This window comes from Massilia sp. DD77, assembly GCF_036961685.1.
Lineage (GTDB): Bacteria > Pseudomonadota > Gammaproteobacteria > Burkholderiales > Burkholderiaceae_D > Telluria.
The window spans coordinates 1-87,316 of record NZ_JBAMDH010000027.1; the positions used below are offsets into that span (position 1 = coordinate 1).

Genomic DNA, 87,316 nt, shown 5'->3' on the forward strand with positions numbered 1-87,316 from the left:
CGCGTTCACGATGGTCACGTCGCGGCGGCGCGAAGGCGGTTCGCGCAGCGGGCCGGCCGGCAGGGTCCAGCCATTGCCCACGCCGCGGCCGTCGAACAGGACGATCTCGAGGTCGCGCGCCAGCGCATAGTGCTGCAAGCCGTCGTCGGCGATCAGGACGTCCACGTCGGGATAGGCGGCCAGCAGCGCCCTGCCCGCTTCGGCGCGGCGGCGGCCGACGAAGACCGGGCAGGCCGCGCGCGCCGCGATCAGGAGCGGCTCGTCGCCGACCTCCGATGGGGTGGAGCCCGGACCGACCTCGCGCGGCGCGGACTGCTCGCCGCCGTGTCCGCGCGAGATCACGCCCGGGCGCAAGCCGGCCGCGCGCAGCGCCTGCGCCAGCCAGATGGTGAGCGGGGTCTTGCCGGTACCGCCAATAAAGATGTTGCCGACCACGATGACCTGCACGGGCAGGCGTTCGCTCCTCAGCACGCCGGCGCGGAACAGGCGCGCGCGCAGCGCGGCCAGCAGGCGGAACAGGAGCGAGAGCGGCAGCAGCGCGCAGGCCAGCGGACCGCGGCGCAGCCAGGCGCGGGTAATGGCCGATTCTAGGGTCGATTCGAGTTGGGATGCCATGGGAAGATGGCGGCGGGCCGGGGAGCCCGTCCGCCCTGCTTACTTCTTGGTGCCGGTCTGGGCCGCGAAGGTCAGCTTGTCGTAGCCGGCCACGCGCGCCGCTTCCAGCACGTTGATGACCATCTGGTGCATCGCGAACTGGTCGGCGTTGACGATTACCACCGGGCTCGACACCGCCTGGCCTTCCTGGGTGCGGGCGGCGTTCTTGAGGTCCTGGGCCAGGCCGGCCACGCTGTGGAAGGACACCGGCACGTTGTTCACCGTGTAGTTGCCCTTGGCGTCGATGGTGACGTTGATCTCGAAAGGCTTGTCCTGCTGCTTTTCGGCCTCGGCGGTCGGCAGGGTGATCTGGAGCTCGGTGAACTTGCTGTAGGTGGTCGACACCATCAGGAAGATCAGGACGACCAGCAGCACGTCGATGAAGGGGATCAGGTTGATCTCCGGCTCTTCGGGCCTGCGGCCGCGGCGGAAGTCCATCATTTGCGCGATCCGTGCACGACGTCGACGAACTTCACCGCCTGCAGTTCCATGTCGACCACATAGGTGTCGACCATGTTGCGGAAGTGGCGGTAGAAGACCAGGGCCGGCATCGCGATCGCCAGGCCGAAGCCGGTGTTATACAGGGCCACGGAGATGCCGTGCGCGAGCTGGGCCGGGTTGCTGCCGCCGGTCGGGCTCTGGGCGCCGAAGATCTCGATCATGCCGACCACGGTGCCGAACAGGCCCATCAGCGGAGCGAGCGAGGCGATGGTGCCGAGGGTGGTCAGGAAGCGCTCCAGGCCGTGGGCCACGCCGCGGCCCGCTTCCTCGATCGATTCCTTCATCACGTCACGCGGGGCATCGACGTTGCGCAGCGCGGCGGCGAGCACGGCGCCGAGCGGCGAGTTCTGTTCCAGGGTGTTGACGACGTCGGGCGTCACCTTGCCGCTGCGGTAGACGCGGATGACTTCATCGAGCAGGGCCTTGGGGAGAATCTTCTCGCGGCGCAGGTAAATGAGGCGTTCGACGATCAGGGCGACAGCAACGATCGACGCGATCAGCAACAGCCAGATCGGCCAGCCTGCAGCTTGGAAAATGGCGAGCAAGAGAAACTCCTAGGTTGAGAAAAATCACTCGGCAATGTAACAAGTTGCCAGCATTGGGGCAAGTAGAGTTCTGCACAACTTCTGTGGATAAAATTGTGCGCAAGGGCGCGTGGCAAAGCTAAGTGCATTGATTCATAAAGACTTTCTGATCCTGCGCAAGAATATGGCAGGCTCATGCCTTTCGCGGACGAGCGCATAAAGCACGGGCCCTGGCCCGGCGGCTTCCGCCGAGCTTGCTTGTAGTTACGAACAAATTCTGTGGACAAAATTGTGCGCAATGCCGCCTAGCAACAACTAAGCCCTTGATTTAGCTCAGCAATTCGCCACAGATCAAAAAACAGGCAGGCTGGAAAGCCTGTACTTCCGATCCACCCCTTTACGGTTCCTCACATTTTTTGTGGACAAGAGTGTGAGCAAGGCCACTTTTTCACCTCTAAGTACTTGATCCAAATCACAAAAACATCACTGCCGAAAGTTTCATCAAAACCGGCTTATGCACAATTTCCGCTGCTCCCAGTGCTGCTCGCGTGCCATTTATTTGCAAGTTGGACGTTACCTGCATGCAATATTCGGCTGTGCACATTTTTTGTGGATAAGAGTGTGAGGAAGCGCATATTTTCTGACCTAAGATGTTGATTTTAATCAAATTGAATAGTGATGCCACAAAAACAGGCAGCCAGACTCTTCTGCCTGTGAGCCGGGGAATCCACAGGAACGCACGGTGCAACTGGTGTACTCCCGGGGTGGTTCCCGAATTTCTTCAGCTTGTGCACATGTTTTGTGGACAACGTTGTGCGCAAGGAGACGTTGCGCGAGTTAAGCTATTGATTTTCCTCAACAAAGTTTCCGCGCATCATTTTTAAGCACGGCAGTGCAGTCTCTCAGACGGCTGCGGGACGTCCGGTTTTTTAGAGGTTGCTGAAATTGGTCTGTGCACAGATTTTGTGGACAAACATGTGACCAAGCCCATTTCCTTAGGCCTAAGTCATTGATACATAAGGAAACAGCCTCTGCTGCCCAAATCCCGCGCACTCGTCGGTCTTATGCATGAGTTCCCCACAGATTTTGTGGATAAAACCGCATCAAAGCGTGAACATGGCCTTCCAAGCCATTGATTTCAAAGGGTTTCAATAGATTGCATTGAAATTCAGCAACTGCGCAGTGCTGAACATCTTGCTTCACACTCTAGCCCGGAAAGGACTTGTCGTTTGCATCGAGATATGACATAAGCATCTGCTTTGTTCCCGCATACCGACACCCAGCATGCACATCCCCACCGACGCCGATCCCGCCTATACCGCGCCACCGGTACTCACCGTCACCGCGCTCAACCAGCAGGTGGCGCGCCTGCTCGAACGCAGTTTTCCACTGGTCTGGATCGGCGGCGAGATCTCCAACTTCACGCGCGCCAGCTCGGGCCACTGGTATTTCACGCTCAAGGACGATGCCGCCCAGGTGCGCGCCGTGATGTTCCGCAGCCGCGCCCAGATGGCCGGCTTCACCCCGCGCGAAGGCGACAAGGTCGAGGTGCGCGCCCTGGTCACACTGTATGGCGCGCGCGGCGATTACCAGATCAATGTCGAGGCCATGCGCCGCGCCGGCGTCGGCCAGCTGTACGAAGCCTTCCTGCGCCTGAAGGAAAAGCTGGCGGCGCAAGGCCTGTTCGACCAGGAGCGCAAGCGCGCCCTGCCCCTGTTCCCGCGCACCATCGGCATCGTCACCAGCCCCCAGGCCGCCGCCCTGCGCGACGTGCTCACCGCGCTGCGCCGCCGCGCCCCGCATGTGCGGGTGATCCTGTACCCGGCGCCGGTGCAGGGCCAGTTCGCGGCCGACAAGATCGCCGAAGCCATCACGACCGCGTCGCGCCGTCTTGATGCCGACGTGCTGCTGGTGTGCCGCGGCGGCGGCTCGATCGAGGACCTGTGGTGCTTCAATGAGGAATGCGTGGCGCGCGCCATTGCGGCCTGCGGCATTCCCGTGATCTCGGGCGTGGGCCACGAGACCGACTTCACCATCGCCGACTTCGCCGCCGACGTGCGCGCCGCCACGCCGACCGCGGCCGCCGAACTGGCCGCCACGCCGCGTGCCGACTGGCTCGGTTCGCTCTCGGCCGACGCCATGGACCTGCGGCGCGCCATGCGCCGCACCCTGTCCGACGCCAGCCAGGGCCTGGACAGTCTCGGCCGCCGCCTGCTGAGTCCTTCGGACCGGATCGGCCACCAGCGCCTGCGCCTGCTGTCGCTGGCCACCGCCATGGGCCACGCGGTGCAGCAGCCGCTCAACCGCCAGGGCCTGGTGCTGGCCCAGCTGCGCCAGCGCTGGTCGCGCCACCGCCCCGACATCCGGGCCGTGCGCGCCCAGCTGCTGTCCGACCAGCGCCACCTGAACGCCAGCCTGTACAGCCAGGTCAAGGGGCGGCGCGACGCCTTGACCGCCCTGTCGGCCCAGCTCGAACTGCTGAATCCGCAGCGCACCCTGGAACGCGGCTACGCCATCGTGCGCGACGCCAAGGGCCAGGTCTTGCGCGACCCGGCCGCGATCCACGCCCGCGATACCCTCACGGTAAGGCTGGCAGGCGGCAGCGCCGAGGTGGGCGTGGCCCATGTCCAGAGCGTGCTCGAGTAGCTCAAAGGCCATTTATGCAACATCGCGCCATCCGGTTTAGAATAAGCGCCGCTATCGGAACAAACCCGTCCAACCAACAAAGGAAAGAACATGGAACATACCCTGCCGCCACTGCCGTACGCCAAGGATGCCCTGCAGCCGCACATCTCGGCCGAGACCCTGGAATACCACCACGGCAAGCACCACCAGACCTATGTGACCAACCTGAACAACCTCATCAAGGGCACCGAGTACGAGAACATGCCCCTGGAAGAGATCATCAAGAAATCGTCGGGCGGCCTGTTCAACAACTCGGCCCAGGTCTGGAACCACACCTTCTTCTGGAACTGCATGACCCCGAACGGCGCCGGCGCGCCGAGCGGCAAGGTGGCTGACGCCATCAACGCCAAGTGGGGCTCGTTCGACAAGTTCAAGGAAGAGTTCAACAAGGCCGCCCTGGGCAACTTCGGTTCGGGCTGGACCTGGCTGGTGCAAAAGCCGGACGGCAGTGTCGACATCGTCAACACCTCGAACGCCGCGACCCCGCTGACCACCGCCGACAAGGCCCTCCTGACCGCCGACGTCTGGGAACACGCCTACTACATCGACTACCGCAACGCCCGCGCCAAGTTCCTGGAAGCCTTCTGGAACGTCGCCAACTGGGACTTCGCGAACCAGAACATGGCCTGAATGGCCTGACGGATCCTGTGCCCAGGCACAGGCATCCGCCTGAGAACGGCCCGCATTGCGGGCCGTTTTTCTTTGCGTCCGGCGCGATTCAGTCGCCTCCCCCGCCGCAACCGCCCCCGCCTCCACAGCCGCATCCACCGCCGCCATCGCCGCAGTCCGAGCCACCGTTGCCGCTTCCGCTCGGACCGCCGTCGCTTCCGCCGCTATCCTGCTGCCGGCGCAGCGCCTCGGCATGGACTTGCTCGGTGATGAGCCCGGCGGCAAGCAGGGCCGGCAGCGACAAGCCCGGCTGGCGCTGCGGCGTCCCCAGCCGTCGCCCGTTTCCGTCGAGCCGGGCATAGGCGACCTCGCCGTGCTGCACCCAGTAGCCGTGGCCACCCGGCATGCACAGCTTCGCATCCAGGCTGAACAGCGAAGGCAAGGCCGGCCCGGGAAGGGGAATCTGCTCCAGCCCGCGGCAGGCGACCAGGCTCGTGGCCAGGGCCCCGCGCTCCAGCTGGGCCGCCTCCAGGTGCGGTACGGTACTGCCGAAATGGCGCCGGCAGAACCGCTCGAGGCCGATCGGATCGTGCTCCAGCCAGGCATGCCACACGGAATCCGCCGCCAGCGAGGGCAAGGCGCAGCGCGCCCCGCTGGCGCTGACCGCGTGGAAGAAGCCCAGCAGGCCCTCGGTCGCGCGGACGAAAAAAAGGGCATCCGTGGGGATGCCCGGGAAGGCGGTCGAAGCGCTGCGCCGCCATGCGGCTTCCAGCCCCGGCGGCAGGTCCGCCAGCGCGTCGCGGTAGATGGATGCGCGCCGGCGGCGGTCGGCGCGCAGATTGTTCAGCCAGTTCATGGTTGCCTCCTCGGTTCTTGTTATCGGCACGATCAGACTAGGACAGGAATGTGACAGGACGATGACACCGCCGGGCGCCATCGCGCCAGGGCGTCTGTCCCTGGTTATACCCCATCCGTGGGGCTGGTCCCGCGGCGGTGCCGGCCCCAGAGTGGCAAGCTCGACACCGCTCGCCCACCCTGACTATGACACATCGACTTCTCCCCTGCCTGATCCTGGCCCCGGCGCTGCTGGCATCCGAGCCGGCCCGGGCCAGCGATTGGCTCAACAACCTGGCGAAACAGGCGGCCAACACCGCGATCCAGCAGACGGCGAGGCAGCTGGGCGCGCCCCGCGCCGCGCCGCCTGCGGCGCCAGCGCCGCAGGCGGCCGCCGCGGGCGCCATCCCGCTGTATCCCGCTCCCGTCGTCGTGCCGCGCGCCACCCGCATCCGCTTCGACGACGGCGTGATCTTCCATGGCGACTACCTGGCCGACTACTGGAGCCGGCCCGACCCGGTCACGCGCGGGACCACCCCGGACCGCGACGCGCCCGGCCACGTCATCGGCAAGCCGGCCAGCTTCGGCGGCAGCCGCAAGCATCCAGGCACGGCCGACCTGCAGCGCAAGCTGGAAGCGATCTTCCCGCGCGTGCTGGCCCACCCGGCGCTGGCGAACATCCGCGGCGCCAGCCTGCGCCCGGGTGGCAGCTTCGGCCACGAGCGCGGCGGCCCGATGGGGCATGCGCTGGCCGGCCGGGTGAGCTTGCTCGCCTATCCGATCCGCCTGGACGATGCCGACACGCGCCAGTTCCCGGACGGCAGCTACCACAGCCCCGGGGAAGGCGCCGTCATGCGCATCGTCGTCAACGACACCGACGAGCTGGACCGGCGCGCCCCGCTCGGCGCCTGGAACGGCATGACGGTGCTGCGCGACGGCTACATGTTCGTCATCCCGAATACCGAGCGCCCGCTCTACGTACGCGACGCCTCCGGCGGCCTGGTGCTGAACCCGAACCTGATCGACACCACGCGCCCGCGCGCGGACATTCAGTTCATGACCGTCTACGTGGGCACCAGCTCGTCCGAGCACAGCGAGGTCGTGCGCCAGCGGGTGCATCCGACCAGCGAGTTCGGGCGCCTGGTGGGGGTGCTGTACAACACCGATTGGCGCACCCTGCTGCGGGAAGTGAACGATCCGCGCTGAAGGCCAGCGCTCATTTGTCCTGAATCTGTAATCAATTGTCACCCCCTTGGGGAGGGTATGTTTTTCTACAGTTGGTCTTATACAATGGCAGACCAAGGAGAAATGCATGTACCGAGTGATGTTGGTGGAAGATGACGCGCGCCTGGCCGAGCTCGTCACGGAATACCTGTCCGGCTACGAGTTTTCGGTGGACCTGGTCACGCGCGGCGACGCCGCCCTCGACCGTTTCAAGGAACTCGGTCCCGACGTGGTGGTGCTGGACCTGATGCTGCCCGGCCTGGACGGCATGGTGGTCTGCCGCCAGATCCGCGACCAGTCGGACGTGCCGATCCTGATCCTCACCGCGCGCGAGGACTCCTACGATGAAGTCTCGGGCCTGGAACAGGGTGCGGACGACTTCGTCAACAAGCCGGTCCAGCCGCGCGTGCTGCTGGCGCGCCTGCGCGCGCTGATGCGCCGCACCCAGGCCAAGACCGGCCTGGATACCCGTGTGCTGCAATTCGGCGCGCTGCGCATCGCCACCTCGGACCGCAGCGTGGTCTGGCGCGGCCAGCCCTGCGTGCTCTCGAATACCGAATACAAGCTGCTGCTGGTGCTGGCCGAAGCGGCCGGGCGGGTGCTGTCGCGCGATGCGCTGCTGAAAAAAATGCGCGGCATCGAATTCGACGGCCTGGACCGCAGCATCGACAACTGCATCTCCAAGCTGCGCCGCAAGTTCGACGACGTCGATTCGGAAAAGATCAAGACGGTGTGGGGCGAGGGCTACCTGTTCTCGCCTTCCGCCTGGAATTGAGCGTACAGGCGCTGTAGAAGCGGACGCTGCTCAGGCCTCGCCGTCGGCGGCCTTGAGCATGCACTGCGACAGGCGGTCGAAATGCTGCAGCGCAGCCTGGGTCAGCTCGATCTGCTTGCGCCGCGCGTCCTCGGTTTCGCTCAACATGATCCAGCCCTTCTCGCGCATGGATTTCAGGCGCGCGTGCACCGTGGCCGGCGCGCCCAGCTCGTGCTTGCCCATCATGTCGCGTACCGACAGCCGCTGCCGCTCCTGCTGGGCCCTGGCCACGACCGTGAGGATGCGCTCCTCGAGCGGATCGAGGTCGGGCAGCGACGGCAGCCCGCGAATCGCTTCCGCCAGTTGCAAAAAGCGCATATACACATCGGCGGGACGAAGCTTATTCATTAAAACTCGATTCTCGATTGCATCTTTATGCAGGTTTAGGCTAAGCTTTATTCTGGTTGGACAGGCAAGCCATTTTACTCCAACGACAACAAGGCATGAGCCAGCTAAAACTGCAGGTCATGATGATCGCCGCGACCATCGCGCTCTTCATCGCCACGCTCGCACTCAACGAGCTCCTCTTTACCCGCCTGGAATTCTCCAGCGGTATCAATTGGGTCTATCTCCCGGCCGGCGTGCGCCTGCTGTGCACCCTGCTCTTCGGCGGCGCGGGCGCGATCGGCCTGCTGCTCGTGTCCTGGGCGGTGTGCTTCCTGTACTTTTTCCCGGACGACATGATCCGCTCCTTCGTCGGCGGCATCCTGGCCAGCGCCGCGCCCTACCTGGTCTACCTCATCATGCAGCGCCACTGGGGCCTGATGGCCAGCCTGCAGAACCTGACCCCGCGCCGCCTGCTGCTGTGTTCGTTCGCATTCGCCCTGGCCAGTCCCCTGCTCCATCACCTGTGGTTCGCCTTCGCCGAGCCGGAGCGTCCATTCTCGGGCTTCTTCGTGATGGCCACCGGCGACTTCGTCGGCACCCTGCTGGTGCTGTACACGGCGAAGTTCATCCTGTCGCGCCTGCCTGCGCGCGTCCAGCGCTAGCGCCGGCGCCGTCCCGTCAGGGTGTCGACCTGGGCCAATCCGCGCCGCGCCTGGGCTTGCAGCTCGACCACGGCGGGGTCGCGCGGGTCCGGCCAGGCATGCAGCACGATGGTCCGGAACATCTTTTCGTGACGCAGCAGGTCGGCGAGCTCGGCCAGCAAGGGCCGCTTCTTCCCGCCCAGCCTGGCCGCGAGCGTCTCGCACGTCCCCTCGACATCGAGCTCGATACCGTAACAGCGCGCCGAAATCAGGTTAGCATCGGTAATCCGATGGAGTTCGCTCATGGACTCCGTTTCCGCTTCATTGTTTCCACCATGCGAACCAGCACTGCCGAACAGTCACTGTGCAACCATCACCAACAGTGCTATGCTGGCTCTACCGTTCTAAATTATAGATCAATGCGGGCGTGAATGGACTTCCGAGGAAACAACCATGACAAATAGTCCTCCCAGCGAGCGCAGGCAGGACCTGCATCGCCAGGCGCTGATCGAAGTGGGCATCCGGCTGCAACGGCACTTCGGCACCGCCTATGCGGAACAATACCTTGCCGACGTCAACATTCCGGAACTCACGATCCAGCGCATCCTGGCCCGCGGCGAGCTGCGCAAGCCGTCGGCACGCGGCTGCGCGCTCGACGTGGCCCCGCCCGCGGCGAACGACGATCATTGAAACCTGGTATGGCCGGCCGTCAGGCCTTATTCGAACAGCGGCACGATGGCCAGCGGGGCGTTATAGCTGATGAGCTGGCCGCGTTCCGCGGCCGCGAAGCGGTAGACCACGACCGGGAAGTCGTCGTCGAGATCACCGGCGAAGGCCGGGCCGCGCGCAACCGGGAGGGCCTGCTCGGCGCCGTCCGCACGGCGCACCCGCACCGCCGCCTCCACGCCCTTGCGGGCGAACACCAGGCGCACGCCGGCGCACTGGCGCCCGCGCGCCGTCGCGTCGGCATAGCGCGCGAAGCCCAGCGCCTGTTCGCAGGCCACGCGCAGTTCGGCGAGGTCATAGGCGCCGTCCGCGCGCGGGGCCAGCGACACCCGCGGACGGATCACGAAGCCGCCCAGGCGACGGCTCGGCGCCAGCACGGCGTTTTCATCATAGGCCGCCTTGAGCAGCGGCAGGGTGCCGCGCCCGGTGGCGTCGAGCGGCAGGCTGGTCTGGACGGACTTGCCGCTCAATACCAGCTGCACGCCTTCGCCCAGCACGCCCTTCTCCTTCGGCGCCACCTGCAGGTGGGTCTGCAGCAGGTTCTTGGCGCCGCCGTATTTGTCGAACAGGACCATCGCCCGGTAGGCGTCGCGGTAGCTCACCCATTCACCGGCGAGCGGCTGCGACTGCGCCGCGGCCGGGAGGGCCGTCAGGAGCAGGCAGACGCATGCGGTGATCGGGGCGTAACGCATCATCAGAACCGGTAGGCTAGCGCGGTCGAAACCGTCAGGTTGTTGGGCCGCTCGACGAGCGGGCTGCGGCGGGCATCGCCCATCAGGCGCATGGCCTGGACATTCGTGCTCAGCATCCAGGACGGGCTCAGGGCCCAGTTCCAGCGCACGCCGGCGCGCACGTCCTTCAGGCCGCTGTCCGGCGCGTAGACGGGATTGCCGCTCGAGCGCGCCTGCGCCGGGCTGACCCCGAAGTAGGACTGGTTATAGGCGCGGTTGACCACCGTGGCGCCCATCGTGAACGACAGCGTGTGGTGCGGCGCGACCTGGGCCGCCAGGCGCTGCACGCCCAGCTGCAGCTGGACGCCGTCGCGCTCGATGCCGGCGCCGTAGACCGCGCTGCTGGTGAAGCGCCACTGCGGCGCCACGTAGTAATTGAAGAAGCCGCCCACCTGCAGGCGCGCGTCGATCTCGTCCATGCCCACCAAAGGATTGCCGCGGCGGCCGAAGGTCTCGGGGATCAGGCTCGGCATCAGGGACGAACCCTGGAAGTCGTCGATCGAGCCGCCCACGCCGGACTCGTCACGGCTGGCGTGCACGCTCAGCAGCGGGCCGTACTCGAAGGTCGGGCTCTCGGACAAATGCATGCCCAGGCTCATGCCCGAAATGAACAAGCCATGGCTCCACTGCACCTGCAGCAAGGGCAAGGCCGATACTTTCCTGCTGTCCGCCCCTTCGTACCGTGGCGCCGAGACCGCGCCCAGCCCGACATACATGTCGCGGCTGCCGTCGGGCATCGGGTTGGTGGTCGGCGTCTGCGCGCTTGCTGCGCTGCCCGAGACGGCCAGGACCAGGGCGAAAAGCTTTTTCATGTTCACATCGTGGAAGAGTCGGTGAGCGCGTATTTTACGTCGAGCAAGCCAACCTCTTCCATATTGTTACCTCGTGGTACGAATTTCTTCGGCGAATTCCACCGGCAGCGCGCTGCGCCCGATCGCCACCAGGTGGGCCGGATACGTGACCATCATCGCGCAGGCGATGCCCGGGCCGGGTTCCGTGTTCACCTGGCGCACCGTGATGCGCTCGGCGGAGCGGCTCACGCCCTCGATCTGCGTGCCGTGGCAGGCGGAAGGCGCATTGCCAAGGAAGACGCCGACCACCATCTGGCTGGCGAAATCGACCTCCGGCGCCTTGGCGTCCGGGCCCGCGTGCTCGGCCCACAGGGCCTGGAAGGCGGCGCTGTCGCGCACCACGAGCTTGCGCGGCGCGGTGATCCCGGAACGGTTGCCCGCATCCAGGGTGAGGAAGGACTGGGCGCCCGATTCCACCTTGACGAATTCGACCGGCGCGTCGACGCGCTCCACCGCGACGACGTGCATCGGCTGGCTGACCGCGGCCATGCAGATCGCCACCGCCGTGATGTCCCGCTCCTCGTACTCGACCACCAGCTTGCTGCCGCGCGCCACGGTACGCAGCACTGAGGTCTCGATGCAGCCGTTGCCGCGGTCGCCGCTGAACACGCCGACCAGCATCTGGCTGGAAAAATCGACTTCCGGCAACGCTGGGGCCGGCACGCGGTTGCGGGTATGCTCGGCCCACAGCGCGCTCCAGGCGGCCTGGTCCTTGATCACGACTTCGCGCGCGGTGGCGACGCCGGAGAAGGCTTCCCTGATCAGGGAGCGGAAGGCCAGCGGCTCGCCGTCCCTGGGCAGGAAGCGCAGCTGCTCGACCTTGTGGCCGCTGCCCAGGCCGAGGTCGGCCTTGTCGAGGTTTTTCTGGATCGCCAGGAACAGCGGCCGGGCGCTTTCGTCGGCGCAGGTGGTTTGCGGGCCGGCGATGCTGTCGCCGGCCGAGCACAGCACAGCCTGCGGGGTCGGGCCCATCAGGACCAGGCCCCAGGCATTGTCGGCGCACTGGCCGGCGCGGTCCCAGACCACGTACTTGCTGTCGACCAGGAACAGGCGGTTGCGCTCCTCGGCGCAGGCCGCTCCCTGCACTTCCTTCACGAACTCGGACACGACCGGCACGCCGCCGTTCGGCTCGCCCACGGCGATGCCCTGGCCGGACTGCTGCTTGCCCAGCGCGGCGCTGTCCGCGCCGCCGCCGCACCCGGCGAGCAAGGCGCAGGCGGTGGCGCCGGCCATCAGAACGCGATCGAACATGCCCATCTCCTGCCTCCCTGCCTGGCGCTCACCGCCGGATGATCGAGGGCCGGGCGGGCTGCCGCCCGGCCACTCCTGAATAAAAAAACCCACCGACACTCGCGCATCAGGTGGGCAAACGGAAAACCTGAAATTCCTGATGAAGCATCATGGTAGACGCCCGTCCTTTTTTATTCCCCCTACAGATGTCGAGTAATTGTCATTAATTTGTAAGAGGGAAAAACCCAGGCGCGCCTGTATCCACGCGAGCGGGATCCATCATTTCGTCCCCTCAGCCGGCATTGCACCTGTACAATGCCGGCTGAGGAGAATTATGTATTTGGCAGCATCCCGATACCGACAGTTACCGAGGACGGCACCGTGAACCGGATCTTCTTCCGTTTCTTCGTGCTCGTCATGCTGTCGATCACGGCCGCCACCTTCGTCATTTATTTCGCTTTCAGCCGCCTGTTCGGCGACCCGCTGGACGACATCGCGCGCAGCCAGGCCGCGGCCCAGATCTTCCTGCTCGAGCAGTACGTGGACAAGGCCCCGGCCGACGAATGGCTGGGGCGCCTGAACAACGTGCGCGAAGTGTCCACCGTACGCTATGACCTGGTGCCGCTGGAAGGGGTGCGCAACCAGCTCTCGCGCGCGCAGCGGGCCGTCCTGGACCGCGGCGAGATCGTGCTTGATCCGGCCAACAAGGCCTTCTTCCGGCGCGTCGACCTGGAAGGCGAGCGCTACATCGGCAGCCACGAGGAAGTGCTGCACGCCCAGAACCTCCCGATCGACATCGGCCAGGCGCTCAAGATGGAAGCGCTGCGCTACATCATCGTCGCGATCGCCCTGCTGGTGCCGATCGCGCTGTGGTCGCGTTCGCACTGGCAAGGCCTGCAGGCGCTGTCGCGCATGGCCGACGAGTTCGGCAGCGGCAAGCTGAGCGTGCGCACCCACATGAAGCCCTCGGCCAGCATCTATCCGCTGGCCGAGCGCATCAACCACATGGCGGGCCGTATCGAAGACCTGCTGGAAGCCCAGCGCAGCCTGCTGCATTCGGTGTCGCACGAGCTGCGCACGCCGATCGCGCGCCTGGAATTCGCGCTCGAACTGCTGGATGCGCGCGCCAAGGATCCGGACCTGAGCAAGCGCATCGCCGCCATGGAAGGCGACCTCACCGAGCTCAATAACCTGGTCAGCGAACTCCTCGACATGAGCAAGCTCGACAGCGCGCGCACGCTCCAGAGCAGCACCCTCGCGCTGGATGCCCTGCTGCAGGAGTGCTGCGCCGCCCTGCCCCATGCCGCCGCCAGGCTCGACTGCGACTTCGCCTCCGGACTCGGCACGGTCGAGGCCGACGGCCGCCTGCTGGGGCGCGCGATCGGCAACCTGCTGCGCAACGCGCAAAAGTACGCGGCCGGACGCATCCTGCTGTCGGCGCGCAGGCTTCCCGGGCGCATCGAGATCGCCATCGACGACGACGGCCCCGGCATTCCCGAGGACGAGCGCGACAAGATCTTCGATCCCTTCTACCGCCTCGACCGCAGCCGCGACCGCGCCACTGGCGGCTTCGGGCTGGGCCTGTCGATCGCGCAAAAGGCGGTGGCCCTGCATGGCGGCTCCCTGCGCGCGGAAAGTTCGGCGCTGGGCGGGGCGCGGTTCTTGATCACCCTGCCTTCGCATCAATAAATAAACAAATTCGTTTACTTATTGTCCAGCCGGGCGTAGGCTGGAGGTATTGCCACTTTCGCCCGCCGCCATGAACGACCGCCTCCTGATCGCCACCTTGTGCGGCCTGGGACTCCTGTCCACCACGGGCGCTTCCCTGCCCTACCCCCTGCTGGCCCCGCTGTTCGCGGACGGCGGCGCCAACGGCCTGAACACCTTCCTCGGCCTGCCGCCCAAGCTCCTGCTGGGCATCGCCCTGATGGTCAACCCGGTCGGCCTGCTGCTGGGCAGCGCCGTGCTGGGACCGCTGGCGGACGGCCTCGGGCGCCGCCGCGCCCTGCTCCTGACCACGGTCGGCGCCGCCATCGGCCACGTGCTGACCGCGCTCGCGCTGGTCCTGGAATCGTATGTCCTGTTCCTGGCCGCGCGCTTCGTCACCGGCCTGCTGGAAGGGAACAGCTCGGTGATGCGCGCCATCGTCATCGAACACGTCCAGGGTCCGCTGCGCAACCACGCGCTGTCCTGGCTGAACGGCGCCTTCTACCTGGGCTGGCTGGTGGGGCCGCTGCTGGCCGGCCTGTCGATGGCGGGCGGCATCACGCTGCCTTTCTATATCGCGGCCGGCGCACTGCTGCTGGGCGCGCTCTGCGTGGCCCTGAGCCTGCCTCCGTCCAGCGTCGCGCCGGCCGGCCATGGCTGGTGGGAGACCGCGCGCCGCCGCCACGCCTTCACCCTGCTGGGCCACCTGCCGCTGCGCACCCTGTTCACGGTCCACCTCGCCTACACCTGCGGCGTGGCCGCGCTCTACGAATTTTTCCCGCTGTGGCTGGTGGAAGTGGGCGGCTTCGATGCGCGCGAGATCGCCTTCGTGAATACCGGCATGTGCGCCCTGATGACCCTCACCGCCCTGTTCGCGGGGCGCGCCAGTGCGGTCGAGGGCCGGCGCCGCGCCGCTTCCTACGCCGGCGTGGCGGCGCTCGCCATCCTGTGCGTGGGCGTCGGAAACCTGCTGGTCGGCATCCTGGCCATCATCGCCTTCGGCCTGCCGCACGCCTTCTACAACGCCGCGCTGCAGAGCTGGTCGGCCGACGAGTTCGCCGTACATGGCCAGGGCAGCGTGATGGGCCTGCTCTCGACCACCTTCTGCCTGGCCCACATCCTGATGGCCCTGGCCGGCGCCGTGCTGACCCTGGTCGACACGCGCGCCGTGCTGGTGGCCGGCGGCCTGCTGACCGCCTGGGCCGCCTTCGGCCTGCGCAGCTGGAGCCTGCGCAGCGCGCATGCGGGGATGGAGAACGGATGAACACGGGCGAACAGATCCTGCAATTCCTGAAGATGCGCGGACCGCAGACGGCCCAGGCATTGGCCGGGCTCTTGCAGCAAACCTCGATGGGCGCGCGGCGCCAGCTCGAGCAGCTGGAAGAAAAAGGCCTGGTGGCCTGGGAGGACAGCGGCGGCAAGGTGGGACGGCCGGTGCGGCGCTGGCGCCTGACGGAACGGGGCCACGCGCGCTTCCCGGACCGGCATGCCGAACTGACCGTGGACCTGATTGGCCAGGTGCGCAGCCTGTTCGGCGAAGCGGCGGTGGAGCGCCTGATCGCGGCGCGCGAAGGGGCCAGCGAAGCGGCCTATCGCGGCCGGATCGGGACGGCGGCGACGCTCGAGGAAAAAGTGGCGGCGCTGGCGGCCGCGCGCGACGAGGAAGGCTATATGGCCGAGGCCGAGCTCCGCGAAGACGGCAGCATGCTGCTGGTGGAAAACCACTGCCCGATCTGCGCCGCGGCTGCGTCCTGCCAGAACTTCTGCAGGTCGGAACTGGACGTGTTCCAGCGGGTGCTGGGGCCGGAGGTGAAGGTGGTGAGGATCGAGCACCAGCTAGCGGGTGCGCGGCGGTGCGCCTATGAAATCAAATAGGGTGGACGGCTCCGCCGTCCACGCGGTGATCGTTACCGGCTCCGCTTCCGCGCCGGATGATCTTGCTGCCACCTATCACGGCGTGGGCGTTTGTAGTCCAGGCCACTGGCCTGAACAACCCCGCCCACGCTACGGTCAGCGCCCTGACTGCTCCGGCTGCGTCCGCACATGGGTCACCGCGTACCACAGGTGTTCCCACCAGTGGTCGCGCGATTGCACCAGCACGAGGCAGCCCTTGTCGATGCCGCCCTTGAACAGCGGATCGGGGCACTTGTTGGTCATCAGCGCATAGCGCTGGTTCTCGGCATTGACGAGGGCAATGGCGAGCCAGATGGCGACGCCCGCGAAGAACGCCGCCAGCGACCACGCCAGGTGGTTGAAGTTACTGGTCTCGAACAGCTCTTCCTCGCGGGGGCGGGCCCCCTCGTACATCTTCAGGACTTCGCGTTCGACGTCGTCACTGCTCATTTCGTCTTGGCTGCCTTTGCAACGAGTGCGTCCATGACCTGGGTGGTGGCTTCGAGCGCCTGGTTCATGCCCTGGAGCTTGTTGGCCTCGCCCACGGTAGCCGGGGACAGCACGTATTTACCATCGATCACGATCGTCGGGGTGCTGCTGACCTTGTAGCCCTGCGCGACCGTCGGCAGGCGGCGCAGCTTGGTCTGCACGCCGAACGAATTCCATGCTTCCATGAATTTCGCGCGGTCCAGGCCGTTCTTGACGGCCCAGGCGATGATGTCGTCGTCCTTCATCAGGCGCTGGCGCTCGACGTGCACCGCACGGAACACCTTGTGATGATACTCCTCCAGCTTGCCCATGGCTTCCAGCGCCAGGAACAGGTGCGCTTCCGGATCGGCCGGGCCCTGGAACGGCAGGTGGATGCGGCGCACGACGATGTTGTCGCCCTGCTTCTTGATCCACTGGTTCAGGGTCGGTTCCATCATGTTACAAGCCGGGCAGTGGTAGGCGAAGAACTCGATCACCTCGACCTTCTTGCCCGTCGCCTGGACCGGTTGCGGCACCGACAGCGTGGTGTACTCGGCACCGTTCTTCGGATCGGTCGGCGAAGCGTTGGCGAACCCGGCGATCAGGCTGGCGGCAACGAGGGCAAAACGCAGAGAGCGCATAACTATCCTTCCACTAAAAGTGATTGAGCGAACGACCGCGAGATTACCACTTTTTTGGGGTTCCCAAGGGGGAAGGCCCCCAACTTTTTGCATTTGCTTACCTCTTTAACGCTTCCTTAAGGAAGCGTTACAGGGAGCCCTAGCGGCGCTTGCGCGCGGTGTCGAGCTGCTCGCACAGCCGGGCCGCGCCCAGGGCGGTGCGCGGTCCCGGACGGCTCAGCAGGTCGCCGTCGACCGTGAACAGGTTATTGCGCCTTACCGCCGTCATGCCCCGGTAGGGCTGCCACAGGGCCAGGCCGGGATTGGCCGGGTCGTAGCGCTTGCCGGCCAGGATGGCCTCGGGGTCGCGCTCGACCACCGCCTCGGTGCCCACTTGCGGCGCGACCACCTTGAGTGCGCCGAAGATGTTGCGGCCTCCGCACAGGCGGATGATGTCGCTCGCGATCTGCGCGTCGTTGAGGGTGTACAGGGGCCGGTCCCAGACCTGGTAGAACACGGAGACGGGGGAACGCTTGCCGTAGCGCTCGCCCAAGGCGGCGATCCGGGCCCGGTAGTCCTTCGCCGCGGCCTGCGCCACCGGCACGGTGCCGAGCAGCACGCCCAGGCGCTCGATCCCGGTCGCCACCTGCTCCAGGCGCACCGGTTCGCTGTGGAAAACCGGCACGCCCAGGCTCTCGACCTGGGCGATCTGGCGCGGGGTGTTCCCGCTGTGCCAGACCACGATCAGGTCGGGCTTGAGGGCCAGCACCCGCTCCATGTCGATCTGGCTGTTGCTGCCGATGAGCGGCAAACTGCGCGCCGCTTCCGGGTAGTCGCTGTAGTTCATCGCGCCCACCACCCTGCTCCCGCCGCCGGCCGCGAACAGCAGCTCGGTGGCATGGGGCGCCATCGAGATCACCCGCTGGGCCGGCTGCGCCAGCGTCAACTTGCGGCCGGCGTCGTCGGTCACGCTCACCGCCGCGTGGGCGGCGCCGAGGCTGCAGGCCAGGAGAGCAAGGAGGCGGCGCTTCATGGCTTAGAACGCGTAGCGCAGCGACAGCTTCAGCTGGCGGCCGTCGCTCGGATAGATGCCCGAGCGGCAGCCGAAGGCGTTGCTGTAGTAGCCGCGGTCGAGCAGGTTCAGGCCGCTGAGCGCGGCTTCCCAGGCGCCGAGGCGGTAGGCATAGCGGGCGTCCACCGTGGTATAGGACGGGATGCGCGCATTGCAGCCGTTGCTGAAATCGCTGCCGAAGCGCTGCTTGTCGACCCACTGGACACCGATGTCGGCGCTATGGCTGCTGCCCGGCACCCAGGCCAGGCGCGCCGTGACCACGTTCTTCGGCACCAGCACCATCTCGCGGCCCGCGTTCGGGCCGGCGGTGAACTCGGCGTCCACGCGCTGCCACTGGCCGGTGAGGCGCCATGCCGCGCCGAGGGCCGCCCGCCCTTCCACTTCCACGCCCTGGCGGCGGGTCGGGTCGAGGTTGGTGTTGGCGCCCCAGCCGATGGTCGGGTCATAGAAGATCTCGTTGCGCAGGCGGTGGCGGAATAGGCGCGCCGTCACCTGGCGCTCCTTGCCGCCGGCGCTCACGCCCAGCTCCAGGTCGCGCGAGGTCTGCGGCCGCAGCGCATCGACGCTGGAACGCAGGCTGTTCTCGTCCGCGTTCGGGATGCGGTAGCTGCGGCCGGCCTTGGCGAACAGGCTGACTTGCGGCGCGACGTCGATACTGCCTTCCAGCGACCAGGCGTTCAGCGACTGCGAACGGCTTTCGTCCATGAAGGCCAGCGGATCCACGTAATCCTTGTCGAACTTCTCGTGACGTACGCCCGCCGCCAGGCGCGCGTTGTGCGGCGCGTGCCAAAGCAGTTCGTCGCGCAGGTAGACCGCCTTCGAATCCTGGCGCGCGTCGCCCGCCGAGAACACGGAGCGCACTGCGCGCTCCCAGCGGATCAGGTCGACGCCGGCCACCAGCTCGTTGCGCTGCGCGCCGACAGTGGCGCTGTGGCGCAGGCGCGGCGAGAACTGGGTCTGCTCGGTGTCGTAGGTCGAGCGCGAATAGGCGCCGCCGAAGAAGTAATTCGCTTCAAGCTCGCGCTTGCGGTGCGACAGCTCGGCCGCCAGGTCGAATGCGCCGACGCGCTGCTCGGCGAAGGCGTTGACACGGTCGGTATCGAGCGTGCCGAAGTCCAGCTTCGTGAAACTTGCGCGCGGGTCGAGTGCGTACTGCGCTTTGGTGAGCGAACCGGGGAAGCGCGAATCCGAGCGCGCGCGCTCGACGCGCAAGCCGGCGCGGCTGCCCGGCGCCCAGGCGTATTGCAGGCCTGCGCTCGCGGTGCTCTGGTCGAAGGCGCTGTTGGCGCGGTAGCCGTCGGTGCTGCGGTCGGCGACGGCGGCGTCGAAGGACCAGGGACCGGCGCCATGGCGGATCGTGGCGCGCAGGTCGCGGTGGTCGAAGCGGCCCGCTTCGGCGAACACGGAACCATGGGTACCGCCCTCCCCGTCCATGCCTGCGCGGCGGGTGACGATGTGGATCACGCCGCCGGTGGCGCCTTCTCCATACAGCACGCTGCTGCCGCCGCGCGTGATCTCGATGCGCTCGACGCTGTCGACCGGGATGCTCGACAGGACGGTGTTGGCCAGTTCGTTCTCGTTCAGGCGCACGCCGTCGACCATCACCACCAGGTTCTGGGCGCTGTTGGAGCCGAAGCCGCGCAGGTCGAGCGCGAAGTCGGGCGAGGCGTCCAGGCTCTGGCGGCCGTAGACGCCGCCGACCTTGCGGATCGCTTCGTTGACGTCGGTGGCGCCGGCGCGGCGGATCTCATCCGCGGTGATGACGGTGGCGCCGATCGGAGCCAGCCTGGTCTCGACGGGGAAGCGGGCGCCGGTGACGACGATGGAAGGAAGCGTAGTGTCCTGAGCCAGCGCCTGGGCGCAGCAGACGGACAGCGACAGGGTGCAGGCCAGGGCGAGCGGCTTGAAGGCCGGCGCGCTGCGCGGTACAGCGACAAGATTCATGTTGGATGCATTCTCGAAAAAGCCACCGGCCTGCGTCCCCGCACGCCGGAGTCAACGGAAGCCGCGTGCGAACGCGCTTCCACCTGTCTGGCCGGTATCCGGGCTTGCAAGACGGACCGCCTCACCTTCCTATGCGCAAACACAGTGGTAATCGAGGGGGCCTATCGCCGTTGGGGCGATGCTTGTTGACCGTTGCGGGGGCAGCACACCTGGGCGGCTTCGCGTAGCGAGGCCGCGTCGTGTTTCCCGTTTAACTGCGCACGCAGATTGCGCGCGCGGGCACCAGAACGGGCCGCATTATAACTCCGGCATGGTCCAGCCGTGTTTTTTGCCCTCCAGCCGCCGTTTCACACCGTCCGTCGGAAAAGCTTGGCGGCGCGACAAACTTGTCGATATAGTCACAGCACAACAACACGCATCCTTCCACAACAAGGAGTCCTGATGGAATTTCGTTTCCGCCGCTATCCCGTGCGCATGGCCGCCATCAGCGGCCTGGCCGGGCTGGCCGTCTGCGCCGCCGGCCTGGCCCTGGCCCTGGCGGCCAAGCCCGGCGCGCCCGCGGCCGTGCCGCCCTCGCTCGACGGCATCGCCCTTTCCGCCCCCAATGCGGCCTTCGTCACCACCCCCAGCGCGCCCGATGCCTGGGGCGGCATGCGCACCGGCGACCACGCCACCCTGTCCGACCGCGTGGTCGACTACCGCATCGAGGCCACGCTCGACCCGGTCAAGCACCTGGTCACCGGCAAGCAGCAGCTCACCTGGCGCAACCGCAGCGCGGTCCCGGTACGCAGCGTCTACGTCCACCTCTACATGAACGCCTTCGAAGGCGCGGGCAGCACCTTCTTTACCGAGCAGCGCCTGCGCGGCGAAGGTTTCCGCACCGGGGTCGACACCAAGGACGGCGAATGGGGCCATATCGCCCTGCGCAGCGTGCGCCAGGGCGAGGCGAATGTGCCCTGGCACTTCGTCCAGCCCGACAACGGCCCGGCCACCGACCACACCGTGGTGCGCATGGACCTGCCGCAGGCCGTGGCGCCGGGCGCCTCGACCACCCTCGATATCGGCTTCGCCACCCAGCTGCCGCGCGTGATCGCGCGCACCGGCTATTTCGGCAGCTTCCACCTGGTGGCGCAGTGGTTCCCCAAGATCGCCGTGCTCGAACTGCCGGGCGAACGCGGGGCCACGGCGCCGCGCTGGAACGCGCATGAATTCCACCAGAATTCCGAGTTCTACGCCGACTTCGGCAGCTTCGACGTCAGCCTCACCGTGCCCAAGGACTATACGGTGGGCGCCACCGGCGAACTGCAGGGCGCGCCCGTCGAGAAGAACGGCATGGTCACGCGCCGCTACGTCCAGGCCGACGTCCACGACTTCGCCTGGATGGCCGACAACAGGAGCGCCAAGCCCCTGGTCGAGACCTGGACCGGTCCGGGCAGCCCGACGGTCGCGGTGCAGGTGATCTACCCGCCCGAGTACGCCGCCAGCGCCGGGCCCGCGATGAAGGCGGCCAAGGATTCGCTGGCCTATTTCTCGCGCACCCTCGGCCCCTACCCCTATAAAACCCTGACGGTCGTGATCCCGCCCTACAACGCGGAAGAAGCGGGCGGCATGGAATACCCGACCTTCATCACCGCCATGGGCTTCGACGAGGTGGCGCCCAAGTCGATCGAGGAATTCTCGCTCGACATGGTCACCATCCACGAGTTCGGCCACGGCTACTTCTACGGCATCCTGGCCTCGAACGAATTCGAGGAACCCTTCCTCGACGAAGGCCTGAACGAATACTGGGACAGCCGCATGATGCGCCAGCGCGGCCAGCAGGTGCACCCGGCGCCCGGCTTCCTGAAGCGGATCGGCATCGATCCCGTCTTCGACGTGTTCGACGGCGTGCGCGCCGGCGCCCCGCGCGAGAATCCGGCCGACGCGCCGGGACAGAACGCCTGGCACCGCCTGCAGGGCATCGGCCCGGTCTACACCCGCAGCGCCCTCGTGATGCGCGATCTCGAAGAACGCATCGGCCACGAAGCGATGGAGCGCGGCTTCAAGGAATACTACCGCCGCTGGAAGTTCCGCCATCCGGGCATCGCCGACCTGCGCGAAGCGCTGGCCGACGGCAGCGGGCAGCGCGCGGTGGTGGAACAGGTCTTCGCCCAGCAGGTCTATGCGACGGCCAAGGTCGACGACCGCGTCGCGGAGCTGAGCAGCGAGGAAGAGCTGCCGCTGCCCGGCACCCGGCTGGCCGGCGGCAAGCAGGTCGAGGATACCCAGGACGCCGTCGACAAACGCATCGAGGCGATCCGCAAGCAATGGGACAAGGCCCATCCGGACGCCGCGAAGGGCACGGGTCCCTTCCCCTACCGGACCAAGGTCACGGTGCGCCGCTACGGCGCGCAGGTACCCCAGACCCTGTTGGTGAAGTTCGCCGACGGCAGCAGCGAGACGGTGCAGTGGGAAAGCGGCGAGCAGTGGCGCACCTATACCTGGGTGCGGCCGGCCAAGGCCGTGTCGGCCCAGCTCGACCCGCGCCGCAGCCATTACCTCGACGTGAACAAGCTCGACGACAGCCGCACCATCGAGGCCGACCGCAGCGCCTCCAGCCGCTGGAGCGCCGAAATCGCCGCCCTCGTCCAACTCGTCCTTTCCTTCATCGCTACCGTATGACCACCATGACCGCACTCCTCGACCAGCAGGCGGCCACGCCGTCGACCATGCCACGCGCGGCCGCCGGCCGCATGCCGGCGCCGCTGCGCGCCACCCGCCCGGCCCTGCAGTGGCGCCTGATCCTGCTGTGGGTGGGCACCCTGCTGCTGCCGACACTGGCGGCGGCGCTGCCGTTCTGGACCATGCTGGGCGCCGCGCTCGACCGCTCGGTCCAGGCGGCGGCGCTGGCCCAGCGGCTCGACCTGGCCACCATCACCGACCTGATCGCCATGCACACCCGCTACGGCGCCGCCATCACCAGCGGCGGCATCGTGGCCCTGGTCCTCACCCTGCTGCTGTCGCCGCTGCTCACCGGCGCCGCGATCACGGCGGCGCGCGCACCCCAGACCCCGGGCTTCGCGGCCCTGGTGGCCGGCGGCGTCCTCGAATATGGCCGCCTGGCGCGCATGCTGCTGTGGGCCCTGCTGCCGCTTGGCCTGGTGGGCGTGGCGGCGGGCGCCGGTTTCGACCTGGCCGGCGAGCAAGGCAAGGCCGCCATCCTGCCTGGCGACGCAAGCCTGCCCCTCACCCTCGCCCAGCTCGTGGTGGCCTTGCTGTTCCTGGGCGTGCACGCCACGCTCGACCTGGGACGCGCGGTGCTGGCGCTGGACCGCCGCCGGACCTCGGCGGTGCGCGCCTGGTTCGCCGGCCTGCGCGTGCTGGCGCGCCGCCCGTTCGCGGTGGCCGGCGCCTACCTGGGCTTGACGGCGCTGGGCCTGGCCCTGGTGGCGCTGCTGGCGGTGGCGCGCATCAACACGCCGCCGCTCGGCGTGGCGGGCTTCATCGGCGCCCTGCTGCTCACCCAGCTGGCGGTGGCGGCCCTGGCCTGGATGCGCTGCGCGCGCCTGTTCGGCCTGATGGAAGTGGCGCGGAGCGTCAGCAAGGCCGCCGGCAAGACTTGAAGCGATCGGCTACCATGGACGCTCGCAGTCTTTTCGAGGAGCGTCCATGGCCACCCTTCCCACCTATTTCGTTTCGCACGGCGGCGGGCCCTGGCCCTGGATGAAGGAACAGACCGGGACGGCCTATGACCGCCTGTCCGCCTCGCTCCAGGCCATGCGCCAGGAACACGGCGACGCCGTGCGCGCGGTGCTGGTCGTGACCAGCCACTGGGAAGCGCCGCGCTTCATGCTCTCGTCCGGCGCGGCGCCGGGCATGATCTACGACTACGGCGGCTTTCCGCCCCATACCTACCAGATCCGCTATCCCGCGCCGGGCGATCCCGCCCTGGCCGGCCGGGCCGCACGCCTGCTGGCGGCGGCCGGCATCGACGCCGAACTCGATCCCGAGCGCGGCTTCGACCACGGCACCTTCTCGATGCTATATCCGGCCTACCCCGAGGCAGGCATGCCGGTGGTGCAGATGTCGCTGCGGCGCGACCTCGATCCGGCCGCCCACATCGCGGCCGGGCGCGCGCTCAAGCCCTTGCGCGACGAGGGCGTCCTGATCGTCGGCAGCGGATTATCCTTCCATAACCTGCGCCAGTTCGGCCCGGCCGGCAAGGCCGCCTCGCATGCCTTCGACGCCTGGCTCCAGCACACCCTGCTGGAACTGGCGCCGGCCGAACGCGAGGCGTCGCTGCTGCGCTGGAGCGAGGCGCCGCAGGCGCGCGCCGCGCATCCGCGCGAGGAGCACCTGATTCCGCTGATGGTGGCGCTGGGCGCGGCCCAGGACGAAGCCACCGCCTGCGTCTATCACGAGGACGATTTCTTCGGCAGCCTGGCGGTGTCGAGCTTCCGTTTCGGGGCTGGCTAGCCGGCGCAACCCGTAGGGTGGACGGCTATGCCGTCCACCCTACGCCGCGGCGCAGATGCGGTCGGACAGCCCCTAGCCAGCCGCCGCCAGGCTCGCCGCGAGCGTCACCGGCGCCGGCGCCGCGCCGATGCCGCGCGTCTGGCCGGCCGGCTGCTCGAAATCGAAGCTGCCGGCATCGTGCACCTCCCAGGCCCCCTCGCCCCGCAGGTGCAGCACATGGGTATGGTGGCGCAGCACCGCCGGGCGGTGGGCGATGCTCACCAGGGTCGTTCCGCTGGCGCGCAGGCGCGCATACAGCGAGGCTTCGTTGGCGCTGTCGAGCGCGCTGGTCGCTTCGTCCAGGATCACGATGCCCGGCGCATGCACCAGCACGCGGGCGAAGGCCAGGCGCTGCTGCTCGCCCACCGACAGCAGCTTTTCCCAGTCCTGCACGGCGTCGAGGCCGCCGACGCGGTCGGCCAGCAGCGGCAGGTGCACCTGCTCCAGGATCGCCAGCAGCTGTTCGTCGCTCAGGTCCGCACTTTCGCTTGGATAGATGAGCTGGCTGCGCAGGGAGCCGGACTGCAGGTAGGGCTGCTGGGGCAGGAAGAAGAACTGTTCCAGCGGCGGGCGCTGGATCACGCCGGTGCCGGACTGCCACAGCCCCGCGATGGCGCGCAGCAGCGAACTCTTGCCGCAGCCGCTGTCACCGGTGATCAGCAGCGCGTCGCCCGGCTTGAGCACCAGGCTCAGCTCCTTGATCAGCACGCGCTCGGATTGCGGCGGATGCAGGGTCAGCGCTTCCAGGGCCAGGTGGTGGCCCGGACGGGTCTCGATGCGCGGATGGGCCGCATGCTTGTCGTCCGCTGCCGGTGTGGCGTCGGGCAGCACCAGCATGGACAAGGCCTGCAGGCGTCCGATGCCGGCCACGAAGCGGCTCAGGCTCTCGAAATTGTCGACGATGACGCCCACGGCGCCGAGCACCGCGGTAAACGCCCCGCCGGCCTGGATCGCCCGCCCCACTTCCAGCTCGCCCGACAGCACCCCCTGGGCCAGGATCACGCTCGGCAGCACCAAGGTGAGCTGGCTGAAGGTGCGCTGGAACAGGTTGAGCGAACGCTGTTTCCGGATCAGCTTGGCGAAATTCTGGATCACCACGTCGAACTTGCTGTCGATGTGGGCACGCTCCTGGGCCTCGCCGCGGTAGAAGGCGATCGATTCGGCATTCTCGCGCAGGCGCATCAGGCTGAAACGGAAATCCGCCTCGCGCCGCAACTGCCAGAAATTCAGCTGGATCAGCGGATTGCCGAAGACCCACAGGGCCACCACCGTGCCCACCAGCGCGTACACCGCCAGCACGCCGACCAGCACGTGCGAGATCGACCACAGCACGGCGCTGAAGGCCACGAGTTGCATGATCGAGCCCAGGAAGATCAGCAGGAAGTGGATCGACCTGCCGGTGAAGGTATTGATGTCCTCGCTGATGCGCTGGTCGGGGTTGTCGATCTCGCTGTCCGAGCGCAGCGCATAGTACTTGCGCCCCGCCAGGTAGCCGTCGAGGAAGCGGCCGGTCAGCCAGCGCCGCCACTTGTTGGCGAACAGGTCGCGCATGTAGTAGTAGAAGGCGTAGGTCGGCACCGCGAAGGCCAGGATGACCAGGCAGGTGCGCACCGAGTTCCAGAAGCGATCGCCGTCCTTGCCGGCCAGGGCCGAGGTCATTTCGCCGGCCTGGTTGTTCAGCATGACGGCCAGCTTGGTCTCGATCAGCATCAGCACGACCAGCAGCAGCAGCAGGCTCCAGGCCGTTCTTTTCTGGTCTTGCAGCCAATAGGGCTTGGCCACGTTGATGAATTGCTTCCAGGCAGCAAGCGACAAGGGAGTCCAGCGTCGCTTTTCGGGTGAGGCCGGGGCCTCCTTGGCCGCGGCGCCGGCCGTCGCGGAGATGGGGGTAGTCATGGTTCGCTCGCTGTCAGTCGGTGGTGGCGCGACCCGTGTCGACGAGTCACGCCTCCAGCATAGGACTGGACAAGAAGCGGTTCAGTGCGGAAACGGACATAGGGCCGCTGTCCAGTTGAGGACGGGGCCGGCCCGGCCCGGAAAAATCAGGTGCCGCGCTTGCCGCGCGCCGCCTGTTCGGCCTTCTCGGCCGCCTTTTCCGCCGCGATACGGGCCTTTTCGGCCATCTCGGCCTCGTGGCGCGCCAGGCTGGCGGCGCGCGTGGCCGGCGTCTCCAGGCTGATCCGGCCCAGGGCGCCGCTGCGGTAGTCCTGCAGCAGCATGTGCGAGGCCTTTTCGTAGTCGAGCTCGCCGCCTCGCACGCGGTAGCCGCGGCGCGTCGCCACGCCTTCGATCACGTCCACGCCGTCCATGCCTTCGGTCTTGAAGCCGTAGCGCGCCGACAGCAGCTGCGGGTAGCGTTCCAGCAGCACGCCGGCCAGGAATTCCGCCACTTCCTCTTCGATCAGGGCGTTCGAGCCGATCGCGTGGCTGGCCGCCAGCATCAGGCCGTCGCTCGCCATGGCGATCTTCGGCCACAGCATGCCGGGGGTGTCGACCAGCACCGTGTGCTTGTCGAGGTAAAGGCGCTGCTGGGTCTTGGTCACGGCCGGCTCGTCGCCCACCTTGGCCACGCGTTTTTTCAGCAGCGCGTTCATCAGGGTCGACTTGCCCACGTTCGGGATGCCCATGATCATGATGCGCAGGGGCTTGGTCGGTACGCCGCGGTGAGGCGCCAGGCTCAGGCACAGCCCGGTGATGCGCGCCACGTCGGACGGCTTCTTGGTGGTCATCGGGTAGGCGGTCACGCCTTCCTGGGCGTCGTAGAAGGCCTTCCAGGCGGCGGTGGCGGCGGGGTCGGCCAGGTCGATCTTGTTCAGGACTTTCAGGCAGGGACGCTGGCGGAACTTGCGGATCTCCTCGACCAGCGGGTTGCGGCTTGCCTCGGGCAGGCGCGCGTCCAGGACTTCGACCACGATGTCGACGTTCTCCATCTGCTCGGCCGCTTCCTTCTTGGCCGCATTCATGTGCCCCGGGAACCATTGTATCGACATGCTCTTGCTCTCTTTATCTTTCGTTCAAGGCGTTATTTTACGCTGGCCCCCGCCCTCCCAACCATAGCGGTGTTGCTTATTGATGCGTTGCAACGCAATTGAAACAATTCGCGCGCACACTTCCCGCTGGCCGAAAGAGCCCGAAGAGGAGAGAAAGATGAAAACGAGACAACTCGACAGGCGTCCATTGGCCTACTGGAATAGGTTCTTGATACGCTGGTTCTGGTGCGCCATGCTGTGGGGCGCGATCGGCGTGGCCGCCATGGCCGATCAACTACCGCTGCTGCCCGGCTGATGGCCCGGGCAGCAGCGGCAAACTCACTTGCCCGGCTGGGCGCAGGCGCTGCGCGGCAGGGGCTGGCCCGGATCGAAGGCGGCCAGACGGGCGCGCGCGGCGTTCCGGTCCTTGCCGTACTCGGCCAGGTAGCGGCTTCTCTCCTCGCTCTGCCACTCGGCATCCGAAAAGCCCTTGGCCGATCCCGTCTTGCTGGCGTAGACCTTGCCTTCCAGGCGAGGCAGCAGCAGCCGGTCCGGATCGAGGTTCTCGCGCAGCAGGTAGCCGTCGACGTCGCGCAGCACCAGCGGCAGCTGGGGCGCGCCGTCCGTGAGCAGCTTGCCGAACACGCTCAGCTTCACGTCCTGCGGCCCCGGCCCCAGCTCCTCGTTGAAGGTCGCCAGCGCGAAAGGCTTGCCGCGCGCATCGTCGACCCGCCCCGCGATCACGTAGCGGCCGGCCTGGCGCACGTCCAGGCCCAGGTGGAAGACCAGCGAGCCGTTCTCGCTGGCCTCGCGCACCTTTCCGGTCCATGCCGCCGGCAGGCTGGGCGTGTAGATCACGTCGAACAGGGCGAAGCCGCGGCGTCCGCCGGCGCTGTAGCGCACCTCGGTGCGGATGGTGCCGTGGAAGCCCGCCAGCCCGGTCTGGGCCGGCGCCAGCACGCCCGCGAAGGCGCCGTCGCCCGCCACCGGGTCGGCGCCGCCGCCGTCGTCCGCGAAGGGCAGGCTGATCTGGGCCGTGGGCCGGCTGGCGCCGTAGGTCATGCCCTGGGCCAGCGCCCGCGTCACCACCAGCGGCACAGGCTGTCCCTTGGCGTCGACCGCGCGCAGCGAAAAGGCCACCGTCTCGCCCGCCGCCAGGTAGACGCGCGACTGCGATGTCTGGAGCAGTACCGTGTCGCTGCTGCCGCCGCCCTGGGTGCGCATCGGGTTCATCTCCATCACCGGCTGGTTCGGATAGAGCTGGTCCGGATTGCGCGAGGCCGGTTGCGATTCGTGCGGATACTTGCTGCCCTCGAGGTAGCTGCAATAGGCCAGGTCGGTCTCGCGCACCTGTTCGACCAGCAGCCGCCGCCTTTCCTCGCGGCCGTCCGGGACCGGGAGGCCGCCCTCCTGCGGCAGGCTGCCGAAGAATTGCGGACCGCCCGCCGGCGGCGGGCCGGCGGCCACGGCCTGGGGCGCGCCCTCGCCGCCGCGCGCCAGGTAGAGCGCGGCGGCGAGCACCGCGGTGCCCAGTCCGATGGACCAGGCAAGGCGGCGGTTTGTGTCTTTCTTGGCAGGCACGCTCAGTAGGCGCTGTTGACGACCGCGCTGCGCACGACGCCGACGATGCCGCCCCAATTGCCGTTGGCGTAGTGGTTATAGGCCTCGTTGTCGTCGCGGAAGGATACCGAGTGGTAGCTCCACTTGGCGCTGCCGCCCTCGTTGGCGGCGCTGCCCAGGGTCAGGTCGTTGCACCACCAGTCGCTGGGGTTGCAATACGAGCCGCCCGAGCTGCCGGCCACCCCGCCGGTGCTGTGGTAGGCCACCGCCTCGTCGTCCTGGCCCGGCAGGATGCCGGAATAGGCCGTGCCCTTGGCGCCGGCATACATGTAGAACCAGACGTTGCGGGTGGTGTTGTGGTTGTACATGGCGCGCGCGGTGCTGGTCTTCAGGTCCTGCACCAGCGGTTCGGAGGTGGTCCAGGAACCGGCGTCGGACAGTTCCGAGCCGCCGCCCGCGCCGGACGCGGCGCGCACCCACTTGATGTTCCAACCGGTCTGGGTGCCGCCGTCGGAATTACCGCACACGCCGCTGGAATTCGGGGTGGCGTTCTTCTTGTAGCGCGCCGAGCCGCCGAAGTTGGCCATGGTATAGCCCATCATCAGGTCGCCGGCGCTGTGGGTGGCGACATAGCACCAGTTGGCGCCGGTGCAGAAGCAGTCGAGGGCGTCGCGGATCTTGCCGCTCTGCGAAGAGATGCTGCTGCGGCCGTCCCAGTTGACGGCCTTCTTGTTGACCCCGGCCGCGGTGCTGGCGGGGCCCCAATAGCTAAAGTCGTTGTAGTTGCCGATCTGGCCGCCACCCGTGCGGCCATTGATCCAGAGGGTGTAGTTGGCGGCGGAAGCAAGGCCGGAAATCATAAGCAGGCACAGCACACAAAGCATGCGGAATTGTCTCACTGTCTTCTCCTTGATTATGGTTGCGCCGGCGTGTCCGGCGGGCCGTTTTTACGGCCGAGATCGACTGTATTACTGACATATGCACATGTCAAAGGGAACACTCGTGCTTTTTTGAAGTGTTGTTTATTTGGTTTTTTTGGGGATTTTTGGTGGAAGTTTGCGCTAACGGTGAGCGGCGAACTTCGGTTCCCGCCTACGCGGGAAGTCGTAGGCGCCAGTGGCGCGTATGACGGTGTTTAGGGCCGTGGCTACGGTTCCCCTGCCAGCACTCTATGCTCCGTCATCCCCGCGAAGGCGGGGACCCAAGTTTGCCGGTAAACCGTTTACTCAAGCTCGGCCAGCACCTTGAGGTGGGCCACCACACTCCTCCCCAGCGCCGACAGCTCGTACCCGCCCTCGAGGCAGCTGACGATCCGCCCCTGCGCATACTGCTTCGCCACCGCCATCACCTGGCGCGTGATCCACGCGTAATCCGCCTCCACCAGCCCGATCCCGCCCATGTCGTCGTCGCGGTGCCCGTCGAAGCCGGCCGAGATGAAGATCATCTGCGGCCGGTGCGCGTGCAGGGCCGGCAGCCACTGGTCCTGGACCAGCTGGCGCACCGCCTCGCCGTCGCAGCGCGCCGGTACCGGCACGTTGACCTGGGTGGCCGTGATCGGCTCCGGATCGCCGTAGGGGTAGAAAGGATGCTGGAAGAAGCTCACCATCAGCACCCGCGGATCATGGCGGAAGGCGTCGGCCGTGCCGTTGCCGTGGTGGACGTCGAAGTCGACGATGGCCACCCGTTCCAGGCCATGCACCTCCATCGCGTGGCGCGCCGCGATGGCCACGTTGTTGAACAGGCAGAAGCCCATCGGCTCGGTGGGCGTGGCGTGGTGGCCCGGCGGGCGCACCGAGCAGAAGGCGTTGGCGATGCTGCCGGCGATGACGGCGTCGGTGGCCGCCACCGCCGCCCCGGCCGCGCGCAGGGCCGCCTGGTAGCTGTAGTGGCAGAGCGAGGTGTCGCCGTCCAGCGGATAGTAGTCGCCCGGCGTGGCGGGCACGTGGTCGCGCACCAGCGCCAGCGCGCCCGGCGTGTGGTTGCGCAGGATGTCGGCCGGGTCGGCCAGCGGCGCGCTGCGCTGCTCGATCAGGCCGTCCAGGCGCGCCAGGATCAGCTGGTCGTCGATCGCCTGCAAGCGCGACGGGGACTCGGGATGCCAGCTGCCCATCTCGTGGCGCAGGCAGTCCGGATGGCTGTAAATTGCTGTGCTCATAGTGCTTCGTCTTTCGCCAGTGCTCATCCATGCACACCCGCGCCGCCGTTCTCGCATAGAATCGATGCGACGGCTTGTTGCTGTCGGAGTACAAGGATTGCCGATGGCGCTAATCTACCACGCCGGCGGTCCCCTCCGCACACGGGCCGCCCTCGATGAACAACCGATAGGCCCTATGTTCAAACAACTGCATGCCGCCGCGCGCCAGGTCGGCGAGGTCGTGATCGGCAAGGACGAGCAGGTCCGCCTGGCCCTCACCTGCCTGCTGGCCGGCGGCCACCTGCTGCTCGAAGACCTGCCCGGCGTCGGCAAGACCACGCTGGCGCATGCGCTGGCGATCTCGCTCGGCCTCAAGTTCAACCGCGTCCAGTTCACCAGCGACCTGCTGCCGGCCGACGTGGCCGGGATCTCGGTCTACGAGCGCGAGAACAAGGGCTTCGTGTTCCACCCCGGCCCGATCTTCACCCAGGTCCTGCTGGCCGACGAGATCAACCGCGCCACGCCCAAGACCCAGTCCGGCTTGCTGGAAGCGATGGAGGAGCGCCAGGTCACGGCCGACGGCGTCACCCGCGCCCTGCCCGAGCCCTTCTTCGTGATCGCCACCCAGAATCCGGCCAGCCAGGTCGGCACCTTCCCGCTGCCCGAATCCCAGCTCGACCGCTTCCTGATGTGCCTCTCGCTGGGCTATCCGGACGCCGCCGCCGAGCGCGCTCTCTTGATGGGAGAGGACCGGCGCGCCATGCTGCGCAGCCTGCAGCCGGCGATGGACGCGGCCGAGCTGGCCCGGGCCCAGCGCGCGCTGCGCGAGATCCATGCCTCGCCGGCGCTGGTGACCTATGTCCAGGCCCTGGCCCAGGCTTCGCGCCAGAACGGCCTGTTCGCCGAAGGCCTGTCGCCGCGCGCCGCGATCGCCCTGCTCCAGGCCGGGCGCGCCTGGGCTGCGCTCGAAGGACGCGACCACGTGATCCCCGAAGACATCCAGGCCGTGCTGGTGCCGGTCTGCGCGCACCGCCTGCGCCCGCTCAAGGCGGCGCAGGGCACGGCGCTGGCCAGCCGCGACCTGGTGCTGCAGCTGCAGAAATCCGTTCCGGTCTGATGCAGCCGACGGCGAGGGCGCAGGGATTCCGGGGCTGGCTGCGGCGCGCCACCGGCGCCTGGCTGCCGCGCAAGGGCACGCTCGACACCGGCGAGGTGCTGCTGTCGCAGCGCCGCGTCTTCATCCTGCCCAGCAAGGCCGGCCTGGGCTTCGCGGCCCTGTCGCTGATCCTCCTGATCGGCTCCGTCAACTACACCCTGGGCCTGGGCTTCGCCCTGACCTTCCTGGCCGTGTCCTGCGCGCTGGTCGACATGGTGGCCACCTACCGCAACCTGGCCCAGCTGCACCTGCGGCAAGGCCGCGCGGCGCCCGTGTTCGCGGGCCAGGAAGCCCAGTTCGAGCTGGCGATCGCGAACCGCACGCGCCTGGCGCGCTATGCCATCCGCGCCGATTTTTCGGACGTCCCCGAGCCGCGCCACGTGACCGACGTGGCGGCCGGCGCCCAGGCCAGCGTGGTGCTGGCGATCCCGACCACGGCGCGCGGCTGGCTGTCGCCGCCGCGCGTGAAGCTCTCCACCCGCTTCCCGCTCGGCCTGTTCCACGCCTGGAGCTACTGGCGGCCGGGCACGCGCGCCCTAATCTATCCGCGCCCCGAGGATGGCGCACCAAGCCTGCCGCTGGTGGGCAACAGCGGCAGCCAGGTGCGCGCGGCCGGCAGCGACGACTTCGCCGGGGTACGCAACTACCAGGCCGGCGACTCGCCGCGCCAACTGGCCTGGCGCCAGATCGCCCGCCTCGACCCGGCCCTGGGCGGCCAGCTGGTCACCAAGCATTTCGAGGGCGGCGAAGGGAGCGACCTGGTGCTCGACTTCGACGCGCTGCCGGCCAGCCTGGACCTGGAACTGCGCCTGTCGCGCATGGCGCGCTGGGTGCTGGACGCCGAGCAGCGCGCCCTGCCCTACGCCTTCCGCCTGGGCGCGCTGCGCTACGAGGCGGCGCTGGGCGCGGCCCACCAGGCGGCTTGCCTGCGCGCCCTGGCCTTGCACGGCAGCGGAGAGCCGGCTTGAAGACGGGCGCCTCCGCCACCCCGCGGCCGCAGCGCATGCCGAGGGACAAGGCCGACACCATCCTGCTCCTGGTCAGCGCGCTGCTGGTGCTGCTGCCGCATGCGCGCCACCTGCCGCCATGGATTTCGCTGCTGTGCGGCGCCATCCTGAGCTGGCGCGCGGCGATCACCCTGCGCGGCAAGCGCATGCCTTCCAGCCTGGTGCTGCTGCCCGTCGCGGCGCTGTCCATGATCGGGGTCCAGGCCAGCTACCAGACCCTGCTCGGGCGCGACGCCGGCGTGGCCATGCTGGTGCTGCTGGTGGCCTTCAAGATGCTCGAGATGCATGCGCGGCGCGACCTGTTCGTGGTGATCTTCCTGTGCTACTTCCTGGTCCTGACCAACTTCTTCTACTCGCAAAGCATCTTCACGGCGCTGCTCATGGTGCTGTCGGTGCTGGCGCTGCTGACCACCCAGCTCTCCTTCCAGTTCACCGGCGCGGTGCCGCCGCTGCGCACGCGCTTGCTGATGGGCGCGCGCATGCTGGCGCTGGCCGCGCCGCTGGCGCTGCTGATGTTCGTGGTTTTCCCGCGCATCCAGGGGCCGCTGTGGGGCGCATCGAACTCCGGCGCGGGCGGCAAGTCGGGCCTGTCGGACCAGATGGCGCCGGGCCAGATGTCGTCCCTGGCCCTGTCCGACGAACCCGTGTTCCGCGTGCGTTTCGACGGCCGCCCGCCGGAGCAGGCGACGCTGTACTGGCGCGGTCCGGTGCTGGACGCCTTCGACGGCCTGACCTGGTCGCGCGGAGCCGGGCGCGCGTCCAGCCGCGACATGCGCCTGTCGGTGGGCGGCCCCGCCTTCGACTACGAAGTGACACTGGAGCCCTCGTCCTCGCGCTGGGTGTTCGCGCTCGAGATGCCGGGCCGCGTGCCGGCTTTCCCCGGCCGGGCCACGCGCGTGTCGCCGCAGTTCGAACTCAGCGTCGACTCGCCGCCGTCTGGCCGGGTGCGCTACCGCGTCCGCTCGCACCTCGACTACGCGCTGCAGCGCGACGGCGTGGACGATCCGGGGCGCTGGCTGCTGCTCCCCTACGGCTTCAACCCGCGCGCGCTGCAGGCAGGCCTGGCGCTGCGCCGCGAGTCCGATCCGGCGCGCCGGGTCGAGGCCGTGCTGCGGCGCTTCCGCGAGCAGGGCTATTCGTACACACTGGAGCCTCCCCTGCTCGGCCGCCATACGGTCGACGAATTCCTGTACCAGACCCGCGCCGGCTTTTGCGAGCATTACGCGGGCGCCTTCGTGTTCCTGATGCGCGCCGCCGGCGTGCCCTCGCGCGTGGTGACCGGCTACCAAGGCGGCGAAACGAATCCGTTCGACGGCGTGATGACGGTGCGTCAATCCGATGCCCACGCCTGGGCCGAGGTGTGGCTGGCGGGGCGCGGCTGGGTGCGCGTGGACCCGACCGCGGCGGTGGCGCCCGAGCGCGTGCGGCGCGGCTTGAGCGCGGCGGTGCGGCTGCCCGCGCCCTTCGGCATCGAAGCCTTGCGTGGGCTAGGCCTGGAGGCAGGCGGCGATGCCTGGTTCGGCCAGCTACGCAACGCGTTCGGCGCGGTCAACAACGGCTGGAACCAGTGGGTGCTGAACTACACGCCTGAACGCCAGCGCAACGTCGTCGGCAGTCTCCAGGCAGGCCTGCGCGGCTGGCCTTTTGTCGCCCTGCTAACGAGTGCGGGGATTCTGTTGCTGCTCTATGGAATTTTAGTTCGCCGCAAAGCAATTGACCCGATCGAAGCGCTATACTCGGTCCTGTGCAAGCGCCTTGGCCAGCACGGCCTGGCACGTGCAGCGGACGAAGGGCCGACCGCCTACGCGGCCCGGGTTGCGGCAGCCTCCCACCTTGCATCGCCCACGCGCGATGCCGCTGCCGAGTTCTTGCGCCGCTACAGTGCCTGGCGTTATGCGCCTATCCAAGCCGATCCCCGGCTTGCCGCCACGTTGAAGAGCCTATTGTCGCAAGTCAGATGAAACCCTTCGTTCCCCTGTTAGCCGCACTGGCGCTGGCATTTGCCGCCCAGGGCGATGCGCAAGCTTTTGCCAAGGAATCCACGAGCCACGCGGTGCACGCGAAGGCCAAGTCCAAGGCCGCAAAAAGTAGCAAGAGCCTCAAGAGCGCCAAGGCCAAGCCGGCCAAAGGCAAGAAGAAAACCGCCGCCAAGGGCAAGATCGCCAAGGTCTTGCCGGCCGCCGCAGCCGCCGCCGTGATCGACTACGACGGCGAACACATGAATTTCCTGGAGTGGCAGCCGGTGCAGGCCTTCATCGACGAGATGGTGGCCCAGCGCGGCTTCGCCCGCGCCGAGCTGGAAGCGGTGTTCGGCAAGGTGCGCTTCGTCGATTCGGCGGTCCAGCTGGTCAAGCCGGCGCCGCCGGGCAAGCCCAAGAACTGGCAAGCCTACAGCGAGCGCTTCATCGAGCCGATCCGCGTCAACGCCGGCGTGCGCTTCTGGAACGAGAACGCGGAGGCGCTGGCGCGCGCCGAGGCCGCCTACGGCGTGCCGGCCGAAATCATCGTCGGCATCATCGGCGTGGAAACCATCTATGGCCGCGACACCGGACGCTTCCGCGTCGTGGACACCCTGGCCACCCTCGCCTTTGCCTACCCGGAGACCCCGAACCAGGAAGCGCGCAAGGCTTTCTTCCGCAGCGAGCTGGCGAACACCCTGATGCTGGCGCGCGAGCGCGGCGGCGACCCCCTCGACCTGCTCGGCTCCTTCGCCGGCGCCGTCGGCATGCCACAGTTCATGCCCGGCAATATCATGAAATTCGGCGTCGACTTCGACAGCGACGGCGACATCGACCTGCGCGGCTCCAGCGCCGATGCGATCGGCAGCGTGGCCAACTTCCTGGTCCAGCACGGATGGAACGCCGAGCACCGCGGCCCGGCCGTGTTCGCCGCCGACGTGTCACCGAACCGTGTCTGGGAAGACCTGCTGGGCCGCGGCCTGGAAGCCACCCTGCGCCCGGAAGAACTGCAGGCTGCCGGCGTGATGCTCGACACTTCCCTGCCCGCCGGCCGCCTCTACGGCCTGATCGACCTGCAAAACGGCGCCGATCCGACCGAGTACTGGGTAGCGAACGATAACTTCTTTGCCATCACCAAGTACAACCGCAGTTATTTCTATGCCATGTCCGTGATCGAGCTCGGCCGCGCAGTCAAACTGTCGCGTTCGACCTGAGCCGTCCTGCACGGCCCTCACTGTATTGCTGAGCGGGAAACTTTGTAATCGTTTGTAACAGGTTTCCCGTCTTTTCTTCCTCTTTCTCCCCCGCCAATCTTAGCTGCGAGACAAGATACCCCCCAGGGGTATGCCCTCCAGCGCACTCCGTTCTCTGCGGAAAGCATCTCCGCGCCCTCATACCCCCCAAATTATTGTTTTCTAGGCAGCAAAAAACGTACCGTGCGGCATCAAAAGGGCTTTGGCCTTACACTCGGGATTGACCAAAAAACAATTATTATTTCCGTGAGATTGTGAGAGAATTGCATTGAGGCTATTGTTGCATGTAGACAACAAGACCTGAGACGACGCTGCAATTCGCTCGGCCGACAAGTAGCATGATGGAAATAGTTGTACAATTGGATAGATAATTACGAAATTAAATTTCCGGATTCGAAACGCCGCCAGCGATTCCGTTCAACCCCCATATAGGAATTTGAATCATGACAAACCAAGTCGGCATTGATATGAACAGCGATTCGGAAGGCGACGAACTGCTGCAATACAACCCGAACCGTCTGCTCGACACCCTGATCGAGAACCTGCGCCTGAAGAACGACGCGGCCCTGTCGCGCGCGCTGGAAGTGGCGCCGCCGGTGATCTCGAAGATCCGCCACCACCGCCTGCCGGTCGGCGCTTCGCTCCTGATCCGCATGCACGAAGTCAGCGACCTGTCGATCCGTGACCTGCGCTACCTCATGGGCGACCGCCGCGCGAAGTTCCGCATCAGCGACAAGCAGTTCAAGCCGAAGGAAGGCGCTGCACCGAAAGACCAGCAGGCTTGACCGCCATGCTGTTGTAACGCCCTGCCGCGTTGGCGGCCGGGCCTGGGCTGGCGCATTGCACGCCTGCCTTCAGTACCACGATGCGTGCATCCAGTGCGCGCGGGCCGTCCGTTTTCCGCCCGCCGACAGCGCACCAGTTTTCCGGCTTCACGAGACCGGATCGAAGCGGCCGTCCCCGAACCCGACGGCCGTGCGGATGAATCAGGCCGGGAAGACGCCCGTCGACAGATAGCGGTCGCCGCGGTCGCAGACCACGAACACGATGGTCGCGTTCTCCACGGTCTGCGAAATGCGCAGCGCCACTTCGCAGGCGCCCGCCGCCGAAATCCCACAGAAAATGCCCTCTTCCGCCGCCAGGCGGCGCGCCATCTGCTCGCTGGCGGCCTGGCTCACGCTTTCCACCTGGTCGACCCGGGCCTTTTCGAAGATCTTCGGCAGGTAGGCTTCCGGCCATTTGCGGATGCCCGGAATCGACGAGCCTTCCTCCGGCTGGGCGCCGACGATGCGCACCGCCTCGTTCTGTTCCTTCAGGTAGCGCGACACGCCCATGATGGTGCCGGTCGTGCCCATCGCGCTCACGAAGTGGGTGACGCGGCCGTCGGTATCGCGCCAGATCTCGGGGCCGGTGGTCTCGTAGTGGGCGCGCGGATTGTCGAAGTTCGCGAACTGGTCGAGGATGATGCCCTGGCCGTCCTTCTGCATCTGCTCGGCCATGTCGCGCGCGTATTCCATGCCGCCCGACTTCGGCGTCAGGATGATCTGGGCGCCGTAGGCGGCCATGCTCTGGCGGCGCTCGACCGACAGGTTGTCCGGCATCAGGAGCAGCATCTTGTAGCCCTTGATCGCGGCGGCCATGGCCAGCGCGATGCCGGTGTTGCCGCTGGTGGCTTCGATCAGGGTGTCGCCCGGCTTGATCTGGCCGCGCTCTTCGGCGCGGTTCAGCATCGACATGGCGGCGCGGTCCTTGACGGAACCGGCCGGATTATTGCCCTCGAGCTTGCCGAGGATGACGTTGTTGCGGGCCTGCGCATCCGCACCCGGCAGGCGCTGCAGGCGCACCAGCGGCGTGTTGCCGATGGTGTCTTCGATGGTCTTGTATGGCATTGCTTTTCCGATTCGTTGCGGCTCTTAAACCGCCATTCTAAACCGGGACGGAACTGGACGTATGCGGCAGGGTCCAAAGACCCCGCCTGCATACGATTGGCGCGAACTCAGCGCTGGGGCAAGGGATAGGTGGCGACGCTGACGTTGCCGTCCTTGTCCACCGCCTGCACGCCGAAGAACACGTTGTCCTTCGACAGGTCGACCGTGGCCTCGTTGACGTTGCCGACCCACTTCGCCCCCTGCCAGTTGGCGGCGGTGGTCTCGCGCCACACGATACGGTAGCCGGCGACGTCCGGCTCGCCGTTCGGCTGCCACACCAGGGTCGAGTCGTTGGTCAGCTTGTTGGTGCGCAGCTTGACCTCGCGCGGCGCGGCGGGCGCCAGGGCCAGCGAGGCCAGGGCCGCCGCGTTGACGCGGGTGACCTTGCCGATGTAGTCGAAGTCGACAAAGTCGATCAGGTCGCCGTAGACCTTGCCGCTTTCGGTGCGCAGGTCCTGGTGCTGGTGGTCGAAGTCCTCGTTCGGCTCGGTGAAGCGCAGCGCGGCATAGCCCTGCTCCAGGAAGGGCATGTGGTCGCCGCCGCGCAGGTAGCGGTCGTGGCGCTGGATCACGGAGACCTTGAAGCCGTTCACATAGCGTTCGCCCTGCTCCTTGGTGTGGCGCGCGAGCTGGCGCGAGAGCGAATCGTTCTCGCCGCCGGTGGCGACCAGCTGGCGCACCGCGTCGCTCATTTCCTTGGTGGCCGGGATGCTCTGGGCGAACAGGCGCACCTGCTTGTTATCCACCTTGCCGTCATCGGCGCGCGAGCTGCCGATGATGTCGTTGGTGAACATGCCGGCGATGTTCATGTTGTTCTTGCGCGCGGTCTCGGCGAAGTGGCGCGCGCCGAGCAGGCCCTGCTCTTCGGCGGCGACGGCCATGAACACCAGGGTGGCGTCGAACTTGTGCTTGGCCATCACGCAGGCCAGTTCCATGATGGCCGCCGTGCCCGAGGCGTCGTCATTGGCGCCCGGCGCGTCGGCGGTGGCGTTCATCACGTCCGTGACGCGCGAGTCGTAGTGGCCGCTGACCACGTAGACGCGGTCCCTGGACGCGGCCTGGGTGCCCGGCAGGGTGGCGACCACGTTGACGATCTCGGTCGGGCGCGAGATGCGTGCGGAGACCGGGGCCACATGGCTGTCGAAGGCCACCGTGAGCGGCGTGCCGGCGCCGCAGCGCTCCAGCTCCGCCTTGATCCAGCGGCGCGCGGCGCCGATGCCGCGGGTCTCCGATTCGGTTTCCGACATGGTATGGCGGGTGCCGAAGCCGACCAGCTTGCGGATGTGGGCTTCGATGCGTTTCGGCGAGATGTCGGCGACGATCTTCTTGATCTGGGCTTGTTCGCGCTTGATGTCCGGTGCGGCCGGCGTAGCTTGTGCCGGGGTGGCCGCTGCGTTGGCGGCGCCGGCGGTGGCCAGCAGGGCCGCGAGCAGGCAGGTGGAAATGCGGGCGTGAGGCATGAGTACCTTTCTGGTTTGATGTCGGGGCGTGCTCGGACATCTTCTCATGCGGTGGGGGTGGGTGTCAGTCATTACACGGCGAAAATGTGCTCTCTGAGAGCAGAGCCCAGGTGATGGTGGCCCGCTACATCAAAACGTCATCCCCGCGAAGGCGGGGACCCAAGTTTGCTAGCGCACCGCATGCGTTTGAAGTGAGTGGCAGCGCGACGGACTTGGGTTCCCGCCTTCGCGGGAATGACGGATTGAAGCCGCAGGCCAAGGCAAGAAATTGTGCGGTTCACAGGCGCAAAAAACCCGCGGCACGCCGCGGGTTCATGTGCTTACATGGCCGCCTTCGACTCCTCTGGCTTGGCCTTGGCTTCCTGCTTGGCCGAGGTCTTCGACGCCTTAGCCTCGGCGGGCTTGGCGCTGGCGCCTTCCTTGCCCTTGCCGTTCACCACCAGCCCGGCCTCGGTCAGCTTGACCGCCTTCTTGTCGCCCAGTCCCTTGACCCGCTTCTGCAAGTCGGCCCAGTCCTTGAACTCGCCTTTCGCCCGCTCGTCCAGGATCGCCCTGGACATGCTCGGCCCCACGCCCTTCACGCCATCGAGCGCCGCGGCGTCGGCCTTGTTGACGTCGACCTGGGCGAAGGCGAAGCTGCTGGACAAGGCCAGGGTGGCGACTGCGAGCATCAGTTGCTTGATCATGTATTCTCTCCGTAGGTTCATGAGCTGGACGGCGGCGCCATCCATCCACGCACTAACGGCCCGGCGGCGCCGGCGTTGACGGTCCGGGATTGAGACAGATCAAGCGCGCTCAGCCTGGAAACAGCTCCTCGCGGGTCACGGTCGCCGTGCCCAGCTTGCCGACCACGATGCCGCCGGCGCGGTTGGCGGTGGCCAGGGCTTCGGCCAGCGGCGCGCCTGCGCCCAGCATCGCGGCCAGGGTCGCGATCACGGTGTCGCCGGCGCCGGAAACGTCGAACACTTCGCGCGCCTCGGCATGCACGTGCAGCACCTCGCCGGCGCTGTACAGGCTCATGCCCTCTTCCGAACGGGTCAGCAGCAGGGCGTCCAGGCCCAGCTCGCTGCGCAGGCGCTGGGCCTTCTCGGTCAGCTGTTCTTCGGTCTTCCAGCTGCCCACGACCCGCTGCAGCTCCGAGCGGTTCGGGGTCAGGATGCTGGCGCCGCGGTAAGGCGTGAAATCGTCGCCCTTCGGGTCGACCAGCACGATCTTGCCGGCGGCGCGCGCCTCCTTCACCATCTCGGCGACGTTGACCAGGGCGCCCTTGTTGTAGTCGGACAGGATCACGACGTCGTAATCCGGCAGCAGCGCACGGAACTGGTCGAGCTTGTCGCGCAGCACGGTCTCGGTCGGGGCTTCCTCGAAGTCGATGCGCACCATCTGCTGCTGGCGGCCGATGACACGCAGCTTGATGATGGTGGAGATCGCGTCGTCGCGCTTCATGTAGCTGTGGATCGCCGCCTCGCGCAGCAGCTTCTCGACTTCCTCCCCCGCTTCGTCCTGGCCGGTGATGCCCAGCAGGCCGGTGTGCGCGCCCAGGGCTGCGGCATTGCGCGCCACGTTGGCGGCGCCGCCCAGGCGCTCTTCGCGGCGCTCGATGCGCACGACCGGCACCGGCGCCTCCGGCGAGATGCGCGAGACCTCGCCGAACCAGTAGCGGTCGAGCATGACGTCGCCCACCACGAGCAGGCGCACGGCGGAGAGTTCAGGGGCCGCGGCGCGGCGGAAGCTGTCTGCCGCCAGCAGGCGGCTCGGGGTCAGGTCGGTCATAAGTGTGCTGCGTCAGTTCATCACATTCAGTTCTTCGGTGCGGCGCGGCGGATAGGTCTCCCAGCGGCTGCAGCCCGGGCACTGCCAGTAGAACTGGCGCGCCTTGAAGCCGCAGTGGCTGCACTGGTAGCGCGCCAGCTTTTGCGTGTAGCGCTGCACCAGGTTCTTCACCATCGACAGCTCTTCCCACACGTGGGCCGGGGCGTCCATCAGGCGCGCTTCCAGCAGCTTGTCCAGGCCGAGCAGGGTCGGATTGCGGCGCAGCTCCTCGATCACCAGCTGCTTCGCCGCTTCCACGCCGTCCAGTTCGATGACGGCCTTGAACACCACCTCGATCAGGTCGATCGACGAGGCCTCGGCCAGGTAGGCGCGCAGCAGGTTGACGCCTTCCTGCGGGCGGCCGACCTTGCGGTAACCGTCCATCAGGCGCTGGGCCACCAGGGCCACGTGCGGCACGCTCTGGTGCTCGACGCGGCGCCAGGCCATCAGCGCGCCCTCGACGTCGTCCTGGGCCAGCAGCGCATCGCCATGCAGGATGGTGGCGCGCACGCTGCTGCGGTCGGCCTGCAGGGCCTTGTCGAGCAGCGCCATGGCGTCGCTCGGCTGCAGGTGCACCAGGGCGTCCTGGGCCAGCTCGCAGTAGAACTGGGCGATTTCCTTCTGGCGCGCGCCGGCGCCGGACTCCTGCAGCCCGGTGGCGACCTCGATCGCGCGCTTCCATTCCTTCTCGCGCTGGTAGATCTCGAGCAGGGCCCTGCGCGCCTGCACGGCGAACGGGGTGTCGGACAGCAGGTTGAAGGATTCCTCGGCGCGGTCCAGCAGGCCGGCCTTCAGGTAGTCCATGCCCAGCTCGTATTGCGCCTGGGCCTTCTGCTCGCCCGGCAGGTCGGGACGCGCCAGCAGGTTCTGGTGCACGCGGATGGCGCGCTCGGTCTCGCCGCGGCGGCGGAACAGGTTACCCAGGGCGAAGTGCATGTCGGCGGACTCCGGGTCGAGCTTGACGATCTCGATGAAGGAATCGATGGCCTTGTCGGGCTGCTCGTTGAGCAGGTGGTTCAGGCCCTTGAAGTAGCCGCGCGGGAGGGTGCGCGATTCGGAGACCAGTTCGTTGATGTCGACGCGGGCGGCAAGCCAGCCCAGGCCGAAGAAGAATGGGATGCCGAGCAGCATCCAGAGTTCGAATTCCATGTGTTCTTATTGTCGTGTGATGCGTTCAGCGTACGGGCGGCACGCTGTCGGGCTGCGGCGGCGCGGTGCCGGTGCCTGCGGCGCTCTGCAGGGCCTGGATGGTGTTCTTGTGCTGCGAGCTCTGGCGGCGCTGGCGGAACACGGTCGGCGTCAGGGCCAGGATGCCCATGGCCGCCCCGGCGATGAAGAAGGCCAGCAGCATGAGCACGAGCGGGCCGCGCAGTTCATAGTCGAGGAAGAAACGCAGGTCGACTTCCTGGGTGTTCTTGAGGGCGAAGCCGAAGAACAGGACAAACAGGACGATGCCGGCGATGGTCGAGACGAATCTCATCGGGTGGTTCCGGTGGTGGGTTGGGCAAAGGCGCAGTGTCGCATATCCGGCATGATATTTCAAAACGGTTGAGGGTGCTCTACGCTGGTGGTGAATGCCAAGTTGCGTGGCACGCTAGGAACTTGGGTCGCCGCCTGCGCGGGGACCCAAGTTTGCATGCGTACCATTACCTCAAACAGTACCAGCAAAAAAAAACGGCATCCTCACGGACGCCGTTTCTGCCTGCCCGCTGGCAGACGACTTCAGTCTTCGATGATGGGCTGCCCCACCATCGCGTCCACCCGCTCGCGCAACTGCTTGCCCGGCTTGAAGTGGGGCACCCGTTTTTCGGGCACCATCACCTTGTCGCCGGACTTCGGATTGCGTCCGATGCGCGGGGGCCGGCTGTTCAGCGCGAAGCTGCCGAAACCACGGATCTCGATGCGCTGGCCGGTCGCCAGGGCGTTCGTCATCGCATCGAGGATGGTCTTGACCGCGAACTCCGCATCCTTCGCCACCAGCTGGGAATAGCGCTCAGCCAGGCGATTGATCAGCTCGGACTTGGTCATCTGCTCGCTCCAGGTAAGGAATTAACCTTTGTTGTCGAACTTGGCCTTCAGCAGGGCGCCCAGGCTGGTGGTGCCCGAAGCAGCGCTGTTGTCCGAAGCCAGCTTGCTCATCGCTTCCTGGGTGTCGACATTGTCTTTCGCCTTGATCGACAGCTGGATGCTGCGAGCCTTGCGATCGATGTTGATGACCAGGGCTTCGACCTTGTCGCCCACTTTCAGGTGGGTGCCGGCGTCTTCCACGCGGTCACGCGAGATTTCCGAAGCGCGCAGGTAGCCTTCGACTTCGTCGTTCAGCGCGATCACGGCGCCTTTCGGCTCAACCGACTTCACGGTGCCGGTGACCAGGGTGCCCTTGTCGTTCAGCGAAGCGAAGTTGTTGAACGGGTCGCCTTCCAGCTGCTTCACGCCCAGCGAGACACGCTCGCGCTCGACGTCGATTGCCAGCACGACGGCTTCCAGCTCGTCGCCCTTCTTGAAGCGGCGGACAGCTTCTTCGCCGGCTTCGGTCCACGACAGGTCGGACAGGTGCACCAGGCCGTCGATGTTGCCCGGCAGGCCGATGAACACGCCGAAGTCGGTGATCGACTTGATCAGGCCCTTGACCTTGTCGCCCTTCTTGTGGGTCATGCCGAAGTCGTCCCACGGATTCGCCTTGCACTGCTTCATGCCCAGCGAAATACGGCGGCGCTCTTCGTCGATCTCCAGGACCATGACTTCCACTTCGTCGCCCAGCTGGACAACCTTGTTCGGAGCCACGTTCTTGTTGGTCCAGTCCATTTCCGAGACGTGCACCAGGCCTTCGATGCCCTGCTCGACTTCCACGAACGCACCGTAGTCGGTCAGGTTGGTGACCTTGCCGAACAGGCGGGTGCCTTGCGGGTAGCGACGCGACAGACCGGTCCAAGGATCGTCGCCCAGCTGCTTGACGCCCAGCGAGACGCGGTTCTTTTCCTGATCGTACTTGAGGACCTTGGCGGTGATTTCCTGGCCAACCGACAGCACTTCCGACGGGTGACGCACGCGACGCCATGCCAGGTCGGTGATGTGCAGCAGGCCGTCGATGCCGCCCAGGTCGACGAACGCACCGTAGTCGGTGATGTTCTTGACGACGCCGGTGACCACGGTGCCTTCTTTCAGGGTTTCCATCAGCTTGGCGCGTTCTTCGCCCATCGATGCTTCGATGACGGCGCGGCGCGACAGGACGACGTTGTTACGCTTGCGGTCCAGCTTGATGACCTTGAATTCCAGGGTCTTGCCTTCGAACGGGGTGGTGTCCTTGACCGGACGGGTGTCGACCAGCGAACCCGGCAGGAATGCGCGGATGCCGTTGGTCAGGACGGTCAGGCCGCCCTTGACTTTACCGTTGACGGTACCGGTGACGATCTCGCCCGATTCCATTGCTTTTTCCAGAGCCAGCCACGACGCCAGGCGCTTGGCCTTGTCGCGCGACAGGATGGTATCGCCGAAACCGTTTTCCAGCGATTCGATGGCCACGGAAACGAAGTCGCCGATCTGGACTTCCAGTTCGCCCTGGTCATTCTTGAATTCTTCGACCGGAATGAAGGCTTCCGACTTCAGGCCGGCGTTGACGATCACGAAGTTGTGATCCAGGCGCACGACTTCAGCCGAAATGACTTCGCCCGAACGCATGTCTTGACGCGACAGCGATTCCTCGAAGAGGGCGGCAAAGCTTTCCATACCGGTATCTTGGGTGGTTGCAGTAGACATAAAAAAGGGTACTCGAGTTAGCCAGCAGCCCGTCGATAGTGCGGACTGAACTGGGTCAGGTTGAAACACACCTGCAGCGGCGAAATTGCCATGCAGGCACCAAAGGACAACGGTCCTGAAGCCCTCGCATCGCAAAACCTTGATGCGAACCTTAAGACCGTCATCCCCGCGAAGGCGGGGACCCAAGTTTCTCAGCACAGCCACCGCGGCGATGACTCGAGCCAACGGTGACGCACCGGACTTGGGTTCCCGCCTGCGCGGGAAGTCTTCACTGCCAGTGGCAGTGAAGACAACAATCCACAACTATCAATTCCTATGCATGCGCATACCACGCCAGCACCTGTTCGATCGCTTCCTCAGCGCTCATGTTCGAGGTATCCAGCAGATGCGCATCCTCCGCCGGCACCAGCGGGGCCACGGCGCGCTTGGTATCGCGCTCGTCCCTCGCCTGCAAATCCGCCAGCAGATCGTCCATATTAGCAGAAAATCCTTTGCCAATCAATTGCTTATACCGGCGCTCGGCACGTGCCTCAACACTTGCTGTCAAGAACACCTTCAGCTTGGCGGTCGGAAAAATCACCGTCCCCATGTCGCGCCCGTCCGCCACCAGGCCCGGGGCCTCGCGGAAGCCCAGTTGCAAGGCGAACAAGGCCTGGCGCACGCTCGGCAGCGCGGCGATCTTCGATGCCATGTTGCCAACTTCCTCGGCCCGGATCGCCTGGGTGACGTTCTCGCTGGCCAGGAACACGTCGTGGCCGACGAAGCGCGCCGGCAGGTGCTCGGCCAGCTTGGCGATGCCGTGCTCGTCGCTCAATTCGATACCGCGGCGCATCGCCTGCAGCGCCGTCAGGCGGTACAGGGCGCCCGAGTCGAGCAGGTGGAAGCTCAGCCGCTCGGCCACCTTGGCCGCCACCGTGCCCTTGCCGGAAGCGGTCGGGCCGTCGATCGTGATGACTGGGATGTGCGAATGTGGCATACAGGTGTCGGATGAGTCAGAACAGTTCGTTGCGGGCGATGCTGGCGAAGGCCTCGAAGTAATCCGGGAAGGTCTTGGCGACGCATTTCGGATCGTTGATGCGCATGGCGTTGCCGCGGCGCGCCTTGCCGTCGAGCGAGGCGAGCGAGAAGCACATGGCCATGCGGTGGTCGTCGTAGGTGTCGATGGTGGCCGGCTTGAGCTGCTCCGGCGGGGTGATGCGGATATAGTCCGTGCCCTCTTCCACCTCGGCGCCGACCTTGCGCAGCTCGGTCGCCATGGCGGCCAGGCGGTCGGTTTCCTTCACCCTCCAGCTGGCGATGTTGCGCAAGGTCGAGGTGCCGTCCGCGTACAGCGCGGCCACGGCGATGGTCATCGCGGCGTCCGGGATGTGGTTGAAGTCGGCGTCGATGGCCTTGAGCACGCCGTTCGAACGCGCCTCGATCCAGTTCTCGCCGCGGGTGATGATGGCGCCCATGCGCTCGAGCGCATCGGCGAAGCGGACGTCGCCCTGGATGCTGTTCTCCCCTACCCCCTCCACGCGCACCGGGCCGCCGGCGATCGCGCCGGCCGCCAGGAAATAGGACGCCGAGGAGGCGTCGCCCTCCACGTGAATGAGGCCCGGGCTGGTGTAGCGCTGGCCCGGCTGCACGGTGAACGAGGCCCAGCCGTTCTGCTCGACCGTCACGCCGAAGCGGCGCATCAGGTTCAGGGTGATCTCGATGTAGGGCTTGGAAATCAGTTCGCCCACCACGTCGATCGTCACCGCATGGGTCTTGGCCATCAGCGGCGCGCTCATCAGGAGCGCGGTCAGGAACTGGCTCGACACATTGCCGCGCACGGCGATGCGGTCGGCGTGGATATGGCCGCGGCGGATACGCAAGGGCGGGAAGCCCTGCTCGCCCGTGTACTCGATCTGGGCGCCGACTTCGTTGAGCGCGTCGACCAGGTCGCCGATCGGGCGCTCGTGCATGCGCGAGACGCCGTGCAGGGTGTAGTCGCCGCCGATCACGGCCAGGGCCGCCGTCAGCGGACGGATCGCGGTGCCGGCGTTACCCATGAACAGGTCGGCTTCATGGTTCGGCAGCACGCCGCCCTGGCCGTGGACCACCACGGTGCGCTCGTCGACCTCGTCCCACCCGATGCCGAGCGAGCGCAGCGCGCCCAGCATCACCATGGTGTCGTCCGAAGCCAGCAGGTCGTGGATGGTGGTCGCGCCTTCCGACAGCGCGGCCAGCAGCAGGGTGCGGTTCGAAATGCTCTTGGAACCCGGCAGGCGTACCGTTCCCGCCGTATGCAGCACGGGTTCCAGGTCGATATGCTGAGGGTAGTGTTTTTGCTGCGTCATTCTGGTTCCTGGTTGGGAGGCGGCGGTGGAGAGCCGGCTTCGATGGCTTCGATCCACTCGCGCCGGGCGCGCTGGGCATTCGCGTAGACGGCTTCCAGCGCGGCGCCGTCGGACGCGGCCAGATGCGCGCGCAATGTCGTCAATTGTGCCAGATAAGCATCCAGCTCGGTAAGCAGGGCCGCCTGGTTGGCCAGGCTGATATCGCGCCACATCTCGGGCGAGGAGCCGGCGATGCGGGTGAAGTCGCGGAAACCGCTGGCCGCGTACTGGAACAGCAGGTCCGCATGCGGCTTGGCGGCGATGTCGTCGACCAGGGCATAGGCCAGCAGGTGCGGCAGGTGGCTGACGGCGGCGAACACCCGGTCGTGGTCTTCGGGGCTCAGCATATGGATGAGCGCCCCGCAGGCGCGCCAGGCCCCGGCCACCAGCTCGACCGCGTCGTCGGCGTTTTCCGGCAAGGGCGTGAGCACCGCCTTCTTGCCGCGGTACAGGGTGGCCAGCGCCGCATCCGGGCCGTTCGATTCGCTGCCCGCGATCGGATGGCCGGGCACGAACTGGTGGATGCGCTCGCCCAGCACTTCGCGGGCGGCGGCCACCACGTCGCTCTTGGTGCTGCCGGCGTCGGTGACCACGGTGCGGGCGCCGAGGTGAGGCAGCAGCGCCGCCAGGATGGGGCCGGTCTGGGCCACCGGCGCCGCCAGCAGCACCAGGCTGGCGCCTTGCAGCGCCTCCTCGTAGGAAGCGGCCACCTCGTCGACGATGCCCAGCTCCAGCGCGCGCGCCATCGCCTGCGGCTCGCGGCCGATGCCGACCACGCGGCGCACCGCGCCGGCCGCCTTCAGGCCGAGCGCGAAGGAGCCGCCGATCAGGCCGACGCCGACGATGACGATCTTATTCAGCATTCAGCCCAGCGCGCTCGCGCTTCCCGTCGAAAGCGCTCGCTTGAGGGCCGCGATAAAGGTCGCGTTTTCCTGCGGCAGGCCGATCGAGATGCGCAGCCACTGCGGCAGGCCGTAGTTGCCGACCGGGCGCACGATCACGCCCTGCTTGAGCAGCGCCACGTTCACGCGCGCGCCGGCGCCGTCGTCCTTGCCGACCTTGACCAGCACGAAGTTGCCGAAGGACGGCACGTATTCCAGGCCCAGTTCATCGAAGGCCGCGGTCATCTGCTTGTAGCCTTCGGCGTTGTTGCGCGCGCCCTTGTCCAGGAAGTCCTTGTCATTCAGCGCGGCCACCGCGGCCGCCTGGGCCAGCGAGTTGACGTTGAAGGGCTGGCGGATGCGGTTCATCAGGTCGGTGACCTGCGGCTGGGCGATGGCGTAGCCCACGCGCAGGCCGGCCAGGCCGTAGGCCTTGGAGAAGGTGCGCGAGACGATCAGGTTCGGGTACTTGCGCACCCACTGGCTCGATTCGAACTGGTGCTCCGGCGCCAGGTATTCGTTGTAGGCTTCGTCGAGCACCACGATCACGTTGCCGGGAACCTTCTGCAGGAAGGCTTCCACTTGCGGCGCCGGGAAGAAGGTGCCGGTCGGGTTGTTCGGGTTGGCGACGTAGACCAGGCGGGTGTCCGCGTCGATGGCGGCCGCCATGGCGTCGAGGTCGTGGCCGAAGTCCTTGGCCGGCACCACGATGGCGCGCCCGCCGACGCCTTGCGTGGCCAGCGCGTACACCGCGAACGAATACTGCGAATACACCACGGCTTCGCCCTTTTGCACGAAGGCGTGGGCGGCGATCTCCAGGATGTCGTTGCTGCCGTTGCCCAGGGTGATCCAGTCGGCCGGCACGTCGTAGCGGCTCGAGAGCGCGGCCTTCAGGTCGAAGCCGTTGGCGTCCGGGTAGCGGCCCAGCTCCGAGGCCGCGGCCAGCATCGCCTGGCGGCTCGATTCCGGCAGGCCGAAGGGGTTCTCGTTGGAGGCCAGCTTGACGATGTCGGCTTCGTTCAACCCATACTCGCGGGCGACTTCGGCGATCGGTTTGCCCGCCTGGTAAGGGGCGATGGCGCGAACGTATTCTGGTCCGAATTGGTGGTGCATGGCAGGTCTCTCGAAGATGGATTAAAGGCTTTGCGGATAAGACCCCAGCACCTTGAAGAAGGCGGCGTTGTCTTTCAGTTCGTCGAGGGCGCGGGCGACCGCGGCGTCGTGCACGTGGCCCTCGATGTCGACGTAGAAGTAGTATTCCCAGGTGCCGATGCGCGCCGGGCGCGACTCGAAGCGCGTCATCGACACGCCGTGCTTGGACAGCGGCGCCAGCAGGTTGTAGACCGCGCCCGCCTTGTTCGGCACGGCCAGCACCAGCGCGGTGCGGTCGCGGCCCGACGGACCGGTCTGGAGACTGCCGATCACGACGAAGCGCGTGCGGTTGTGCGGGTCGTCCTGGATGTGGGCCTGCACCACGCCGAGCTGGTACTGCTCGCCCGCCATCTCGCTGGCGATCGCGGCCACGCTCGGATCCTGGCTGGCCAGCACGGCCGCCTCGGCGTTCGAGGCCACGGCGCGGCGCTCGATGCCGGGATAGTGCTGGTTCAGCCACACCTGGCACTGGGCCAGGGCCTGGGAGTGGGCGCACACGGCCTTGACGCCGTCCATCGAGCCGGTCTTGCTCATCAGGCTGTGGTGGACCGGGATCGACACTTCGCCGCTGATGATGGTGGTGGTGGCCAGCAGCAGGTCGAGGGTGCGGTTGATCGCGCCCTCGGACGAGTTCTCGACGGGGACCACGCCGAAGTCGGCGGTGCCGGCCTCGGTGGCGCGGAACACTTCGTCGATCGACACGCAGGGCAAGGCCTCGATGGCGCTGCCGAACTGCTGGAACACGGCCTGCTCGCTGAAGGTGCCGGACGGGCCGAGGTAGGCGACCGTGACGCGCTTTTCGAGCGCGCGGCAGGAGGACATGATCTCGCGGAAGATGGTCTGGACGTCGCGGTCCTTGAGCGGACCGGGATTGCGCTCGGCCACGCCGCGCAGCACCTGGGCTTCGCGCTCGGGGCGGAACACGGGGGCGTTGGTCTCGGCCTTGACGTGGCCGACTTCCTGCGCGACCTTGCCGCGCTGGCTCAGGAGCGCCAGGATTTGCGCGTCGATCGCATCGATCTGTTCGCGCAGGGGTTTGAGTTTGTCTGTCATCGTGGTTATGCAATCAGTCGATGTGTTCGGCGGTCGTCGAACGCGCCGGCGCAAATGAGTCCACTGGGCTCATTTCCCCCGCCGACGCGTTCAACCGGCGCTTACCGGCCCGCGAACTCGTTCAAATAATCGACGAGGGCCTGTACGCCCTCGATCGGCATCGCGTTATAGATCGATGCCCGCATGCCGCCGACGGACTTGTGGCCCTTCAGTTGCAGCAGCCCGCGCGCCTTCGCGCCGGCCAGGAATTGCTCGTTCAGTGATTCGTCGCGCAGGTAGAACGGGATGTTCATGCGCGAACGGTATTCCGGCGCCACGCGATTCCGGTAGAAGTCGTCGGCGTCCAGCGCGGCATACAGCAGGCGCGCTTTCTCGATATTACGCTGCTCCATCGCCGCCACGCCGCCGTTGCGCTTGAGCCAGTCGAACACCAGGCCGGCGATATAGATCGCATAGGTCGGCGGCGTGTTGAACATGGACTCGTGATCGGCCACGGTCTTCCAGTGGAAGGCGGAGGGGCAGATATTCAGTGCTTCGCCCAGCAGGTCGTCGCGCACGATGACCAGGGTCAGGCCGGCCGGGCCGATGTTCTTCTGGGCGCCGGCGAAGATCACCCCGTACTTGGCCACGTCGATGCTGCGCGACAGGATGTGCGAGGACATGTCGGCCACGATCGGCGTGCGCGCATCGACCTCGGGCACGAAGTTGTACTCGACGCCGTCGATGGTTTCGTTGGTGCAGATGTGCAGGTAGGCCGCGCCCGGGGTCAGTTGCCAGGACTCGCGCGGCGGCACGCCGGTGAAGCCGCTGGCCTCGCTCGACGCCGCGACGTTGACGTTGGCATAGCGCTTGGCTTCCTTGATCGACTTGCCCGACCAGGAACCCGTGTGGATGAAGTCGATCGTGCCGGGCTGCGGGCAGCAGCCGAGCAGGTTCATGGGGATGATGGCGTTCTGGCCCAAACCACCGCCCTGCATGAACAGGACCTTGTAGTTGGCCGGCACCGCCAGCAGTTCGCGCAGGTCGGCCTCGGCCTGCTTGTAAATGGAGATGAATTCCGGACCGCGGTGGCTCATCTCCATCACCGACATGCCGCTGCCATGCCAGTCGAGCATTTCGGCGGCTGCCTGCTGCAGCACTTCCTTCGGGAGGACGGCCGGGCCGGCCGAGAAGTTGAAGATCTGGGTCATGCGGTCCTTTCCTGGCGCTTACTGTTTCTGGATGTCCTGCATCGCCTGCTGCATCAGTTTTCCGACACGCGGCAGCACGATCTTCTGGCTCAGCGCCACGCTTTCGGCGGACAGCTTCGGCATCAGGGTCATCATCTTGCGGCCCACGGGCGTGGCGTAGAAGGCGGTCAGCTGATCGATCTCGGCGACCGTGAAATTGTCGGCGTACATGGGGACCATTTCGGCCATCATCTCGTCGACCAGGGTCGGATCGCGGAACAGCTGGTTGAGCGCCTGCGCCACGCCGGGCAGGACCTTGTCGACCTTCGCCAGCGCCTCCTGTTTCTGCGCCGCGCTCAGGCCGGCGTCGTTCTGGATCATGCTGGCCGCCTGCGAACGCATCATGACCGGCATCGCTTTTTCCATCTCGGCGAAGGAGGCGACCATGGTCTTGCGCGCATCCATGACCTCGAGCAGCTTCTTGGCGGCGGCGGTGGTGTGCGCATCGGCGGCGAGCGCGAAGGACGGCAAGCCCGCGAAGGCGGCGACGGCGCTCAGGACAAGGACGAATTGTTTCATTGGACTTCCATGCGGGCCGGTGCGCCCTGTGGACAAGAGACAACCGGCTTACCAGGCCGGCTGCCGGGCGGGAGCCGCGCTCCCGCCCTGGCCCGGATTACTCCGGCGCCGGCTCGAGCTCGACTTCCTCGAGATCGGTTTCGACGATGCGCTGCAGGCCGGACAGCTTGGTGCCGTCTTCGACCGCGATCAGGGTCACGCCCTGGGTCGCGCGGCCCATCTCGCGGATCTCGGCCACGCGGGTGCGGATCAGGACGCCGCCGGTCGTGATCAGCATGATCTCGTCGGTCTGGTCGACCAGGGTCGCGGCCACCACCTTGCCGTTACGCTCCGAAGTCTGGATCGCGATCATGCCCTTGGTGCCGCGGCCGTGGCGGGTGTATTCCGTGATCGGGGTACGCTTGCCGAAGCCGTTCTCGGTGGCCGTGAGCACCGACTGCTGCTCGTTCTCGGCCACCAGCAGGGCGATGACCTGCTGGCCTTCTTCCAGGTTCATGCCGCGCACGCCGCGCGCGGTACGGCCCATCGGACGCACGTCGTTCTCGTCGAAGCGCACCGCCTTGCCGCCGTCCGAGAACAGCATCACGTCGTGCTTGCCGTCGGTCAGGGCGGCGCCCACCAGCACGTCGCCTTCGTCGAGGTCGACGGCGATGATGCCGGCCTTGCGCGGGTTGCTGAAGTCGCGCAGCGGGGTCTTCTTGACCGTGCCCAGCGAGGTCGACATGAACACGTAGTGGTCTTCCGGGAAGGTCCGGTTCTCGCCCGACAGCGGCAGGATCACGGTGATCTTCTCGTTCTCCTGCAGCGGGAACATGTTCACGATCGGCTTGCCGCGCGAGTTGCGCGAGCCCTGCGGCACCTCCCACACCTTCAGCCAGTACATGCGGCCGCGGTTCGAGAAGCACAGGATGTAGTCGTGGGTGTTGGCGATGAACAGCTGGTCGATCCAGTCCTCGTCCTTGGTCGCCATCGCCTGCTTGCCGCGGCCGCCGCGCTTCTGGGCGCGGTATTCCGAGATCGGCTGCGACTTCATGTAGCCGGTGTGCGAGAGCGTGACCACCATGTCCTGCGGGGTGATCAGGTCTTCGGTTTCCAGGTCGCTGGCGTTGTGCTCGATGGCCGAGCGGCGGGTGTCCTTGCCGTTGTCGGCGTATTCGGCCTTGATCGCCACCATCTCGTCCGAGATGATGGTGGTCACGCGCTCGGGCTTGGCCAGGATGTCGAGCAGGTCGGCGATGTGGGCCATCACTTCCTTGTACTCGTTGACGATCTTGTCCTGCTCCAGGCCGGTCAGGCGCTGCAGGCGCATCTGCAGGATTTCCTGGGCCTGCTCGTCCGACAGCTTGTACAGCCCGTCCTGCTGCATGCCGTAGTGCTTCGGCAGGTGTTCAGGACGGAAGGCCTCGATGCCGCCGGCGGCGCCGGTTTCGGTACGGTTCAGCATTTCGCGCACCAGGGACGAATCCCAGGCGCGCGACATCAGTTCGGTCTTGGCGATCGGCGGCGTCGGCGCGGCCTTGATGATCGCGATGAAGTCGTCGATGTTGGCCAGCGCCACGGCCAGGCCTTCCAGCATGTGGCCGCGGTCGCGCGCCTTGCGCAGCTCGAACACGGTGCGGCGGGTGACCACCTCGCGGCGGTGCGACAGGAAGCACTCCAGCATCTGCTTCAGGTTCAGCAGCTTCGGCTGGCCGTTGACCAGCGCCACCATGTTCATGCCGAAGGTGTCTTGCAGCTGGGTCTGCTTGTACAGGTTGTTCAGCACCACTTCCGGCACTTCGCCCCGCTTCAGCTCGATCACCACGCGCATGCCCGACTTGTCGGACTCGTCGCGGATATCGGAAATGCCTTCGAGCTTCTTCTCGCGCACGTTCTCGGCGATACGCTCGAGCAGCGACTTCTTGTTGACCTGGTAAGGCAGCTCGTCGACGATGATCGCGGTGCGGCCGCCGTCCTTGCCGTATTCTTCGAAGTGGGTCTTGGCGCGCATCACCACGCGGCCGCGCCCGGTGCGGTAGCCATCGCGCACGCCCGAGACGCCATAGATGATGCCGGCGGTCGGGAAGTCCGGCGCCGGGATCAGCTCGATCAGCTCGTCGATCGTGCAATCCGGCGTACGCAGCACGTGCAGCGCGCCGTTGATGACTTCCGACAGGTTGTGCGGCGGGATGTTGGTGGCCATGCCGACCGCGATGCCGGACGAACCGTTGATCAGGAGGTTCGGGATGCGGGTCGGCAGGACGGTCGGCTCCTTTTCCTTGCCGTCGTAGTTCGGCTGGAAGTCGACCGTGTCCTTGTCGATGTCGGCCAGGATCTCGCTCGCGATGCGGTCCAGGCGGCACTCGGTGTAACGCATCGCCGCGGCGCTGTCGCCGTCGATCGAGCCGAAGTTGCCCTGCCCGTCCACCAGGGTGTAGCGCAGGGAGAAGTCCTGCGCCATGCGCACCAGGGTGTCGTAGATCGAGGCGTCGCCGTGCGGGTGGTATTTACCCATCGTGTCGCCGACCACGCGCGCGCACTTCACGTACGGGCGGTTGTGGACGTAATTACTCTCGTGCATGGAGTACAGCACGCGGCGGTGCACCGGCTTCAGGCCGTCACGCACGTCCGGCAGAGCTCGCCCCACGATCACGCTCATGGCGTAGTCGAGGTAGCTCTTGCGCATCTCTTCTTCGAGGGAAATGGGGACTGTTTCTTTTGCGAATTGATCCATGGGGCGGGTCGGCTGCTTTTCAGCGTTTGGTTATGAGTTGCAACGGACGATTCTACCACGCGCGCATTAGCTGCTGCGCAATTCCGCACAGGGCCTCAGGCGCCTGTTTTCGCGGAGGTTTCCCTGCCCGCTTCAGGCCTCCACGGCGCTCCAGATTTCCAGGATTGTCGAGGTGGCTCGTGAGCGATTGTGCAAACGTTGCATTTAAACAACGTCAAGCGAATAATGCTTGATGTTTGATTTAAGTGCAGTCGTGCAGTTTTGGTGCATATGGCAAAATGGCCAGGAAGTTAATTGCGTGTTTCATAATACGAAACAGACTGCTCGGCCGCCGTGTTATCATCCTGACCACATGGAGCCTGTCTGCGTCGCTGGGAATCTACCGAAAAGGAAAACAATATGAACAAACTGGTCACTTTCTTGCTCGCAGCGTCGGCCGCGATCGCGGGCAATGCCTTTGCGCAGAGCGCACCGCCGTATGCACCGCTGACCACCGACATCCAGGCGCGCACCCCGTACAGCGCCTATGTGCAGGACAGCCGCGGCGTGATCGCCCGCAATCCTTTCGGCCTGTGCTGGCGTACCGGCTACTGGACCCCGGCCGACGCGGTCCCGGGCTGCGACGCGCCGCTGTGCGTCCCGCCTGAAAAACTCGAAAATGGCAAGTGCGTCGCTCCGCCGCCTCCGCCGGCACCGGCCCCGGTCGCCGAACCGGCCCCGGCTCCAGCCCCGGCTCCGGTCCCGACCTCGGAAAAAGTGAGCTACTCAGCTGACGCCTTCTTCGACTTCGACAAGGCCGTCCTGAAGCCGGCCGGCAAGGCCTCGCTGGACGAGCTGGTCTCGAAGCTGGGCGACATGAACCTGGAAGTCATCATCGCGGTCGGCCACACCGACTCGATCGGCACCGACGCCTACAACGAGAAGCTGGCGATCCGCCGCGCCGAAGCCGTCAAGTCCTACCTGAAGGGCAAGGGCGTGGAAGAAAACCGCATCTACACCGAAGGCAAGGGCGAGAAGCAGCCTGAAGCGGACAACAAGACCGCCGCCGGCCGCGCCAAGAACCGCCGCGTGGAAATCGAAGTCGTCGGTACCCGTACCGTCAACAAGTAATCCCCGGCACCATCCAAAAGCCCCGCCTCGGCGGGGTTTTTTTTCGTGGACGCGTGACAGGATTCGCAAGGCTGTCGAGTCGATACTTAAAACAACGTCATTCCCGCGAAGGCGGAACCTAAGTTTCCACGCAACACTAAAGACATTTTTCCTGCCGCGAACTTGTCCCTCACCCCAATTCCGCTATTATTCCGACCTATGACGACGACCAACGCAGACCCCCTAGAAATCCAGAAGTTCAGCGAACTGGCCCACCGCTGGTGGGACCCGACTTCCGAGTTCCGTCCGCTGCACGAGATCAACCCCCTGCGCCTTGAATGGATCAATGCGCGCGCGCCCCTGGCCGGCAAGAACGTGATCGACATCGGCTGCGGCGGCGGCGTGCTGTCCGAATCGATGGCGCGCAAGGGCGCCAAGGTGACCGGCATCGACCTGTCCAAGAAGGCGCTGAAGGTCGCCGACCTGCACAGCCTGGAATCCGGCGTCGAAGTGCGCTACAAGCACATCGCGGCCGAGGAGATGGCGGCCCAGGAAGCCGGCCAGTTCGACGTCGTCACCTGCATGGAAATGCTCGAGCACGTGCCGGACCCGGCCTCGATCGTCCAGGCCGCGGCCACGCTGGTCAAGCCGGGCGGGCACGTATTCTTCTCGACCCTGAACCGCAACCCGAAGTCCTACCTGTTCGCCGTGATCGGCGCCGAGTACATCCTGCGCATGCTGCCGCGCGGCACCCACGACTACGGCAAGTTCATCACGCCTTCCGAACTGGCCCACTATGCACGCCTGGCCGGCCTGCAGGTGGACAGCATGAAGGGCCTGACCTACAACCCGATCACCAAGATCTACTCGCTCAACAACGACACCGATGTGAACTACATGGTGGCGTGCAGCAAGCCGCTATAAATCACGCTCCAACCCTTCCGTAGACTCCCATGACTTTCCCGACCGTTCTGCCGGCACCGCGTGCCATCCTGTTCGATCTCGACGGCACCCTGGCCGACACGGCGCCCGACCTGGCGGCGGCCGTCAACTGGCTGCGTACCGAGCGCGGCCTGGCGCCGACGCCCTATGACATCCTCCGCCCCACCGCCTCGGCCGGCGCGCGCGGCATGATCGGCGCCGCCTTCGGCCTGGCGCCGGGCGACGAGGGCTACGAGGAGCTGCGCCTGGCCTGGTTCGACCGCTACCAGTCGGCCATGTGGCTTCACACCACGCTGTTCGACGGCATCAAGGAACTGCTGGACGGTATCGAACAGGCCGGGATGGCCTGGGGCATCGTGACCAACAAGCCGGCCCGCTTCACCGACCCGCTGGTGCCGAACATCGGCCTGGCGCACGCCGGCTGCATCGTCTCGGGCGACACCACGCCGCACGCCAAGCCGCACCCCGCCCCGCTGCTGGAAGGCGCGCAACGCCTGGGCCTGGCGCCGGAACAGTGCTGGTACGTGGGCGACGACCTGCGCGACATCGAAGCCGGCCGCGCCGCCGGCATGGTCACCGTGGCCTGCGGCTGGGGCTATTGCGGCGCGATCGAGCCCTCGTCCTGGGGCGCCGACTACCTGCTCGACACCCCGCACCACCTGCTGCGCACCCTGCGCGAGGTGGCGGACGCGGCGCGCCAGGCGGAACGCGTCGCCTGAGCGCGCAAGATTGCCGGGTTACATCTCTTTACGATTGATACAGGCTACTGTCTATCTCTGAGTCGGGCCTGCCATTAATCTACTCCTGCACGACAACAAAACGTCTTAGGGAGCAGAACATGGAAACGACTCAGACCACCAACCGCATTCACCCGATCATGGCAGCCGCCGCCGCTTCGGTGATCATCGTCAGCCTGACCGGCGCCGCCGCGATCAGTGGCCTGCTGCCGACCTCGAAGGGCGCTCCCGAGCCGATGGCGAACCAGCAGCAGCTCGCCGCCATGGCAGCCGCTTCGCCTTACGCCATGCAGTCCGGCGTGACGCCGGCCGCCGGCGTCCAGGGCCAGGTCGCCATGCCGCAGATGGCGATGCCCGTCAGCGCCGCGCCGCAGATGGTCCCGGCCATGGCCGCGCCGCAGCAGGTGGCCTACGCCCAGCCGCAACCTGCGCCGCAGCCGACCGTGATCGTCAAGGAACGCGTGGTCGAGAAGCCGGTCGTGAAGGTGGTCGAGAAGACCCGCGTGGTGCACGCCGCGCCGAAGCAGACCCGGTATGAAGAGCCGCGCTACCAGCCGGCGCCCGCTCCGGCTCCGGCCCAGCCGAACTATGTCGGCATCGGCACCGGCGCCGTGATCGGCGGCCTGATCGGCAACCAGATCGGCGGCGGCAACGGCAAGAAGCTGGCGACCGTGGCCGGCGTGATCGGCGGCGGCATCATCGGCAACCAGATCGCCAACGCGAACGCCAACCGCTAAGCGGAGTTCGCTTTAGTAGAAAAGCCGCAGGCACTCAGCCTGCGGCTTTTTTTCTGAATACGCCGACGATGATATCGCTCGGGAACATGCGCAGCACGGGAATCGCGGCCATGATCGCGGCGTACTGGATGTAGAGCGACAGGGCCGGCACATTGCCGGCGCAGCGCAGGCGCTCGAGCAGCCCCTTGGCGCGCAGGGCCGGCAACTCGGCCGCCTCGGCCAGCTCGAAACCCTGCCCCGCCACCAGCTTGCACAGGTTGCGCGGATTGAAGTAGTGCACGTGGGGCGAAGGCAAATCCTTTTGCCACAGGCGCTCGAAAGGCGCGCGCCAGCCGATGCGGGCGATCAGCTTGGACAGGCGGTAGAAGAAGCCGCGGCTGCTGGGCAGGTTCAGGATCAGGATGCCGCCCTCCTCCAGCCGCTCGCGGCAGGCGTCCAGGGCGCTGCGGATATCGGGAATGTGCTCGATGACGTCGTTGAACACGATCACGTCGAAGCGCTCGCCTTCCGCCAGCACGTCGGGGAAATAACCGGAGCGCACAGGCAGGCCGCGCGCGGCCGCGCGGCTGCCGACCACGGCGTCGGGCTCCACACCGAGCACGTCGAAGTCCTCGCGCGCCGTCTCCAGGAACCAGCCGTGGGCGCTGCCGACGTCGAGCAGGCGGCGCCCACCAGGCTGCGCATGCTTTTTCGCATAGCCCACGATGGTCTTGAAATTCTCCAGGCGCAGCGCCTTCAGCCCCGCTTCGCGCTCTGCCTCGTTGACCTCCGGCCCCGTGTGCGCATTGATGGCGCCCGTCAGCGCCGCGCTTTCGTAGCTGCAAGCGGGACAGGTCGCATGCCAGCCGGCGAGGCCGGCCACCTGGGAGGTACCACACACGATACACGCCATACCGGGACTCTCTCGCTGGGTCATATGAGAACGCTAGCATATTGCAATTCAAGCATGCATTGTGGGTTATTTTATCGCCGCCGCTTAAGGACGTTCTAAGCTAAACCGCTGTACATCCATGCAGCTTGGGGTACAATGGAGCTTCTGCTGGGGGCGACTTGGTTTCGACGTGGGTTGCAAAGCAGCGCAGGGCATACCGAGGGCTGGTTACCTCGTAAATACACCCAGAAATCAATAACTGCAAACGATAACTCGTACGCACTCGCAGCTTAATTGCTGCTAGCTCCACACCACCTCGCCTCTGGGGTGTACCGCAAGGTTCGTGGAGTCATTTACAGAGGCTCGCAGTAGGCCGGGTTACTTGGTCGACTGTTAAATAATAGGTAACTCGCTTAGTCAAAGGGTGCACATCCCCGTTGCCTAGGTTAAATTAATTGATAGTGCTAAGTATGTAGAACTGTCTGTAGAGTGCTTGCGGACGCGGGTTCAATTCCCGCCGCCTCCACCAAGCTCTTCCGAAAAGCCGCTGACTCGTCAGCGGCTTTTTTATGTTGGACGCGCCGGGCTCCATATCCGTGGGACACCAAGGTGACGCTCTCTCTTCCTCGTTGGGCGTGCTTCTCGCCTGGCCGTTCTCGCACCCGCGCCCGCTATTGCATCATTCCGGCAACAAGCGAGGCCTCTCCGAACGCTCTGCCTTGATTCCATATGACATTTCAGCAAGGGGTCGATATAGTACGAAGCGGCAACATTAGTTTCGTCCTTGCTTCACTCACCCAGCGGTAATGTCCTCGAATCCCACCCCTGCGTCCTCCCCCGCGTCGCCCACGTCCTACGCCTTGCCCGTCATCGTCGGCCACGTGCTGGCCGCGTCCAGCGTACTGGCCGTCAAACACAAGATCATGGCGGTCAGCGGCTACCGCATCGTGGCGCGCATCCTCGGCCTCGAAGAAGCCGCGCTGGGCCCGCTCCTGCGCATGCAGTTCTTCGCGCTCGACATCTTCCTCCTCGCCGCCGTCCTGCCCTGCGCCCTGCTGGTCCTGGCCCGCATGGCCGGCCGCAAGGCGGCGGCGCGCACCAGCATGCTCCTGTCGCTCGCGCTCGTGCTGCTCGCCTTCGCCAATCTCCAGGCGCTGGGTTCGACGGGAAAGATGCTGTCCATCGACCAGCTCGCACCGATGCTGACCTGGGTGCGCGAGCGGCCGGACGCCTTTTTCGACTACGTGAGCCCGGGCGCCCTGGCGCGGCTCGCCGTGCTGTTCCTGATCGCCGCGGCCGCCTATCGGCTGCGCGACCTGCCCCGCCTGGCCATCGGCCGCCGCCTGGCCCGGCCGGCGGCGGCGCTATGCATGCTGCTGTCCGCCGGCGCCGGCGCTGGCATGGCGGCCCGCACCCTGCCGGCATCGAATTTCCATGCCTCGGCGGGCATCGAGATGCTGCGCGGCCTCGTTTCACCACGCGGCGCGGGCGTCGGGGAGCCGGCGCTGGCGCAGGCGCTGCAGGCGCTGCATTACCGCTGCGACGCCCCTGCCCAGCATGCGGCGCGGCGCCGCAACTTCGTCTTCTACGTCATGGAGACCATCCCCTACGAACTGTACGCCTCGCAGCAAGCCGCCAGCCTGCCGGCATTCAGGGAGCTGGAGAAATCGGCCTACGTGGCGACCCAGCATTATTCGACCTATCCGTTCACGAGTTACGCCCGCTTTTCGCTGTTCACCGGCCTCTACCCTTCGTTCAGGCTCGAGAAGACCCTCCCCTTGCAGGCGCACTTCGCCTACCAGAGCGCGCTCGGGCTGCTGACGGAGCAAGGCTACGACTTCAAGGTGTTCGATCCGGTCACGGTCCGCTACCCCGTCGACGACTGGGTCGTCCACCAGCTTGGCGGCGAGGTGGTGAGCGCCGGCCAGGCGTTGAGCGTGGCCGAACGGGATGAACGCATCATGACCAAGGCCGTGGACCGGATCGCCCGTTCCGCGCAAGCCGGTACGCCGTTCGTGCTTGCCGTCCTGCCGCAGGTGTCGCACGGCCCCTGGCTGCCGGCGGGCGCCGCCAAGGAGGCGCTGTACCGCGAAGGCGGCGCCAGGCTGCGGGAACTCGACCAGGGCCTGGCGCGCATCGTCGCCGCGCTCAAGCAGTCCGGCGTGTATGAGGACACGGTCCTGGTCGTGACGGCCGACCATGGCCTGCGTACCCGCAACGAGGCGCAGTTCCTGTCGACCGAGGTACTCAACAGCGCTTCCTACCACGTCCCCATGATCATCCACGACCCTGCCTTGGGAAAGACCCATACGGTGCCGCACCCGACCACCCATCTCGACCTGTCGCCGACCCTGCATTGCCTGTACGGACAGCGGCAGCAGGCCATCGAGACCCAGGGCGTGTCGATGCTCTCCGCCAGGGCCGGGTCGCGCACCGTCCATTTCGACGGCGCCTGGTATCACGGCAGCGAAGGCCTCTGGGATGGCGAACGCTTCTACAGCTACAACCGCCAGCTCGGCCTGCTGTGGAGCAGCACGCGCTTCGATTTCAGCGATGCGAAGCCGGTCGCCGACGAAGCGCTGAGCCGCCGCTTCGCCGAGCGAATGCAGCAGCGCGAAGCCTTGCAGCACGCCTTGCTGGAGGGGCGTCCACCGGTTCGCGCGGCCACGGTCTCGGCCGCTCCCCTGCCCGCGCCTCCGGTCCAGTAGCGCGCCCAGAGAAGCGAGCGCACAAGGGAGCGGCTTGCCGGACCGGACCGGCGGAAGCCGATCTCCTTGCTCAGCCATTCGTGCTGCGTTACCATGCCTTACCCTTTGGGGAGTAGCCTGCTTCCGTTATGGAAGTTTCCGCATCAACATACTTGACGCCCCGGCGTCATGGTGCGGAAGCCGACCGGTTGGCAAGACCATGGGCATGCAAGCGTGCGGTTCGGGCCACGCGTGCATGCCTTTGTCATGCCCGATCGGAAAGCCTTATGACCCTCACCGCCATGCTCATCCTGGGCCTTGCCATGTCGACCGACGCCTTTGCCGTCGCGGTTGCCATGGGCGCCCGCCGCACGCACATTCCCCTCAACGAAGCACTGCGCACCGGCCTGCTGTTCGGGCTGATCGAAGGCTGTACGCCGGTCATCGGCTGGATGCTGGGCAGCGCCGCGGCCTCGTATGTGGCGGCCTGGGACCATTGGATCGCCTTCGTGCTGCTCTCCGGCCTGGGACTGCGCATGATCCGGGAAGGCATGGGCGACTCGGAGGATGCCGAAGACGTGAGCGGGCGGCCGTTCTGGCTGCTGGTGCTGACCGGTTTTGCCACCAGTATCGATGCGCTGGTGGTCGGCTTCGGCCTGGCCTTCGCGGACACGAGCATCGTGACGCCGGCCGTGGCGATCGGCGTGGCGACGCTGTCGATGGTCACGCTGGGGCTGCTGATCGGCCACCGCGTCGGCGCGGTGGTCGGCAAACGTGCGGAAATATTTGGCGGGCTGGTGCTGATTGTGGTGGGCAGCCTGACGCTGTGGGATCACCTTCGCTAGATCGGCAGGGCTGGTTGAACGCGTGGGCGGGAAATTAGTCCACTGGACTGATCTCCCCCGCGCACCCTACGGTTTTTCAGCCGGTCGAACGTCCTGAATCACCGTCGCACCACGCTCAAGAAGTCGGCCCCGGATCCGACCCGGCCTGCTGAATCACCATCAGCTCCTTCATCAGTGCATTGTTGAACGCCGGGATGTCGGCCGGCTTGCGGCTCGTGATGAGCTTGCCGTCCACGACGACTTCGTCGTCCGTCCATTCCGCCCCGGCCTGCTTCAGGTCGTCCTGGATTTCCGGCCAGCTGGTCAGGTGCTTCGACTCGGCGATGCCGGCTTCGATCAAGGGCCAGGGGCCGTGGCAGATCGCGGCGATCGGTTTGTCCTCGTCCCCGAATTCCTTGATGAAGCGGATCGCTTCCTGGTTCTTGCGCAGCTCGGCCGGATTGCGTTCGCCGCCCGGCAGCAGCAGCGCGTCGAAGTCGGCGGGGCGGGCTTCGGACACATTCATCTCGACCCGGAACCTGTCCCCCGGCTGGTCATGGTTGAAGCCCTGCACCTCCGCCCCCGCCGGCTTGGGCGACACGAGGATGACCTCCACGCCCAGTTGCTCCAGGAACTTGCGGGGCTCCGTGTATTCGACCTGTTCGACGCCGTCGGTCATCAGGACGGCCACGCGCCGTCCTTTCAGGTCCTGCACCGTGGCCTGCTTGAGTTCTTCGCCCATATGCCCTCCTTGCTGATTCGGTTGCTTGTCCAGGACGATTGTAGGGCGCTGGGCCGCGGCGCGTCGCGCGGATGACCCGTTCAAGCCAGCAGGTAGCAAAGGTCTGCGCGGTCGTGCCTGCTGGCGGAGGTGGAAAGAAAGCCGTCCAGCCCCAGCCGGGTCGTGCCGTCCAGGCTGGCGCCATCGACATCCTTGCGGCGCAGCACCACCTGCAGTTCGCGGTAGGGCACGTCGATGGCGAAACGGTCGAGCAGCGCGGCCAGCACGCGCGCACCGCCGCGGCCGGGCAGGAAGCGCTCGAAGTCGAGGCTGGACACGGGTCCTACCCGGATGCGGATGGCGAGCTCCGGACGCACCAGGCGCGCGCCCACCGTGGCGCCGGCGCCCAGGGTGCAGTTGTTGTCGGCCAGGCGGGTGCGCAGCGCGCTGTCCAGCACGTCCCAGCGGCCGGTGAACTGGCGCACCTGCACCGGCACCCCCAGGTAGCCGGCCAGGACGCCCGCGACCATGCCGGCGGGCACGGCGCGGGTGCGCAATTGGGCGGCGAAGCGGGCCAGGCTGGCCGGCGGCAGCGCGTCGGAACCGGCCGTCTCGTCCGCCTGGCGCGGCGCCGTGCCGGCGATGGCCAGTAGCAGCGGCAGGTAGCGGTCACGTCCGTCCTCGGTACCACCACGCAGCCGGTACTTGCACCATGCCCGGTAGAACAGCGCCAGCTGCCGTCCCGAGAACATGTCGAAGAAGGCGCGCGCACTGGCGTCGCCGGTCGCGGCCTCCCAGGCGGCGATGCGCTCCGTATAGTGGAGCGGCAGCGTGCCGGCCACACCGAGCAAGCCCATCAGCAATGGGCGCACCTCGACCGCCGGGCGCTCGTCGGCCGTGCCGCATTGGATGGCCTCGATGTCGCCCGTGGGGAAAGCCAGGCCGAGGCTGTTGCGGAAGCGGATGACCTCGCCAAGCGCCTGTTCCGGCGCGATCCCCTGGCGCGCGAGCCAGCGCAGCAGCAGGCGCATGGCCTGGAAGAACTCGACGCGCTGCGGCTCGGCAAACAGCCGCGCGATCACACCAGGCTCAGGTCGCCGTTGCGCGCTTCGCATCGCAGCAGTTCCTTGTCGCCCTGGCCGCTTTGGCTGGACACCAGCACCAGCCGCGTGAAGCTGTTGACGTGGACCGACAGGCCGAAGAAGCGGCTGGCGACCTGGGCGAAGACGGCCAGGCTGCTGCCCGCGAATGCCTCCTCGTCGACCGTCAGCGTGATCTCGGTACCGTGCACCAGGCTGGCGCCGTAGCGGTTGCGCAGCCAGGCGGTGCTGGGGATGGCGCGCACGCCCAGCACCCCGGCGATCTGGCGCTGGGTGGCGGCCGTGCGCGGCAGGTCGTAAAGCGCCAGCGCCTCGCGGAAGGCATCCAGGTCGGCCAGCGAGCGGTGGTTCAGGGCCAGCTGGGTCACCAGCCGCCAGTGCGTACCGCCACGGCTGGCAAAGCGCGAGGGCGCGCTCGGCTTGCGCAGCAGCCGGATCGGCAGGCCGCCGGTGGCGGTCTCGCTCATCAGGTCGCCTCCCGGTGCGCCGTGGCCGGCCGCGCAGGCATGCTGGCCGTTGCTGCAGGTCAGGTTGATCGAGGCGACGCTCGATTCGTCCCCGGCCAGGGAAAATTCGTCGTCGGTGAAGGCGATCTTCATGCGGTGGCGGCGGTCGCCGCGGTCGTCGCGCCGGGCGAACCAGTAGCGCTGGCCGCGCCCCCCTCCCTCGCCGTGGCGCAAGCCGTAATATGGCCGGTACTCGACGCTGCTCGCCTTGCCGCCCGCGCTCCTGAGCACGTGCACGCTATCGATGCTGTAGACCTCGATGCCGTCCTCGTGCTTGCCCGGGATGACGTCGTACATGGTGGCGCGCTGGGTGATGCGGACCGGGCTGGCCGGCTGCGCGAACAGGTTCACCACCGGTGCGCAGCCGGGCAGCAGGTGCGATGCGGACAAGGTCTTCAGGATGCGCGCGGCCTTCGCCTCGGCATGCATCCCGGCGAGCACGACGTGCAGGGTGAAGCGGCGCGCCCCGGCCGGCAAGGCGCCGGCCAGGCCGGACAGGTCGAGATCGATGAAATGGAATTTCTCGGGGAAGGCGAAGTATTCGCTCAGCAGGCGGTAGGCGGGGTGGCCATGCGGCGGGGCCGGGACCAGGGCGTCATCCTCCTCCAGTCCGCCAAGCGACAGCGGGAAGCGCTCCAGCTTGCGCCAGGTATCCATGCCGTCGGCTTCGACATAGGTGGCGATGCTTCCCATGAACAGGGTGTCCAGCAGAGCCGAACTCAGCAAGCTGTCGCCGTCCACGTAGAGCCGCAGGCGCGGCAGGCCCAGCTGGTGCAGCATGCGCGCCGGCATGGCGCTGTCGATGGTGATGCCGATGCGCGCGCTGGCCCGCGCCGGCAGGCGCAGCCCGGGCGGCGCGTGCAAGGTGGCATCGAACCAGGCGCGCGCCACCGTCACCGGAGCGACGGCCAGCGGGCTCGTGGTGCGGAAGCGGCAGGGCGTGCCCTTGCCGCTCAGCGAGCTCATCTCGGTGCCGCGCGGGACGACATGGATGTGCTCGGGCATGAGGCTGCGCCCGGCGGCATCCAGGCCCGGCGCCACGCGCGCGATCGAACAGGACGGAATGCCGTGCAGGAAGTGCGGATACAGGCTGCCCAGCAGGGCTTCGGTGAGTTCCGGGTAGTCGTCGTCGAGCTTCTTGGCGGTGCGCGCATTGAGCAGCGCGCAGGCCTGGATCAGGCGCCGGATGTGAGGGTCTTCGCTGCCTTCCGCGCCGAGGCCGAGGGCGTCGGCCAGCTTGGGGTATTGCTGGGCGAGTTCGCGGCCGACCGTGTTCAGGTAGACCAGTTCGCGTTCGTAGTAAGGCAGCAGCTCTTCCATCGTGGCTCCCTCCGTGCTGACTTCTTAAGGTCGGGCAGATCGGGGAGAGACGCTTTGCGGGCGCGCAAGGCTTGGATGGGCGCGCCGGCAGCTGGCGTGCCGGCGCCGCAATCAGGGCTCCAGGCCGAGAGCGTGCAGGCGGGCGCGCAAGCGCCGGATCTCGTCGGCCAGGTCGAGCACCAGCGCGGCCAATTCCTCGTTGGCGTCGAAATCGCGCTCCAGGTGCAGCAGGCGGCGGGCCCGCGCGAGGTCGCCGCTGCGGAAGCGCCAGTCCGTCACCTGGACCGTTCCGTCGCCCAGCACCCCGGCTTCGACATGGCGCACCACCCATTCCGGCTCGACATTGCAGGCATAGGCGAGCTGGTCCAGGGTCAGCGCCGTCTCGTCCAGCAGCACACCGCTCAGGGATTCATTCCTTTGCATCATCGCTCCCTCCTAGGCGGTCCGGGGATTGAAGGCCATCTCGCGCGCCATCGCCTGGTACAGCTCGCGCGCCCTGTCGTTGTTCGCGGGCGGCAACACCACATCCAGGATCAGGTAGAGGTCGCCCGGATGGGCGGCCGGGATGCCACGGCCCTTGAGGCGCAGCTTGCGACCGCTTTGCGATCCGGGCGGCACCGTCACCTCCACCGAACCGGACGGCGTCGGCACCGACACGCTCGCGCCCAGTGCCGCTTCCCAGGGCGTAACGGGGACGTTCTCGTAGACGTGCGCGCCCTCGACGCGGTAGCGCGGGTCGGCATTGAACGCGATTTCCAGGTAGAGATCGCCCGCCTGTCCGCCGCCGGCGCCGGCATGGCCCTGCCCCGCCAGGCGCAGCTGCTGGCCCGGCGTCACGCCTTTCGGAATGCTGACGTCGAGGGTCTTTTCTCGCATCGTCACCCGGCCATGCCCATCGCGATGGGGCATGCGCAGGCTGACGGTGCGGCTGCCGCCATGGTAGGCGTCGCGCAGGTCGATCCTGACGGCCGCGTGGATGTCCTCGCCGCGCATCTGGTGGCCGCCGTGGCGCGCGTGGCGGCCGCGACCCATGTGGGCGAACAGGTCGGCGAAGATATCGTCGGCGCCGCCGCCGCCGAAGTCGAACTGCTCGCCCCAGTCGGGTGGCGGGCGGAACTGTTCGCCCGCACGGTGGCCGCGGCCGAGCTGGTCGTAGGCGGCGCGCTTCTCGGCGTCGCCCAGCACGTCGTAGGCCTCGTTGATGTCCTTCGTCTTCGCGTCGGCGTCGGACAGCTTGCTGACGTCCGGATGGTACTTGCGCACCAGCTTGCGGTAGGCCTTCTTGATCTCGTCCGCCGACGCGCCGCGCTCGACCCCGAGGGTCTGGTAATAGTCCTTGTATTCCACGAGCTTGCTCCTGGATCAGGTTGGATGGGTGAGATGATCCGTATGTGATGCTCAAAGGTGTGCATTTCAACCAGGGCCGGGGCGCCGAGCGTCGCGGGCAAGGTAACGCGGACTCTGCAATAAGCCAGTAGAATCGGAGGTTTTCTCCGCTTCTTCGCAATGCCATGACCGCCACCGTTTCCGCCGCGACCACGTCGCCTGTCCGCACCGAAATCGCCACCCTGTGGCGCCTGTCCTGGCCGATGCTGCTCGGCCAATTGGCGACGGTGGGCATGGGCGTGGCGGACGTGGCCATGACCGGCCACGTCAGCGCGGAAGAGCTGGCCGCCGTGTCGCTCGGGACTTCGGTCTGGTCGATCGTGCTCGTCACCGTGATGGGCACCATGATGGCGATCAATACCGTGGTGGCGCACGAGATCGGCGCCGCGCGCCACGACCAGGTGCCGCATTCGGTGCGCCAGTCCATGTGGAAGGGCCTGCTGGTCGGCTTCCTCGCCTGCCTGTTCGCCAACCTGTGCACCCTGCTGTTCGACCATGTCGGCCTGGACCAGGCGGTGGCCGACCGCGCCGCGCTGTTCCTGCATGTGATCAGCGTCGGCATGCCGGCCTTCGCCTGCTACCGCGCGCTCTACGGCTACACGACCAGCATCAACCAGACCATGCCGATCATGTGGATCGCCATTGTCGGCCTGGTCTACAACGTGGCGATGAACTGGCTGCTGGTGTTCGGCAACCTGGGCTTCCCGAAGCTGGGCGCGGTCGGCTGCGCGGTCTCGACCGCGAGCGGCATGTGGCTGATGCTGGGCGCGATGCTGTGGTGGGTGAAGACCTCGCCCGCCTACCGGCTCACCTATCCCTTCGACCGCTGGGAAGGCCCCGAGGCCAAATCGATCGGCGCCATGCTGCGCCTGGGCCTGCCGATCGGCGTGACCTATTTCGCCGAGGTCAGCGCCTTCGGCCTGATCAGCCTGCTGGTGGCGCGCTTCGGCGTGGTGCAGGTGTCCTCGCACCAGGTGGCGCTGAACTTCGCGTCGCTGGTCTTCATGGTGCCGCTCAGCTTTGCAATCGGCATGCTGACCCGCGTCGGCCAGGCCATGGGCGAAGGCAATCCGCAGCGCGCCCGTTTCGTCGGCTGGGTGGGGGTGGGCATGTCGGTGGCTTTCGGCGCGCTGTCGGCGCTGTGCATCGCCATCTTCCGCTGGGAAATCGCGGCCGCCTATACCTCGGACCCGGCGGTGCAGGCCGCCACCGCCCACCTGCTGCTGTTCGCCGCCCTGTTCCAGCTGTCGGACGCGACCCAGGTGGCCACCGCCTCGGCCATCCGCGGCTACCAGGTGACGCGACCGCCGATGATCATCCAGCTGCTGGCCTTCTGGGGCGTGTCGCTGCCGGTCGGCTGCATCCTGGGCCTGGCGCCGCAGTGGTTCCCGTGGGCGCCGGCGGCGCCGATGGAATCGACCGGTTTCTGGATCGGCCTGGTAATGGGGTTGACGGTGGCGGCGGTGCTGCTCACCTGGTCCTTCGAAAAGCTCGCGCGCCAGCGTATTCGCGATGCAAAACCCGCCTGAAACGGAGATACATATTTACAGCGTTTCCAAACGGACTCTGGTATCGTCTCGCCGTTGCATTACATTAACGAGATTCCAGAGACATCCATGCGCCCTCTCCTCCTTCTCCTGGCCGCGCTCGCGGCCGCTCCCGCCATGGCCGAACGCCTGACGCTGGACCGCATCTACGGCGAACCGGCCCTCAGCGGTCCCGGCGTGCGCACCCTGCGCGTGTCGCCCGACGGCGAACGCGTGACCTTCCTGCGCGGCCGCGACGACAACCAGTACCAGCTGGACCTGTGGGAGTACAACACCAAGAGCAAGAAAACCCAGCGCCTGGTCGATTCCAAACGCCTGGTGCCGAACGAGGAGCTGTCGCTCGAGGAAAAAGCGCGCCGCGAGCGCGCCCGCACCGCCGGCCTGTCGGGCATCCTGAACTATTTCTGGTCGCCTGACGGCCGCCAGCTCCTGGTGCCGATCGGCGGCGACCTCTATCTGGTCGACGCCGCCAAGCCGGAGGCCGCGCGCAAGGTCGCCTCGGGCAGCGTGATCGATCCGAAGATCTCGCCGAAGGGCCGCTACGTCTCCTTCGTGCGCAACCAGAACCTGGTGGTGATCGACCTGAAAACCGGCGCCGAGCGCCAGCTGACCACGGACGGCAAGGGCACCGTGCACAACGGCGAAGCCGAGTTCGTGGCGCAGGAAGAAATGGACCAGCACACCGGCTACTACTGGGCGCCGGACGATTCGGCCATCGCCTACCGCCGCTATGACGAGGCGCCGGTGCCGGTGGTGCGCCGCTTCGAGATCTTCGCCGACCGCACCGAAGTGATCGACCAGCACTACCCGGCCGCGGGCGATCCGAACGTACTGATCGACCTGATGATCGTGAACCCGGTCAATGGCGAGCAGCGCAAGATCGACCTCGGCGCCGAGAAAGACATCTACCTGGTGCGCGCCGACTTCAGCGCCGACGCCAAGACCCTGGTCTACCAGCGCCAGACGCGCGACCAGAAGCGCCTCGACCTGGTGGCCGTGGACGTCGCCACCCTGGCCCAGCGCCCGCTGTTCTCCGAAACCTCGAAGACCTGGGTCAGCATCCACAACGACCTGCGCTTCCTGAAGAAGAACAACGCCTTCATCTGGGCCTCGGAGCGCAGCGGCCGCAATCACCTGTATTTGTACGGCCTGGACGGCAAGCTGCTGCATCCGATCTCGTCGGGCGAATGGGGCGTGGACAATGTGCTGGCCGTCGACGAAAGCGCCGGCAAGGTCTATGTCTCGTCGAACCGCGACGCCGTGATCGACAAGCAGACCTATGCGCTGAACCTGGACGGCAGCAACGCCGCCAAGCCGGCGCGCATCACCAGCGGCGACGGCTGGCACGACGCCTCCTTCGCGGGCAACGGCAAGCTCTTCGTCGACACCTATTCGAACCCGCGCACCCCGCCGCAAGTGTCGATCCGCCGCGCCGACGGTTCGATGGTCGAATGGCTGGAGAAGAACGAGCTGAACGCGAACCATCCCTACGCCAAGTACTTGCCGGACCACCTGCCGACCGAGTACGGCACGATCAAGGCCAAGGATGGCCAGACCCTGCACTACTCCATCATCAAGCCGGCCAACTTCGACGCCGCCAAGCGCTACCCGGTCTTCCTGTTCACCTACGGCGGCCCGCACTCGCAGCGCGTGACCCGCGCCTGGGGCAACTACTTCGACCAGTACATGGCGCAGCAGGGCTTCGTGGTCTTCCGCCTCGACAACCGCGGCTCGAGCCGCCGCGAGCGCGCCTTCACCGACGTCATCTACAACAACCTGGGCAAGCACGAAGTCGAGGACCAGCTGACCGGCATCGAGTGGCTGGGCACGCAGAGCTTCGTGGATCCGAAGCGCGTGGGCGTGTTCGGCTGGAGCTACGGCGGCTACATGACCCTGCGCCTGCTGGCGGCAGCCTCCGACAAGATCGCGATGGGCGTGTCGGTGGCGCCGGTGACCGACTGGGCGCTGTACGACACCCACTACACCGAGCAGTTCGTGGGCGGCACGCCGAAGGGCGATCCGGAAGCCTACCAGCGCAGCGGCGTGTTCGCGCACCTGGACGGCCTGAAGTCGCCGCTGCTGCTGGTGCACGGCATGGCGGACGACAACGTCCTGTTCACCAATACCACGCGCCTGATCGACGAGCTGGTGAAGCGCAATGTGCAGTTCGACCTGATGACTTATCCGGGCGCGAAGCATGGCATTTCCGGGAAGGTCAACCAGCGGCACGTGTATGGGCTGATCGAGGCGTTCTTCAAGAAGAACCTGGGCGGGACTGGGGCGAAGTAATTTCGTCCCCCTGTGAGAACGGCCGCGTTGATCGCGGCCGTTGTTGTTTGGGGTGGCGGAGCGTGGAACTTGGGTCCCCGCCGTCGCGGGGATGACGTTCTTACGAACGTAGTCGAAGTCGTGCGGGTAGCAATCAGCCGCGCTATATCAACGTCATCCCCGCGAAGGCGGGTTCCTACACACACCCGTAAACAACAACAGCCGCCTCCCGGCGGCTGTTCCCCATCCAGCGCAAGTAAGACTTACGGCTTGCGCACCGCCTCATCCAGCGCTTCGCGCGCATCGCCCAGCTTTTCCTGGGTCTTGCCTTCGACCTGGTTCTTCAGGCCCTTGAGCTGCTGCTCCGGGCTGTCCACCAGCTTGCCGGCCTCTTCCTGGATCTTGCCGCCGATGTCTTGCAGCTTGCCTTCGACTTGGTCCTTGTTCATGGTGTTCTCCTTTTCAGTGGGTTCGATATCAATATAGCAAGGCCCGATGAGCGATTCCGTACGCTTCCGCACACAGCCGTATCCCGCCCAGTGCTAATCTTTTTGCAACGCGGCACCGCCGCCCGAAGGGAGATAGCGATGAACGACGACCAAGCCCCCAGCGCGCCTCCGCCGCCCGAGCCGCCCCAGGCGCAGCGCCGGCTAGCGCGCCGCGCCACGCTCATCAATGGCATCGCGGTCCTGTTCCTGTTCGGCGCCGCCGCCATCGTGCTGGCCGCGGACGCCCTGCTGCTGACCTTCGCCTGCATCCTGTGCGCCGTGCTGCTCTACAAGCTGAGCGAGATCCTGCACCGCCGCTTTGGCCTCAAGCGCAAGCTGGCGCTGACCGCGGTCGTGCTGCTCTTGCTTGCCGTCATCGGCCTGGGCGGGTGGGCCATGGCGCCGCAGATTGCCGAGCAGTCGAGCAAGCTGGCGAAGGAGATCCCGGCCGCCGTGGAGCGCCTGCAAAGCGAGGTCACCCAGCACCCCCTGCTCAAGCGCATCGCCGGCGAGCTGCCGCCGCCCGAACAGATCGTCAAGCAAATGGGCAACATGGTGCCGAACGCCGGCCTGTTTTTCACCGGCATCCTCGGCGCCCTCGGCAATGTGGTCATCATCCTCTTCGTCGGCATCTATTTCGCCGCCACGCCCCAGCTCTACACGACCGGCGTGGTGCGCCTGATTCCGCAGACCAAGCGCGACCGGGCCCGCCAGGTACTCCAGGAACTCGGCCATACGCTGGCCAGCTGGCTGATGGGCAAGGCGGCTTCGATGCTGATCGTCGGCATCGCCACCTCGATCGGCCTGAGCATGCTCGGCGTGCCGCTGGCGCTCATCCTCGGCATCATCGCGGGCCTGCTCGACTTCATCCCCTACCTCGGCCCCGTCATGGCGGGCGTGCCGGCCGTGCTGCTGGCCTTGTCGATCAGCCCGGAACTGGCGATGTACACGGTCTTCCTGTTCGTCGGCGTGCAGCTGGTGGAAGGCTACCTGCTGCAGCCGCTGATCGAAGCGCGCGCGGTCGACCTGCCGCCGGCCCTGGTGATCGTGATGCAGTTGATCTTTGGCACCTTGTTCGGTTTCGCCGGCGTGGCGCTGGCGACGCCGCTGGCGGCGGGACTGGCGGTGCTGGTGCGGATGCTGTACATCGAGGACGTGCTGGGCGACCGGACGGTCAAGCGGAAGGAGTCCGGATAAGAAAAAAGCCGCGCACAGCGCGGCTTTTTTGTGGGGCTGGCGTTGGTGAAAACGGCGGCCTAGCGGTTGCCTTTGTTGACGATGTCCTTCACGTCGCCGACTTTCTCCTGCACCTTGCCCTCGGCCTGGTTCGACAGGCCTTCGCGCTGCTGCTGGCGGCTGCCGACGGCTTCGCCGACTTTCTGCTGGATCTTGCCGCCAACGTTCTTCGCCTGGCCCTTGATCTGGTCCTTGTTCATCACGGTCTCCTCATGCTGGGTTGAATCGAAGTTTCACCTTATGCGCGATTGCCGAGCCACTCTGTACGATGCTTAACATTCAAGGTTTGCGCCAGACGCTGGCCAGCCAGGGCTGCTGTTCGCGCGGCAATCCTGCCGGACGGTAATAGTGATGCAGGGGCGTGAAGCCGGCGGTGGTGAGGTAGTGCTCCCAGGTTTCGTAATCGTAATAACTGCCGTAGCGCGGACCATTCCAGCCCTCTTCGTTGTGGCCGCGCGGGTTGGAACTGAACAGCACGCCGCCGGGCTTGAGGGTGGCGAACAGGTGGCCAAGTACTTCCGGCAATTGGGCGCTGGGGACGTGGAACAGGGCCGCGTTGGCGAAGATGCCGTCGAACATGGCGGGCGGCAGGTCGAGGTGCAGGAAGTCCTGGCGCCAGACCTCGCAGCCGCTGTAGGCGCGGGCCATCTGCGCGAATTGCTCGCTGCCGTCGAGGCCGATGGCGCGGTGGCCGAGGGCGGTGAAGGTTTTCAGGTCGCGGCCGGGGCCGCAGCCGAGGTCCAGGATCGTGCACGGGGCTGGGGCGGTGATGGCGGACAGCAGCGCGTCGATGTTCTGGCTGACGTCGTGGCTGATCGTGCCGGCGAAGAAGGCGTCGGCGCTGCGGTTGTAGTGGTCGAGGGTGCGGCGGGTGATGTCGTCGGGGGTCATGGTGCAATCGTAACGCTTTGCTTGCCATCGTGGCGAGCGCGAATGCGCTCATTACGCGACGAACTTGGGTCCCGGCCTTCGCCGGGACGACGGTTTTTAGGGCAGCTCGGAGAATCGGCAAGGCATCTTTCGTACGCTCCCCCTGCACGTCATCCCCGCGCAGGCCGGGACAATGCCGCTGGCATTGTCCCGGCCAAGTTTGCATGCACTCCCGTCCCATCAGGCGTGCACCCTTCAACTTACCAAACCCTCACCCTCTCCTGCGGCGCCAGGTACAACTTCTGCCCCGGCTTCACATCGAAGGCCTCATACCACGCATCCAGGTTACGCACGGTATAAGTGCGGTACTGCGCCGGCGCGTGGCCGTCGGTCAGCACCACGCGGCGCAGGGTCGCTTCGCGCATCTTGGTGCGCCAGGCGCGGCCGTAGCCGGTGAAGAATTCGCGGTCGGCTTCCGCGCCGGCCTTGGCGCCCATTCCCACCTTGTAGGCGTCGTAGGCCGCCGCCAGGCCCGCCAGGTCGGACAGGTTCTCGCTCAGGGTCAGCTGGCCGTTCAGCGCCAGGTCGTCGAAAGGCTTGTAGGCGCCGTACTGTTCCACCAGCTTCTGCGACGCGGCCTTGAAGTGGGCCAGGTCTTCCTTGGTCCACCAGTCGCGCAGGCGTCCCTGGGCGTCGAACTGGGCGCCCAGGTCGTCGAAGCTGTGGCTGATCTCGTGGCCGATCACCGAGCCGATCGCGCCATAGTTCACCGCGTCCGAACCTTGCGGATCGAAGAACGGCGGCTGCAGGATCGCGGCCGGGAAGTTCAGCGCATTCTGCATCGGCAGGTTGACCGCGTTGATCAGCTGCGGCGGCATGCACCATTCGGTGCGCTCAGGTTTGGCGTTCAGCTTGGCCAGCTGCTGCGCGTAATGGTATTCCCGGGCGCGGACCACGTTGCCGAAGGCATCCGTCGGCGAAACCTCGAGGCCCTCGTAGGACTTGAACTTGTCCGGGTAGCCGATGCCCACGTACATGGTGCGCACCTTTTCCTTGGCGTGCGCGCGGGTGGCCGGCGCCATCCAGTCCAGCTTGTCGATGCGGCGCTCGAAAGCGGCCTTGATGTTGACCACCATCTGCTGGATGCGGGCCTTGTTCTCGGCCGGGAAGTACTTCTGCACATAGAGCTTGCCCACCGCGTCGTCCATGGCGCCGTTGGTGGCCGCCAGTGCGCGCTTCCAGCGCAGCGACTGCTGCGGCGTGCCGGCCAGGGCGGTGCCGTAGAAGGCGAAGCGCTGGTCGGCGAAGGCCTTCGGCAAGCTGCCGGCGAACTGGTTCACCAGGTGGAAGGCCAGGTAGTCCTTCCAGGTCGAGACGTCGGTCGCCATCACCTGGCGCGCGGCGCCGGCCAGCGCGGTCGGATGGTAGACCATGAAGCGGTCCTGCTTGCCCAGGCCGGCGGCCGACAGGAAGCTCTTCCAGTCCATGCCCGGGGCCTTGGCGGCGAAGTCCTTGGCGCTCCAGACATTGTTGGCCTTCTGGATGTCGCTCGAGTCTTCGCGCGAGGCGTGGCTCTGGGCCAGCTCGGACTCCAGGGCGAAGATCTTCAGGGCGCGTTCCTCGGCCTTGTCGTAGCCGGCCAGCTTGAGCATGGCGGCGATGTGCGCCTGGTACTTGGTGCGCAGCTCGGCCATCTTCGGATTGTTGTCCAGGTAGTAGGCGCGGTCCGGCATGCCCAGGCCGCCCTGCAGCAGCCAGGGCACGTTGCGGGTCGGGTCGCTCAGGCCCTGGTTGATCCACACGCCGAACAGGTTCTCGGTCTCGAAGTTGGTGGCGTTCAGCGGATCGACGTCGGCGCGCAAGGTGCCGCCCAGCGCGCGCGCCAGGTCGGTGCGCGTCTTGATCGCCGCGATCTTGGCCAGATGCGGCTTGAGCGGCGCGGTGCCGGCCGCTTCGATGGCCGCTTCGTCCATGTAGGCCTTGTAGAAAGCGGCGACCTTGCGCGCTTCCGCGCTCGCGGCCTTGTCGGTGCCGGCGGCTTCGATCAGCTTGATGATGCGCCCGTTGGTTTCCTCTGCCAGGGCGTGCATCGAACTCCAGGAACCGCGGTCGGCCGGGATCTCGGTCTTGGCCAGCCACTCGCTGTTGGCCCAGGCGAAGAAATCGTCGCCCGGCAGCATGGCGGCGGCCGGCCTGGCCTGCGCCACGCCCGCTTCGCTTGCCTTGTCCTGCTCGGCGGCGAAGCCTGGCGCCATGGCGAAGGCGGCGCCGCACAGGGCCATGGCGACGGCGGTCTTGATTGGAGTCCAGCTGGTTTTCATAGCTTCCCTTCTCTCTTGGTGGGTGTGTTTGTCGTGCTTGTTCTCGTGCTTGTTACTTGAGCGAGGCGCGAACCTGCGGCAGCAGGCGCGCCTTTTGCGCGGCGCGGATGCGCACGCCATTGCCGACGCGCTCGGCCTCGACCACGCCCTCCGGACCGAAGTGCTTGCGCATATAGGCTTCCATCATGTCGGCGTGGCGGCTATCGGCCGAGGAGCCGACGATGCCGGCGAACCTGCTGTAGCGTCCGACCGCCTCCATGTTGTTCAGCAGGGCGTCGCGGTGGGCGGTGGCGAAGGCCCAGGTCTGGTCCAGGTGCTCGCCGGCCACGCCGTACAGCATGTAGGGAATCAGGTCCGGCGGGGTGCCCGGCGAGACCAGGGCCTGCATGGTGCGCGTGGCCAGCGCCGGGTCCTGGGCGCTGGTGAGGGCCTTGCCGAAGCGGTTGCGCTCTTCACTGGTGGCGGCCGCCGCGGCACGCGCGGCCAGGGCGTCGTAGGTGGCGGCGTCGGCGTAGCGGCCGGCGGTGCCGATGACGAAATCGATCATGGCCGGCGACACCGCGCTCGGGTCTGCCAGGTAGCGCGCGAAACGGGCCTTGCCCTCGGCGATGGCCTGCGGATCGCCGGCGCGCGCCAGCGCGGTGGCCAGCAGCGCGCGCAGTTCGGCGTCTTCCACGGGTTCGCCCGGCATTTCTTCCCAGCCCAGCTTCTCGAACTTCGGCTTGGCGAAACCGATCAGGAAGCGGCGGATCAGGGCTTGCTCGGGCTCGCCGCGCGCCAGCGATTCGAGAGTGCGCAGGTTGGACAGGATCGAATCCCACACCGCCAGGCGCGGCTCGTCGCCGTAGCTGGCGACCAGCTTCAGGTAGCCGTCCAGCTGCATGCGGCCGCTCGACACCATGCTCCAGGTGTCGGTCAGCAGCTTCAGGCGGGTGGAGTCGCGCAGCTGCGGCGCCTGGGCCGCCAGGGCCTGGAAGCTGGCCGGGTCGTAGTGCACGCGGAAATAGCCCACGCTGTAGGGGTCGACCACCAGCGCGCCTTCGCAGCTGGCCTGGGTGAAGGTCTTGCTCTGGCCGGACAGCAGCAGGGTCCAGGCCTTGCCGTTGACGGTGCCGACCTGCACCGGGATGTCCCACAGGCGTTTCTCGGCGGCCGGTTCGTCCAGGCGGTACTGCTCCTGCGACAGGGTGACCCGGCGCTTGCCGTTCTCGCAGGCCTGCTCCACCTTCACCAGCGGGAAGCCCGGCTGCCGGGTCCAGTCCGAAGCCAGTTTCTCGACCGGCTTGCCGGTCGCCTTTTCCAGCGCCTGCCACAGGTCGGCCGAGGTGGTGTTCGAATACTGGTGCTTGGCCATGTAGGCGCGGATGCCCTTGCGGAAGGGTTCCTCGCCCAGGTAGGCCTCGAGCATGCGCAGGAAAGCCTCGCCCTTGTGGTAGGTGATGGCGTCGAAGGCGGCGGCGGCCTGCTCCTCGTTGTCGACCTTGGCCTGGATCGGGTGGGTGGTCTTGCGCGCGTCCAGGTTGAGCACGTACTCGCGCTCCGCGATGCCGCTCAGGTAGGGCCGCCATTCCGGGTGGAAGTGCTGGGTGGCCTTGGCCGCCATCCAGGAGGCGAAGCCTTCGTTCAGCCACAGGTTGTCCCACCAGGCCATGGTGACCAGGTTGCCGAACCACTGGTGGGCCAGTTCGTGGGCGTTGATGTCGAAGGACATCTTCTTCACCCGTTCCGGACTGCGCTTCGGATCGTAGAGCAGGGTCGGCTCGTTGTAGACGATGGCGCCCCAGTTTTCCATGGCGCCGTTGAAGCCGCCCGGAATCGCGATCTGGTCCAGCTTGGGCAGCGGATACGGGATCCCGAAGTAGTCGTTGAAGTAATGCAGCAGCTCGCGCGAGGCGGCCAGCGGGAAAATGGCCGAGCCCTGCTTGCCCTCGGTGGTCACGATGCCGATGTCGACCCCGTCCTGCTCGCCGGCCAAACGCTCCATCTCGCCCGCCACCAGCACCACCAGGTAGCTCGGCATCTTCGGCGTGTTGCCGAAGGAGATGCGCTGCATGCCGCCGGCGAGGGATTCGCGCTTTTCGACCGGGGTGGTGGAATAGGCCTTGAAGTTGCCCGGCACGTCGACGGTCAGCTTGAAGCGGGCGCGGAAGGACGGCTCGTCCCAGGTCGGCAGCACGCGGCGCGCGTCGCTCGGGGCCATCGTGGTGGCGATCAGCTTCTTGTCCGCCCCGCCCGCCTTGTAGTTCACGTAGAACATGCCGCGCGCTTCGCGCGTGATCAGGCCGCGGAACTGGAGCGCCAATGTGTATCGACCCGGCGCCAGCGGCTGGGCGAGGTCGAAACGCAGGGTTTGCGCCTTGCGGTCCAGGATAGGTGTCAGCCTGGCCTGCTTGCCCCCTTGCCCGGACAGGCTGGCGGCCTCGATCTCCATGTTGTCGGCATTCAGCATGATGGTCGAGGTGGGCGTCAGGACCTCGATATCGACCGTCTGGCTGCCGCGGAAGCTGTTCCCGGGCACGTCGGCCACCAGGTGGGCGGTGTACTGGATCGGCACCACGTCCTTGGGCAGCTTGCCGGGGGTGGCGGCAAAAGAATATGGCGCCTCGGCATGGGCGGGGGCGACGGCGCTGGCCGCCGCAAAAGCTAGCGCAAGGGCAGCGGCGGTGCGCGTGACCGGCATGTGTCTCATAGGTCTCTCTCGTTCTTGTTCAGGCGTCCGGACTCGCGCCGGAATGCGCAACAATTCAGGCTGCACTCTAAGCAAGCGGCTTATCCTGCGCGCGCCAAATGCGACAGACTGCGAAAAACGGGGCCAAACTGCATAAAAGGGGGAATAGCGCGTACCGGCCAGCGAGGCCCACGCGGCCTATCATTGCACTATCAGCAACTTTTCTTTGCTTTGAAAAATATTCAAATATTTTTGAGAACAGCCCTAAAGTTCCCTAAAGCGCGTCCGATAACGATGTAGACAACCGGCAATCCGGCCGGCGTTTCCAGCCCTTGGTGCTCTCATGACCGCGAACGAAGTCCTCTCGATGTACGAAAACCTGGCCACCGTGACCGGCCAGATGGCGAGCGCGGCCCAGGCTGGCGACTGGAAGAACTTCGAGCAGCTCGGCGCCGAGGCCAAAGTGGAAGCGCGTGTCGCCGCCACCGGCGTGCCGGCCCTGGACGGCGCCAAGCGCCTGCGCAAGATCGACCTGCTCAAGCAGCTGATGGCCAACGACCGCGCGATCCGCGACGTGACCGATCCGTGGATGGGGCAGCTGGACCGTGCGATGCAGGCGCACTGATCGGTAACTTGCAAAAATGACAAAAGGCGCCCCGGGCGCCTTTTTTGTCGCCCTTGCCTAGGGTTGGCGGCTGCGCCGCCAACCCTAGGTCTCGATAGTCAGGCGCGGCAAGATCATCCGCCATGAAAAAAGCGCCCGCAGGCGCTTTTGGTGCAACCGAGCCGGAGGCTCAGCCGCGGAATGCGGAGAGCGAGCACCAGGTATCTCCTGGTGTCGCCTCTTGCCGGTTGCTTCCGGCGTCCACCGCCGCTGTAGGCAAATAGACTGCTTCCGGACACAGGCGTTTGTTCAACGTTCGTCTGCGGTTCGCGCCACGCTATCGGTGGTGGCTGCGCCAGACCCTGCGCCGTTTGTGATCTCGACGACCACGGATTCAGTATAACGCAAAATTTATACTTGTGTAGACGTGTCGTGCGCGACCTCTTCCAGGCTCGGCTCTGCGGCTTCCGGCGCGGCTTCCCTGGCTGCTTTTTTGCGCGCGAAACGCTGGCGCAGGCGCGCCGCCAGGGACACCGTCGGCTCCACGGCCGCCTTCTTGCGCCGCTTCGCCACCAGCATGCCGCCGCCCAGCGCCAGCAGGGCCGCGATGCCGCCGCCGATCCAGGCCCAGGGCGTCTCGTCCACCGGTTCCGGCTGGGGCTTCTTGCGCGGCTTGTGCGCCTTGGGCTTGGCCGGCTTGGCCGCGGTGACCGCCGCCGGGCTGGCACCCATTGCCACCTGCAGCACCCTGACCTTGTCCTCCAGCACGCCGATCTGCTCGCGCAGCTGGGCGTTCTTGTAGTCGAGGGCCGCGCAGACCTTCGGCGAGGCCGGTTGCACGGCAGGGGCGCAGCTGCCCGGCGCCGGGGCCGCGGCGGCGGACGCCAGGACCGCCGGCGGAGCAAGCTTCTCGGCCTTCACTGCAGACGCAAGCTTGGACTGCGGCGGCTTGGCCACAGGTGCGGGCGCGGGCTTGGCGACAAGCTCCGGCACGGGCGTCGGCACGGGCGCCTTGACCGGAGCCGGAGCTGGAGCGGGCGCCGAAGCGGGGGCCGCCGCGGCGGCCGGCACGGGCACGGGCACAGGCACGGGCGGCGGCGCCGGATTCGGATCCGGCGACAGCCACAAGGTCGCCAGCCGCACGCCCCGCTGGCTGCCGTCCGCCAGGTCGAGGTAGAGGTGCAGATGGCTCGCCTCCACCGGCGCGCGCGATGTCACGTGCAGGAACTGGCGGCCGTCGCGCTGCATGACGGACATGTTCAGGGTCGACAGCACGTGCGGCATGCCGATGTTGGCGCCGCGGTAGACGTTGGGATGGGCCAGGCGCACCTGGACCGGCGCCGCGGCGTTCTCGATCAGGGTCAGTTCGATGTCGGCCACGAGCGGCTGCCCCATATAGGAGCTGACGCGCGCTTCGCCCAGTTCGGCAGCGCCGGCGGCACCCGCGAAGAGTGCGCAAAAGAATAGCAAGGGGGAGCGGCAAGCCATAACGGAGAAGAAAAGTGAAGCCTGAACGTAAATAACGGCCAGTGCGCTAAACTCTTTAGTCCCAGCCGTGTTAACGAGAACCAGAACAGGACTTGTCTATGGAAAACAGGATTGAAAAGGACAGCTTCGGCCCCATCGAGGTGCCGGCGGACCGGCTGTGGGGCGCGCAGACCCAGCGCTCGCTCCACCACTTCCATATCTCGACCGAGCGCATGGCGCCGGAACTGGTGGCGGCCCTGGCCCAGGTCAAGCGCGCCGCGGCGGCCGTCAACCGCTCGCTCGGCAAGCTCCCCGCCGACAAGGCCAACGCCATCATCGCGGCCGCCGACGAAGTCCTCGACGGCCGCCACCCGGACGAATTCCCCCTGGCCGTGTGGCAGACCGGCTCCGGGACCCAGAGCAACATGAACATGAACGAGGTGCTGGCCAACCGCGGCTCCGAGCTGCTGGGCGGCGAACGCGGCGAGGCGCGCCTGCTGCACCCGAACGACCATGTCAACATGGGCCAGTCCTCGAACGACATCTTCCCCACCGCCATGCACGTGGCGGCCGCGCTCGCCGTCGCCAAGGGCGTCCTGCCGGCCCTGGCCAGGCTGCGCCAGACCCTGGAGATCAAGTCGCGCGACTTCGCCGACATCGTCAAGATCGGCCGCACCCACCTGCAGGACGCCACCCCGCTCACCCTGGGCCAGGAATTCTCCGGCTACGTGGCCCAGCTCGAGTATTCGGAACACGCGATCAAGGCGTCCCTGCCCGGCCTGCTGCTGCTGGCCGCGGGCGGCACCGCCGTCGGCACCGGCCTGAACGCCCACCCGGACTTCGCGCCGCGCATCGCCGCCGAGCTGGGCTCGCGCACCGGCCTGGCCTTCAAGAGCGCGCCCAACAAGTTCATGGCCCTGGCCGGCCACGACGCCATGGTCGCCACCCACGGCGCCTTCAAGACCCTGGCCACGGCCTTGATGAAGATCGCCAACGACGTGCGCTGGATGGCTTCCGGCCCGCGCTCCGGCCTGGGCGAGATCACGATCCCCGAGAACGAGCCGGGCAGCTCGATCATGCCGGGCAAGGTCAATCCGACCCAGTGCGAAGCCCTCACCATGCTGTGCTGCCAGGTGTTCGGCAACGACGTGGCGCTTACGGTCGGCGGCTCGCAGGGCAATTTCGAGCTGAACGTGTTCAAGCCCATGATTGCGCACAACTTCCTGCAAAGCGCGCGGGTACTGGCGGACGGCATGCGCTCCTTCGACGAACACTGCGCCAAGGGCATCGAACCCAACCACGCCCGGATCGGCGAGCTGATGGAAAAATCGCTGATGCTGGTGACCGCGCTCGCCCCGCATATCGGGTATGATCGCGCCGCGCAGATCGCCAAGAAGGCCTCCAGCGAAGGCCTGACCCTGCGCCAGGCCGCGCTCCAGACCGGCTTCGTCGACGAGCAGCAGTTCGAGCAGTGGATCGTCCCGATCGAGATGACGCGGCCGGACCGCGTCTGAACACCGCACTGGCGGCCTCGTCTATCGTACGCCGCCCTTACCCACCCCGAGGATAGAATGCAAAAAATAGTTTTCGATTTGACATCAGAATTCGTCGAGGTCAACCAGCTGCTCAAGCTGGTCGGCCTGGTCGACAGCGGCGGCGCCGGCAAGAACATGGTCGCCAGCGGCGCGGTGTCGGTCGATGGGAAACAGGAGCTGCGCAAGACCGCCAAGATCCGCAGCGGACAGACCGTCACGATCGGCGACCTGCAGATTCGCGTGCAGTAAGCGTGCGCCGGCGCGCTCCGGATGTGTCGGCTATGTTTGCGCGCTAACAAACAAAGCGGGGCTTCCTTGTTTATATTTTAAGACGTCATCAATCGGTCTCAAAGGTGAAGACGATGGAAACCCCGGAACACCGCGCACAGTCCCAGGAACAGCTGATCGGCGACCTGCGGCTCGTGATCGAAAACGCGGAAGAGTTGCTCAAGAATACGGACCACTACTCGAGCGCCCTCTACCAGAGCGCGCGCGCCAAGCTGGCGCTGGCGCTGGAGGCGGCGAACGAGGAGCTGGCGCGCTTCGAGGATGCCCAGCTGGAGCGCATGATGGCCGCCACCCGCGCCGCCAACGAGCGTTTCCGCGACCGCAGCGGCGAAGACCGCATCCTGCGCGCCTTCCACTGAGCGCCGCCCGACGCGGCCTCCTGCATCTTCCGCATCCTCCCGCATTCTTCCGTTACCGGGCGTCGTCCGCCGCGATCGCTGCCACGACGCCCAGCCCGAACCAGCGGCGCAGCATCGCGCCGATATCCGGCACCTCTCCGCCCCCCGCTTCCGTATCGCATAGCGCGGCGTCCAGCGCAGCCCCCAGTGTGCCGCCCTCCATCAGGCGCGCCAGGGCCAGGTCTTCGAAGCGGCCCGTCTCCACCACCTCCCCTTTCCAGCCCCTGCGCACGACCAGCGCATGGCCGTTTCCTTCCATCGTTTCCGGAAAGGCCGGGCCGCCGTCCTGGTGGGCCAGCCACAGCCGCGCCACGGCCCAGCGGCTGCGCAGCAGCGCGCAGGACGGATGCAGCGCCAGGCGGGCGCCCGCCAGCCGGGCCGGATCGAATCCCGTGAGGATGCCGATGCCGAGCGGCGCCACGTCCGGCGCCTGCCAGGCCAGGTGCAAGGCCCATTCGAGGCGCGCCATGTCGGCCAGCCAGGGCAGCTCGGCGGCGGGCTCGAAGCCGTCCAGGAAGGACGCGAGCTGCGCGCCGAAGCGGTTCAGGTCGGGGTCTTGCGAAGGGTGCGCCCTGCCGTAGGCGCGCGCCAGGCCGCCGAAATAGTCCGCGCCCACCAATTGAAAGATGACGGGATAGGCATTGGCCAGGGCGCGGCGCCAGTTTTCGGCCAGGTTGCCGCGGTAGACGCCGAGTCGCGCGGGGTCGCCACGCAGCTCCGGCAGCGGCATGGCGGCGTCCAGCAGCGCCTGGCCGAAACGCTGCTGGAGGCCGGCGGCCTCCGGCGCCGCGGCGTCGCCTGCGAAGGGGGCCAGGGCTTGCGCCACCGGTGCGGGCGCCTCGTACTGCTGCGCGATCGCGCGCGCCTTGTCCGCCTCGCCCAGCAGCACGTCGAGCGCCGGGACATCGGTATCCCATTCGACCAGCGTGGGCAGGCGCCCGAAGCGTTCGAGCGCGGCGCGGTACAAGGCCCACACGGCTGGCGCGACCGCCGCGCCATGGTGATCGATCACGGCGGCCGGCGTCTCGAGATGGCCGCCCAGGTGGATCTCGCCCACGCTCCCGGCCGGCAGCGCGGCGATCGCCGCGAGCGCATCCTCGCCGTGGTTGCGCTGGTTGACGTAGAGGTTGTTCACGTCGAGCAGGATGCCGCAGCCGGTGCGCCGCGCCAGCTCGGCCAGGAAGGCGGCCTCGCTCATCGCGTCGCCCTGGAAGCGCACGTAGGCGGACAGGTTCTCGACCAGGATGCGGCGGCCCAGCAGCTCCTGCGCCTGCTGGACGCGGGCGCACAGCAGCTTGAGCGTGGCGGTGTCGAGCTGCAGCGGCAACAGGTCGTTGAGCTGGCGGTCGCCGAGCGCGCCCCAGCACAGGTGCTCGGACACCAGGAAGGGATCGACCGCCTCGACCAGTGCGCGCACACGCGCCAGGTGGGCCTCGGAAAAGCCGCGCGCGGAACCCAGTCCCAGGCCCACGCCGTGCAGGCTGAGCGGGTAGTCCTCGCGCAGGCGGCGCAGCACGTGCCAATCCCAGCCGGCGCGGGCGAGGTAGTTTTCGGAATGGACTTCGATCCAGCCGACCGGCTGGCGCCGTTCGAGGAAGGCGCGGACGTGGGGCGGGCGCAAGCCGACGCCGACGCCCGCCTGCGACAGGAACATGGGACTTACTTGGTCTGGGGCGACGTGAGCGTTTCCGGCGCGGCCGGGGTGGCGGGATCGGCCGCCTTGTCCGCCGTGGCGGCGCCCGGCTTGAGCGCGCCCCCCAGCTTGGCGCAGCTGCCCTTGGCCACGAATTTCCATTCGGCCGGGTCGTTGTCGGTGGCGGCGGCGCCCATGCAGCCGTGGGTGGCGGTGCCGCAGTCGTTCTGGCCGGCCTTGGCCACGCCGTAGCACATTTCCTGGTCGGCCTTGGGCGTACCCATTTCGGCCTGGCCGGCGGCCTGGGCGGCGGTGTGGGAAGAAGCGGCGCAAACGCCGGCCAGGGCGGCGGCGATCAGGGCATGGCGGTGCGACATGAAAAACTCCGGTGAGAAAGCAAATGAGCCGCCAGTGTCGCCCGGCGCCGCCGGAAAATCAATCGCCCAGGTATCAGGCGGTGGTATTGATCTTGTTGCCCAGGTGCGGAGGCAGGTTGGCCGGCCCGGCGGCCTGCACGGCCTCGATCAGCTGGGTCGCATTCGACATCTCGATCTGTTGCGCGCGCTTGAGCACCGCGAGGCTGACGTCCTGCTTGTTACCGGTTTCAGCGATGCTGGTTGCCAATTTTGCAATACTCGCGACATCCATGACGATCTCCCATTAAGGCGTATCAGTCATTAACGGCAGCCCGCTCGGAAACTTGAGGGCGCGAACGCATCCAGCCGCGCAACCAGGCCAGGACGTGATCCGGCGCATTCAGGTCGAGCCAGGCGACACCCTGCCCCAGCTCCGGCGGACGGGGCGCATCCGACACGACGGCGGCGATCTCCCCGTCTTCCGGATACAGGGCGGGCTTGCCGAGCGCCGGGCGGAACACTTCCAGCTTGGGCAGCGCTTCCCACTTGTAGCCCTCGACCAGGGTCAGGTCGGCCGGCGCCAGGCGCGCCAGGTGCTCGGCCAGCGGCGGCTCCTGGGCGCCGCGCAGCTCGCGCAGGATCGCGACCCGGTAGGGCGAGGCGATCATGACCTCGGCCGCGCCGGCCATGCGCAGCCGGGCGCTGTCCTTGCGCGGCGGTTCGAGTTCGATGTCGTGGTGGCTGTGCTTGACCACATTCACGCGCAAGCCTTCGGCGGCCAGGCGGCCGACCAGGAATTCCAGCAGCGTGGTCTTGCCGCTGCCGGACCAGCCGACCACCGCCAGCACGCGATCCATGCGCTCAGTAGCCGGCACGGTAGCGGTTGCCGCGGTAATTCATCACGGCCGCCTTGGGCAGGATACGTTCCAGCACCAGGCCGGGAGCCACTTCCTCGCCTTCGCGGCGCAGCATCTTGTCGACCAGGAGCAGGCGTTCGGCCGGATTCGGCGAATAGATATAGCCGCCGAAGGCGACCTTCGGGATCTCGCGCTGCAGCGCTTCCGGCAGCTCCTGCAGGCTGCGCAGGTTTTCCTCAGGCGCCGGCGGGGGCGCCGCGCGCACCGGTTCCGGCGCGGCCTTTGCCACGACGGGTTCGGGCGCCGCTTTCGGCGCCGCTTTTGGCGTCTCTTCCGGCGCCGCCTTTGGCGTCTCTTTCGGCGCCGGTGCCGCTTCGCGCACCGGTTCGCGCACCGGTTCGGGTGGCG

The 87,316-nt window shown here is 66.8% G+C and carries 82 protein-coding genes, 1 other RNA gene and 2 riboswitches; of the genes, 32 read left to right on the top strand and 51 right to left on the bottom strand.

Features of this window, described 5'->3' with window-relative positions; translation table 11 throughout:
- The 3 genes from lpxK to V7778_RS16805 form a co-directional block, all read right to left on the bottom strand.
- A partial coding sequence (gene lpxK / locus V7778_RS16795; RefSeq protein WP_335557332.1) for a tetraacyldisaccharide 4'-kinase occupies positions 1 to 615 on the bottom strand: 615 nt, incomplete at its 3' end.
- 39 nt (positions 616 to 654) lie between these two features.
- Entirely contained in the window at positions 655 to 1,092 is a 438-nt protein-coding gene (locus tag V7778_RS16800; protein ID WP_211520629.1) for an ExbD/TolR family protein, read from the bottom strand.
- Positions 1,092 to 1,700: a MotA/TolQ/ExbB proton channel family protein gene (locus V7778_RS16805; protein WP_335557334.1), complete on the bottom strand. Its 609-nt coding sequence runs from the start codon at positions 1,698 to 1,700 to the stop codon at positions 1,092 to 1,094. The genes V7778_RS16800 and V7778_RS16805 overlap by 1 nt, the downstream gene beginning before the upstream one ends.
- Before the next feature lie 1,263 nt (positions 1,701 to 2,963).
- Here V7778_RS16805 and xseA point away from each other — a divergent pair.
- Together xseA and V7778_RS16815 are read left to right on the top strand one after the other, a co-directional pair.
- Positions 2,964 to 4,325, top strand: a complete 1,362-nt coding sequence (gene xseA / locus V7778_RS16810; protein ID WP_335557336.1) for an exodeoxyribonuclease VII large subunit — start codon at positions 2,964 to 2,966, stop codon at positions 4,323 to 4,325.
- A 90-nt stretch (positions 4,326 to 4,415) separates the two neighbouring features.
- The gene (locus V7778_RS16815; RefSeq protein WP_211520590.1) at positions 4,416 to 4,994 is read left to right on the top strand and encodes a superoxide dismutase; all 579 of its coding nucleotides are present in this window, start codon (positions 4,416 to 4,418) and stop codon (positions 4,992 to 4,994) included.
- Positions 4,995 to 5,082: 88 nt separating this feature from the next.
- On the opposite strand, the gene V7778_RS16820 is transcribed toward V7778_RS16815, so the two are convergent.
- Positions 5,083 to 5,859: a hypothetical protein gene (locus V7778_RS16820; RefSeq protein WP_335557339.1), complete on the bottom strand. Its 777-nt coding sequence runs from the start codon at positions 5,857 to 5,859 to the stop codon at positions 5,083 to 5,085.
- 155 nt (positions 5,860 to 6,014) lie between these two features.
- On the opposite strand from V7778_RS16820, the gene V7778_RS16825 reads away from it, so the two are divergent.
- Together V7778_RS16825 and V7778_RS16830 are read left to right on the top strand one after the other, a co-directional pair.
- A complete protein-coding gene (locus V7778_RS16825; RefSeq protein ID WP_335557341.1) occupies positions 6,015 to 7,013 on the top strand; it encodes a hypothetical protein in 999 nt (332 codons plus the stop codon).
- Positions 7,014 to 7,119: 106 nt separating this feature from the next.
- Entirely contained in the window at positions 7,120 to 7,806 is a 687-nt protein-coding gene (locus V7778_RS16830; RefSeq protein WP_335557343.1) for a response regulator transcription factor, read from the top strand.
- A 30-nt stretch (positions 7,807 to 7,836) separates the two neighbouring features.
- Here the strand turns inward: V7778_RS16830 and V7778_RS16835 are convergent, their stop codons facing one another.
- Positions 7,837 to 8,163: a winged helix-turn-helix domain-containing protein gene (locus V7778_RS16835; RefSeq protein WP_335557344.1), complete on the bottom strand. Its 327-nt coding sequence runs from the start codon at positions 8,161 to 8,163 to the stop codon at positions 7,837 to 7,839.
- Positions 8,164 to 8,288: 125 nt separating this feature from the next.
- Between V7778_RS16835 and V7778_RS16840 the strand changes: the two genes are divergently transcribed.
- The gene (locus V7778_RS16840) at positions 8,289 to 8,834 is read left to right on the top strand and encodes a hypothetical protein (protein ID WP_335557346.1); all 546 of its coding nucleotides are present in this window, start codon (positions 8,289 to 8,291) and stop codon (positions 8,832 to 8,834) included.
- On the opposite strand, the gene V7778_RS16845 is transcribed toward V7778_RS16840, so the two are convergent.
- Positions 8,831 to 9,118 (bottom strand): hypothetical protein, encoded by a 288-nt coding sequence (locus V7778_RS16845; protein ID WP_335557347.1) that lies wholly within the window; start codon positions 9,116 to 9,118, stop codon positions 8,831 to 8,833. The genes V7778_RS16840 and V7778_RS16845 overlap by 4 nt on opposite strands.
- 148 nt (positions 9,119 to 9,266) lie before the next feature.
- Between V7778_RS16845 and V7778_RS16850 the strand changes: the two genes are divergently transcribed.
- Positions 9,267 to 9,503, top strand: a complete 237-nt coding sequence (locus tag V7778_RS16850) for a hypothetical protein (RefSeq protein WP_335557350.1) — start codon at positions 9,267 to 9,269, stop codon at positions 9,501 to 9,503.
- Positions 9,504 to 9,529: 26 nt separating this feature from the next.
- On the opposite strand, the gene V7778_RS16855 is transcribed toward V7778_RS16850, so the two are convergent.
- The 3 genes from V7778_RS16855 to V7778_RS16865 form a co-directional block, all read right to left on the bottom strand.
- Positions 9,530 to 10,234, bottom strand: a complete 705-nt coding sequence (locus V7778_RS16855; protein ID WP_335557352.1) for a hypothetical protein — start codon at positions 10,232 to 10,234, stop codon at positions 9,530 to 9,532.
- Positions 10,234 to 11,082 carry a MipA/OmpV family protein gene (locus V7778_RS16860; RefSeq protein WP_335557353.1) on the bottom strand — a complete coding sequence of 283 codons (849 nt, stop codon included), beginning with the start codon at positions 11,080 to 11,082 and terminating at the stop codon, positions 10,234 to 10,236. The genes V7778_RS16855 and V7778_RS16860 overlap by 1 nt, the downstream gene beginning before the upstream one ends.
- A 66-nt stretch (positions 11,083 to 11,148) precedes the next feature.
- A complete protein-coding gene (locus V7778_RS16865; protein ID WP_335557356.1) occupies positions 11,149 to 12,372 on the bottom strand; it encodes a protease complex subunit PrcB family protein in 1,224 nt (407 codons plus the stop codon).
- 360 nt (positions 12,373 to 12,732) lie between these two features.
- Between V7778_RS16865 and V7778_RS16870 the strand changes: the two genes are divergently transcribed.
- From V7778_RS16870 to V7778_RS16880, 3 genes are all read left to right on the top strand, one after another.
- Positions 12,733 to 14,040: an ATP-binding protein gene (locus V7778_RS16870; protein WP_335557358.1), complete on the top strand. Its 1,308-nt coding sequence runs from the start codon at positions 12,733 to 12,735 to the stop codon at positions 14,038 to 14,040.
- A gap of 70 nt (positions 14,041 to 14,110) precedes the next feature.
- Positions 14,111 to 15,322: an MFS transporter gene (locus V7778_RS16875; protein ID WP_335557360.1), complete on the top strand. Its 1,212-nt coding sequence runs from the start codon at positions 14,111 to 14,113 to the stop codon at positions 15,320 to 15,322.
- The gene (locus V7778_RS16880; protein ID WP_335557361.1) at positions 15,319 to 15,933 is read left to right on the top strand and encodes a helix-turn-helix transcriptional regulator; all 615 of its coding nucleotides are present in this window, start codon (positions 15,319 to 15,321) and stop codon (positions 15,931 to 15,933) included. The genes V7778_RS16875 and V7778_RS16880 overlap by 4 nt, the downstream gene beginning before the upstream one ends.
- Positions 15,934 to 16,068: 135 nt before the next feature.
- Here the strand turns inward: V7778_RS16880 and V7778_RS16885 are convergent, their stop codons facing one another.
- The 4 genes from V7778_RS16885 to V7778_RS16900 all read right to left on the bottom strand — a co-directional run bounded on the left by V7778_RS16885 (position 16,069) and on the right by V7778_RS16900 (position 20,055).
- A complete protein-coding gene (locus V7778_RS16885; RefSeq protein ID WP_335557363.1) occupies positions 16,069 to 16,401 on the bottom strand; it encodes a hypothetical protein in 333 nt (110 codons plus the stop codon).
- On the bottom strand, positions 16,398 to 17,060 hold the full coding sequence (locus tag V7778_RS16890; RefSeq protein WP_335557365.1) for a thiol:disulfide interchange protein DsbA/DsbL: 663 nt from the start codon (positions 17,058 to 17,060) through the stop codon (positions 16,398 to 16,400). The genes V7778_RS16885 and V7778_RS16890 overlap by 4 nt, the downstream gene beginning before the upstream one ends.
- Before the next feature lie 139 nt (positions 17,061 to 17,199).
- On the bottom strand, positions 17,200 to 18,072 hold the full coding sequence (locus V7778_RS16895) for a cobalamin-binding protein (protein ID WP_335557367.1): 873 nt from the start codon (positions 18,070 to 18,072) through the stop codon (positions 17,200 to 17,202).
- A gap of 3 nt (positions 18,073 to 18,075) precedes the next feature.
- Positions 18,076 to 20,055 (bottom strand): TonB-dependent receptor family protein, encoded by a 1,980-nt coding sequence (locus V7778_RS16900; protein ID WP_335557369.1) that lies wholly within the window; start codon positions 20,053 to 20,055, stop codon positions 18,076 to 18,078.
- A gap of 73 nt (positions 20,056 to 20,128) precedes the next feature.
- A riboswitch (cobalamin riboswitch) is annotated at positions 20,129 to 20,357 on the bottom strand.
- A gap of 139 nt (positions 20,358 to 20,496) precedes the next feature.
- Here V7778_RS16900 and V7778_RS16905 point away from each other — a divergent pair.
- From V7778_RS16905 to V7778_RS16915, 3 genes are read left to right on the top strand one after another with little or no spacing between them, the layout of a single operon-like run.
- The gene (locus V7778_RS16905; RefSeq protein ID WP_335557371.1) at positions 20,497 to 22,716 is read left to right on the top strand and encodes a M1 family metallopeptidase; all 2,220 of its coding nucleotides are present in this window, start codon (positions 20,497 to 20,499) and stop codon (positions 22,714 to 22,716) included.
- A gap of 5 nt (positions 22,717 to 22,721) precedes the next feature.
- Positions 22,722 to 23,657 carry a hypothetical protein gene (locus V7778_RS16910; RefSeq protein WP_335557373.1) on the top strand — a complete coding sequence of 312 codons (936 nt, stop codon included), beginning with the start codon at positions 22,722 to 22,724 and terminating at the stop codon, positions 23,655 to 23,657.
- Between the two features lie 46 nt (positions 23,658 to 23,703).
- Entirely contained in the window at positions 23,704 to 24,510 is an 807-nt protein-coding gene (locus tag V7778_RS16915) for a DODA-type extradiol aromatic ring-opening family dioxygenase (RefSeq protein ID WP_335557374.1), read from the top strand.
- Positions 24,511 to 24,582: 72 nt separating this feature from the next.
- Here the strand turns inward: V7778_RS16915 and V7778_RS16920 are convergent, their stop codons facing one another.
- Positions 24,583 to 26,445, bottom strand: coding sequence for an ABC transporter ATP-binding protein/permease (locus tag V7778_RS16920; RefSeq protein WP_335557376.1), 1,863 nt, complete (start codon positions 26,443 to 26,445; stop codon positions 24,583 to 24,585).
- 146 nt (positions 26,446 to 26,591) lie between these two features.
- Entirely contained in the window at positions 26,592 to 27,512 is a 921-nt protein-coding gene (ylqF, locus tag V7778_RS16925; RefSeq protein ID WP_442920735.1) for a ribosome biogenesis GTPase YlqF, read from the bottom strand.
- 184 nt (positions 27,513 to 27,696) lie between these two features.
- Here ylqF and V7778_RS16930 point away from each other — a divergent pair, with 184 nt between their 5' ends.
- Positions 27,697 to 27,834: a hypothetical protein gene (locus V7778_RS16930; protein WP_335557379.1), complete on the top strand. Its 138-nt coding sequence runs from the start codon at positions 27,697 to 27,699 to the stop codon at positions 27,832 to 27,834.
- Between the two features lie 23 nt (positions 27,835 to 27,857).
- Here V7778_RS16930 and V7778_RS16935 read toward each other — a convergent pair whose 3' ends face one another.
- From V7778_RS16935 to V7778_RS16945, 3 genes are all read right to left on the bottom strand, one after another.
- Positions 27,858 to 29,099: a hypothetical protein gene (locus V7778_RS16935; RefSeq protein WP_335557381.1), complete on the bottom strand. Its 1,242-nt coding sequence runs from the start codon at positions 29,097 to 29,099 to the stop codon at positions 27,858 to 27,860.
- Positions 29,100 to 29,101: 2 nt separating this feature from the next.
- Entirely contained in the window at positions 29,102 to 29,977 is an 876-nt protein-coding gene (locus tag V7778_RS16940) for a hypothetical protein (protein WP_335557382.1), read from the bottom strand.
- A 323-nt stretch (positions 29,978 to 30,300) separates the two neighbouring features.
- Positions 30,301 to 31,233 carry a histone deacetylase family protein gene (locus V7778_RS16945; RefSeq protein ID WP_335557384.1) on the bottom strand — a complete coding sequence of 311 codons (933 nt, stop codon included), beginning with the start codon at positions 31,231 to 31,233 and terminating at the stop codon, positions 30,301 to 30,303.
- 175 nt (positions 31,234 to 31,408) lie between these two features.
- On the opposite strand from V7778_RS16945, the gene V7778_RS16950 reads away from it, so the two are divergent.
- The 5 genes from V7778_RS16950 to V7778_RS16970 all read left to right on the top strand — a co-directional run bounded on the left by V7778_RS16950 (position 31,409) and on the right by V7778_RS16970 (position 37,371).
- Positions 31,409 to 32,329, top strand: coding sequence for an AAA family ATPase (locus V7778_RS16950; RefSeq protein ID WP_335557386.1), 921 nt, complete (start codon positions 31,409 to 31,411; stop codon positions 32,327 to 32,329).
- Entirely contained in the window at positions 32,329 to 33,336 is a 1,008-nt protein-coding gene (locus tag V7778_RS16955) for a DUF58 domain-containing protein (protein WP_335557388.1), read from the top strand. The genes V7778_RS16950 and V7778_RS16955 overlap by 1 nt, the downstream gene beginning before the upstream one ends.
- The gene (locus V7778_RS16960) at positions 33,333 to 35,336 is read left to right on the top strand and encodes a transglutaminase family protein (RefSeq protein WP_335557390.1); all 2,004 of its coding nucleotides are present in this window, start codon (positions 33,333 to 33,335) and stop codon (positions 35,334 to 35,336) included. The genes V7778_RS16955 and V7778_RS16960 overlap by 4 nt, the downstream gene beginning before the upstream one ends.
- Positions 35,333 to 36,547: a lytic murein transglycosylase B gene (mltB, locus tag V7778_RS16965; RefSeq protein WP_335557392.1), complete on the top strand. Its 1,215-nt coding sequence runs from the start codon at positions 35,333 to 35,335 to the stop codon at positions 36,545 to 36,547. Before V7778_RS16960 ends, mltB begins: the two co-directional genes overlap by 4 nt.
- A gap of 482 nt (positions 36,548 to 37,029) precedes the next feature.
- Positions 37,030 to 37,371 (top strand): hypothetical protein, encoded by a 342-nt coding sequence (locus V7778_RS16970; RefSeq protein ID WP_211520617.1) that lies wholly within the window; start codon positions 37,030 to 37,032, stop codon positions 37,369 to 37,371.
- A gap of 201 nt (positions 37,372 to 37,572) precedes the next feature.
- On the opposite strand, the gene cysM is transcribed toward V7778_RS16970, so the two are convergent.
- The 16 genes from cysM to gyrA all read right to left on the bottom strand — a co-directional run bounded on the left by cysM (position 37,573) and on the right by gyrA (position 55,452).
- Positions 37,573 to 38,475 carry a cysteine synthase CysM gene (cysM, locus tag V7778_RS16975; RefSeq protein WP_335557395.1) on the bottom strand — a complete coding sequence of 301 codons (903 nt, stop codon included), beginning with the start codon at positions 38,473 to 38,475 and terminating at the stop codon, positions 37,573 to 37,575.
- Between the two features lie 107 nt (positions 38,476 to 38,582).
- Positions 38,583 to 39,974 (bottom strand): M20/M25/M40 family metallo-hydrolase, encoded by a 1,392-nt coding sequence (locus V7778_RS16980; RefSeq protein WP_335557396.1) that lies wholly within the window; start codon positions 39,972 to 39,974, stop codon positions 38,583 to 38,585.
- Between the two features lie 320 nt (positions 39,975 to 40,294).
- A complete protein-coding gene (locus V7778_RS16985) occupies positions 40,295 to 40,660 on the bottom strand; it encodes a ComEA family DNA-binding protein (RefSeq protein ID WP_335557399.1) in 366 nt (121 codons plus the stop codon).
- A gap of 109 nt (positions 40,661 to 40,769) precedes the next feature.
- Positions 40,770 to 41,747 carry a D-glycero-beta-D-manno-heptose-7-phosphate kinase gene (rfaE1, locus tag V7778_RS16990; RefSeq protein WP_335557401.1) on the bottom strand — a complete coding sequence of 326 codons (978 nt, stop codon included), beginning with the start codon at positions 41,745 to 41,747 and terminating at the stop codon, positions 40,770 to 40,772.
- Positions 41,748 to 41,759: 12 nt separating this feature from the next.
- Positions 41,760 to 42,935, bottom strand: coding sequence for a lipopolysaccharide assembly protein LapB (gene lapB, locus V7778_RS16995; protein WP_335557402.1), 1,176 nt, complete (start codon positions 42,933 to 42,935; stop codon positions 41,760 to 41,762).
- Between the two features lie 25 nt (positions 42,936 to 42,960).
- Positions 42,961 to 43,266: a LapA family protein gene (locus V7778_RS17000; protein WP_335557404.1), complete on the bottom strand. Its 306-nt coding sequence runs from the start codon at positions 43,264 to 43,266 to the stop codon at positions 42,961 to 42,963.
- A 242-nt stretch (positions 43,267 to 43,508) separates the two neighbouring features.
- Entirely contained in the window at positions 43,509 to 43,814 is a 306-nt protein-coding gene (locus V7778_RS17005) for an integration host factor subunit beta (protein WP_027864826.1), read from the bottom strand.
- A 21-nt stretch (positions 43,815 to 43,835) separates the two neighbouring features.
- Positions 43,836 to 45,542, bottom strand: a complete 1,707-nt coding sequence (gene rpsA, locus V7778_RS17010) for a 30S ribosomal protein S1 (protein ID WP_442920734.1) — start codon at positions 45,540 to 45,542, stop codon at positions 43,836 to 43,838.
- A 313-nt stretch (positions 45,543 to 45,855) separates the two neighbouring features.
- Positions 45,856 to 46,518, bottom strand: coding sequence for a (d)CMP kinase (gene cmk, locus V7778_RS17015; protein WP_335557414.1), 663 nt, complete (start codon positions 46,516 to 46,518; stop codon positions 45,856 to 45,858).
- Between the two features lie 16 nt (positions 46,519 to 46,534).
- Entirely contained in the window at positions 46,535 to 47,866 is a 1,332-nt protein-coding gene (aroA, locus tag V7778_RS17020) for a 3-phosphoshikimate 1-carboxyvinyltransferase (RefSeq protein ID WP_335557416.1), read from the bottom strand.
- The gene (locus V7778_RS17025; protein ID WP_335557418.1) at positions 47,863 to 48,768 is read right to left on the bottom strand and encodes a prephenate dehydrogenase; all 906 of its coding nucleotides are present in this window, start codon (positions 48,766 to 48,768) and stop codon (positions 47,863 to 47,865) included. Before V7778_RS17025 ends, aroA begins: the two co-directional genes overlap by 4 nt.
- Positions 48,769 to 49,899, bottom strand: coding sequence for a histidinol-phosphate transaminase (hisC, locus tag V7778_RS17030; protein ID WP_335557420.1), 1,131 nt, complete (start codon positions 49,897 to 49,899; stop codon positions 48,769 to 48,771). It abuts the gene before it with no gap.
- 21 nt (positions 49,900 to 49,920) lie between these two features.
- A complete protein-coding gene (gene pheA / locus V7778_RS17035) occupies positions 49,921 to 50,991 on the bottom strand; it encodes a prephenate dehydratase (protein ID WP_335557421.1) in 1,071 nt (356 codons plus the stop codon).
- Positions 50,992 to 51,092: 101 nt separating this feature from the next.
- The gene (gene serC, locus V7778_RS17040; RefSeq protein WP_335557423.1) at positions 51,093 to 52,181 is read right to left on the bottom strand and encodes a 3-phosphoserine/phosphohydroxythreonine transaminase; all 1,089 of its coding nucleotides are present in this window, start codon (positions 52,179 to 52,181) and stop codon (positions 51,093 to 51,095) included.
- An 18-nt stretch (positions 52,182 to 52,199) separates the two neighbouring features.
- Positions 52,200 to 52,739 (bottom strand): DUF2059 domain-containing protein, encoded by a 540-nt coding sequence (locus tag V7778_RS17045; protein WP_335557425.1) that lies wholly within the window; start codon positions 52,737 to 52,739, stop codon positions 52,200 to 52,202.
- Positions 52,740 to 52,836: 97 nt separating this feature from the next.
- Positions 52,837 to 55,452: a DNA gyrase subunit A gene (gene gyrA, locus V7778_RS17050; RefSeq protein ID WP_335557427.1), complete on the bottom strand. Its 2,616-nt coding sequence runs from the start codon at positions 55,450 to 55,452 to the stop codon at positions 52,837 to 52,839.
- Between the two features lie 399 nt (positions 55,453 to 55,851).
- On the opposite strand from gyrA, the gene ompA reads away from it, so the two are divergent.
- The 4 genes from ompA to V7778_RS17070 all read left to right on the top strand — a co-directional run bounded on the left by ompA (position 55,852) and on the right by V7778_RS17070 (position 58,957).
- Positions 55,852 to 56,562, top strand: a complete 711-nt coding sequence (ompA, locus tag V7778_RS17055; protein WP_335557429.1) for an outer membrane protein OmpA — start codon at positions 55,852 to 55,854, stop codon at positions 56,560 to 56,562.
- Between the two features lie 198 nt (positions 56,563 to 56,760).
- Complete coding sequence (gene ubiG / locus V7778_RS17060; protein ID WP_335557431.1) at positions 56,761 to 57,465, top strand: bifunctional 2-polyprenyl-6-hydroxyphenol methylase/3-demethylubiquinol 3-O-methyltransferase UbiG; 705 nt, start codon at positions 56,761 to 56,763, stop codon at positions 57,463 to 57,465.
- Positions 57,466 to 57,494: 29 nt separating this feature from the next.
- The gene (locus tag V7778_RS17065) at positions 57,495 to 58,202 is read left to right on the top strand and encodes an HAD family hydrolase (protein ID WP_335557433.1); all 708 of its coding nucleotides are present in this window, start codon (positions 57,495 to 57,497) and stop codon (positions 58,200 to 58,202) included.
- Between the two features lie 119 nt (positions 58,203 to 58,321).
- Entirely contained in the window at positions 58,322 to 58,957 is a 636-nt protein-coding gene (locus tag V7778_RS17070; RefSeq protein WP_335557434.1) for a glycine zipper 2TM domain-containing protein, read from the top strand.
- Between the two features lie 34 nt (positions 58,958 to 58,991).
- Here the strand turns inward: V7778_RS17070 and V7778_RS17075 are convergent, their stop codons facing one another.
- The gene (locus V7778_RS17075) at positions 58,992 to 59,837 is read right to left on the bottom strand and encodes a class I SAM-dependent methyltransferase (RefSeq protein WP_335557436.1); all 846 of its coding nucleotides are present in this window, start codon (positions 59,835 to 59,837) and stop codon (positions 58,992 to 58,994) included.
- A 161-nt stretch (positions 59,838 to 59,998) separates the two neighbouring features.
- Between V7778_RS17075 and ssrA the strand changes: the two genes are divergently transcribed.
- The 3 genes from ssrA (at position 59,999) to V7778_RS17090 (ending at position 63,360) form a co-directional block, all read left to right on the top strand.
- Positions 59,999 to 60,357, top strand: a transfer-messenger RNA (tmRNA) gene (ssrA, locus tag V7778_RS17080).
- 277 nt (positions 60,358 to 60,634) lie between these two features.
- Positions 60,635 to 62,536, top strand: a complete 1,902-nt coding sequence (locus tag V7778_RS17085; protein ID WP_335557438.1) for a sulfatase-like hydrolase/transferase — start codon at positions 60,635 to 60,637, stop codon at positions 62,534 to 62,536.
- Between the two features lie 100 nt (positions 62,537 to 62,636).
- A riboswitch (yybP-ykoY riboswitch) is annotated at positions 62,637 to 62,729 on the top strand.
- A gap of 73 nt (positions 62,730 to 62,802) precedes the next feature.
- On the top strand, positions 62,803 to 63,360 hold the full coding sequence (locus V7778_RS17090; RefSeq protein WP_335557440.1) for a manganese efflux pump MntP: 558 nt from the start codon (positions 62,803 to 62,805) through the stop codon (positions 63,358 to 63,360).
- 115 nt (positions 63,361 to 63,475) lie between these two features.
- Here V7778_RS17090 and V7778_RS17095 read toward each other — a convergent pair whose 3' ends face one another.
- The 5 genes from V7778_RS17095 to V7778_RS17115 form a co-directional block, all read right to left on the bottom strand.
- Complete coding sequence (locus V7778_RS17095) at positions 63,476 to 64,081, bottom strand: type 1 glutamine amidotransferase domain-containing protein (protein ID WP_335557441.1); 606 nt, start codon at positions 64,079 to 64,081, stop codon at positions 63,476 to 63,478.
- An 80-nt stretch (positions 64,082 to 64,161) separates the two neighbouring features.
- Positions 64,162 to 65,142, bottom strand: a complete 981-nt coding sequence (tssG, locus tag V7778_RS17100; protein ID WP_335557443.1) for a type VI secretion system baseplate subunit TssG — start codon at positions 65,140 to 65,142, stop codon at positions 64,162 to 64,164.
- Entirely contained in the window at positions 65,139 to 66,986 is a 1,848-nt protein-coding gene (tssF, locus tag V7778_RS17105; protein ID WP_335557445.1) for a type VI secretion system baseplate subunit TssF, read from the bottom strand. The genes tssG and tssF overlap by 4 nt, the downstream gene beginning before the upstream one ends.
- A gap of 111 nt (positions 66,987 to 67,097) precedes the next feature.
- Positions 67,098 to 67,412, bottom strand: coding sequence for a chaperone modulator CbpM (locus V7778_RS17110; RefSeq protein ID WP_335557447.1), 315 nt, complete (start codon positions 67,410 to 67,412; stop codon positions 67,098 to 67,100).
- Positions 67,413 to 67,421: 9 nt separating this feature from the next.
- Entirely contained in the window at positions 67,422 to 68,333 is a 912-nt protein-coding gene (locus tag V7778_RS17115) for a DnaJ C-terminal domain-containing protein (RefSeq protein ID WP_335557449.1), read from the bottom strand.
- 164 nt (positions 68,334 to 68,497) lie between these two features.
- Here V7778_RS17115 and V7778_RS17120 point away from each other — a divergent pair, with 164 nt between their 5' ends.
- On the top strand, positions 68,498 to 69,901 hold the full coding sequence (locus V7778_RS17120) for an MATE family efflux transporter (protein WP_335557452.1): 1,404 nt from the start codon (positions 68,498 to 68,500) through the stop codon (positions 69,899 to 69,901).
- A gap of 87 nt (positions 69,902 to 69,988) precedes the next feature.
- Complete coding sequence (locus tag V7778_RS17125; protein ID WP_335557454.1) at positions 69,989 to 72,208, top strand: S9 family peptidase; 2,220 nt, start codon at positions 69,989 to 69,991, stop codon at positions 72,206 to 72,208.
- Positions 72,209 to 72,450: 242 nt separating this feature from the next.
- Here the strand turns inward: V7778_RS17125 and V7778_RS17130 are convergent, their stop codons facing one another.
- Positions 72,451 to 72,636: a CsbD family protein gene (locus tag V7778_RS17130; RefSeq protein WP_335557456.1), complete on the bottom strand. Its 186-nt coding sequence runs from the start codon at positions 72,634 to 72,636 to the stop codon at positions 72,451 to 72,453.
- A 138-nt stretch (positions 72,637 to 72,774) separates the two neighbouring features.
- Here V7778_RS17130 and V7778_RS17135 point away from each other — a divergent pair, with 138 nt between their 5' ends.
- Positions 72,775 to 73,872, top strand: coding sequence for an AI-2E family transporter (locus V7778_RS17135; RefSeq protein WP_335557457.1), 1,098 nt, complete (start codon positions 72,775 to 72,777; stop codon positions 73,870 to 73,872).
- Between the two features lie 59 nt (positions 73,873 to 73,931).
- Here V7778_RS17135 and V7778_RS17140 read toward each other — a convergent pair whose 3' ends face one another.
- From V7778_RS17140 to V7778_RS17155, 4 genes are all read right to left on the bottom strand, one after another.
- Entirely contained in the window at positions 73,932 to 74,111 is a 180-nt protein-coding gene (locus tag V7778_RS17140) for a CsbD family protein (RefSeq protein WP_335557459.1), read from the bottom strand.
- Between the two features lie 79 nt (positions 74,112 to 74,190).
- Entirely contained in the window at positions 74,191 to 74,802 is a 612-nt protein-coding gene (locus V7778_RS17145; protein ID WP_335557460.1) for a class I SAM-dependent methyltransferase, read from the bottom strand.
- 239 nt (positions 74,803 to 75,041) lie between these two features.
- Positions 75,042 to 77,102, bottom strand: coding sequence for a M13 family metallopeptidase (locus tag V7778_RS17150; RefSeq protein ID WP_335557461.1), 2,061 nt, complete (start codon positions 77,100 to 77,102; stop codon positions 75,042 to 75,044).
- Positions 77,103 to 77,154: 52 nt separating this feature from the next.
- Complete coding sequence (locus tag V7778_RS17155; protein WP_335557463.1) at positions 77,155 to 79,791, bottom strand: M1 family metallopeptidase; 2,637 nt, start codon at positions 79,789 to 79,791, stop codon at positions 77,155 to 77,157.
- Positions 79,792 to 80,113: 322 nt separating this feature from the next.
- Between V7778_RS17155 and V7778_RS17160 the strand changes: the two genes are divergently transcribed.
- Positions 80,114 to 80,395 (top strand): flagellar protein FliT, encoded by a 282-nt coding sequence (locus V7778_RS17160; protein ID WP_335557464.1) that lies wholly within the window; start codon positions 80,114 to 80,116, stop codon positions 80,393 to 80,395.
- A gap of 390 nt (positions 80,396 to 80,785) precedes the next feature.
- Here the strand turns inward: V7778_RS17160 and V7778_RS17165 are convergent, their stop codons facing one another.
- Positions 80,786 to 81,844, bottom strand: coding sequence for a FimV/HubP-related protein (locus tag V7778_RS17165; protein ID WP_335557466.1), 1,059 nt, complete (start codon positions 81,842 to 81,844; stop codon positions 80,786 to 80,788).
- Positions 81,845 to 81,960: 116 nt separating this feature from the next.
- Between V7778_RS17165 and fumC the strand changes: the two genes are divergently transcribed.
- From fumC to V7778_RS17180, 3 genes are all read left to right on the top strand, one after another.
- Positions 81,961 to 83,355, top strand: coding sequence for a class II fumarate hydratase (fumC, locus tag V7778_RS17170; protein WP_335557468.1), 1,395 nt, complete (start codon positions 81,961 to 81,963; stop codon positions 83,353 to 83,355).
- Between the two features lie 57 nt (positions 83,356 to 83,412).
- Complete coding sequence (locus tag V7778_RS17175; protein ID WP_211521150.1) at positions 83,413 to 83,625, top strand: RNA-binding S4 domain-containing protein; 213 nt, start codon at positions 83,413 to 83,415, stop codon at positions 83,623 to 83,625.
- A 113-nt stretch (positions 83,626 to 83,738) separates the two neighbouring features.
- A complete protein-coding gene (locus V7778_RS17180) occupies positions 83,739 to 84,023 on the top strand; it encodes a DUF883 family protein (protein WP_335557471.1) in 285 nt (94 codons plus the stop codon).
- Between the two features lie 52 nt (positions 84,024 to 84,075).
- On the opposite strand, the gene bufB is transcribed toward V7778_RS17180, so the two are convergent.
- From bufB to V7778_RS17205, 5 genes are all read right to left on the bottom strand, one after another.
- Positions 84,076 to 85,716, bottom strand: coding sequence for an MNIO family bufferin maturase (gene bufB, locus V7778_RS17185; protein ID WP_335557473.1), 1,641 nt, complete (start codon positions 85,714 to 85,716; stop codon positions 84,076 to 84,078).
- A gap of 5 nt (positions 85,717 to 85,721) precedes the next feature.
- Complete coding sequence (bufA1, locus tag V7778_RS17190; protein WP_335557474.1) at positions 85,722 to 86,072, bottom strand: DUF2282 domain-containing protein; 351 nt, start codon at positions 86,070 to 86,072, stop codon at positions 85,722 to 85,724.
- A 73-nt stretch (positions 86,073 to 86,145) separates the two neighbouring features.
- Positions 86,146 to 86,343 (bottom strand): YjfB family protein, encoded by a 198-nt coding sequence (locus tag V7778_RS17195; protein ID WP_335557476.1) that lies wholly within the window; start codon positions 86,341 to 86,343, stop codon positions 86,146 to 86,148.
- Between the two features lie 22 nt (positions 86,344 to 86,365).
- Complete coding sequence (gene mobB / locus V7778_RS17200) at positions 86,366 to 86,908, bottom strand: molybdopterin-guanine dinucleotide biosynthesis protein B (RefSeq protein WP_335557478.1); 543 nt, start codon at positions 86,906 to 86,908, stop codon at positions 86,366 to 86,368.
- 4 nt (positions 86,909 to 86,912) lie between these two features.
- A partial coding sequence (locus tag V7778_RS17205) for a general secretion pathway protein GspB (RefSeq protein ID WP_335557480.1) occupies positions 86,913 to 87,316 on the bottom strand: 404 nt, incomplete at its 5' end.

Bases quoted from the DNA above. Each gene is read 5' to 3' on its own strand.
- fumC (WP_335557468.1), top strand. From the start codon at position 81,961: ATGGAAAACAGGATTGAAAAGGACAGCTTCGGCCCCATCGAGGTGCCG.
- V7778_RS17085 (WP_335557438.1), top strand. From the start codon at position 60,635: ATGTCCTCGAATCCCACCCCTGCGTCCTCCCCCGCGTCGCCCACGTCC.
- ompA (WP_335557429.1), top strand. From the start codon at position 55,852: ATGAACAAACTGGTCACTTTCTTGCTCGCAGCGTCGGCCGCGATCGCG.
- hisC (WP_335557420.1), bottom strand. From the start codon at position 49,899: ATGCACCACCAATTCGGACCAGAATACGTTCGCGCCATCGCCCCTTAC.
- lapB (WP_335557402.1), bottom strand. From the start codon at position 42,935: ATGGAATTCGAACTCTGGATGCTGCTCGGCATCCCATTCTTCTTCGGC.
- V7778_RS16830 (WP_335557343.1), top strand. From the start codon at position 7,120: ATGTACCGAGTGATGTTGGTGGAAGATGACGCGCGCCTGGCCGAGCTC.
- V7778_RS16835 (WP_335557344.1), bottom strand. From the start codon at position 8,163: ATGCGCTTTTTGCAACTGGCGGAAGCGATTCGCGGGCTGCCGTCGCTG.
- V7778_RS16970 (WP_211520617.1), top strand. From the start codon at position 37,030: ATGACAAACCAAGTCGGCATTGATATGAACAGCGATTCGGAAGGCGAC.
- V7778_RS16855 (WP_335557352.1), bottom strand. From the start codon at position 10,234: ATGATGCGTTACGCCCCGATCACCGCATGCGTCTGCCTGCTCCTGACG.
- V7778_RS16850 (WP_335557350.1), top strand. From the start codon at position 9,267: ATGACAAATAGTCCTCCCAGCGAGCGCAGGCAGGACCTGCATCGCCAG.
- V7778_RS17005 (WP_027864826.1), bottom strand. From the start codon at position 43,814: ATGACCAAGTCCGAGCTGATCAATCGCCTGGCTGAGCGCTATTCCCAG.
- V7778_RS16980 (WP_335557396.1), bottom strand. From the start codon at position 39,974: ATGCCTCACGCCCGCATTTCCACCTGCCTGCTCGCGGCCCTGCTGGCC.
- V7778_RS17110 (WP_335557447.1), bottom strand. From the start codon at position 67,412: ATGATGCAAAGGAATGAATCCCTGAGCGGTGTGCTGCTGGACGAGACG.
- V7778_RS17180 (WP_335557471.1), top strand. From the start codon at position 83,739: ATGGAAACCCCGGAACACCGCGCACAGTCCCAGGAACAGCTGATCGGC.
- V7778_RS16950 (WP_335557386.1), top strand. From the start codon at position 31,409: ATGTTCAAACAACTGCATGCCGCCGCGCGCCAGGTCGGCGAGGTCGTG.
- gyrA (WP_335557427.1), bottom strand. From the start codon at position 55,452: ATGGATCAATTCGCAAAAGAAACAGTCCCCATTTCCCTCGAAGAAGAG.
- V7778_RS17095 (WP_335557441.1), bottom strand. From the start codon at position 64,081: ATGGGCGAAGAACTCAAGCAGGCCACGGTGCAGGACCTGAAAGGACGG.
- V7778_RS17135 (WP_335557457.1), top strand. From the start codon at position 72,775: ATGAACGACGACCAAGCCCCCAGCGCGCCTCCGCCGCCCGAGCCGCCC.
- V7778_RS17195 (WP_335557476.1), bottom strand. From the start codon at position 86,343: ATGGATGTCGCGAGTATTGCAAAATTGGCAACCAGCATCGCTGAAACC.
- V7778_RS17025 (WP_335557418.1), bottom strand. From the start codon at position 48,768: ATGCTGAATAAGATCGTCATCGTCGGCGTCGGCCTGATCGGCGGCTCC.
- V7778_RS16825 (WP_335557341.1), top strand. From the start codon at position 6,015: ATGACACATCGACTTCTCCCCTGCCTGATCCTGGCCCCGGCGCTGCTG.
- V7778_RS17045 (WP_335557425.1), bottom strand. From the start codon at position 52,739: ATGAAACAATTCGTCCTTGTCCTGAGCGCCGTCGCCGCCTTCGCGGGC.
- V7778_RS16885 (WP_335557363.1), bottom strand. From the start codon at position 16,401: ATGAGCAGTGACGACGTCGAACGCGAAGTCCTGAAGATGTACGAGGGG.
- V7778_RS17125 (WP_335557454.1), top strand. From the start codon at position 69,989: ATGCGCCCTCTCCTCCTTCTCCTGGCCGCGCTCGCGGCCGCTCCCGCC.
- V7778_RS17130 (WP_335557456.1), bottom strand. From the start codon at position 72,636: ATGAACAAGGACCAAGTCGAAGGCAAGCTGCAAGACATCGGCGGCAAG.
- V7778_RS17160 (WP_335557464.1), top strand. From the start codon at position 80,114: ATGACCGCGAACGAAGTCCTCTCGATGTACGAAAACCTGGCCACCGTG.
- V7778_RS16875 (WP_335557360.1), top strand. From the start codon at position 14,111: ATGAACGACCGCCTCCTGATCGCCACCTTGTGCGGCCTGGGACTCCTG.
- V7778_RS16895 (WP_335557367.1), bottom strand. From the start codon at position 18,072: ATGAAGCGCCGCCTCCTTGCTCTCCTGGCCTGCAGCCTCGGCGCCGCC.
- V7778_RS17175 (WP_211521150.1), top strand. From the start codon at position 83,413: ATGCAAAAAATAGTTTTCGATTTGACATCAGAATTCGTCGAGGTCAAC.
- bufA1 (WP_335557474.1), bottom strand. From the start codon at position 86,072: ATGTCGCACCGCCATGCCCTGATCGCCGCCGCCCTGGCCGGCGTTTGC.
- V7778_RS17140 (WP_335557459.1), bottom strand. From the start codon at position 74,111: ATGAACAAGGACCAGATCAAGGGCCAGGCGAAGAACGTTGGCGGCAAG.
- V7778_RS17090 (WP_335557440.1), top strand. From the start codon at position 62,803: ATGACCCTCACCGCCATGCTCATCCTGGGCCTTGCCATGTCGACCGAC.
- ylqF (WP_442920735.1), bottom strand. From the start codon at position 27,512: ATGAATGCGGCCAAGAAGGAAGCGGCCGAGCAGATGGAGAACGTCGAC.
- ubiG (WP_335557431.1), top strand. From the start codon at position 56,761: ATGACGACGACCAACGCAGACCCCCTAGAAATCCAGAAGTTCAGCGAA.
- mltB (WP_335557392.1), top strand. From the start codon at position 35,333: ATGAAACCCTTCGTTCCCCTGTTAGCCGCACTGGCGCTGGCATTTGCC.
- xseA (WP_335557336.1), top strand. From the start codon at position 2,964: ATGCACATCCCCACCGACGCCGATCCCGCCTATACCGCGCCACCGGTA.
- cmk (WP_335557414.1), bottom strand. From the start codon at position 46,518: ATGCCACATTCGCACATCCCAGTCATCACGATCGACGGCCCGACCGCT.
- tssF (WP_335557445.1), bottom strand. From the start codon at position 66,986: ATGGAAGAGCTGCTGCCTTACTACGAACGCGAACTGGTCTACCTGAAC.
- V7778_RS16815 (WP_211520590.1), top strand. From the start codon at position 4,416: ATGGAACATACCCTGCCGCCACTGCCGTACGCCAAGGATGCCCTGCAG.
- V7778_RS16905 (WP_335557371.1), top strand. From the start codon at position 20,497: ATGGAATTTCGTTTCCGCCGCTATCCCGTGCGCATGGCCGCCATCAGC.
- V7778_RS16840 (WP_335557346.1), top strand. From the start codon at position 8,289: ATGAGCCAGCTAAAACTGCAGGTCATGATGATCGCCGCGACCATCGCG.
- V7778_RS16865 (WP_335557356.1), bottom strand. From the start codon at position 12,372: ATGTTCGATCGCGTTCTGATGGCCGGCGCCACCGCCTGCGCCTTGCTC.
- V7778_RS17145 (WP_335557460.1), bottom strand. From the start codon at position 74,802: ATGACCCCCGACGACATCACCCGCCGCACCCTCGACCACTACAACCGC.
- pheA (WP_335557421.1), bottom strand. From the start codon at position 50,991: ATGACAGACAAACTCAAACCCCTGCGCGAACAGATCGATGCGATCGAC.
- V7778_RS17065 (WP_335557433.1), top strand. From the start codon at position 57,495: ATGACTTTCCCGACCGTTCTGCCGGCACCGCGTGCCATCCTGTTCGAT.
- V7778_RS16945 (WP_335557384.1), bottom strand. From the start codon at position 31,233: ATGAGCACAGCAATTTACAGCCATCCGGACTGCCTGCGCCACGAGATG.
- V7778_RS17155 (WP_335557463.1), bottom strand. From the start codon at position 79,791: ATGAGACACATGCCGGTCACGCGCACCGCCGCTGCCCTTGCGCTAGCT.
- rfaE1 (WP_335557401.1), bottom strand. From the start codon at position 41,747: ATGACCGACCTGACCCCGAGCCGCCTGCTGGCGGCAGACAGCTTCCGC.
- V7778_RS16800 (WP_211520629.1), bottom strand. From the start codon at position 1,092: ATGGACTTCCGCCGCGGCCGCAGGCCCGAAGAGCCGGAGATCAACCTG.
- V7778_RS16880 (WP_335557361.1), top strand. From the start codon at position 15,319: ATGAACACGGGCGAACAGATCCTGCAATTCCTGAAGATGCGCGGACCG.
- V7778_RS16955 (WP_335557388.1), top strand. From the start codon at position 32,329: ATGCAGCCGACGGCGAGGGCGCAGGGATTCCGGGGCTGGCTGCGGCGC.
- V7778_RS16860 (WP_335557353.1), bottom strand. From the start codon at position 11,082: ATGAAAAAGCTTTTCGCCCTGGTCCTGGCCGTCTCGGGCAGCGCAGCA.
- V7778_RS17000 (WP_335557404.1), bottom strand. From the start codon at position 43,266: ATGAGATTCGTCTCGACCATCGCCGGCATCGTCCTGTTTGTCCTGTTC.
- V7778_RS16845 (WP_335557347.1), bottom strand. From the start codon at position 9,118: ATGAGCGAACTCCATCGGATTACCGATGCTAACCTGATTTCGGCGCGC.
- V7778_RS17070 (WP_335557434.1), top strand. From the start codon at position 58,322: ATGGAAACGACTCAGACCACCAACCGCATTCACCCGATCATGGCAGCC.
- serC (WP_335557423.1), bottom strand. From the start codon at position 52,181: ATGACCCAGATCTTCAACTTCTCGGCCGGCCCGGCCGTCCTCCCGAAG.
- bufB (WP_335557473.1), bottom strand. From the start codon at position 85,716: ATGTTCCTGTCGCAGGCGGGCGTCGGCGTCGGCTTGCGCCCGCCCCAC.
- V7778_RS16910 (WP_335557373.1), top strand. From the start codon at position 22,722: ATGACCGCACTCCTCGACCAGCAGGCGGCCACGCCGTCGACCATGCCA.
- rpsA (WP_442920734.1), bottom strand. From the start codon at position 45,542: ATGTCTACTGCAACCACCCAAGATACCGGTATGGAAAGCTTTGCCGCC.
- V7778_RS16930 (WP_335557379.1), top strand. From the start codon at position 27,697: ATGAAAACGAGACAACTCGACAGGCGTCCATTGGCCTACTGGAATAGG.
- V7778_RS16915 (WP_335557374.1), top strand. From the start codon at position 23,704: ATGGCCACCCTTCCCACCTATTTCGTTTCGCACGGCGGCGGGCCCTGG.
- V7778_RS16890 (WP_335557365.1), bottom strand. From the start codon at position 17,060: ATGCGCTCTCTGCGTTTTGCCCTCGTTGCCGCCAGCCTGATCGCCGGG.
- V7778_RS16900 (WP_335557369.1), bottom strand. From the start codon at position 20,055: ATGAATCTTGTCGCTGTACCGCGCAGCGCGCCGGCCTTCAAGCCGCTC.
- aroA (WP_335557416.1), bottom strand. From the start codon at position 47,866: ATGACGCAGCAAAAACACTACCCTCAGCATATCGACCTGGAACCCGTG.
- V7778_RS16985 (WP_335557399.1), bottom strand. From the start codon at position 40,660: ATGATCAAGCAACTGATGCTCGCAGTCGCCACCCTGGCCTTGTCCAGC.
- V7778_RS17150 (WP_335557461.1), bottom strand. From the start codon at position 77,102: ATGAAAACCAGCTGGACTCCAATCAAGACCGCCGTCGCCATGGCCCTG.
- mobB (WP_335557478.1), bottom strand. From the start codon at position 86,908: ATGGATCGCGTGCTGGCGGTGGTCGGCTGGTCCGGCAGCGGCAAGACC.
- cysM (WP_335557395.1), bottom strand. From the start codon at position 38,475: ATGCCATACAAGACCATCGAAGACACCATCGGCAACACGCCGCTGGTG.
- V7778_RS17120 (WP_335557452.1), top strand. From the start codon at position 68,498: ATGACCGCCACCGTTTCCGCCGCGACCACGTCGCCTGTCCGCACCGAA.
- V7778_RS16920 (WP_335557376.1), bottom strand. From the start codon at position 26,445: ATGACTACCCCCATCTCCGCGACGGCCGGCGCCGCGGCCAAGGAGGCC.